Genomic DNA, 92950 nt, shown 5'->3' with positions numbered 1-92950 from the left:
GCGATGTGTCAGTCAGCACCGATGTCGGCTGACAGATTGCATTCGCGAGCAGGCTCGCTCCCACAAAAAGCAGCCACACTGAAATGGAGCCGGGATTAACCGGCGCCAGGCAGGTACAATGCCCACCCCTTTTTTGTTACGGCCCTGTCATGACTGACCCGATTCGACTATCCAAACGCCTCATCGAACTCGTCGGTTGCTCCCGTCGGGAGGCTGAGTTGTTCATCGAGGGTGGCTGGGTCACTGTCGACGGCGAAGTCATCGACGAACCGCAGTTCAAGGTCGGCACCCAGAAAGTCGAACTCGACAAGGACGCCAAGGCGACCGCACCGGAACCGGTGACCATCCTGCTCAACGTGCCCGCCGGCATGGACGCGGACAGCGCCATGGCAACCCTCAGCGCCGAGACCTTGAGCGAAGAACACCGCTACGGCAAACGCCCGCTCAAGGGCCACTTCCAGCGCCTGACCGCCAGCACCGACCTGCAAGCCAATGCCAGTGGTTTGCTGGTGTTCACCCAAGACTGGAAGATCCTGCGCAAGCTCACGGCCGATGCGAGCAAGATCGAGCAGGAATACGTGGTCGAGGTCGAAGGCGACATGGCCGAGCACGGCCTGAACCGTTTGCAGCACGGCCTGACCTACAAGGGCAAGGAGCTGCCGCCGGTCAAAGCCAGCTGGCAGAACGAAAACCGCCTGCGCTTTGCCATGAAAAACCCGCAACCGGGCGTGATCGCCCTGTTCTGCCAGGCAGTCGGCCTGAAGGTCGTGGCCATCCGCCGCATTCGCATCGGCGGCGTGTCCATCGGCAAAGTGCCTCTGGGGCAATGGCGCTACCTGTCCGGCAAAGAGAAGTTCTAAGGCTTTTCTCGCCGCCATACATTCCGGCGTCGCGCCTGGTCGCGATGCCCACAGCTGAATATCAGGACTGCACACATGATTCATAACGACGTATTGCGCAGCGTGCGCTACATGCTCGACATCAGCGACAAGAAAGTCATCGAGATCATCAAGCTCGGCGGCATGGACGTTAGCCTGCAAGACCTGGTGACGTACCTCGACAAGAAAGAAGAAGACGAGGAAGGTTTCGTACGCTGCCCGGACGAAGTCATGGCGCACTTCCTCGACGGCCTGGTGATCTTCAAGCGTGGCAAGGACGAAAGCCGTCCACCACAGCCGATCGAAGTGCCGGTGACCAACAACATCATCCTGAAAAAACTGCGCGTGGCCTTCGAACTGAAGGAAGACGACATGCACGCGATCCTCAAGGCCGCCGAGTTCCCGGTGTCCAAGCCTGAGCTGAGCGCCCTGTTCCGCAAGTTCGGCCACACCAACTATCGCCCGTGCGGCGACCAGTTGCTGCGCAACTTCCTCAAGGGCCTGACACTACGCGTGCGCCCTCAGTAACCCGTTCACCGCAGGAGCGAGCTTGCTCGCTCCTACAGGGCCGAATGGCCCCCCATTCCGCGCAAAAATAGTGGCTCCGTTTCCGGCGGCTGACGACTAGGGTGTAAAGACCCTCAGCTCTCAGGATTCGCCATGCATCCCTACTTTTCCCTGCAAGGCCGCACCGCTCTGGTGACCGGCGGCACCCGCGGTATCGGCAAAATGATCGCCAAGGCCTATGTCGAGGCGGGCGCCACCGTGTACGTCTGCGCCCGCGATGCCGAAGCCTGCCAGCAAACGGCTGACGAACTCCGTGCATTCGGACGTTGCCACGGTGTGGCGGCCAATCTGGCCACCGAAGAAGGTGTACTGCAATTGGCCACGCGTGTGGGCGAACAGCTCACCCATCTCGACATTCTGGTCAATAACGCCGGAACCACCTGGGGCGCGCCATTGGAGAGCTATCCGATCAAGGGCTGGGAAAAGGTCATGCAGCTCAATGTGACGTCGGTATTCAACTGTATCCAGCAATTCCTGCCGCTACTGCGCAAGGCCGGCTCAGCGGCGAATCCGGCACGGGTCATCAACATCGGTTCAGTGGCCGGGATTTCATCCTTCGGGGAACAAGCCTATGCCTACGGACCGAGCAAAGCGGCCCTGCATCAACTGTCGCGGATTCTGGCGCGAGAACTGGTGAGCCAGCACATCAACGTCAACGTGATCGCGCCGGGGCGCTTTCCGAGCAAGATGACGCAACACATCGGCAATGATGAACAGGCACTGGCAGAAGATACGGCGTTGATCCCGATGAAGCGCTGGGGGCGGGAAGAAGAGATGGCAGCGCTGGCGATCAGCCTGGCGAGTACGGCCGGGGCTTATATGACCGGCAATATCATTCCGCTGGATGGCGGGTTCAGTCTCTAAATCGGCGGTGCCGCCTTCGCGAGCAGGCTCGCTCCCACAGGGATTTACTGTGCTCACAATACCTGCTCGCGAAGGGGCCAGCACAGGCACCACTGAATTCAGGTCGATCGGGTTATCATGCCCTCCTTTCCCCCGCCTCGACCGCAAACCATGACCTACAGCGTTTCCCCTATCGGCTTTGTGCGCTCCTGTTTCAAGGAGAAGTTCGCCATCCCGCGCCAACCGCAACTGGCCCCGGCCGCGCGTGGTGTCCTGGAACTGGTGGCGCCATTCGATCAGGGCGATGCGGTGCAAGGCCTGGAACAGGTAAGCCATGTCTGGCTGCTATTCCTGTTTCATCAGGCGCTGGAAGAAAAGCCACGGCTGAAAGTCCGCCCGCCTCGCCTCGGCGGTAATAAATCCATGGGCGTATTCGCCACCCGCGCCACCCACCGCCCCAACGGCATTGGCCAGTCGGTGGTCAAACTGGACAAGGTCGAAGCCAATCGCTTGTGGATATCCGGCATCGACTTGCTGGACGGCACGCCGATTCTCGACATCAAACCCTACGTGCCTTACGCCGACATCATCGATATCGCCTCCAACAGCATCGCCAGTGCCGCGCCACACCTGATTCCCGTGCAGTGGACGGACAACGCCCTGAAACAGGCTCACGGGCACTCACAGCGCCTTGCTGAGCCACTGGTTGAGTTGATTGAGCAATGTTTGGCGCAGGATCCACGCCCGGCGTACCAGACGCCCGCGCCGGAGCGGGAATATGGCGCGCAATTCTGGGACCTGGATGTGCGTTGGCATTATCCGACACCGGAGATGATCCGGGTGCTCGAAGTCATTCCCGCGAAGGTTTGAACGCCATAAACGACTGTGGGAGCGAGCCTGCTCGCGAAAGGGGTGTGTCAGTCAACATCAATGCTGACCGGTACATCCTCTTCGCGAGCAGGCTCGCTCCCACAGGCAAGGCAAAGCAGCTGAGCGGTGTTGTTACTTCTCGACGAACGCACGCTCGATCAGGTAATCACCCGGCTCGCGCATCCGCGGCGAGACTTTCAGGCCGAAGCTGTTCAGCACTTCGCTGGTCTCGTCGAGCATGCTCGGGCTGCCGCACAGCATGGCGCGGTCGTCCTGCGGGTTGATCGGCGGCAGACCGATGTCGCTGAACAGCTTGCCGCTGCGCATCAGGTCGGTCAGGCGACCTTCGTTCTCAAATGGCTCACGGGTCACGGTCGGGTAGTAGATCAACTTGTCACGCAACGATTCGCCGAAGAACTCATTCTGCGGCAGGTGCTCGGTGATGAACTCGCGGTAGGCGACTTCGTTGACGTAACGCACGCCGTGGCACAGGATCACTTTTTCGAAACGCTCATAGGTTTCCGGATCCTGGATGACGCTCATGAACGGCGCCAGACCGGTACCGGTGCTGAGCAGGTACAAATGTTTGCCAGGCTTCAAGTCGTCCAGCACCAGCGTGCCGGTAGGCTTCTTGCTGATGATGATCTCGTCGCCTTCCTTCAGATGCTGCAGCTGGGAAGTCAGCGGACCATCAGGCACCTTGATGCTGAAGAACTCGAGATGCTCTTCCCAGTTCGGGCTGGCAATCGAGTAAGCGCGCATAAGCGGGCGGCCATTGGGTTGTTGCAGGCCGATCATCACGAACTGACCGTTCTCGAAGCGCAGGCCCGGATCTCGGGTGCACTTGAAGCTGAACAGAGTGTCGTTCCAGTGATGAACACTGAGGACACGCTCGTGGTTCATGTTGCTCATGTACGGGGACTCCTGGAGATTGTCGGCGCATGCTCCGCACTCTGTGAGCGGCGCGCAATTGCATCGCATTCTAATAGCAGTGACAATATCTGTTAAATGGATTATTAAGATAAGGGTTATCGGTTATATCGATATGCGATTTACTCTCCGTCAACTTCAAGTATTTGTCGCCGTCGCCCAGCAGGAAAGCGTGTCCCGTGCCGCGGGGCTGCTCAACCTGTCGCAATCGGCGGCGAGCACCTCGATCACCGAACTGGAGCGCCAGTCCAGCTGCCAGCTGTTCGACCGCGCCGGCAAACGGCTGAGCCTCAACGCCCTTGGCAAACAGCTGCTGCCGCAAGCGGTAGCGATGCTCGACCAGGCCAAGGAAATCGAAGACCTGCTCAACGGCAAGTCCGGCTTCGGCTCCTTGGCGGTGGGCGCGACCCTGACCATCGGCAATTACCTGGCCACCCTGTTGATCGGCGGTTTCATGCAGCGCCACCCGGAAAGCCAGGTGAAGCTGCATGTACAGAACACCGCCAATATCGTGCAACAGGTTGCCCACTACGAAATTGACCTGGGTCTGATCGAAGGCGATTGCAGCCACCCGGACATCGAAGTGCAGAGCTGGGTCGAAGATGAACTGGTGGTGTTTTGCGCGCCGCAGCATCCCCTGGCGCAACGAGGCACCGCGACCATGGACGAACTGAGCCATGAAGCCTGGATTCTGCGCGAACAAGGCTCGGGGACACGGCTGACATTCGATCAGGCCATGCGTCATCACCATCGCGCGCTGAACATCCGCCTGGAACTGGAGCACACCGAAGCAATCAAGCGCGCGGTGGAGTCCGGCCTGGGAATTGGCTGTATTTCGCGGCTGGCACTGCGGGACGCGTTCCGCCGCGGCAGCCTGGTGCCGGTAGAGACACCGGATCTGGACCTGGCCCGCCAGTTCTACTTCATCTGGCACAAGCAGAAATACCAGACGTCGGCGATGCGCGAATTCCTCGATCTGTGCCGCGCTTTCACCGCCGGGGTCCAGCGCAGCGACGAGATCGTGCTGCCGACGATCGCTTAAAGAAGTATCACGGCCCACACCAGCGCGATCATGGTCAACGCCACCAGTTGCGCGGCGCTGCCCATGTCCTTGGCGTTCTTCGACAGCGGATGCCGCTCAAGGGAAATGCGGTCGATCGCCGCTTCCACTGCCGAGTTGAGCAACTCGACAATCAAGGCCAGCAGGCAGACTGCAATCAGCAGCGCCTGCTCGACGCGACTGACGTTCAGGAAGAACGACAGGGGAATCAGGATGACGTTGAGCAAAACCAGCTGCCGGAAAGCCGCTTCGCCGGTGAAAGCTGCGCGCAGGCCATCGAAGGAATAACCCGAGGCATTGAGGATGCGTTTCAGGCCGGTCTGGCCTTTGAAAGGGGACATAGAGTAGGCAACTGACCAAAAAAGGAGTGGGAAAGCTAGATTAACCAAAGTCAAAAAAGCGTGAAGATGCCAACCCTTATTGGCTTGAAATTGACTCAAGTTGTTGCAGGAGCAACGCAGCCTGGGTTCGGGTTCGCACGTTCAGTTTACGGAAAATCGCCGTCACGTGGGCCTTGATGGTCGCTTCAGAAACGCCCAGTTCGTAAGCAATCTGCTTGTTCAGCAAACCCTCGCAGACCATGGTCAACACCCGGAACTGCTGAGGTGTCAGGCTGGCAAGGCCTTCGCTGGCCGCTTTGGCCTCATCGGAAACGCTGACCGCTTCGAACGCTTGCGGTGGCCAGTACACGTCACCCTCGAGTACGGCACGCACGGCTTTCTGGATCACACCCAGGTCGCTGGACTTGGGAATAAAGCCACTGGCCCCGAACTCACGGGACTTGACCATCACCGAGGCTTCTTCCTGGGCCGAAACCATCACGACCGGAATCTGCGGGTATTGACCACGCAACAGCACCAGCCCGGAAAAACCGTACGCCCCCGGCATATTCAGATCCAGAAGCACCAGATCCCAGTCGGCCTTTTCAGTCAGGCGGCCTTCCAGTTCGGCAATGCTCGCCACCTCCACCAAACGGACATCCGGGCCTAGCCCGAGGGTCAACGCTTGATGCAGGGCGGAGCGAAAAAGCGGGTGGTCATCGGCTATCAGGATTTCGTATGTGGCCATTTTTCAAATGATCCTGTTTTTTATGGGGTACCCGACGCATTCGGGTAGCGCCAAAACAACTCGAGGCACAGCCAGGCAGCTGCACCAACAGGGCACGTTCAACGCCAATCACGTAAAAAAGCGGCGTATCAAACTTCGGCCGCGCCCTAATCGGCGCCAAGCATGCCCAGCGAAGTCGGGGTGGTCAAGCTGGATGGCCAGTACAGTCTTTTGCAGTATGGGCGACAATCAGCCCATGACAGGCGCGGTGTTCTGCACAAATGGCAGCAACTCGGCATGTGCCGGTGTTTCCACGTTCATTTCAAGCTGCCGCTTGGCATCGAGGTAATGCTGGCTGAATACATCGAAATAAGCGTCCAGGGCCGACGCCGCCTGCGTATCGCCCGCCAGATCAAGGCACAACGCCGCGACCTCAGCGGTACACAGATGTTCGCTGCGGGTAGATCGACGCAATTGATAGCGCGAGAGTTTTTCGGGCAACAGGCTAAGGATCGGCAACCCATCGAAATAAGGACTTTTGCGGAAAATCTTCCGGGCTTCGGTCCAGGTCGCGTCTAACAGAATGAACAGCGGTCGCCTGTTGCTATCCAACGCTACACTGTGGGTCACGCGCTCGGGCTCGACATACTCACCCGGAAACACCAGATAAGGCTGCCATTGCGGATCGGACAACAGCGCCAGCAACTGCTGATCGACGTCGGTCCGCGACCAGATGAACGCGTGGTTATCGCGCACCACGTCAGCGATCAGCCAGCCGGTGTTGCTGGGTTTGAACACTTCCTTGCTGGTCATGATCAGGCACACCCCCGAGCGGGTATCGACCCGTGGGCGCCAGGCGCACAGGCAATGGCTCTCGATCACACGGCAGGCTCGGCAGCGGGTTGCGCGCCAGCCTCGGGCCTGAATCGGCTTGATGCCTTCATCTTCGCGCTGATCGCGCAGGCGGGCGACGGCGTTGGGGGCATGGATCATTGCGGGCAAGACCGGCAGACAGAGGAACTCGACACGAATAGCACTCGGGGCAATAAAGACCGGCAGTTTACCAGAGCCACCGGCGCAAGCCTGTACCGTCCAGACGGGCTCCCCTATAATTCGCCGCCACTGAACGCACAGTCACGTGGCTGGTCGAACCACCAGTCACTGAACCAGGAGAGTTTCATGCTGCGCCTTATCGTTCCCACCGCTGCCATTCTGCTGGCGTCGTCCTTCAACGCTCAGGCTGCGTCCTTGAGTGAGCAGAATCTGAACAGAGAGCTGCGCAACGTCGCCGCACAAAGCAGCGTCGGCACGCCACGGGCGATCAACGAAGACATTCTTGACCAGGGCTACACCGTCGAAGGCAATACGCTGATCAACCACTTGAGCGTGCAAAGCAGCCATGCCAACAAGATGCGGGCTGATCCGAAGGCGGTGTACTTCCAGCTTGGCGCCTCCGTATGCAGAAACGAGGGTTACCGCAAGCTGATGAAGAAGGGTGCGATCATGCGTTACGACTTCACCGAGGTGAAGACCAATCGCGCGGTTGGCTCGGCAAGCTTCCAGGAATCGGATTGCCCGAAAGCCGCACCGGTGAAGAAGAAGTAACTATTTGGACTTGGCGCGCCGCTGTTCATCCTCGGCGCGCAGATCTGCCAGCAATGCCTGCAAGTAACGCGAACGCCGCTCCGCCCCCTCCAGTCGTCGGCAACACTCCTCCTCGAGACTCAAATGATTAGTCTCGGCCGATGACTTCAGTAATCGATACAGTTGCGTATCGATCTCTATTTCCAGAATGACTCTGGCCATCAATCCCGCCTCCTTGCACCTCGCTCTTGTTGAGCGATAAATCCTTCTACCGCCTGTACCGTGCGCCCTGCCGTTGACGCGAAGTTGTCGTGTGACACCTGTAACTTAGTAAATCAGAGTGCAGGACATGCGGCGCGCCTTCAGACGAGCGGTGAAAGCACTTTGCAAATCGTCAATAAGCGGTTGCCAGGAAAGACTTTGCGGCGCAATGATCAAAGCAGCGCAAATCACCACCAGGGTCTAGATTTCAAGGTATCCACATTCACTTGTTCAGGGCAGGAAAGGGGCCGCCCGTTATGTATTGCGTTGTGCGAACGTTTCTTTCATCCAAGGGAAAAACAGAGCCTGTATGGATGACCCGATGATCATTCGGGTCGAGTGGATCGCCCAGGCATGGGCTTGGGCAGACAGCGACACAGGAGTGTCGTGGCGTCGACGCTTGTTTTGTCGAAGCCGAGGGTTCTGTGCAGAAGGAGAAGTTGAATGCCTTACCAACCGAATGACCTCCTTAGCCGTCATTTCGAAGAAAGCGGCCACGACCTCATCAGCAAGGTCGAAGAGCAACTCAACCTGGTTTCACCCAACAGCCCGAACATCCCGATTTACCGCGACATGATCCTGACCGTGCTGCGCATGGCCCAGGAAGACCACAACCGCTGGAATGCCAAGATCACCTTGCAAGCCCTGCGTGAACTGGAGCACGCATTCCGTGTGCTGGAACAGTTCAAGGGCCGACGCAAAGTCACGGTGTTCGGCTCTGCCCGCACTCCGATAGAACACCCGCTGTACGCAATGGCCCGGGAGCTGGGTGCCGCGCTGGCACGCTCGGACATGATGGTGATCACCGGTGCCGGTGGCGGCATCATGGCCGCGGCTCACGAGGGCGCCGGTCTGGCACACAGCCTGGGCTTCAACATCACCCTGCCCTTCGAACAACACGCCAATCCCACCGTCAACGGCACAACCAACCTGCTGCCGTTCCACTTTTTCTTCACCCGCAAGCTGTTCTTCGTCAAGGAGGCCGACGCACTGGTGCTGTGCCCTGGCGGTTTCGGCACCCTGGATGAAGCCCTGGAAGTGCTGACGCTGATCCAGACAGGTAAAAGCCCGCTGGTACCGGTGGTGTTGCTGGACTCACCGGGCGGCAAGTTCTGGCAAGGGGCACTGGACTTCATTCGCGAACAGCTAGAGGAAAATCGCTACATTTTGCCCACGGACATGAAACTGGTGAAACTGGTCTACAGCGCCGAGGACGCTGTAGAACACATCAACAAGTTCTACAGCAACTTCCACTCCAGCCGCTGGCTCAAGCATCAGTTCCTGATCCGCATGAACCACAAACTGAGTGACCGGGCACTCGAACACATGCAAGAGTCGTTTGCGGACCTGTGCCTAAGTGATCATTTTCACCAGCATGCCTACAGCGGCGAAGAACACGATGAAGCACAGTTCAGCCATCTGGCTCGACTGGCCTTCGCCTTCAACGCCCGTGACCATGGCCGGTTGCGAGAGCTGGTGGACTACATCAACCTGCCGGAAAACTGGGCACACTCCCAGCCTCAGGCACAACAACGCACACGGGAGTCATCCAAGGTTACGTGAGGCACAAAAAAACGGCCCGCTATCGAAATAGCGAGCCGTTTCAGTTAATCGTCCATTCCTCGGCCACTGAACAAGCGGCTGATCATTTCCATGGAATATCCCCGATACGCCAGGAATCTGCCTTGCTTGGCACGTTCCCGCGCGTCTATCGGTAAGTGCCCGGAGAACTTGCGGCGCCAGGTGTCTTCCAGTTGCTCCTGCCAGTTAATACCGCACTCGCGCAAGGCAAGTTCGATATCGCTACGTTGCAGGCCGCGCTGGCTCAACTCTTCACGAATGCGCAAAGGGCCATAGCCGGAACGGGCACGGTAGGAAACGAAGCTTTCAAGATAACGGGATTCGGAGAGCAAGCCCTCTTCCGTCAATCGGTCGAGTGCTGTTTCGATCATTTCGGGGAGCGCGCCGCGCTGACGCAATTTACGCGTCAGCTCGACTCGACCGTGCTCGCGTCGCGCGAGCAGGTCCATGGCGGTTCGCCGCACCGCGACGAGTGTATCGAGTACGGCGGTGGTCATCGGAGCAATCAGATATCAGCGTCAGCCAGATCGTCTTCGGTCTCTTTGACTGCAGAAGCCTTGGAGTCCGCGATCACTGCCGGAGACAGCAACTTGTCACGCAGTTGCTTCTCGAGCGTTGCTGCGATTTCCGGATTATCCGCCAGGAACTTGGCTGAGTTGGCCTTGCCCTGACCGATCTTGGTGCCGTTGTAGGCATACCAGGCACCGGATTTTTCAACGAAACCGTGTAGAACGCCCAAGTCGATCATCTCGCCATTGAGGTAGATGCCCTTGCCGTAAAGAATCTGGAACTCGGCCTGACGGAACGGCGAAGCCACCTTGTTCTTCACAACCTTGACGCGGGTTTCGCTGCCAACGACTTCATCACCTTCTTTCACCGCGCCAGTACGGCGGATGTCCAGACGAACCGATGCGTAAAACTTCAGTGCGTTACCACCGGTGGTGGTTTCCGGGCTGCCGAACATCACACCGATTTTCATACGGATCTGGTTGATGAAGATCACCAGGCAGTTGGCGTTCTTGATGTTGCCGGTGATTTTACGCAGCGCCTGAGACATCAGTCGGGCTTGCAGGCCCACGTGCATGTCACCCATTTCGCCTTCGATTTCAGCCTTTGGCACCAGCGCCGCCACGGAGTCGACGATGATCACGTCAACCGCGTTGGAACGCACCAGCATGTCGGTGATTTCCAGGGCCTGCTCGCCGGTGTCCGGCTGGGAAACCAGCAGGTCGTCGACGTTGACGCCCAGCTTGCCGGCGTACTCAGGATCGAGGGCGTGTTCGGCATCGACGAATGCGCAGGTCGCGCCGGCTTTTTGAGCCTGGGCGATCACGGACAATGTCAGTGTGGTTTTACCGGAAGATTCAGGACCATAGATTTCAACAATACGGCCTTTTGGCAGACCGCCAATGCCCAGTGCGATGTCCAGACCCAGAGAGCCAGTGGAGATGGCCGGGATCGCCTGACGGTCCTGATCGCCCATACGCATTACGGCACCCTTGCCGAATTGACGTTCGATCTGACCCAGGGCCGCAGCCAAGGCTTTCTTCTTGTTGTCGTCCATTAAAGTCCTCACGTAATCAATAAGGCCTGACGGCCAACACCTGTATAAGTAGCCAGTATTATTCCACAGCGGTTGAGGATCGCCTACCCCTGATTTGAGATTTCTGCCGCGGTATGGCGCAGCAGCCCCTCTAGCGCGGCCTTCACCGTTTGTCGGCGGACCTCGTCGCGGTCACCCGGGAAGTGTTGCAACTCGCTGAACACCCGCTCGCCCACGCCCCAGGCCAGCCACACCGTGCCTACGGGTTTGCTCGGCGAGCCACCGTCCGGCCCGGCCACGCCACTGACCGCCACGGAAAAAAATGCACGACTTTTTTCCTGGGCGCCCCTGGCCATCGCCTCGACCACCTCGCGACTGACCGCCCCCACCGTGGTAAACAATTCCACCGGCACACCCAATTGCAGGTTCTTCTGCAGATTGGAGTAAGTCACATAACCGGCCTCGAACCACGCCGAGCTGCCGGGGATACGGGTAATGGCTTCGGCGATCCCGCCACCGGTACAAGACTCGGCCGTGGAGACATGGGCGTTGAGCATCTGTAATTGCCTGCCAAGGTCAGCGGCCAGCTGGGTGATTACTTTCACGGGCATCTCCTGTTGGGGCGGAATGACACCTACCGTACACGAGCGCATCGCGCTTGCAAGTTACAGGGTCGAACAAGATGTTAGCGGATGATCGTCCTGACATAGGCCTGACAGGCCTGCAAGGCAATCAATCCACGGTCGCCGTCATGGGTGATGGCGACAATTCGTTGAGCATGCGCCGGGTCAAGTCCGGCGCGTACGGCGCCATGATCCATGCCGCCGGCGCTGGAGGTGGCTGACACTGCACCTGCTCCGGCATCGAGGAGGACTGACAGCCGCACATCTGCAGTGGCAAGACGATCGCGCAGGCGATCCTGATCACGTTGGACATCGCTCAATACTCGGTAATGGTTTTGTTCACTGGTCGAAAGCCGTTGCTCGAGGGCCAGGCGCCTGTCCTGTTCGGCTTGTTGCCGCGTCGCTGCAGCCAGGGTCAGTTGATTCAGCGTTTCACCGTGCAACCTCGCCTGCTCTGCCAGTTGCCGGCCATAACGCCAATCCTGAAAGCGCCAGGCCAGGCCACCGGCCAACATGACCAGTAACACAACTGCACCGATAATTCGGTAAGGCGTCGCAATCAAACCGAAGGCTGACATAACACCGCCCTCGCCCGCGCCCAGAGTTGCAAGCGGTCCTGCAGCCCGTTCAGTCCACCATTGATACGACGGGTGATGCTGTTGAACTCGCCACGATCGGCCAGTTCATTGAGGCCGCTCTGCTCCCAGAACCAGGCGGCGGATTCAGCGGCCCACTGCGGTTGTTCCAGTAGTTCTGGCTGGGCAAGCAGGCGTTCGTCGCCGAACAGCCCGAGGCTGCATTGACGATAGTTGTTGCGACCGGTGATCTGAATCAGGCCACGACCGCGATAGCGTTGCCCGTCGCCGTCGGGCTCCGGCGTGTTGCCCAGGCGCCCGGCGAGCGCCCCGGTGTCGTATTTGCTCAAGTATTGATCGCTGCCTAGTTCACGTACGTACTGCAACTGCCCTGACTCATGGCCGACTTGTGCGAGGAAGGCGGCAATGCGCGTGGGTGTATTGATGTTGCGGTGAGCCATGGCGGTGTCGAGGACAGAAATGAAAACGCCCGCTTGGGAGCGGGCGTTGGGGAAAATCTTGAGTAGCTGTTGCTCAGTGAGACGCATCGCTCGGTCCGGTGAGTAAAGGTTGAGATTCACAAGTTGGGGATTGTTCGGCAAACACCTGCGCAATATTTCCTGCGACTGACAAACCCTGCTGAGCAGCAGGTTACCGTCACGGCGCGCGAGCGTGGCCTGTGCAATTGTTGCGTCGTGTTATGTCGCCGAGCCCAGGCAAGTTGCCGCGATTTTGCAGCGATAGCTGTCTTTTCGATTGCCACTGGCCGTGACCTTGTCGATTGACCAGCGCCCACGCATGAAATCGGGCCAGGTTTCGTCCAGCACCACGACCCCTTCGGCTGAAAGGCCGGGATTGCCTGGACAATCAATGTTCACTTTGAGTGCTTCGCGCATCATCCGGCGCACTTCGCCTTCACAGGCTGCCAGGGCCTCCTCAGCGTTCTGGCCGCGCTGACGCAGGGTCTTGAATGGCGCGATGCCGCTTTCGACACTGCGCTCCTTGCCTGCCGCCGCGTCCCACCAACTGATTTTGCAACCCTGATACTTCGTCCGGGCGGTTTCATCGAGGGTAGCGGCGATGAAGGCGTGGTCGTCCGGGCGATTGTTCGTCGTCACCGACAGTCGAACATTCGGCAATACCTTGCCCGACAGCGATTTGACCTGACCGCGTCGCGCCAACACATACAGCTCGTTGATCGGCTTCGCTACCGCGTCGTGCATACAGGCCAGACGCGTCAGAAAGCCCATGTCGGTTTCGTTGGATTGATCGATGTGTTCAATCTTGATCATGGCCAGATCGGGCGCGACACGGGGAGAAAATCCGTGGCGGGCCGTCAATAGACGAAACAACGCGCCGAGGGTCGTCGGGCCGTGGCTGAGGGATCGGCGTAGCTTGAAACCCGTTTCGTCCGCCACACTGAACGGCGCTGCGGTGGCCACCAGTGTCAACGTCAGGGGAAACAGTTTGGGCGTGCGACGGCTGATCACGAACAGGCCTTTATCCACCAGCCCCGATTCCAGATAGCCGACCCGCAGGCCGATTTTCCCACCCAGATCCGGCAACCCCTCCAGTCCGTGCAGATCGATCGTCAGCGTCAACTGATCGGACTCGATTCCCGACGCATCGATGTGCTGCCAACTGAGTAATCGCTCGTTGAGCAGTGCCGCGTTGGCCCCATATATTTCCACTACCGGGGTAAATCCAAGAGCCATAGAGCCTCCTCAGTCCCAAGCCGATATCGGTCGGGTCGCAATGGGTCGAGAATCGATTTCCGGCAAGACCATCCAGACGCCCGCAGGCAATATGGCTGCGTGCTCGGCCAGCGTCGGATTGAGGCGCCAAAAGGCTTCTTCTACTGCATCGTCACTGCGACCCAGCTGCCGAAACAGCAGCAGGTTCACCGAATCGCCGGCAATACTTCTGACTCTACGCATGGGTGTACTCCGCCAACTCGATCGTCCAATCAATCACCATCGCCGTGCCGTCATCGATCACCAGGCTCTGGTTCTCCGTTAAGTTGTTGATGCGCCACAAGCCCCAGTTACGGCCAATGCCGTCGACCAGCGGCAACGGCACGCGCAATGCCTGCAAGGCCCGCAACTCATCCAGGCGTTCCATCGCCTGTGCATACATCGACTTGCCGCTGATGATAAGAACCTGCAGGCCTTGCCCGGTCTGGCTGGATTTGGGCTTACTGGTCAGGATGTCGATGTTCGTCCACCCCCCATCAGACTTACGCTGCAGGGTGCTGTAAGCGAAGTTTCCGGACAGGCCGAAAATGAAACTGCCCAGTGCCATTTGCTGACGCATTACATACCTCCATCGGTCAGGGCCGCGTCACGGCGTACGGTGAGTGGATTGGTTACCAGCGGTAAAAATTCGCCATGCAATTGCCTGCGCAACTGCGCCATGACCTTTTCAACCAACTGTTCGGAGTCGGACGGGTTGGCACCACTGATCTGGATGACCGGGTTGAAGTTGACCTGCTGGTTCTGCGTCTGTGCGCTGCTCAGATCCTTGCTGACTTGCTCCGGGGGCTGGAGTCGGTCCTTCGCGGTATAAAGGGACTCACCCAGCGCCTCCCCACCCTCGCTGCCAAAGTAGCTGCCCAGCAAACCGCCAATGACCCCGCCGACCGCCGTCCCCAGGACGGGAACTGGAATGAAGCTGCCGATCAATGCGCCGGTGGCGGCGCCGGCATAGGCTCCGGCCAAGCCGCCGACACCCGATCCAGCCGCGCCCGCGGCGGCTTGGTAATCACCGGCCAGCAATGCCTTGAGTCCGTCATAACCGGCACTGGCCAGCGCCAGAGGGGCGCCCAGCCTGCCGGTGAAGGACTTGGCCCGGGCCGCCGACGCAACCAGCCGACTGCGAATCGTGGGACGCCCAGGCTGACCGTCACCGCCCACGCGCCTGCCTGGATTTCCCTCTCCGGGTGACTGGGTGACCGCCTCCGGCTTCAAAAGCTCCGAGGTGATGGACGACGTAACGGATGCCAGTCTGGACAGGATGGCATCGCGAAACGGTGTCGCGAGGGCCGCGCCGAGCAAGGTCAACCCGGCGGCGACTTTCGGAAATGATTCGACCAAGCCACTCAACCCACTGACCAGGCCATCGACACTGAGCATCGCAAGGTCAGTAAAGGGAGCTACCGCGTTGGCAATCGCCGTATCCAGTCGCGTCAGACTGGCATCCAGCGAATTCCAGCGTGCTTGCGAGGTGTTCCCCCGGGCTTCGGCAGTCTGCGCCATCGAACCCTCGTCACCGAGCGCGGACGTCGCGTACGTACTCTTGTCGGACACCCGTGCAAAGGCTGCTTGCAGGGTCTTGGGTGCCTTGAACAACTGGCCGATGCCATCATCACCTTCGAACAGAGTCTTGAGTAACGAGGCCTGCTCCCCGGCCGTTTTTTTCTCCAGCGCCTCCTGTACTCTGGTGATCGCTGCCGGTGCGTCCTTGCGCATTTCGCTGGCCAGTTGCGCGGGGTCAAAGCCAAGCCGGGCCATGGCCATGCGCTGATCCGCCGTGACGTTATCACCCTTGCTCAATGTCGAACTGAGGGTTTTCAACGACGCGCCGGCTTCATCCTTGCCCACGCCAACGCTCAGCAGAGTCGCAGCGATTGCCGCCACCTGCTCGGGCTTCATGCCGGTGGCCATGCCCGACACGCCACTGCGTTGCACAATCGATCCGATGTCTGGCGCTTTGGCATTCAAATCGACACTGCCTGCCAAATGATTGCCCGCATCGGCCAGGTCGAGACGTTGAGCACGATCGAGGCCTGACGAGGTACGCCAACCAGCCATTATTTCGCCAGCCTCCTTCACGGAGATCTTGTACGCCGACGCCATGAGGGCTGCATCGCCAGCAAAATCTTTCAGCGTTTTGCGCAGGTCCTGCGATTGAACATCTTTGACCAGACCTGAATCGATTGCCGCCAGTTGGACCCCAGCCAGTTGCACACCTGTCGTCCCTGCAGGGGCAATCCGTTTCTCGCTCGCCAACTTCAGATTGTCATTGGCCATCTCCTGAAGTTCATCAGGGTCCATTCGCAGCTTCAGGCCGATATCGACCATCGCCGTCTGAATCGCCATGGCAGACTTCAAATCCTGCGGTGGCGGGCGTTGTTCAACCTCAGCCATGAGCCTGGGTTTCGTCTCACTGGTCGAGGCCGGTACGGCGTTCGTCCTGCCCGGCGAACGCCGTGACGACAAGGCCGCCGTCAAGGCCGCCAGCGCCTCGCCAAGCTTGCCCTGTCCCTGCGTCAACAGACGGATATCCAGACTGGTCATATTCAACGCCTGGCTGAGCTGCACCAAAGGGTCCTTGAACCCCGACAACCCCAAGGCTTGGGATGCGTTGTTCAATGACGGCCATTCAATGCCTGCACCCGCCAGCAAATACTTGCTCTCAGCCATCCTCCTCTACTCCTTTTTCACGCCAAGGCGAGTGATCGCTATGTCATAGCGGCGCAACGCCTTTGCGACGTCCCACTCCAGAATGTCCGCTTCACGTACCGGGTAAATGAGCGGCACCACATCGAGGATCACTTCGATGTCGCGCTCCGAAAGAAGGCCGCCGGTTGGTTTAAAAAATCGTCGATGCGCACCTGCAGTTGAGTCCAGTCGGGAACGGTCAACAGGGCCAGGTCGGGAAGCATCAGGCCGGTGCAGTGGGCGGTGATGAACTCGGCGCGTTCCTTGGGTGTCTTGAGTTTTTTCATCGCCTTGGTGGCGCGCAGTACCGGCATTTCCAGGGTCAGCGAGGTCAGGGTGCGACCCGCCACCGCGAGCGGTTGCAGCAAGGTCACTTCATCGGGGGCGGCTGATGGTTGTTCACCCTTGCCCACTTGCCCAAGAAAGTGCGAAGCCGGCAACGTCGACATCTCGTGTACGTATTGGGCGATGCTGACGTAGTCCGGGCGTTTAAGCTGGTCGAGTTCCTTGATCGACAGACCGGTGGCCAGCAGCGCCAGTTCGAAGAACTGGTCGTCTTCATCATCGCCGGCACGGGCCAGGGCTTCTTTTTGCGCGGCGTAATACAAGGGGTTGAGTTGGATTTGCTCGATCTGCAAATTGTCGTCCGAAGTGATCGGCGACAGCAGGTCATGAACAGGAGGTGTCCAAGACATGGAATGAATTCCTTGGTGGTTCACGTGAGGGTCGAATTGCCAGGAGCCTTGTGGGAGCCAGCCTGCTCGCGAATGCAACCTGTCAGTCGACATCACTGCTGACTGATACAGCGCTTTCGCGAGCAGGCTCGCTCCCACAGGGTGTGCGCCTTGGTTGGCCTTGAGGGTTACGGCAACAGGACGGCCCGGCGGGCGTCGCCGAGAATGTCGACGCCGTTGAGCACGAACTTCTGGGTACGCACATCGATGTCGATCACCGGGATGCCGTTTTCCAGGCGGTTGTAGGTGCGGCAGGCAAGTTCCAGGGTGGTCTTGGGCTTTTCGCTCATCTTCAACGTGGTTTCCCCAAGGGATTTCAACTGACCGCCCACGGTGTGATACGTGAACCAGGTGTTGCCGTCCTGATCCTGACCGGCTTCGCGCACGTTCAGCAGGATGTCTTCACCCAGCTTCACGCCGAGGGCCAACATGACTTCCGGCCCCATTCCTTGCAGGGTCAACGTAGCGGTGAGTGCCTTGCCATTCTTGGCCATTTGCTCGGCGATAAAGCGTCCGCCGCGCATTTCTTCCATCTCGAATTCGATTTTCGGCGGAGTGAAATCCTCCACCGTCGCCGACAACGGCAGACCTTGCAGGGTGGCCGCGATGGCCTGTCTTACGCGGTTGGTAAACATTAGAGAACGTCCTCCAGGAACTGCTCGATGATTTCATCGCGGGCATTGAGTTGATAAACCATGTGTTCGTTCGGCGCATAACGGCCGTAGTCGATGACCACGTACCAGGTGCCGTTCTTGTACTTCTCGACACTGTTCAATTCCGGGTGCAGGTACACGCTGCCGCCTGGAATGGTTTCGTCGGCGACCAGGGTTTGCAGCCAGTCGTTGATGCGCTTGACCTCCTGGTCCATGAACGATTTGGTCAGGTTCTTGGCCATGGCTTTCTGGCCGGCCTTGACCAGCTTGCGGCTGATCGCGTCTTCGAGACCGACGTAGCTGATGAACTTGCCGGTGATCGAGCGGTTACCCAGCAGCGAGAAGCCACCGAGGATGGTGCGGGCGTAGTAGCTGATGCCGTAGCGGTTGAGCAGATCGCCTTCGGTGGAGGTGTCGAGGATGTTGTATTCCACCACCCGCGAAACGTCCTCGGCGTAGGTCACCTGGTTGCCCGGACTCTCCCACTGCTTGACCTTGGCCAGGGCCGCGATGGCCAGGCTCGATGGCGACAGGAAGACGTTTTTCTTCGCCGCCTTCGAGTACACCGACGGCATGTTGTGCACCAGCAGGCAGCGGTCGAAACCCAGCTCCGCGCCGCCCAGTTCCTGGCTGTACGTCACCTGATCGGCGACCGCGGCATCCTTGCCGTCGAGCACCACCCGGGCCTTGATACGTTTGCCGAAGGAGGCAAACTCACTGGCCACCGCTTTAGTGCCGGTGAAGCCCGGCGCGCCGATAATGGTCAAGTCCTCGGGCACGCCGCTCAACGCCGCGAGGCCGAGCTTGCGACCGGTCAATGGATCGATACCGCCGATGACGTTGTTCAGCGTGTCGGCCGGGGTCGCGCCCTCTTCGACGATGACCACGTAGACCGGCACCTTGACCACTTTCAGGATCTGGAACACCGCGTGATACAGCGTGCCTTCCTCGGTACCGGTCGGATCGAGCAGCGCCTGGGTGGTAAAGCTGGTGATGCGAAACGGAGCGTTGCGCGGAATCAGCACATCGGCCTTCGGCGCCGTGCCGATCAGACCGATGACGTTGTCACCCAGGCCACCCATGGCCTCGGGGGATTCGGTGGCATTGACGGTAATGCCGTTGTGTTCGAAGTTCAAAACCTCAGCCATGGTTATTCAGCCTTCTTGGCAGCGGCCTTTTTGGCCGTGGTGGATGGAGAGGCCGACTCGGCAGCCTCGGTTTTTTTCAGTCCCAGGCGACCGGCGCTGCGCAACGCACTGGCCTCCACATCGAGCAATTGCAGCTCCTGGCCGATGCTCGACCAGTGACCACCCCCGGTAGGGAATGGACGGAGCACGGTGTACGTTTGGCGTTCTGCCATTTTTGTTTCTCCATGAATGAAAAAGCCCCTTGGGTAAGGGGCTGTTGGGTGTTGCGTGTTTGTTTGGCGGAAAAGAAAACGCCCCGGTGGTGCGGGGCGTTTATTCGATTTGTCCGGCGATCCAACCGGGCTGCTCCGGGCGGAACTGCTTGGCTGGAAAGTCGGGTTGCTCCGGCCAATCGCGCAGGGCCTGCATGTAGTGCAACAACTGCGCAAATTGCTCCGGGGTGATCGAAGTCGGCCGGCTCAATTCCTGCTCGTCTCGATGACGGTCACGGATCCATTGCACCCGCTGGATTTCGCAGTTGCGCCAGGCTCTTTCCTGCGCTTCCAGATCCTCCGGAGGCGGGTCGATCAGTATCGGCAACCCATCAGCATCATGACTGCGAACCTTATCCGGGACCGGATTGCCGATGATTTCCAGATAACGAGCCTCGGTGATTTCCCTAGCATCAGCCGGCATAACCCGGTGAATGCCCTCCAGATAACTGACGCCCGTAGTCTGGCTGTAAAAGCGCTTCATCATTCAAACTCCGATGGCAAGAATGCGGGACGGCGAGCTAATCGCGCTTCCCCAGTTGTACAAGTTCACAGCGTATGCCGACACACCACCCGCCACGACATTGCCGGCGTTGGCATTTCCAGCGTTGGCTAATGGTGAAGCGATCGCCCAAATACAGCCATTAGGAAACGCAATAGGCCAATAAGCAGCACCTGCCGCGCCCGGAGTAATCGCTGCTGAGCTCGTCCACTGAACTATCAAACTACCAAGCCAGGTCGGAAACACGACATAACCGCTGGAACTGAAATTCACGGCAAAACCGATGCGCAATTTAGCCGGCGTCACAATGACGTCATCACCAGAGCCCGCGTTCACCTGCGCCTGAGTCGCAATATTGGCGATGCCCTTAACGGTCTCCGTTGCCTGAACAACACGTTTGGCGATCGCTTGAAAGACCCGCAAGGCTGTCATGGGTTTGGCGTTGTCTTGGCCAGATTGCGCTTCGGCTTCGCCCTGGGTAGCAATATCGATTCCGTAGCCGACGAGAGTAGTGGGATTTGTACCAGCGACGACTCGCCCGTATTTGTCGACGGTAACGCTTCGATAACTACCCGATGATAGATTCGGACGGCCACCAATCATTTCGAATGTCAGTGCTGTTGTTCCCAGGACAATCGGGCCATTCGTGACCAGCAACCAAACACTGTCACCATTGACTGCCCCCTCCTCTACCGAGACATACATCCCCGGCGTTACCTTGGCACTACTGTCAGCATCTAACGCCCTGAGCCATGCACCATTCGATACGATGTAAATCCCGTTATCCTTCGCAGCCGCCTGAAACCCTACTAGCACGCGGTCGCCTGCGACGACTGCAACCGAGTCAACGGTCTGCGCGCCACTCAGGACAATCGGCCCCGTCGTGGCCGCCCTCGCGGACGGCTTGCCATCGAGTTTTGTCAACTCATTGGCAACGTAATCGATCACCCACGCCCGCGTCGCCTTGACCACCGTGTCATCAATCAACAAGGTCACCAACGCCGCATTGCTGGTCTCGAAAATCGAGCGAATATAGAACTCTTTCCCCGAGCCGGAAGTCGCCAAAACCGGTTTGAACGACTCCGGGTATTTGACGATGGCATACAAGACCCCGGTGTCCGTCCAGAGCCCGGCCTCGCGCACGTACCAGCCGCCGACGTCGGGTGGAATCGTGACTTCAGCCAGCAACCAGCTCGGATTCTTCTCGTCCTGGAACAGTGCGTTGAGCGGCCCGCGCCATACTTCGCGCTTGAGCGCCGTGGCGGTCGCCGCCGGGTTGTAGGCCGTGCCACCGCCGTCACCGACCGAAATCTGCGACAGTTTGATCGGTACGCCCGCCGCCTTGCAGGCAGTTTCGTAGGCAATCCCTGCATTCGTGAGCAGGGTGTAATAGTCAGCCATTCAGGCCCCCTGAGGATAAATAGTGGATGTTTCGATGCTGTAGAGTCCGGCGGCCATGAAGGCCTCGCCTGACGTTTCCAGTCCTTCGATGACAACGGGATAAACCGTGGTTAGCTCGCCGCATACCGTCGCCGCGCCAATCACGTGATTGCCAAACGCACTCAAGCCGACAGACACCGACAAGGTGTCGCGTTCGCTTTTGGCATCCGCCAGACGCCGGTCGAGACGGGCATCGATTTCTTCGCTGTAAGGCTGTTCGGTGAAAGCCCTGACGGAGAAACTGTAGGGCTGGCCCGGTGGTGTCTGCTCGTACCAGGCCCGCACTTCTGGCCTCAGGCGCAAACCCTTGGCCGCATTTTCCAGCGCCTGCCGTGTGCCGGCCCGGCGTGCCGTGGGCCAGGCGAATTCGACGGTCAAGCGCTTTTCCGCTTCGGCGGCATCGCTGCTCCACTCGCTGACACCCCGATCCGCCGCGAGATAGGGCAGAAACGCCGAGGGCGTGGCGGTGGGGTTCATCAGCTCGGGAAACGGCGGTGCAATACGATCAAGCAAAGTGCCGAACGCCAGATCGAGGGCTTTTTCCAGTGCCGAACTGTTGGCCGGCAACAGGCTCGGGTGAGGTTTTGGGTCACTCATAGCGTGAGTACCTCCACCTCGATGTCGGTGCAATAAGGTGCCTCGAAGGCCGTCGTCACGATCGGCTCAAGCGGTTCGAGAATTTCAAGCTGAACCGCGCCGGCGCTGTGCAGCGTGTAGTCGATCCAGCTCGGGTCAACCCGCCCCTCGAGGCGATGACAGCTGTCGGCATAGGCTTGCAATTGCTGCTCTGCGGCAACTTTCGTCAGTCCCGAGTCGGGGCCTGCGTTGATCCTGGCGAGCACCCGGATCTTGTAGCGCTTGATGTCGGCACCCTGCACCGTGACCCGATCCGTTTCAGGCCGCACATCCGGTCGGTCGAAATGCTGGCGCACCCCGTCGAGCAATTCCTCGGAAACCGTGCCATCGCCTTCCCGTGACAACACGGTGACTCTCACTTCACCGGGGGCTGTGCGCCGTCCGTTGCCATCCTTGACCTGCGCGGCGTGACCATCGGGATCGAAGGTGTAAGTGACCGTCACCTCGCCTGGCGCAGCGGACTCCACCTTCACCACCGGACGCTCGCCGAGGGTGAACACCTCGCGTCGATACTGCATGCGTGACCCGGCGGCTGGCGCATGGGGGGCCAGGTAGTAGCGCAATCGCGCGTCGTCGTCGCTCTCATGCACCGGCGCAATGGGCGGGAACGCTGCCGGATCACCGGGGTCGAGCAACTGACGCTCAAGCCCCATGTCCGCCAGACGGGCATCGAGGTTACTGCCCGTCGCCCACCACGCCAACATCTGCTTGATGCGGGCGTTGTACTTGCGTTCATGCAGCTGCAGGCGCACACAAAACGCTTCGAGGGCCAGGGTCAGCAATTCGCTTTCGTTTTCCAGGCTGACCTTCAGTTTGGCCGCGCTCTGCGGAGCGCGGGCGCCGACATATTCGACGACAAAGGTCTTGAACTCGGCCAGCAGATCTTCGAACGCGTCGACCGTGACGATCGTCGGCTCGGCCAACTGGTTCTGGCCCGGTATCAACATGCTCATGTCACCACCTCGAACGTCTGATTACGGTTTTTCCAGGTGCCAGCGAAGCGCAGGAGCAACCCCGCGCCCTGTCGACTGGCAACAATGACTTGCGGCTGGAAATCGCTGATGCCGTTCTGGCTGTTGTAGAACGCCTGTGCGGCGTGGCTCTGGGCCAGGATCAGCAAATCGTCGCCGAGGTTCTGCCCCAACAGATCCGGGATGGCGCAGCCATACAAGGGACGTTTTTGGCGTGTGCCTTGGGGGGTGGTCAGTGCCCGGGTCGCGCGCTGCACAAATTGCGGCCAGTCGTCGACCGTCGCGCCGGTGTTTCTATCGATTCCAATCATGGGAAAACTCTTTTATGCGCTGCTGATCACGCGACCCTGGTGATCCACCAACGGGCCGCTCAGGTGCACACCGGACGCGTCGAGTCGCAAGCCGACCGCGCCCAGTTGCAGTTCGATAACCTCGGGGCTCATCGCCAGTCGCGCCGGGCCGATGCTCAGTTCGAGCGCTTCGCGATTGCCGTTGAACGCCGCCGGGCCGTTGTTCCAGTGCAGGGCATGACTGGCATCGTCGTAACCACTTTCAGCGCCGTCCCGATAGACGCGACGCGTCAGCGAAGCCTGGGTCGAGGGCGGGGGAAACTGATGACCGTTAAGCCCGAACAGCGCAACAGATTGCGCGCTGCCCTCACCGCCGCCATGGTTGAGCAATAGGCATTGCTCACCCACGGAGGGAATCCGCGACTCGCTTTGCGCCCCGGCACTGGGATTGAAAAAGCGGATGGCCGGCGTCAGCAATTCACCGTGGCTGACCCGGCACGTATTGCCGGCAGCATCGACCTCCTGGCACACGCCGATTCGACAGATGCTGTCAGTGCGTCGGTACAGGTCCTCCAGCTCGGCCTCCATCTCGGCCAGACGCTCGATGATCGGGCCAAGCTGCAGACTTATAAGCGCATCAAACATGGCTCAGCCCTCCAGTTCGGTGTATTGGTCCGGGTCGTCGATGTCCGAGACCTCCCAGGTCCGGGCGAATTTCGGGATGCCCAACGGGTCGTCCAGCAGCGGTGGACCGAAGTACAGCGTTTGGGTGAAGGACAGGGTCCAGGCAGAGAACTCCTGCGTGCCCTCGATCAATAACGAGGGAATGGCGTCAAGGCGGGTCGGCAAATCACATTGATCGCCCGGCAGCCCCCACCGGTTATCCATGACCAGGTCCTTGAGCGCACCGGCCAGATCGCAGGCTGCAAGGCTTGGGTTTTCTGACTCGGGGCGCACCACGGCTTGCAAGGAAACCGTCAGCACATGCGCGATTCGTCCATCACGGGCACGACAATCCGCGGCATCACGTTCAAGGGTGATCAATACCCAGGGCTGGTCGCCGACATCGGTGAAGTCTTCACGACTCCCGACGCTGAGCCCGAGTGGTGAGTTGCGCAACGTCGCGGCAATGGCCGTGAACAGCTGCGAAGGTTTTTCGATGACGGTGGGCATAAAAACTTCCTGTTCATGCGTCGAAGGATTCACTGTTGGTCGGGGCGAGAATCACGGGGCGGCACTTCGCATACCCCGATCCGCTTCGCTGCCCAGCGCTCATAAAGCCCGATGGCCACGTCCGCTCCGGCCATCGCCGTGAGACAACCAAAGGCGCCCGCGGCCCAGATCGACACACCGGCGGCGTACAACAGCAAGATGGCCGAGACGCCGCAGACCATGCAGGCGCCGGAGCGCAACGCCAACCGGCGCAGTAATGACCAGCCTCGGGCGCCGTCCTTGTCGGCTCGCCACATTTCGCCGGACACCCCGCCCACCAGGGCGAGGACGATGACGAGCCAGATCGGCATGTCCAGCAACGCTTGTTGCTCGTTTGTCATGTCACGCCTCCTGGGGGTGATTGATGTGTGGGGTTCAGACGTTGTCTGTTGAGTGAGTGATTGATGTAAGGCAGGCATTCCAAAAAGCCCGACTCGCATCAGGCTTTTCAGTAATGCGGTCTTTCGCCTTCGCCCAAAGGCGAGAAGTAAAGTCGACCTTTCGGCGCTACTGGCGCGGTACGGGTCCATTCAGGTTGTTCCTCCGACCGCGGCCCCTGCCCGCCGGATAACTGCTTCTGGTGCTTTACGCTGCACACCCGGGCCAGTTGCCAACCCTCTGAACCGTTGAGGCCGGTTCATCGCTGCCTTTTTTGGTGGAACTAAAGAGCTTCGTTTCGAACCGCTTTGTTGAGCGGCTTGAGACAAAGAATATGCATGGATGCATATACAGTCAATGCACAAATGCATTTATTTATGCGATAGAAATGCACAAGCGCATGGACCATCCGTAATCACAGGCGCTGGCGGCTTTTGACAGGCGAAAAAAAACCCGCGTGATGGCGGGTTTTATCTGACAGTTGTGAGGTTAGCGGGCGTACATGCCCCACCAGAAGACGTGACCGAGGATGACGATTTGCTCTTCCTGCATTTCCTGGAAGCTGTAGTCCTCGTCCGGATGCTCATCACGGTTGAAGCTGCGCAGACGAATACCGGTAGGCAGACGATAAAGCTGTTTCACCCGTAACTGGCCATTGTGGTTGATTGCATAGAGGTCGCCATCGATGATGTCGCCAATCCCGCATTTGCCGGCATTGACCCCGACCGTGGCGCCGTCGCGCAACACCGGCAACATGCTGTTGCCACGCACGGTCACGCACTTGGCCTGGTCGAACTGCACGCCGTTATGGCGCAAACTGCGCTTACCGAAGCGCAGGCTAGAGCGCTCGCTCTCTTCGATGACGAACCTTCCCGATCCCGCAGCCAATTCAACCTCGCGAAGAAAGGGGACCGACACCTCGTCGTCATCGACGGGCGTATCGTCGTCCCACAGACTTATGTCCTTGAGTTCCGAATGCAATTGATCGCGCCCGCCACTGGCCGCCGGCGCGACTTCCGCGCGGCCGCGCAACTGGTCGGTGCTCACGGCGAAGTACCCGGCGATCTTCGAAATGTGTTTATCCGAAGGATCGACGATCTTCCCGCTGAGGATCCGCGAGAGAGTGGATTGAGGCACGCCGGTGCGACGGTGAAGCTCCGTGGGGGAGATCCCGTGCTGATCGAGCAGCGCTCTTAAGACGGTAGAAACATTGCGTTTTTGCATAACGCGCATAGTGCTTGTTCTTTTCGCAGAAGACAAATGCATATTTGCATTACCAGTGCATAAACAGGCAGGAATGAACCACGCGGCGTTCATGCCTGCGTCCGGCAGACCGCCCATGTTAATCTTGCGCCCATCGCGGAAAAGCCGGGCCGATGCCCCACCTTTGCCCCACACCTTTCAACGAGTTTTCCGACCCCTAATGAATAAAGCCGTTTCCGACCTGTCCAGCCACACGCCAATTGTACTGGAGTACTAATGCAAAAAAGCCCTACAGCCCCGTAAATAAAGGGCTGTAGGGCTTTCTTGACATATGGATGCTACTGTTCAATTGGCATTAAATGGCATTGGTTGGCGTGCGATTTGCCCCATTTTTGCCCCATAGATTTTCCATGCATTGCACTCGCTCGATACATGGATAGGGATTCGAACCCGAGCGCCTAGCACCGCATACCGCTGTACGCCGCAATAACCGGGAGAATCCGCGTCGCGCATACGCCTTGCGCGGCCTATAGCGGCCTCCGATTTGCCCTAATTTTGCCCTAACCTTGAGTGATCACAGCGACTGCTGAATGGTACCCAAGATGGCAATCGCTGCCGAAAAGTTTTGAGTCTGACTTTCCACAGAATGCCATTGTTGAATGAAACGCTCCACTCGAGCAGCTCGTTGACGTCCTTTTCGAAAGGAACGCGGACGAGAAACGCATGATTAGATCCTGGCGGAATTTCTGCAGGTGCTTCCTCACCAAGACGAACCAGAAAATTGCTCCACGTTGAAATTTTATAGGCCCAATAGACGGAACCATCAGAGTCAGTCAACCATACGTCCTCAACAAAGGCAGGTACCGCGCCAATATTCCGGACTTTGACCTCGAGACATTCGATTAGCAGATTCCCCATATAGCCGCCCCGGGAAACGCGGCGAGCATCTTCTTGACGGTTCTGAAAGTCAGGCAACAGCATTCCTTCAGCCTTGACCCGGCCTTTCCCTTTTCGGTGGTCCATGACGGCTTTTACTATGGTCGAGATCGGCTTCAACGACGCGACAACGTAACCAATAACACCAGCAACGACCATCCCCTCCCAAGCCTGTTTCGCGTAATCAAATACAGACTGCCACCACATGCGCTCGGCCTCCAAGCCAGAAAAATGGAAGCTTCCCCTATATCCCCCACAACCTGATTGTGTTGGAGTTCTAGCGGGGCAAAAAGCCCTACAACCCTGAGAATAAAGGGCTGCTGGGCTTTTTTTGACAAGTAGCTCATTTGGCATAAATGGCATTGGCTGGCGTGCGATTTGCCCCATTTTTGCCCCATGGAATTTTTGCGGTCGCCTAGCCGACCTAACACGCGAATTCCCCACCCAGCATGTTGAAATGCCATCACTCAACCCCAAGGTAAGTGTAAGCCTCAATCCGAGGCGCCAATGGCAATCATAGCAATGACCACCAAAGACGACGAAAAGCTGCTCAAGATCAAAGCAAGCCAACTTTATTACACTGACTACAGCAAGAAAGCCGTCCCCGGAGACGATCCGAACAAAACGAAGGAGGATGCCAAGCGTCTCAGCAGGTATGAGGAGTACGAAGTTGTAGACATGATCAACTCAATCAAGTGGACGGACAATAAGTACTCCCTCAATGACCTTCTTATCATCGAATGGATGATCCACGAAAAATTGCCATCAACGACACAGGGCGCCGAGAAGGTTCGGGCGTGGGTCTATGCAGAGTTCAAAAATCTTAAGGACTCTCGCCCCGCCCGCCTCAAACCGTAAAGTTCCTAGCCGGGAAGAATGCAAGCTGATCAGTTCAGAAAAAACCTGGGCAATGGTGCGCAGGGTTGTACTAAGGAATGGAACTACATGGAAATTAAAGCGGCAATCAACGAGTTGATCGACCTGATGAACGATGGTGTGTTCGCGCAGCCGCCGCAGAGGGCTTGGGCTATGCGGGAGGCCCTTAGGCGCGCTCGTCTCTGGCAAAAATGATGAACGATGGTCTGAAGCCGAATGTGCTAAGGGCGGCAGCGGCGAAAGCGTTGGGGCGCGCCGCACAGGCATAATCTGCATCGCCCATAATGTGCCCTGTCAAATAGTTCCCCCGACTCTCCACAGAGATCGGGGGAATTACCAGAAGGGCGAAGCTAGACTCCATTACGCGAGATCGGCCGACGCATAGCCAGACTGGGCCAGCTTCCCAAGCTGATAACGAGGGTTCGATTCCCTTCACCCGCTCCACTATTTTCAAGGCCTCCAGCCTACCCCGCTTCAACTAGGTGTCTGTTAAGGTGTCTGTTAAGGTGTCTGTTTTCTATTTTCATCAGACTCCGAACAACTGAACAGACACCAACGCCTAGACCCGCTTTTTTCCGAATCATCGCACGCTCTATCGGTCGACCCCATTCTTAACCGCATACCACCTGCGGAAAGTAGCGGCTTCGGAGATACCCTGAATTTCTACCACCTATGCAAAACCACTGTCGCATTCAAAAATTGATTCATCTCTGCTTTTACCAAAGCCTAAATCTGTGATCTTCTTGAACGAGTCAATCTCAAGGCTCGTCAATCATGGATGTATTTCACCTCGTCATCGACACGAGCATGCTGCGCCAACTGCATTTCCAGAGTCCCGATTTCGAGCTACTTCTCCGCCAGTCGCAAATGGGCAAGCTCAAGATCTATATCCCGCAGATTGTCATGGAGGAGGAGCGAACCGCAAAGCTTGCGGAGCATAGGAAGCTTGTCGATGAAATAAAAACGAGATTTGACAAAATACGACGCGGCATGCTTGGCATGATAGTGGAGGGTCTTGCTGAACCTCATCTGGAATTATGGGATACAGAAGATGTGGACCGCAGTTCGAAGGTGGCTTTCACACGGTTTGTGGCTAGCTACAAAATCGAGGTTATTGAGATTTCGATGGAGCACGCTGCCAAGGCTTGGGGCAGATACTTCAATGTAGAACCACCGTTCAACCCGAGAGAAGCTCGAGAAGCCAGGCGTAAGGATATACCGGACTCGTGGATTCTTGAGGCAGGGATTGAGATTAAACCTAGAAAAGGGTTGCATTGTGCTTTGGTCGGCGATGGCAAACTCGCCGGGGCCTTTCAGGCAGAAGGCTTTAAGGTTTACAGGGACGTCCAGGCATTGCTCGATGACATCGAACGATCTACCGCTGTGATCTCCATTCAACAGCCAGCCGTCGAGGAACAAAACGTCCCTCTCGATCAACTCCGCAGTCCAGACTTCAAGGAGATGGATGTTATCGTGCTGGGCCTGATCGAGGCACTTAAGACTCCCTCCAAGGTCGATCTACTCGCAGCAGTATCAAAGGCAGGACTGAATGCCGAAATTGCTGAGCATGAAGCCCGTACGATGGTGCTGTCCGGCAGACTCACCGACACCGGCACGCACTTCCTACCGACGAACCGTGCTCTCGCCCAACAAGCGGCGGAAACAGATGCAGTGACCAATGTGCTTTTGAGGATAGTCTGATGAGCCAACTTGACGTGCGCTTGACCGCACTTTCGAAACTGGTGGACATCAAATCGGCGGCGGTGGATCAACGCCTGAGCGAAGAGTTCAGCCGCATCGAGGGCATCTTCCAAAACAGTAACGACTACGATGAACTATCAGATGCATTGAAAACGCTTTCAGTGTTGGTCCCTCGATTTCATATGGCAACGTTACCGCTGCTGGAAACGTTCGTACGATCTTTACCGAACAGAGCTCTGACCGAAAGTGGTGCTCCCATCAGCAGTGCCCGGCATCGCTACCGTTCCAATGACAGTCTGCTTCGCGAAACAATCGACGTCGTAGGAAATCTTCGCTTTTTACATACTGAGCAGGTCGTGAGCTTCCTATTGGAGATAGCGCGAGCCTCTGATAAGGATGTCAAAGCCAAGGCTGAGGGAGTGCTTGAGGCACTTGCCACGTTCGATCTAGATGTATTTTATGGCGACCGAGCCCTGGGGGCTGAACCGCAGGCTCGTATGGTTGCTTACTTTGTTGGACTTCAAAATGATGAATTGCTAGCCAACGCAAACATCATTCTCCGAGTGCTTAGCACTGTGCTATCGCCAAGTATGGAAGGACACTCTTGGTCATATGATAGTGTCACCATCCGTAGAGGCTCGATAGGTAGTGGCGGTGGCATTGCCACCTTGCGATCCGAAGCCATCATTTTAGCGAAGCGGATGTACAGTTTAGACACGTCTGTTGAACATAGACAGCATGCGCTCCAAACCCTTGTCTCTGCCACACGACGAGAGACCCCAACTAGCGATGAAGAAACGTCCGCCATGTTCGAGCGGGACGCGATCGTTGTGTTGGAGTTTATGCGTAAACTTGTGGCGACTGAGGCACTGCCACTGATTCAAAAAATCGAGCACCAAAGCTATTGGATCTATTTTCATGGAGCGACCCCGGCGACTAAAAACAAAGCATTGGAAATACGCGATGCTGTGGATGCGCACGCCGAGTATCAGATTTACAAGCAACTCATCGGCTTCGAAGGCATCTTCGGTAAATGGGAAGACTTAAGCCGCTCCGAAGCAGCGTGGGATTATAGTGACAACAAGCGTCGTGAAGCTGCTCGCATATACCTTGAGGAAATCGATGACACTAGTTACACCACATGGTTTAACAGGATCCTCAATTTCTCACGTACAAGATCAAACGATCTAGCTACGTTCCCGATTTATTACGATTTCCTGAAGTCCATCGGCGAAAATCACCCACGATTCGCTCTGGACCTTTTGTCCAATCACGAAGAGCTCATGAAACCATTCCTCATAGCTCTATTGAATGGGCTTTGGGCCAATGCGAATCAGTCCGATGTCGAATCGCTCGTGAAATGCTGGGTTGTGAATGGGCGAAACCTGGCTTCTATTGCGAGATCACTGTATCAAGTTGGAACTTCGCGATTGGACGTGCTTGCATCAGTGGTCGAACGCGCTACTGAACTCGATGACCGAGACGCTCTCGTACAAGCTATGAGCGTCGCCGCAAACCTCTTTGTAGCAGGCGCTTCAGACTCGAAAGCCATCTTCATGCGGTCGTTGCGTGAAATGTCCAAGCGTGATGATGCTAGCTGGGCCAACAACATCTGGCTGAATCGGGATCTTCTAGCACTAATAGATATGATGGAGGCAGACGAGCGATTGGAGCTGCTTGCCACTCTGACGCTGCTGCCGGAACTGAATTACCAAGCTGAAAACCTACTATATGAAATTGCGAAGCACGACGTACAGGCTGTTCTCGACTTCTTAGTAGGCCGGTTACATCATGCCAGGGCGTTAGAAAAGCGAACCCGTCAAACCGGCAAGAATGAAGCTGACCGATTTGAGGCTATCCCCTACCAACTCAATAAGCTGAACGAAATTCTAGCGCGGGTTCCTGAGGCGTTACTAGCAGCCCTGCGACGTGACTTCGACGCGGAATCCAGCACCATGTTCAGCTACCGCGGAGCACGAATCATCAATTCGGCATTCCCTGAGTTTAATGACCCGCTCGAAACTCTGCTGCTCAAGTACATCGAGAGCGGAGACGAACTTGATATTGAGTTCGTCCTCGGTATTCTGCGCACATACGACGGCTCGCCTAAAATTCAAAATATCTGCAAGGCAATTATTAAAACAGTGCCGGAACGCTCTAGAACTTGGAATGAAGTTGCAGCAGCATTTGAGTCCACTGGTATCGTGCGGGGCGAGTACGGTCTGGTTGAGGCTTATGAGAGCAAGGTACTAAAACTATCTAGCTGGGTTAATGACGGCGACGAGCGTGTTCGAATATTTGCAGAATGGCTTATAGGAAGATTGCAGAGTCTAATCGCACTAGAGCGGCAGCGCACTGATCAAAATTTGGCCCTTCGCAAATATCAGTACGGTGTTGACAAGGATGAGAGTTAAGTTGCGAAATTGTGCACTGAAAAATACTACTTGCAGTGCACCATCCATAATTGATTGATATTAGTAGTGAAACTCTGGCCCATCATTTCGCGCCGCATGGCCCATTCCGGATGGCTTGGTACGCTAGCTGCACGGAGTGTGCCTCTGCTCCAACGGTCTTTGATCTGATCCAGCACTGCCATCACCTTGCTGGCTGAAGCTGGTTGCGATGTGGCGAATAGATCATCCGTGTACTCGCCTGGCTGGCAGAGATTCAGGAGCAGCACCTCCGCTTTGCTGTAGGCGAATCCGGGTCGGAAAACTCGATCAAGGGCGTCGACGGCCGCCCTAGTCAGTAGACGCACATCATCTGTTGGATATGGTAGGTCTACCACTACACCGTTGGCGTATTTGGATTCCTCTGGATTGAACATGCCGGTGCGGATACTGACCCTGATTTTCTTACACAGAGAATTTTGAGCTCTGAGCTTTTCCGAGGCGCGCATCATGTAAGCAGCTACAGCCTCTTTGATGGATTGAAGCTCCTTCAGCCTCATGCCGAACATTCGGCTGCAACATATCTCCTGTTTCGGCGGGTCTGGCTCATCAAGATCCAGACACGGTGTGCCGGCCAGTTCCCGAGCCGTCTTCTCGATCACAACGCTGAAGTGCTTACGCAATGACCAAGCATCCGCCTTAGCCAGGTCCATGGCTGACTTGATGCCCAATCCGTTAAAGTGCGTTTTCATGCGCCTACCCACGCCCCACACTTCACCCACATCGGTGTTGCGAAGGACCCAGTCGCGTTTAACTTGATCGCAAATATTCACGACACCGCCGGTCTGGGCTTGCAACCGCTTAGCCGTGTGGTTAGCCAATTTGGCCAAGGTCTTGGTGGGGGCAATGCCAACGCCTACGGGGATACCAGTGCATCGCAACACCTGGCTGCGAATCTGTCGGCCGAGTACGTCGAGCCCTTCAATACCGGTCAGGTTGGCAAAAGCCTCATCGATGCTGTACACCTCAACCGCCGGCACCATTGACTCAATCAACGTCATTACCCGTTCGCTCATATCGCCGTAGAGGGCATAGTTTGACGAGAAGGCGACAATGCCATGCTGCCGAGTTTGTTCTTTATCTGGAAATAGGGCTCGCCCATTTTCACGAAAGGTTTCGCGTCATAGCTGCGAGCGATGACGCAACCGTCGTTGTTCGAGAGAACTACGATTGGCACCTTGGTTAAGTCCGGACGGAACACCCGCTCGCAACTGGCATAAAAGCTGTTGCAATCGATTAGACCGAAAACTGGCATCGACCCAGACATGGCTACGCACGCTGCCAGTGATAACACCCCAGATCGACAGCTCGTCGCTTTCCAACAGCCCCCCTTGAGCAATAGGCCCTAATACTGAAAAGCTCATGACGCACGACTTTCTACACTGTACGAATATACAGTTAACTTTCAGAATGTCTTTCGGTTAATTTTTTTGTAGGAAAAATCTGATGGGCGGACGATGGAGAGCCGAAAAAGCAGCCCCACCTATCCGACACAGAGATCAGTTACCAATCCTGTCCACTGCGGTCGGTCAGCCCCACCTGCCGAGCAGGTACCGACCGAACACGACGGTTTAGGTTTCCACGGTTGCTTTCCAAAGTCATTTCCTAATTTTGGGTTTCACCTTAGGTTTCCACGGTTGCTTTCCAAAGTCTTTTCCTAACTTTGGGTTTCACCTTAGGTTTCCACGGTTGCTTTCCAAAGTCATTTCCTAACTTTGGATTTCACCTTATGTTTCCACGGTTGTTTTCCATAGTCATTTCCTAACTTTGGATTTCACCTTAGGTTTCCACGATTGTTTTCCAAACTCATTTCCGAATTTTGGATTCCACCTTGGGTTTTCCAAGATTATCTAAACTATCACTTCCCAAGATTGGAGTTTATAAAAAACCGGACCACCCAGCCGCTTTCCCAAGGTCAAAAAACCAGCACAAAAGCCTTTATTTACAAGGCTTACAGGCACCACAAGCCATCTATACCGATGAAACATCTACGGGCGTCTGAAAAATAATTTCAGAGAAAACCTGATTTCTTTATTGACGCAATTATTTATCTAGCCGTACTGTTAGCAACAGATTCACACACCTACAACCAAGCACCGCCCTCCCAGCGGCGATGTACTTTCTTGAGAAAAAAACATGAACCATGATCTTTGGGTTATTGCATACATCAAGACTATCGATCTCATCACCCTGATCTTGAATTTATACTTCGGCGGCCATCCTTTTAACTAAAATAGGCCTCCGAAAGTCTCTGGTTTCCAGTTCATAATCACCAGTTCACCGCTCACTTGCGCCTTTCCTTGACGCTGATTGGTGTTGCTATAGCGAATATCCAGCGCTTCGAAGTGAAAGCCTGCGAATACCCGACGGATGTCAGGATGATCGTTGATGCTGATCATGACCTTGCCTCTGCAACGGCGCATGAAGTCAGCTATCAGTTCGTAGTTTTCGAACGGGAAGTCCACACCGTAGCCCGCGGTCTGCCAGTACGGCGGATCCATGTAGTGAAAGGTGTGGACACGGTCGTAACGTTCAGCGCATTCAAGCCAGGGGAGATTTTCGACGTAGGTGCCGGACAGGCGCTGCCAGGCGGCCGAGAGGTTTTCCTCGATCCGCAGCAGGTTGATGGCCGGGCCGGTGGTCGCGGTACCGAACGTCTGCGCGGTGACCTTGCCGGCGAAGGCATGGTGCTGCAGGTAGAAGAATCGGGCGGCGCGCTGGATGTCGGTAAGGGTTTCGGGGCGGGTCATCTTCTGCCATTCGAACACCTGGCGTGAGCTGAGCGCCCATTTGAATTGGCGCACGAAATCTTCGAGGTGGTTCTGCACGACGCGGTATAGCGTGACCAGGTCGCCGTTGATGTCATTGATTACTTCAACCGGCACGGCCTGGGGTCGCATGAAGCAAAGCGCGGCACCGCCGGCAAAGACTTCGACGTAGCATTCATGTGGCGGAAAAAGTGGAATGAGGCGGTCGGCTAGGCGGCGTTTGCCGCCCATCCAAGGGATGATAGGTGTGGACATAGAGAGCAAGACCTTTACTGTATATATAAACAGGCTCTAGGCTCGCCGCGCTTCGTGCACGAAGTAAGAGCCTTGGCTGGACTTGCAGGGACAGTCTGCGGGGACGGCGGCCGGATGGGATGTTGACGCATCCAACCCGGTCGCTCTTTTTCACTTCGGTGTTGAAACGGTTTTGACATAGGCCTGGCAGGCCGCTAAAGCGATCAATCCTTGGTCGCCGGCATCGGTGATGCCGATAATTCGTTGAGCATGCGCTGGGTCAAGTTGGGCGCGTGTTCCTCCATGAACCATGCCGCCGGCGCCGGTACCGGCTGACACTGAGCAGCCAGCGGTTGAATCCTGGGCGAGGAGGACTGACAACCGCAGATCAGCAGTGGCAAGGCGATCCGGCCGCAGCGACCATACCAGACCCGACATACCTACGCCTGCCGGTGCCTGACAGCGCGGGGGAATTTGGCCTTCATTGCCAAGCAGATGGGGCATAAGGACTTCACCATGCTTGTAGACGTCTATGCAAAGTGGATGGAGGACGAATCACCAAAAGAACTAGAACGCATTTACAGCAGCATCTCAAACTCATCGAGCAACTGAGTCATGAGCGCTACGATAGTACCCATACAAATTATGCAAGGAATAGTTTAAAGCCTCGGTCTGTTTATTTCTTTGCAACAAAACAGCATCCTCAGAAAGACTTTCTATGGCTTCAGCGTTCAATGTTGAGGCCATTCTAAGCCTCATCAGCAGCATATCCTTTTCAGTAAAACCGTGATAACGCTCCAGCAGCTCCAGCAGAGTCCTAACGCCATGTATTTCCGACAGCGTCCCAGCCACCCATACCTTGTCACTTTCACGAGTGGATTTATCAGCAAGCCAATAATCAACACACCGCTTATCTATCCCTAAAACCTTATCTACTGCTTTCGCCACCAATGCATAGGCCTCAGCCCGCGTAGCGATTCGATTTGAATTCCGATAAACAAAAAACCATCCACCCACCACCAAAAAAGGCGAAATTATGCTGATGAACAAAGCCATATCAAACATCCGCCTCTAAAATATAGGACTTTATCTCCATGATATAGTCCGTATTTTTTGTTTCAACCTGAAGCTTTCGCAAAACTTCTTCACTATTCAACTTTTCAACACGAACCAATCCACCAAAAGCCTCCTCCAAAAAAGAAGAACCGTATTCATAACCAGGCGTAACAGAGTCCAACTTAACGACCACTCTATCTACTGTTGGATCAGAGAACGGCTGAAGGAGAAATTTTTTCCTGAATGCCTCACCATTGCCGGTTCCATCATCAGAATATCGACCAAAAGGTGCTCTAGAAAAACTTTTCATATCTATTGTGACAATGTTCATGATCCTTCCCCTGTAAAAGCCCACTCCAGAAGAGTACCACCTATACTATGAGCATGGGTGTATTCTTTCAAGATCTGCCCACTCTTGTAAACCACCTCTCCCTTCCCACTATATACAAGTAGATACTCAGCAGAGGCGTTACTGTCAATTGGACGCTTAATATCACTAAAACCTTTTCCACGACCTTGCACATTAAACCTTGTTACACCAGGTTTCATTGCATACTGAATACTAGAGCAATCGCTAACGCCGCGCTGAATTGACCGAATAGTGGCCGGAATCCCAGCCCCCATATCGTATATAATTATCACCATCTTTCCAGTGATTTTACTTATGCTCGCGTACTGCCACCACCGGCCGACCATAAAATCATTGAAGCCAGGATCTTCTTTAAAAGACTCATAAGCGTGATGCGCTATATTCAAATAAGATTCTTGTATAGCACCAACAATTCTTTTAGGAAGAACACCAAAGCCCTGTCTCAGATGCCCAATAACATCCTCAAACTGACTAGAAGGATCATTACCCGTTTTATATGGATTACCCCAGTCAGCCCAAAGACGCTCAAGTTTTTTTTGTCCTCCGGGTTTTATGGCAGACCACAACCCGGTAGCAACAAACTTAGCTTTAGCCTCTTTTGACGCCGGAGGTACAATTGAAATAATTCGATCAGGGAAACGGAAAACTCCGAGCGGGAGACAAGATTGGCAACGAGTAATTTTCGCAAACAACACTAATGCAGCGGCAGCTGTAATATGCACAACTTCGCTAAAATCCAACTCGACGTACAGCAATCGGTTAAATACGCAAGTGTCGATCTCGTCTAAAAAGGCGAGCGTCTCATCGTGATACTCTTCACGATACAAGCATAAAATTTCAGGAGCTTTCACCTGCACGCGATCTGTCGGCGTACCCGCCCCCCGCTTTATTTGCTTACTATCCTTAACGACAATCACTGAATTTAGTTCCCGAAAGGTCCGCTTTAGAGCACTCATCGCTTCAATCATGCCGCGTTTGGGCTTATATAGATAGTGGCTAACAACCCTGATGAGGGTCCCAGGACAGCTACCGTGATAAGCTCTGCGTCACCTCGGCGTGCCACTAGGTCGACGCCCTCGCTCTCAGCCATTATTCAAGGCAAAACGCCCCAATTTTGCCCCACACCTCTGACCGAATCGCGCCAAACCACTGATGAATAAAGCAATTTCCGACCTGTCCTCCCACACGCCAATGATGCAGCAGTACTGGCGCCTGAAGAACCAGCACCCAGATCAGTTGATGTTCTATCGCATGGGCGACTTCTACGAGATCTTCTATGAGGACGCGAAGAAGGCCGCCAAGTTGCTGGACATTACCCTGACCGCCCGTGGGCAATCGGCCGGTCAGGCGATTCCGATGTGCGGGATTCCTTACCACGCCGCCGAAGGTTATCTGGCGAAACTGGTGAAGCTCGGCGAATCGGTGGTGATCTGTGAGCAGGTTGGCGATCCGGCGACCAGTAAAGGGCCGGTGGAGCGTCAGGTGGTGCGGATCATCACGCCGGGAACGGTGAGTGACGAGGCGCTGCTGGATGAGCGTCGCGACAACCTGATCGCAGCCGTGCTGGGTGATGAGCGCCTGTTCGGCCTGGCGGTGCTGGACATCACCAGCGGCAACTTCAGCGTGCTGGAAATCAAGGGCTGGGAAAACCTGCTGGCGGAACTGGAGCGGGTCAATCCGGTGGAATTGCTGATCCCGGATGACTGGCCGAAGGATCTGCCGGCGGAGAAGCGTCGTGGGATCCGTCGCCGTGCGCCGTGGGATTTCGAACGTGATTCGGCGCTGAAAAGTCTGTGCCAGCAATTTTCCACCCAGGACCTGAAAGGTTTCGGTTGCGAGAACCTGACCCTGGCCATCGGCGCCGCCGGTTGCCTGCTGGCCTACGCGAAAGAAACCCAGCGCACCGCCCTGCCGCACTTGCGCAGCCTGCGCCATGAACGCCTGGACGACACCGTGGTGCTGGACGGCGCGAGCCGTCGCAACCTGGAGCTGGATACCAACCTGGCCGGGGGTCGTGACAACACCCTGCAATCGGTGGTCGACCGTTGCCAGACCGCCATGGGCAGCCGATTGCTGACACGCTGGCTGAACCGCCCTCTGCGTGACCTGACGGTTTTGCTGGCCCGCCAGACGTCGATCACCTGCCTGCTCGACGCCTACCGTTTCGAAAAGCTGCAACCGCAACTCAAGGAAATCGGCGACATCGAGCGGATTCTCGCCCGGATCGGCCTGCGCAACGCCCGCCCTCGGGATCTCGCCCGCCTTCGCGATGCCCTCGGTGCCCTGCCTGAGCTGCAAGTGGCGATGACCGAGCTTGAAGCCCCGCACCTGCAACAACTGGCGACCACCACCAGCACCTACCCGGAACTGGCTGCGCTGCTGGAAAAAGCCATCATCGACAACCCGCCGGCGGTCATCCGCGACGGCGGCGTGTTGAAGACCGGTTACGACAGCGAACTCGACGAGTTGCAGTCGCTCAGCGAAAACGCCGGGCAGTTCCTGATCGACCTCGAAGCCCGGGAAAAGGCCCGCACCGGTCTGTCACACCTGAAGGTCGGCTACAACCGCATCCACGGCTACTTCATCGAGTTGCCGAGCAAGCAAGCCGAATCAGCGCCCGCCGATTACATCCGCCGTCAGACCCTCAAGGGCGCCGAGCGTTTTATCACGCCGGAACTCAAGGCCTTCGAAGACAAGGCGCTGTCGGCCAAGAGCCGCGCCCTGGCCCGGGAGAAGATGCTTTACGAAGCGCTGCTCGAAGACCTGATCGCACAACTGCCGCCGCTGCAGGACACCGCGGGGGCATTGGCCGAGCTGGACGTGCTCAGCAACCTGGCCGAGCGCGCGCTGAACCTCGACTTGAACTGCCCGCGCTTCGTCAGCGAGCCGTGCATGCGTATCAGCCAGGGCCGCCACCCCGTGGTTGAGCAAGTACTGACCACGCCGTTCGTGGCCAACGACCTGAGCCTCGATGACAACACACGCATGCTGGTCATCACCGGTCCGAACATGGGCGGTAAATCCACCTACATGCGTCAGACCGCGTTGATCGTGCTACTGGCGCATATCGGCAGCTTCGTCCCGGCGGCCAGCTGTGAATTGTCCCTGGTCGACCGCATCTTCACCCGGATCGGCTCCAGCGATGACCTGGCAGGCGGGCGCTCGACCTTCATGGTCGAAATGAGCGAAACAGCCAACATCTTGCACAACGCCACCGAGCGCAGCCTGGTGCTGATGGACGAGGTCGGACGCGGCACCAGTACTTTCGACGGTTTGTCCCTGGCTTGGGCGGCGGCGGAGCGACTGGCGCACTTGCGAGCCTACACCCTGTTCGCCACCCACTACTTCGAGCTGACGGTCCTGCCGGAAGCCCAACCGCTGGTGGCCAACGTGCACCTCAATGCCACCGAGCACAACGAGCGTATCGTGTTCCTGCACCATGTACTGCCGGGGCCTGCCAGCCAGAGCTACGGCCTGGCGGTGGCGCAACTGGCCGGCGTGCCAAGTGAAGTGATCGTGCGCGCCCGTGAGCATTTGAGCCGACTGGAAGACACCGCCCTGCCCCATGAAGCGCCCAAACCTGTCAAAGGCAAACCGGTCGTGCCGCAGCAAAGCGATATGTTTGCCAGCCTGCCACATCCGGTACTGGATGAACTGGCCAAGCTGGATCTGGACGACATGACGCCGCGTCGTGCGCTCGAAATGCTCTATACACTAAAGACACGGATCTAACGCATAGGCTTGCAAGCTGTTAGAATCTCGCGCGGTTTGGGATGCTGCAGGCTTTTAGCCTGGCCTGCAGACTATCGCTCCCGAACCTTGCGACCCCTACGTGAAGGGGCGCAGCAAGCCGCGCCTGAGGAGAAAATTAGAAATGACCTTCGTCGTCACCGACAACTGCATCAAGTGCAAGTACACCGACTGCGTAGAAGTCTGTCCGGTGGACTGCTTTTACGAAGGCCCGAACTTCCTGGTGATTCACCCGGATGAGTGCATCGACTGCGCATTGTGCGAACCTGAATGCCCTGCCGTGGCTATCTTCTCCGAAGATGAAGTCCCTGCCGGCATGGAAAACTTCATTGCGCTGAACCTGGAGTTGGCCGAGGTCTGGCCGAACATCACCGAGCGCAAGGATCCATTGCCTGATTCCGCAGAATGGGATGGCAAGCCTGGCAAGATCGAACACCTCGAACGCTGATTACCCACGCGTTCCCGAAAAAGGCCCCACAAGGGCCTTTTTGTTTTCCTACGGGCAAAAAAAAGGGGCGGTTTGACCCGCCCACATTTTTTCCCTATTCCCTGTATTCCTTTTCATCGTCCTGATGAATCGCTTCCTGCGATGTCCTTTCCCCTCGTCCTTGAAGGGCGTGTCTGTCCGTTGACACAACCCGAATACTAGAGGGTTCGTAGCCAAGAGCAATCGGCTCCGGACGCTGTAATTAGCTGTCATATGCTGTTAACCAACTAAAATAAGCCTATGAATCAGTCAGATAAAACCGCTGCAGGCGAAATATGGCGGACTGCCACTGTGTAAAAATAACGAACACTTACGAAAGAGTAAGCGAAGACTTACAACGCAAGACAACAAACCCGAGGTAATGAAACAGGCGAGCGTGAGCCGGCCTCCAGACAACAAAAAGCCCCGAACAAGTCGGGGCTTTTTGTTGCGTGTTACACGAGCCTGTTACTGAAACAACGACTCGCTCGACAGACCGTTTTTCTCCAGGATCTCCCGAAGACGCTTCAGGCCTTCAACCTGAATCTGTCTGACCCGTTCCCGGGTCAGGCCGATTTCCAGGCCTACGTCTTCGAGGGTACTGCTCTCATGGCCGCGCAGACCGAAGCGCCGTACAACCACCTCACGTTGCTTGTCGGTCAACTCCGAGAGCCACTGATCGATGCTCTGGGACAGGTCGTCATCCTGCAACAGTTCGCATGGATCGGTAGGGCGATCGTCGGTAAGGGTGTCCAGCAGGGTTTTATCCGAATCCGGACCTAGCGAGACATCGACCGAAGAAACCCGCTCGTTCAGGCCCAGCATGCGCTTGACCTCTCCCACCGGTTTTTCCAGCAGGTTGGCTATTTCTTCGGGTGAGGGTTCATGGTCGAGTTTTTGCGTCAACTCCCGCGCGGCCCGCAGGTACACGTTGAGCTCCTTGACCACATGGATCGGCAACCGGATGGTCCGGGTCTGATTCATGATCGCGCGCTCGATGGTCTGACGAATCCACCAGGTTGCGTAGGTCGAAAAGCGGAATCCGCGCTCGGGGTCGAACTTCTCCACCGCCCGGATCAAGCCGAGGTTGCCCTCTTCGATCAGATCGAGCAGCGACAAGCCACGATTGACGTAACGCCGGGCGATTTTCACCACCAGTCGCAGGTTACTTTCAATCATGCGTTTGCGCCCGGCCGGATCACCACTTTGCGACAGGCGCGCAAAATGAACTTCTTCTTCGGGGGACAATAGAGGGGAAAAGCCGATTTCATTGAGGTACAGCTGCGTGGCATCGAGTGCCCGCGTGTAGTCAATGTACTTGTGTTGCTTTAACGAAGCGGAGTGTCTGGATTTGGCACGAACGGAAGGTGGAGCCGCCCCTTCATCATTCGACATCGAATCCGAATCGATGCCGGTCTCCATCAGGAGAACCTCATCGTCGATGTCAAACTCCGGCACTTCTTTACTGAGAGCCATTGTTATAGTCCTTTGGTGAGTTCGACCTCAAGCTCGAGCGGCGCCTTTATCCTTGGCAACGCTGGAGCCTGTCCCCTCTACGTGACGGAACAGGCTGGTAGCAATCAACGACGTGGCAGGAATTGCAGCGGATCTACAGGTTTACCTTGGCGGCGAATCTCAAAATGCAGTTTCACCCGGTCCGTACCCGTTGACCCCATTTCGGCAATTGTCTGTCCGACCTTGACCTGCTGCCCCTCCCGAACCAACAGCCTGCGGTTATGTCCGTAGGCACTGACGTAGGTTTCACTGTGTTTGATGATGACTAATTCGCCGTAGCCCCTTAAGCCACTCCCGGCGTATACCACCGTCCCATCAGACGCAGCTAAAACAGGCTGTCCCAAATCTCCGGCGATATCAATTCCTTTATTCAAACTACCGTTTGAAGAGAATTTGCCAATCAAAATGCCATTAGATGGCCATCCCCAGCCGGTCGGGGCCGGACCCGGGGAAGGCAGTGGAGCGGGTGCCGGCTTGTTGGCGACGGACGGTACAACCACCGGCGTGGTCGAAGTGGCACCGTCGACCGGGCGACGGAACACCGTGGTTTTACTTGAGGACGACGGCGTGGAATTGGACGAACTGACCACCGCTGTCGGCGTTGAACCACTGCGGCCATCGAAGCGAATCGTCTGGCCCGGACGGATCGTGTAGGGCGCAGGAATGTTGTTGCGTGCCGCGAGGGCCTTGTAGTCCCAACCGTAGCGAAAGGCGATCGAGAACAAAGTGTCCTTGGGGCGCACGACGTACTGCCCCGTCGTCACTGCCGGACGCTGGGCGACGGCATTGTTGCGATCGACGACGCGAACATCGCTGGATTTGTTGCTGGAACAACCGACCAGCAAGGTGCTCATGACAAGGCCAGTCACCAGGCGCTGAAAGCTCGTTTTACCCATACGCTGCGCAATGACTGTGAGACTCACCCGCCGCTCCCTTTGTGGTGGCTGAAAATGTGATTTACCGCGTTCCGGCATGAAATGTCGCCAGTATAACGGGCCGTGCACTCTTTACCCTTAATGTAGCGAAATGGCATCGCGCACACGTTTGCTGCCTGACAAAACAACCCGTTTAACCAATCGACGCCGCTGTAAGACAAAGGCCATCGAAGAGAATTCAGCGCGTTGAAATAAATGCTCAGGCCAGTGGCCCATTGAGCAGCGGGACGAAACGAACCGACCCCAGAACACGCCTGGAAAACCCATGTTCCTCGCGAATGATCAACATCAATTGTTGTACTTCACCGGACCCGACCGGGATCACCAGACGCCCACCGGGTGCCAATTGATCGAGCAACGCCTGAGGTACATCGGTCGCGACCGCCGTCACGATAATGCCGTTGTACGGTGCCAGTGCCGGCCATCCCTCCCAACCATCGCCCCAGCGAAACACCACGTTGCGCAGGTTCAACTCCACCAGGCGTTCCTTGGCCCGGTCCTGCAACACCTTGATGCGCTCGACGGAAAATACTCGCTCAACCAGTTGCGACAGGACCGCGGTCTGGTAGCCCGAACCTGTCCCGATCTCCATCACCTTATCCAGAGGCCCTGCCTCCAGCAGCAACTCGCTCATGCGAGCCACCATATAAGGCTGGGAGATGGTCTGGTTATGTCCGATCGGCAGCGCCGTGTCCTCATAGGCACGGTGCGCCAGCGCTTCATCGACGAACAGGTGACGTGGTGTACGACGGATGACTTCCAGCACCTTGGCGTTGGACACCCCTTCTTCATATAAGCGCTGAATGAGGCGCTCGCGCGTCCGTTGCGAAGTCATGCCGATGCCGCGACGCAGCATATCGTCTTGTTCACGAGACATTAGCGCAGCCCCTCCAGCCAGCCATCGAGACTTCTGAAGGCATCATTGAAGGTGCGATCCAGTTGCAGTGGAGTGATGGAAACATAACCCTGCATCACCGCGTGGAAATCGGTCCCCGGGCCGCCGTCTTCAGCGTCCCCCGCGGCGGCAATCCAGTATCCGGACTTGCCACGCGGATCGACCACTTTCATCGGTGCGGCTGCGCGGGCGCGATGACCCAGGCGAGTCAACTGGATCCCACGGATGTGTTCCAGCGGCAAATTGGGAATGTTCACGTTCAGTACCGTACGCGGTGGCAGTTCGAGATCCGCATGGGCCTCGACCAGTTTGCGCGCAAAGTAAGCAGCCGTGGGAAGGTTATCGACCTGCCGCGAGACCAACGAAAAGGCAAATGCGGGACGCGTCAGGAAGCGTCCTTCAAGCGCCGCCGCCACGGTTCCGGAATACAGGACATCGTCCCCCAGGTTGGCGCCCAGGTTGATCCCGGAAACCACCATGTCCGCCTCGCGTTCCAGCAGGCCGTTGAGGCCCAGGTGCACACAATCGGTCGGGGTGCCGTTGACGCTGATAAAGCCATTGGCCAGCGTCTGCGGGTGCAACGGACGGTCGAGCGTCAGCGAACTGCTGGCGCCGCTTTTGTCCTGGTCCGGGGCGATAACCACGCATTCGGTGTAATCCGCCAGCGCAGCATAAAGCGCGGCGAGACCGGGTGCGGTTACCCCATCGTCGTTAGAAATCAGAATACGCATGGGCTGTCCGTCTGCCCCACCGGCACCAGATCAACAAGCTCGCGCACCAATACGGTAGCGAAGCATCCGGCCGGCAGGACGAATTCCAGTTGCAGAATGTCAGGCTCGGGATAATGCCACGTCAACCCGGCAATGGGCAGCCGCAGGATGCGACGTTCGTGGCTCATACCGGCGTTAATCAACCAATCGCGAAGGTCCGCTTCGCGCGCGGCGATTGCCTGCTCCAACTCATGGACAGCGCCCGTGGCCGGCGAGTCACCTTCGCCCCACTGCGGACCCGTCGGGTGCAGATCGAGAATCGCCAGGCGCGGGTCGCTGCACTCGGCTTCGCCGGCCGAAAAGAAGCTGCGGCTATCGGTGAACGCCAGCAGATCACCGACCTGGGCGCGTTGCCAGCTGCCATCGGCGACACGTGCGGCCAGTACCTGATTGAACAGAAAACTGCGAGCGGTCGAAAGCAGGCGTGAACGAACGTTGCGCTGCTCCGGCAAGGCCTTGCGCGCAGCCCAGGCACGGGCGTCGACCACGTTGCCGCCGTCATGCCCGAAGCGCTGGGCGCCGAAATAGTTGGGGATGCCTTGTTTGGCGATCAGTTGCAGGCGTTCTTCGATGGCCGCCTTGTCGCCGCAGAACTGCGTCAGGCGCAAGGTGAAGCCATTGGCTGAATGCGCACCGCGTTGCAGCTTGCGCTTGTGCCGGCTGGTCTTGAGGATTTTCAGTGTGTCGTTTTCTGCCGCCGACAGGTCCGGATCAGCCTTACCCGGCAGCTGCACGCTGAACCACTGACGTGTCAGCGCCTGACGATCCTTGAGCCCGGCATAACTGACGGTGCGCAGCGGGACGCCAGCGGCCTTGGCAATCCGCCGTGCCGCTTCTTCGGTATTCAGACCACGTTTTTCCACCCAGACCCACAGGTGTTCGCCGTCGCCGCTCAAAGGAATATCCAGGACTTCGTCGACCTGGAAATCTTCCGCAATGGCTTTCAATACCGCAGTGCCGAGGGCGTCACCATAGGCCCGCGGGCCGAGCAATTGCGCTTCGTTCATGCGCGCAGCAACAAGGCAACGGAGTGCACGGCAATACCTTCTTCGCGCCCGACAAAGCCGAGCTTTTCGGTGGTGGTAGCTTTTACGTTCACTTGATCCAACTCAACTTGAAGATCCGCGGCAATCAGCGCACGCATCGATTCGATATGCGGGGCCATTTTCGGCGCCTGGGCGACGATGGTGTTATCGACGTTGCCGACCTTCCAGCCCTTGGCGTGGATCAGTGCGACGACATGACGCAACAGCACACGGCTGTCGGCGCCCTTGAATTGCGGGTCGGTGTCCGGGAAGTGCTTGCCGATATCACCCAGCGCGGCAGCGCCGAGCAAGGCATCGCTCAAGGCGTGCAGCAGGACGTCACCGTCGGAGTGAGCGAGCAGCCCGAAGCCGTGTGCAATACGCACGCCGCCCAGAGTAATGAAATCGCCTTCAGCGAAACGGTGCACATCATAGCCGTGGCCAATACGCATAAAAAAACGCCCCGATTTTTGTCAGGGCGTGATTCTACCTGCTATTGGTCAGCTAGTGTCCTGTCTCACACCAAAGCATGCGCGTGATGCCGCAAGTGATCTTCGATGAAACTGGCGATGAAGAAATAGCTGTGGTCATAGCCAGGCTGCAGGCGCAACGTCAGTGGATGCCCCGCCTGTTTGGTCGCCTGCTGCAAGGCTTCAGGCTTGAGCTGGGTGGCAAGGAAATCATCGCGATCTCCCTGATCGACCAGTAGCGGCAGCTTCTCGTCCGCCTCGGCGATCAACGCACAGGCATCCCATTCACGCCACTTCGAGCGGTCCTCGCCCAAATACCGGGAAAAGGCTTTTTGTCCCCAGGGGCAGTCCATCGGATTGTTGATCGGCGAGAACGCCGACACCGACAGATAACGCCCCGGATTGCGCAAGGCACAGACCAACGCACCATGGCCTCCCATGGAATGGCCGCTGATGCCGCGTTTGTCCGATGCCGGGAAATGGGCTTCGACCAATGCCGGCAATTCCTGCACGACATAGTCATGCATCCGATAATGGCGCGACCAGGGTTCCTGAGTGGCATTCAGGTAAAACCCGGCGCCGAGGCCGAAGTCCCAGGCACCGTCCGGATCACCCGGCACATCGGCACCGCGCGGACTGGTGTCCGGCGCGACGATGATCAGCCCCAGTTCGGCGGCCATGCGCATCGCGCCGGCCTTCTGCATGAAGTTTTCATCAGTGCAGGTCAGGCCGGACAACCAGTACAGCACCGGCAGCTTGCCACCCTGCTCCGCTTGCGGCGGCAGGTACACCGCAAACACCATGTCACAGCCGAGTACTTCCGAGCGATGGCGATAACGCTTGTGCCAACCGCCAAAGCTTTTCTGGCAGGAGATATTTTCCAAACTCATGGGAATGCTCCCAGCTTCAAGCCTTAAGCTTCAAGCTGCAAGAGGAGGCAGAAGCGCACGCTCTTGCGGCTTGTAGCTTGCAGCTTGTCGCTGCTCTTAGAAATGAATGACGGATCGGATGCTCTTTCCTTCATGCATCAGGTCGAACGCCTTGTTGATATCTTCCAGGCCCATGGTGTGGGTGATGAACGTATCCAGCGGGATTTCGCCGGTTTCAGCCATTTCCACGTAGCTTGGCAACTCGGTACGGCCGCGCACGCCACCGAACGCCGAACCGCGCCAGACGCGACCGGTGACCAACTGGAACGGACGGGTAGAAATTTCCTGGCCGGCGCCGGCCACTCCGATGATCACCGACTCGCCCCAACCCTTGTGGCAGCACTCAAGCGCGGCACGCATCAACTGAACGTTGCCGATGCACTCGAAGGAAAAGTCGACGCCGCCATCGGTCATGTCGACGATGACTTCCTGGATCGGACGGTCGAAGTCTTTCGGGTTTACGCAATCGGTTGCACCCAGCTGCCTGGCAATCTCGAATTTGGCCGGGTTAATGTCGATCGCAATGATACGTGCAGCCTTGGCTTTGACGGCGCCAATGACTGCCGACAGACCGATACCGCCGAGGCCGAAAATGGCCACGGTATCACCGGGTTTCACCTTGGCAGTGTTGAGTACGGCACCGATGCCGGTGGTGACACCGCAGCCCAGCAGACAGACTTTTTCCAGTGGTGCTTCCTTGGCAATTTTGGCCACGGAAATTTCTGGCAGCACGGTGTACTCGGAGAATGTCGAAGTACCCATGTAGTGGAAAATCGTTTCGCCCTTGTAGGAAAAACGCGAAGTGCCGTCCGGCATCAAACCCTTGCCTTGGGTCGCGCGAATGGCCTGGCACAGGTTGGTTTTGCCCGACAGGCAGAATTTGCACTGACGGCATTCCGGGGTATACAGCGGAATCACGTGGTCGCCCACCGCGACGGACGTCACACCCTCGCCGATCGCCTCGACAATCGCACCACCTTCGTGACCGAGGATCGACGGGAAGATGCCTTCCGGGTCAGCGCCGGACAGGGTGTAGGCATCGGTATGGCAGACACCGGAGGCCACCACGCGCAGCAACACTTCACCGGCCTTGGGCATGGCGACATCGACTTCAACGATCTCCAGAGGTTTCTTGGCCTCGAAGGCAACGGCGGCGCGTGACTTGATCATGGTAATTCTCCAGTGAATAAAATCGAGACAAGGAGTGTAATACAGCCCCTTACGGTGAATAATCCGGACAAAAGCAAAACATTATTGCTACACAGGGATAATCCTAGATGTCGGAAAACCGCTGGGAAGGTATCGACGAATTCGTGGCCGTCGCCGAATGCAGTCAGTTCACGGCGGCAGCCGAGCGCCTGGGGGTTTCTTCCTCGCACATCAGTCGACAAATTGTACGCCTCGAAGAGCGCCTGCAAACCCGCCTGCTTTATCGCAGTACCCGCCGGGTCACCCTGACCGAGGCCGGGCAAACTTTCCTGCAACATTGCCAACGCTTGCAGGATGGCCGCGAAGAAGCGCTACGAGCAGTGGGCGACCTGACCAGCGAACCCAAGGGCATGCTGCGCATGACCTGTGCCGTTGCCTATGGCGAACGCTTCATCGTGCCACTGGTGACGCGTTTCATGGGGCTTTATCCACAACTGCGGATCGACATTGAACTGAGCAATCGCCAACTCGACCTGGTGCATGAAGGCCTTGACCTGGCGATCCGTCTGGGGCGTTTGCAGGATTCGCGACTGGTTGCTACCCGCCTGGCACCCCGACGCATGTTCCTGTGCGCATCACCGTCCTACTTGGAACGTTATGGGCGCCCACACAGCTTGTCGGAATTGAGCCGTCATAACTGCCTTATCGGCAGTTCGGATCTGTGGCAACTGGAACAGAACGGGCGGGAATTTTCGCAACGGGTCCAGGGAAACTGGCGCTGCAACAGCGGGCAAGCGGTGCTGGACGCAGCGCTGCAGGGTGTCGGGCTATGCCAATTGCCGGACTATTACGTGCTGGAACATCTGAAAAGCGGCGCGCTGATTTCGCTGCTCGAAGCGCATCAACCGCCGAATACGGCCGTTTGGGCGCTGTATCCACAGCAACGGCATTTGTCGCCGAAGGTGCGCAAACTGGTGGATTATCTGAAGGAGGGGTTGGCTGAGCGGCCGGAGTACCGGTGTTAGAAGTTTGCCGGTGTATTCGCAAAATGTCGGCTGTCTGGTCCAGCGCCTTCGCGAGCGGGCTCGCTCCCACATTGGACTGCGGTCGAATGTGGAAGCGAGCCTGCTCGCGAATGCAATCTGACAGACACCACTGCAGTTAGCGGCGATTAGTCCAACGCTGACGCAACCATTCAAGATCTTCTGGGCGAGTGACCTTTAGGTTGTCTGCTCGACCTTCAATCAAGCGTGGAGCCATACCCGCCCATTCCATGGCCGATGCTTCATCAGTAATGACTGCATCCGCCACCAGACTGTCCGCCAGTGCCCGATGCAAGGCGCCGAGGCGAAACATCTGTGGCGTATAGGCTTGCCAGATCACACTGCGGTCGACGGTTTCGACGACACGACCGCGTTTGTCGACCCGTTTGAGCGTATCCCGTGCAGGGACCGCCAGCAGCCCGCCCACCGGATCGTCCGCCAGTTCAGCCAGCAAATTATCCAGATCGTCGCGACCGAGGTTCGGTCGCGCGGCATCGTGTACCAATACCCAATCTTCATCGCCGGCACCTTGTGCATGCAGATGCAGCAATGCGTTGAGTACCGACCCGGAACGCTCGGCACCGCCGTCGACCCGGGTAATCCGTGGATCGCTGGCACAGGCCAGGTTCGGCCAGTAAGGATCATCAACAGCAAGACTGACCACCACGCCCTTGAGGCAAGGATGATCAAGGAAACAGCCAAGGCTGTGTTCGAGAATAGTGCGCCCGCCCAGTTGCAAGTACTGCTTGGGACGGTCCGCGGCCATTCGGGCTCCGATGCCCGCGGCAGGAATCACGGCCCAGAAGGCCGGCAGATCGAGGTTCATTGGGCCAACTGGTAAAGGGTTTCACCGTCCTTGACCATGCCCAACTCATGGCGAGCCCGCTCTTCAACGGTCTCCATGCCCTTTTTCAACTCACTGACTTCAGCGTCCATCACCCGATTGCGCTCCAGCAATGTCTGGTTCTCAGCCTGCTGATCCGCGATCTGCTGAGTCAGCTCGGCCACTTGCGCCAGACTGCCATTGCCCACCCACAGGCGGTACTGCAGGCCAGCCAGCAGCAGGAGCAAGACGAGGAACAACCAATTGGGACTGCGCATCGAATATCAGGTATCCAGTGAAAAAAGACAGCCATACCAAAACATGAAGCTACTGATAGCACGAAGCCTGGAAGAACCAGGCTTGTGCTGATAAGGCATCAGATTAGTGGCAAAAACGTCGCTGCTGCGATTTTTCCGACACAATCCGGTGTCTTTTTCCATTAGCCGCGGAATTCACCACGGCCGTTGTACTTGGCTTTGCCGTTCAACTGCTCTTCGATACGCAGCAGTTGGTTGTACTTGGAAACGCGGTCGGAGCGGCACAGCGAACCGGTCTTGATCTGGCCAGCCGAGGTGCCCACAGCCAGGTCGGCAATGGTCGAATCTTCGGTTTCGCCGGAGCGGTGCGAGATCACGGCGGTGTAACCGGCGGCCTTGGCCATCTGGATGGCTTCCAGGGTTTCGGTCAGGGTGCCGATCTGGTTGAACTTGATCAGGATCGAGTTGGCGATCTTTTTGTCGATGCCTTCTTTCAGGATCTTGGTGTTGGTTACGAACAGGTCGTCGCCTACCAGTTGGGTCTTCTCGCCGATCTTGTCGGTGAGGATTTTCCAGCCAGCCCAGTCGGATTCGTCCAGACCATCTTCGATGGAGATGATCGGGTAACGCTCGGTCAGGCCCTTGAGGTAATCGGCGAAACCTTCAGCGGTGAACACCTGACCTTCGCCGGACAGGTTGTACTTGCCGTCTTCGTAGAATTCGCTGGCTGCGCAGTCCAGGGCCAGGGTCACGTCGGTGCCCAGCTTGTAACCGGCGTTGGCCACGGCTTCGGAGATCACTTTCAGTGCATCTTCGTTGGACGCCAGGTTTGGCGCGAAACCGCCTTCGTCCCCCACGGCAGTGCTCAGGCCACGGGCCTTCAGTACGGCTTTGAGGTGATGGAAAATCTCGGTGCCCATGCGCAGGCCTTCCGAGAAAGACTTGGCGCCAACCGGCTGAACCATGAACTCCTGGATGTCGACGTTGTTATCGGCGTGCTCGCCACCGTTGATGATGTTCATCATCGGAACCGGCATCGAGTAAACACCCGGGGTACCGTTCAAGTTGGCGATGTGCGCGTACAGCGGCAGGTCCTGGTCCTGTGCTGCTGCCTTGGCCGCGGCCAGGGAAACGGCGAGGATGGCGTTGGCGCCCAGGGAACCTTTGTTTTCAGTACCGTCCAGCTTGATCATCGCCAGATCGAGCGCTTTCTGGTCGCTTGGATCTGTACCTTTCAACAGGTCGCGGATCGGACCGTTGATGTTGGCAACGGCTTTGAGTACACCCTTGCCCAGGTAACGGCTCTTGTCGCCATCACGCAGCTCGAGCGCTTCACGCGAGCCAGTGGAAGCACCGGACGGCGCGCAGGCACTGCCGATGATGCCGTTATCGAGAAGCACGTCCGCTTCCACGGTGGGATTGCCACGGGAGTCGAGAACTTCACGACCTTTGATGTCGACGATTTTAGCCATTGTTGTAAACACTCCAAAGTTGACGAAAACGACGCAGCTAGAGGAAATCTTGTATCGCCGGCAAGTGAGTTGCAGCGGGCAGACTTGCGGACGATAAGGCTCAAGCCCGAGGGCCTGAGCGTTTAATCGTGCGGTACTTTACCGGAGAAATGAGGATTACGCGGTTTCTACCGTCGGAAAACTCTTCACCAGTTCGTCCAGAGCTTTGAGCTGGGCCAGGAATGGCTCCAGTTTGTCCAGACGCAAGGCGCAAGGGCCGTCGCATTTGGCGTTGTCCGGGTCCGGATGGGCCTCGAGGAACAGGCCGGCCAGGGACTGGCTCATGCCGGCTTTCGCCAGATCGAGGACCTGGGCGCGACGACCGCCAGCGGAATCAGCGCGACCGCCCGGCATTTGCAGGGCGTGGGTCACGTCGAAGAACACCGGGTATTCGAACTGCTTCATGATCCCGAAACCGAGCATGTCGACGACCAGGTTGTTATAGCCGAAGCTCGAACCACGCTCGCAGAGGATCAACTGATCGTTACCCGCTTCCACACACTTGTTCAGGATGTGTTTCATTTCCTGAGGCGCGAGGAACTGGGCTTTCTTGATGTTGATCACCGCACCGGTCTTTGCCATCGCGACCACCAGGTCGGTCTGGCGCGACAGGAAGGCCGGCAGCTGAATGATGTCGCAGACTTCAGCGACGACCGCAGCCTGGTCAGGCTCGTGAACGTCGGTGATGATCGGCACGCCGAAAGCTTGCTTGATGTCCTGGAAAATCCGCATGCCCTCTTCCAGGCCAGGGCCTCGGTAAGAGGTCACGGAGGAGCGGTTGGCCTTGTCGAAACTGGCCTTGAACACGTAAGGGATACCCAGTTTCTGGGTAACCTTCACGTACTCTTCGCAGACCTGCATCGCCATGTCGCGGCTTTCCAGCACGTTCATGCCACCGAACAGCACCATTGGCTTGTCGTTGGCAATCTCGATATCGCCTACACGGATGATCTTCTGCGCCATAAGGTTCAAGCCTTCTTCTGGTGTTGAGCCAAAGCTGCTTTAACGAAACCGCTGAACAACGGGTGACCGTCGCGTGGCGTCGAGGTGAACTCCGGGTGGAACTGGCAAGCCACGAACCAAGGGTGATCCTGCGCTTCTACCACTTCGACCAGCGCGCCATCACCGGAACGGCCGGAGATTTTCAGGCCGGCCTCCATGATTTGCGGCAGCAGGTTGTTGTTCACTTCGTAGCGATGGCGGTGACGCTCGACAATGACGTCCTTGCCGTAGCAATCGTGCACCTTGGAGCCGGCTTCGAGCAGGCATTCCTGAGCGCCAAGGCGCATGGTGCCGCCCAGGTCGGACGCTTCGGTACGGATTTCGACGGCACCGGTGGCATCTTCCCACTCGGTGATCAGACCCACGACCGGGTGACCGCTTGCACGATCGAACTCGGTGGAGTTGGCGTCTTTCCAGCCCATGACGTTACGAGCGAACTCGATCACGGCCACTTGCATGCCCAGGCAGATACCCAGGTATGGAACCTTGTTTTCGCGAGCGTATTGAACGGCGGTGATCTTGCCTTCCACGCCACGCAGACCGAAGCCGCCAGGAACCAGGATCGCGTCGACGCCTTCCAGCAGCGCGGTGCCCTGGTTCTCGATGTCTTCGGAATCGATATAGCGCAGGTTGACCTTGGTGCGGTTGCTGATGCCGGCGTGACTCATCGCTTCGATCAGCGACTTGTAGGCGTCCAGCAGTTCCATGTACTTGCCGACCATGGCGATGGTGACTTCGTGCTCAGGGTTGAGCTTGGCATCGACGACCTTTTCCCATTCGGACAGATCGGCACCACCACATTGCAGGCCGAAACGCTCGACGACGAAATCGTCCAGACCCTGGGCGTGCAGGATGCCCGGGATCTTGTAGATGGTGTCGGCGTCTTCCAGGCCTATGACCGCACGCTCTTCAACGTTGGTGAATTGCGCGATCTTGCGACGCGAAGAAATGTCGATCGGGTGATCGGAGCGGCACACCAGCACGTCAGGTTGCAGGCCGATGGAGCGCAGCTCCTTGACCGAGTGCTGGGTTGGCTTGGTTTTGGTTTCGCCGGCGGTGGCGATGTACGGCACCAGCGTCAGGTGCATCAGCATCGCGCGCTTGGCACCGACTTCGAAACGCAGTTGACGGATGGCTTCGAGGAACGGCTGCGACTCGATGTCACCCACGGTGCCACCGATCTCGACCATGGCCACGTCGGCATCGCCGGCGCCCTTGATGATGCGGCGCTTGATTTCGTCGGTGATGTGCGGGATCACCTGAATGGTGGCGCCCAGGTAATCGCCACGGCGCTCTTTGCGCAGCACGTGCTCGTAGACACGGCCGGTGGTGAAGTTGTTGTTCTGGGTCATGGTCGTGCGGATGAACCGCTCGTAGTGGCCCAGGTCCAGGTCGGTCTCGGCGCCGTCGTGGGTGACGAACACTTCACCGTGCTGGAACGGGCTCATGGTGCCCGGGTCGACGTTGATGTACGGATCCAGCTTCAGCATGGTGACCTTAAGTCCCCGCGCCTCCAGGATGGCCGCCAATGATGCCGATGCAATGCCTTTCCCCAATGAAGAAACAACACCGCCCGTGACGAATATGTAGCGCGTCATGAAAAACCCTAGAAGTCTGCGTTAAAGCGGTCCGAGCCGCCGGGGAAAGCGAAGGAAGGCCGAAGCCCCCGATCACCTGCATTAATCACAGTGCACCTTTCAAAAAAACCGCCGCGTTGGGACAGACCGGAAGATGAAACACCGGTACGTTGCTCGCTACACATTTTTTGGAATCGCCCAGCAAAGACTGCTTGGTAATCGGCAACTCCTGCAATTCAGGCGAATCCACAGAAGTTGTATCAAGAAGGGAGCGTAGTCTACCGGAAAGCCCCTTTCAGCTCAAACCTTGATCTTCGCCCATTGGCCGCCAATGCAAATTCCAGCCACCCGCCGCACTGCCATCCAGCCCGGGCAGGCTCGCCACCGCCAGCAATTGCCCGCCCTTGAACAACAGCGGCAATCTGCCGCGCACGAACGGCGGCACCCCGCGTTCGTTGAGCAAACGTTTCAAGTCGCGATGCCCTCGACCCGGCAACTCCATCACCTCTCCCCCTTCACGATAGCGGATCTGCAAAGGACCATCGGGGATTTGCCCGGTGAGCGTGAGCACGCCATTGCCGGGCAACGCCAACGGCAGCGAGGGCGCGGGCCATGCGGGAACCGGGGGTAAACCGCGCAACCAGCTACCGGACAACCACCAGATCCGTCCACCCGCCCGATGCAATTCGCCCTCCGCCAGCCGCCAGATCGGCCGCGCATCGCCGGTGGCATCACGCAAATCTTCCCAACCCGACCAATGGTCGCTGTCCGGCAGTCGTGTCAGTGGTTCGAGCCAGTGGCTGAGTGCATTGCGTTGACGTGCGAGCGAAAGCTTTTCCAGGGACGACAATTCAAGCGAGGGCAACCCCAGCCAATCGAACTCGCTGGTCGTTCTCGCCTGGCTCAAATCAATTTGTGCCAGCTCATCGAGCAATCCCTGCGCTTCGCTCATGTGCGCAGCACTGCGGGCCATGGTCGCCACCGCTTGGGGCCAACGTGCACTCATCACAGGGAAAACCTGATGCCGCAGGTAGTTGCGCGAGAACTGTCGATCCTGGTTGGAAGGATCCTCGATCCAGCTCAGTTGATGCTCCGCCGCGTAGGCCTCCAGCTCCGCACGGGTGATATCGAGCAGTGGCCGCAGCAAATGCCCCCGACCCAGCGGACGCAGGCTCGGCATTCCCGACAACCCCCTCACCCCCGCCCCACGCAACAGGCGAAACAGCAGGGTTTCTGCCTGATCGTCACGATGCTGGGCAGTCAGCAGTACTTCTTTGGCCTGGGTCACTTCGGTGAACGCGGCATAACGCGCATCCCGGGCCGCGCGTTCAAGACTGGCACCGGATTGAACCTGAACCCGAACGACCTGCAGCGGCACACCCAGCCCCTCACACACCGATCGGCAATGCTCCGGCCATGCGTCTGCCGCAGCCTGAAGGCCGTGATGCACATGGATAGCGCTTAGCGCAGGCAGGGATTCGGTTTTCGCGAGGTGTGCGAGAAGGTGCAGCAGGACAGTGGAATCGAGGCCACCGGAGAAGGCGATGCGCCAGGTTTTGGCATTGCGCCACGGAGCGAGATTCGGGAGAAGCCTGGCTGGCAGATCAAATTTCGAAGCATTCATAGATCGGTCGCTTCACATAGAACCAATGTGGGAGCGAGCCTGCTCGCGAATTCCATTTAACATTCAACAAATTTGTTGGCTGTTATACAGCTTTCGCGAGCAGGCTCGCTCCCACAGGGTTTTGCATCGTAGCCCGGTCAGATCAGAGACCGTAGCTCATCAGACGCTCGTAACGACGGTCCAGCAGTGCCTTGTGGTCGAGCTTCTTGAGCATCGCCAGTTGCGAGCTCAACTCGGCACGAATCGAGGCAGCCGCAGCGGCCGGATCACGGTGCGCGCCGCCCAGCGGCTCGCTGATCACCTTGTCCACGATGCCCAGGCCTTTGAGGCGCTCGGCGGTGATGCCCATGGCTTCAGCGGCGTCCGGTGCTTTCTCCGCGGTTTTCCACAGAATCGAAGCGCAACCTTCCGGCGAGATCACCGCGTAGGTCGAGTACTGCAGCATGTTCAGCTGGTCGCAAACGCCGATCGCCAGCGCACCGCCGGAACCACCTTCACCGATCACGGTGGCGATGATCGGGGTTTTCAGGCGAGCCATGACGCGCAGGTTCCAGGCAATCGCTTCGCTCTGGTTACGCTCTTCAGCGTCGATGCCAGGGTAGGCACCCGGGGTGTCGATAAAGGTCAGGATCGGCATTTTGAAGCGTTCGGCCATTTCCATCAGGCGGCAGGCCTTGCGGTAGCCTTCCGGACGCGGCATACCGAAGTTGCGGCGAACCTTCTCGCGAACTTCACGGCCTTTCTGGTGACCGATCACCATTACGGGCTGGTCATCCAGACGAGCGATACCGCCCACGATGGCAGCGTCGTCGGAGAAGTGGCGGTCGCCGTGCAACTCATCGAACTCGGTGAAGATGTGTTCGATGTAGTCCAGGGTGTACGGACGTTTCGGATGACGCGCCAGGCGCGCGATCTGCCAGCTGGTCAGCTTGCCGAAGATGTCTTCGGTCAGCGTGCTGCTTTTGTCCTGCAGGCGGGAGATCTCATCGCCGATATTCAGCGAATTGTCATTACCGACCAAGCGCAACTCTTCGATCTTGGCTTGCAGGTCGGCGATCGGCTGTTCGAAATCTAGAAAATTCGGGTTCATAGGCGTCCGTCTTGGGTCGACGTCCAAGAGAGCTTGGGCCGGCCGGTTGTCTATTCGCGCCCTACCTTAAGGGAGAGGCGCGTTCAGGTCGAGATTAAAAAAATTTGGTCACGATAAAGGAAGCGTAATGCCACCTCACCGTCAACGGTATTGGAGGAAGACGTTGTCTCGCCCGAACTGGTCACGCAGGGCTTGAATCAACGCATCCGCCGGATCGATTCGCCAGCCTTCGCCGAACTGCAGCAGGGCCTTCGCATCGGGACTGGTGTAGTCCATGGTGATCGGGCACGCACCGCGGTGGCGCTTCAACAGTTCACCCAGCCAGCGTAGCTGATCGCCTTTGAGGTCCTTGGCATGCAACTTCAGGCGCAGGCTCTCGGCCAGGTTGGTGCGCGCGTCTTCCATGCTCATCACCCGCTTGACCCGCAACCGCAGGCCACCGGAGAAGTCGTCGTTGCTGACTTCACCTTCGACCACCACCATCGCATCGGTCTGCAACAGCGATTGCGCGGAATGGAACGCATCGGCAAACAGCGACGCTTCGATCCGTCCGGAGCGGTCGTCGAGGGTGATGAACCCCATCTTGTCGCCCTTTTTGTTCTTCATCACCCGCAGGGCGATGATCATGCCGGCAACGGTCTGGGTATCACGCGCCGGCTTCAGGTCGATGATGCGTTGACGGGCGAAACGACGGATTTCACCTTCGTATTCGTCGATCGGGTGCCCGGTCAGGTACAGGCCCAGGGTGTCTTTCTCGCCTTTGAGCCGCTCCTTGAGGGTCAGCTCCTTGGCCTTGCGGTGATTGGCGTAGACGTCGGCGTCTTCTTCAACGAACAGACCGCCAAACAGGTCCGCATGGCCACTGTCGTGGGTCCGGGCAGTTTGCTCGGCCGCCTTGATCGCCTCTTCCATCGCGGTCAGCAGCACCGCGCGGTTGCGGTCGATGTTGGCTTGATAAGCCTTCGGCTCGTCGTGGAAATACGGCCCCAGACGATCCAGCGCACCACTACGGATCAAGCCGTCGAGGGTCCGCTTGTTGATACGCTTGAGGTCGACCCGGGCGCAGAAATCGAACAAATCCTTGAACGGACCGTCCAGACGCGCCTCGGTGATTGCCTCGACCGGCCCCTCGCCCACCCCCTTGATCGCACCCAGACCATAAATGATCCGGCCTTCGTCGTTTACCGTGAACTTGAACTCCGAGGTGTTCACGTCCGGCGCGTCGAGGCGCAGCTTCATGGTGCGCACTTCTTCGATCAAGGTCACGACCTTGTCGGTGTTGTGCATATCCGCCGAGAGTACTGCCGCCATGAACGGCGCCGGGTAGTGCGCTTTCAGCCACGCGGTCTGGTACGACACCAGGCCGTAGGCAGCGGAGTGGGATTTGTTGAAGCCGTAACCGGCGAATTTCTCCACCAGGTCGAAAATGTTACCGGCCAGGTCGGCATCGATGTTGTTGGTGGCGCAACCCTCAATGAAACCGCCGCGCTGCTTGGCCATTTCCTCGGGTTTTTTCTTACCCATGGCCCGACGCAGCATGTCCGCACCGCCGAGGGTATAGCCAGCCATGACCTGGGCAATCTGCATCACCTGTTCCTGATACAGGATGATGCCGTAGGTCGGCGCCAATACGGGCTTGAGGCCTTCGTACTGGTAGTCCGAGTGCGGGTACGCCAGTTCGGCGCGACCGTGCTTACGGTTGATGAAGTCGTCCACCATGCCCGATTGCAGCGGGCCGGGACGGAACAGTGCCACCAGTGCGATCAAGTCTTCCAGGCAGTCGGGCTTGAGCTTTTTGATCAGCTCTTTCATGCCGCGGGATTCGAGCTGGAACACCGCCGTGGTTTCGGCTTTCTGCAGCAGGGTATAAGTCGGTTTGTCATCCAGCGGGATGAACGCGATGTCGAGCGGCGGTTCGTTGACCTTGGCGCGGTCGCGGTTGATCGTTTTCAGCGCCCAGTCGATGATCGTCAGGGTCCGCAGACCGAGGAAGTCGAACTTCACCAGGCCGGCCGCTTCGACGTCGTCCTTGTCGAACTGGGTTACCAGGCCGTCACCGGCTTCGTCGCAATAGATCGGCGAAAAGTCGGTCAGTTTGGTCGGCGCGATCACCACACCACCGGCGTGCTTGCCGACGTTACGCACAACGCCTTCAAGTTTGCGGGCCATTTCCCAGATTTCCGCGGCTTCTTCATCCACCTTGATGAAGTCACGCAGGATCTCTTCCTGTTCGTAGGCCTTTTCCAGGGTCATGCCGACTTCGAACGGAATCATCTTCGACAGACGATCCGCCAGACCATAGGACTTGCCCTGTACCCGCGCCACGTCCCGCACCACAGCCTTGGCCGCCATGGAACCGAAGGTGATGATCTGGCTGACCGCGTTGCGACCGTATTTCTCGGCCACGTAGTCGATGACCCGGTCGCGACCGTCCATGCAGAAGTCGACGTCGAAGTCGGGCATGGAAACCCGTTCCGGGTTAAGGAAACGTTCGAACAGCAGGTCGTATTCCAACGGATCAAGGTCGGTGATCTTCTGCACGTAGGCCACCAGCGACCCGGCACCCGACCCCCGCCCTGGCCCCACCGGCACGCCGTTGTTCTTGGCCCACTGGATGAAGTCCATCACGATCAGGAAGTAACCGGGGAAGCCCATCTGGATGATGATATCCAGTTCGAAATTCAACCGGTCGACATAGACCTGACGCTTGGCTTCGTAGTCTTCAGTGGTGTCTTTGGGCAGCAGAACGGAAAGACGTTCTTCCAGGCCCTCGAACGAAACCTTGCGGAAATACTCATCGATGGTCATGCCATCGGGGATCGGGAAGTTGGGCAGGAAGTGCGTGCCCAGCTTCACTTCGATGTTGCAGCGCTTGGCGATCTCGACGGTGTTTTCCAGCGCTTCAGGAATGTCGCTGAACAGTTCCGCCATTTCCTCGGCGCTTTTGAGGTACTGCTGATCGCTGTAATTCTTCGAACGCCGCGGATCGTCGAGGGCGCGCCCCTCACCGATGCACACGCGGGTTTCGTGGGCGGCGAAGTCTTCCTGCTTGATGAAGCGCACATCGTTGGTCGCGACCAGCGGCGCACCGATCTTCTCGGCCAGGGCCACCGCGCCGTGCAGTTGCTCTTCATCATTAGGGCGGTTGGTACGCTGGATTTCCAGGTAGAAGCGGTCCGGAAACACCGCCATCCACTCACGCGCCAGGGTTTCGGCTTCGTCGGGATTGCCACTGATCATGGCCTGGCCGATTTCGCCTTCTTTCGCCGCTGACAGCATGATCAAGCCTTCGTTGGCTTCGGCCACCCATTCGCGCTCAATGATGATCGCGCCATTGCGCTGACCGTCGATGAAACCGCGGGAAATCAATTCGGTGAGATTGCGGTAACCCTCGGCATTCATCACCAGCAGGCTGATCCGGCTAAGCGGGTTATCTGGGTCCTTGTTCGACAGCCACAGGTCGGCGCCACAGATCGGCTTGATCCCGGCACCCATGGCGTTTTTATAGAATTTGACCAGGGAACACATGTTGTTCTGATCGGTGACCGCCACGGCAGGCATGTTCATGCCGACCAGGGTCTTGACCAGCGGTTTGATTCGCACCAGACCGTCGACCAGGGAGTATTCAGTGTGCAGGCGTAGGTGAACGAATGAAGCCGGCATAGTGATCCTGTCTAAAACGTGAAAACAACAATGCCCGGAAATCCGGCGTTTAAAGCTACCGCGCTTTAAGACGCCGGATTGTACCGGGCCTTGCTATAAAAAATCAGCCTTGCGACTAACTCTCGATCAGGCTTTCCCGTGCTTCATAAGCGAGGCGTACAGGGGCAAACGAACGCCGGTGAATCGGCGTTGGCCCAAGGCGGGCGAGCGCTTCCAGATGAACGGGTGTCGGGTAGCCTTTGTGGCCGCCGATGCCGTAGCCCGGGTAGATCAATTCGAAAGCAGACATTTCACGATCACGGCTGACCTTCGCCAGAATCGACGCTGCCGCGATCGCCGGGACCTTGCTGTCGCCTTTAACCACGGCTTCAGCGCGCATCGGCAGTTTCGGGCAACGGTTGCCGTCGATCATCGCCAGTTTCGGCTGAACGTGCAGCCCGGCGACGGCGCGCTGCATGGCCAGCATGGTGGCATGCAGGATGTTCAACTCGTCGATCTCTTCGACTTCCGCGCGGGCAATGCACCAGCTCAAGGCTTTTTCGCAGATTTCGTCGTAGAGCTTTTCGCGGCGGGCTTCGGTGAGCTTCTTCGAATCATTAAGGCCGAGAATCGGCCGACTCGGATCGAGAATCACTGCGGCGGTCACGACTGCGCCACAAAGCGGGCCACGACCGACTTCGTCGACACCGGCAACCAATTCTTCGACTTCAGCGACCAAGGTGAAATCCAGCCCCATCTGCATGCTTGTTTTACTCATTTTACCTGGCCGATCAGATTCAGGACTGCATCCGCCGCCTGGTTGGAGGCATCCAGACGCAAGGTACGGTGGATTTCGTCAAAACCGCGGGTCTGCTCCTGGCCATTTTCGATCAGCGGCGACAAGGTCTGGGCCAACGCTTCGACCGTCGCGTCGTCCTGCAGCAGCTCGGGCACCAGCAAGCGCTGGGCCAGCAAGTTCGGCAAGGAGACATAGGGACTTTTCACCATGCGCTTGAGAATCCAGAACGTCAGCGGCGCCAGGCGATAGGCGACCACCATCGGCCGCTTGTACAGCAAGGCTTCCAGCGTTGCGGTTCCGGATGCGATCAGCACCGCGTCGCATGCAGCCAGGGCCAGATGGGATTTGCCATCGAGCAAGGTCAGCGGCAGATCGCGACCGGCCAGCATTTCTTCCAGCTGCGCACGGCGCTCGGGATTGGCGCAAGGCATGACGAAGCGCACACCAGGGCGCATGGCCCGCAGGCGCTGCGCGGTGTCGAGAAACAGCGCACCGAGGCGGCCGACTTCACCACCACGACTGCCCGGCATCAATGCCACAAGCGGCCCGTCGGGCAAGCCCAGTTCGGCCCGCGCGGCGGCGCGATCGGCCTCAAGGGGAATCGCATCGGCCAGGGAGTGTCCGACAAACCGCACCGGGACACCCTTCTCTTCATAAAATTTTGCTTCGAACGGGAACAGCGTCAGCATCAGGTCGCAACCTTCGCGAATCTTCAGTACCCGCTTCTGCCGCCAGGCCCAGACCGACGGGCTGACGTAATGCACGGTCTTGATCCCGGCCTGACGCAGCTTGAGTTCGATATTGAGGTTGAAGTCCGGGGCATCGATCCCGATGAACACGTCCGGCTTCGCGGCGATCAGGTCTGCCACCAGCTTCTTGCGGCGCGCCAGCAACTCGCGCAACCGACCCAGCACTTCCACCAGGCCCATGACCGACAGGCGCTCCATCGGGAAGTAGGACTGCAGGCCTTCTGCCTGCATCAACGGACCACCGACACCGATGAACTCGACTGCCGGATGACGGGTCTTGAGTGCGCGCATGAGGCCCGCGCCGAGAATGTCGCCGGAAGCCTCCCCCGCCACCAGCGCAATACGCAGATTGGCCATGGTTAGCGGGTAATGCCGCGAGTCGAAGACTGGATGGAGTCACGGAACACTGCGACTTCCGGGAACTGGGCTGACGACTCAGCCAGTTCGGCGAGCGCCTGCTCGACCGTCAGGCCCTGACGATAAACGACCTTATAGGCACGCCGCAGGGCGTGGATGGCGTCTTCGCTGAAACCCCGACGACGCATGCCTTCAAAGTTCATGCTGCGGGCCTCGGCCGGGTTGCCGAACACCGTGACGTACGCAGGAACATCCTTGCCGATGGCGGTTCCCATGCCGGAAAAGCTGTGGGCACCGATGTGGCAATACTGGTGAACCAGGGTAAAACCGGACAGGATGGCCCAGTCCTCAACGTGCACATGGCCAGCCAGTGCGGTGTTGTTGACCAGAATGCAGTGGTTGCCGATAACGCTGTCGTGACCGATGTGGGCGTAGGCCATGATCAGGTTGTGATCGCCCAGGGTCGTTTCCGAGCGGTCCTGAACGGTTCCACGGTGAATCGTCACGCCTTCGCGGATGACGTTGTGGTCACCAATCACCAGGCGCGTTTCTTCGCCCTTGTACTTCAGGTCCGGCGTGTCCTCGCCTACCGAAGAGAACTGGTAGATGCGGTTGTGCTTACCGATTCGGGTCGGGCCTTTGAGAATCACGTGCGGTCCGATGACTGTTCCCTCGCCGATTTCCACACCTGCGCCGATGATCGACCACGGGCCGACCTCGACACCGTCAGCCAGGACGGCCGTCGGATCGATGATTGCGCGAGGGTCAATCAAACTCATAGCTTGCGTTCCGCACAGATGATTTCAGCAGAGCAGACCGGCTTGCCATCGACCGAAGCCTGGCACTCGAACTTCCAGATCTGGCGCTTGCAGCTGATGAACTTGGCTTCAAGGATCAACTGATCACCCGGCAACACCGGCTGGCGGAAGCGCAGCTTGTCGGAGCCGACGAAGTAGTAAAGGGTGCCATCGGCCGGTTTCACGTCGAGCATTTTGAAACCAAGGATCCCGGCAGCCTGAGCCATCGCTTCGATGATCAGCACGCCCGGCATGATTGGATGCGCGGGAAAGTGACCATTGAAGAACGGTTCGTTGATGCTGACATTCTTGTAGGCGCGAATGCGCTTGCCTTCCACATCCAGATCCACTACCCGGTCCACCAGCAGGAACGGGTAACGGTGAGGCAGGTATTCGCGAATCTCGTTGATGTCCATCATTTCGGGGGGAAGCCTATGTAAAGATTGGGAACGCGCGACTGACGCGCACTCCTCTAGCAAATCAAGGACGCAGTCTAGCGGCTGTGCACACTTGATATGGAAATGGTATCAGCCATCTGATGAAGCATTACCGCCAGGGGTCACTTCCCCTGCCTGCTTTTCCAGCTGTCGCAAACGTCGCGCGATGTCATCGAGCTGACGGATTCGTGCCGCGCTTTTGCGCCACTCGGCTGCCGGCTGCATTGCCGTACCGGAAGAATAGGCACCCGGCTCGGTGATCGAGTGGGTCACCATGGTCATGCCGGTGATGAAAACGTTGTCGCAAATGTCGATATGACCCACCAGCCCTACGCCACCGGCGAGCATGCAGTGCTTGCCGATCCTGGTGCTGCCGGAGATCCCCACGCACGCGGCCATGGCGGTGTGATCACCGACTTGAACGTTGTGGGCGATCTGGATCTGGTTGTCGAGTTTCACGCCATTACCGATGATGGTATCGGCCAACGCGCCACGGTCGATGGCGGTATTCACGCCGATTTCCACGTCGTCGCCGACCAGTACACCACCGATCTGGGCAATTTTCTGCCAGATACCTTTCTCGTTGGCAAATCCGAAGCCTTCGCCACCGAGCACGGCACCGGATTGAATCACTACCCGCTTGCCGACGCGCACGTCGTGATACAGGGTGACCCGCGGTGCGAGCCAGCCACCTTCGCCGATCACACTGCGCGCACCGATGAAGCAATGCGCGCCGATGGTCGTACCCGCATCCACTCGCGCTCCGCTTTCGATGACCACAAAGGCACCGATGCTCGCCGCTGGATCAACCACCGCGTCCGCCGCAATCACCGCTGTCGGATGAATGCCGGCAGCCGCCTTGGGCTTGGGATCGAACAGGTGGGAAACACGAGCGTAAGCGGCGTACGGATCAGGTACTACCAACGCATTCCCGGCAAAACCTTCAGCGTCAGCGGCTTTGAGCAACAAAGCTGCAGCCTGGCTGCCCGCCAGATACTTGCGGTACTGGGGATTTGCGAGAAAGCTCAACTGAGTTGGGCCAGCCTCCTGCAAGGTGGCCAGCCCAGTAATTGCTGTCTCCGGGTCGCCACGCAGGGTGGCGCCGAGGAACTCGGCCAATTGGCCGAGCTTAATGGTCGCGGTCATGGATTACTTCAGCTGATTCATGCGCTCGATAACCTGGCGCGTGATGTCGTACTGAGGCTTGACATCAATCACTGCACCACGCTCGAAGACCAGGTCAAAAGCACCTTTCTTGATGACTTCTTCCACAGCGCTGTCCAGTTTCGGCTTGAGCTGCTTCAGCATTTCGCGGTCGGCAACGGCTTTGGCTTCGTTCAGCTCCTTGGACTGGAACTGGAAGTCACGAGCCTTTTGCTTGAATTCAAGCTCCAGACGCTCACGCTCGCCTTGCTGCATTTTGTCCCCACCGGCCATCAGACGATCCTGAATACCCTTGGCGCTGCTTTCCAGCGACTTGAGCTTGGTCAGTTGAGGACCGAACTTTTTCTCGGCATCCACAGCGTATTTCTTGGCTGCATCGGATTCCAGCAGGGCCATCTGATAGTTCAGAACGGCGATTTTCATGTCGGCAAATGCCGGACCTGCTACCAGTACGGAAGCCAGGAGAACCAATTGAGTCAACTTACGCACGATGCACTCCTACAAAATCCATTGTCGTTATCTTGGGTCAGACGCTTAGAACGTCTGGCCGAGGGAGAATTGGAACACTTGAGTTTCAGCGTCATCCGGTTTCTTGACTGGCATGGCCAACGCGAAACTCAGAGGACCCAGCGCGGTGACCCAGGTCACACCCACACCGACGGAACTTGCCATGTTGCTCAGACTGATGTCGTTGCACTGGGTATTGGACTTAGTGCCATCGGCATTAACGACATCCGAGCATTTGGAATCGAATACGTTACCCACATCCCAGAATACCGAAGTACGCAGGGAGCGTTGGTCCTTGACGAACGGCAGAGGGAACAACACTTCCACACCGCCCTGGATCAGGACGTTACCACCGAACGGCAGCGGGTCCTGGTCCGGGTCGACAGCAGTGCCAGGGTTCTTGCCGGTACTTGGTGTACTGCGAGGACCCAAAGTGCTGTCCTTGAAGCCACGAACCGAGTTGAAACCACCAGCATAGTAGTTTTCATAGAATGGCAAGCCATCGGTCGAACCGTAACCATCGCCATAACCCAATTCGGTATGCAGGCGCATGGTGTAGTTTTCGGACAATGGCTGGAACAGCTGGCCACGGTAATCAAGCTTGAAGAACGACAGGTCGCTGCCTGGCGTCGTGGTTTCCAGCACCAGGCTCTGGGAATGACCGCGGGTCGCCAGTACGCCCTTGTTCAGGGTGGACTCGGACCAGCCGGCCGACGCCTTGAAGTTCAGGTACTTATCGCCTTCCTTGTTAACGAAGTCGAAAATCTCATCGACGGTATACACACCCGTCTTGATCTCGTCCTGCTGGACAGTCAAGCCGAAGGTCAGACGCGACGTCTCACTGATCGGATAACCGACGCTTGCACCCGCACCCAGGCTGTCTACGGAATAGCTGGCTACGTCGACATCAAGATCATCATAGTCAGTGGTACGGTAGAACGCGTTGTAACCCAGGCTCACGCCATCAGCCGTCCAGTAGGGGTCGACATAACCGAAGTTATAGCGGCTCTGGTATTCGCTGCGGGTCAAGCCGATGCTGACCTTGTTACCGGTACCGAGGAAGTTGTTCTGGGTGATCGAACCACCGAGGATCAGGCCCGCGCTCTGGGCGAAACCGACACTGGCGGTAATCGAACCGGACGCTTGTTCTTCCACGCTGTAGTTGACATCAACCTGGTCGTCGACACCCGGTACAGCCGGGGTTTCAACGTTGACTTCCTTGAAGAAGCCCAGGCGCTCAAGACGGGTCTTGGACTGGTCGATCAGGTAGGTCGAAGCCCAGCCGCCTTCCATCTGACGCATTTCGCGTCGCAGCACTTCGTCTTCGGACTTGGTGTTGCCACGGAAGTTGATGCGGTTGACGTACGCACGCTTGCCCGGATCGACCGCGAAGGTGATGTCTACGGTGTGATCTTCATCATGAGGCTGTGGCACGCCGTTGACGTTGGCGAAGGTATAGCCTTCGTTACCCAGGCGACGGGTGATCAGCTCGGAAGTGGTGGTCATCAGCTTGCGCGAGAACACCTGGCCTTTCTGTACCAGCAGCAGCGACTTGACCTGGTCTTCAGGGACTTTCAGGTCACCGCTGAGCTTGACATCACGAACGGTGTACTTGTCGCCTTCGTTGATGTTGACAGTGATGTAGACGTGCTTCTTGTCCGGGGTGATGGACACCTGGGTCGAAGCGATATCCATGTTGATATAGCCACGGTCCAGGTAGTAGGAACGCAGGCGCTCCAGGTCACCGGAGAGTTTCTCACGAGCATACTTGTCGTCGTTCTTGAAGAACGACAACCAGTTGGTTGTCTTGAGCTCGAACAGATCGATCAGGTCCTCATCAGGGAAGACCGTGTTACCTACCACGTTGATATGCTGGATAGCCGCAACGGTGCCTTCGTTGATGTTGACTTTCAAGCCTACGCGGTTGCGCGGCTGCGGCACGACTTCGGTGTCGACGGTCGCCGAGTAGCGGCCCTGCGCGACGTACTGGCGTTGCAGCTCGTTACGTACACCTTCGAGAGTGGCGCGCTGGAAGATCTCGCCTTCGGCCAGACCGGATTGTTTAAGGCCTTTCATCAGGTCTTCAGTGGAGATCGCCTTGTTACCTTCGATCTCGATACTTGCAACCGACGGACGCTCGACTACCGTGATGACAAGGACGTTGCCATCGCGGCCCAGCTGGATATCTTGAAAGAACCCGGTTTTGAACAGCGCACGAGTGGATTCCACCAGGCGTCGATCATCCGCCTGTTCACCGACGTTCAACGGCAAAGCACCAAAGACGCTACCCGCGGAGACCCGCTGGAGGCCATTGACGCGAATATCAGAGATAGTGAAGGACTCGGCGTGAACTTCGGCGATCATCAATACGGTGAGAACCGCAGTTAGCAGCAGACGTTTCATGAAGTCCTTTCTTATTCCAACTGGCAATAAACAAACTGCCGCAAAATGCGGCAGATTCGCAATTCAGCGACGTTACAGACGGCCTAGATCATTGACCAGAGCGAGCAACATCACTCCGACCACCAAACTGATACCGATCTGTATCCCCCAACCTTGCACCCGATCCGACAAGGGACGACCACGCGCCCACTCAATCAGATAAAACAACAAATGCCCCCCATCCAGCACAGGAATGGGCAGCAAATTCAGAACCCCCAGGCTAATACTCAGATAAGCAAGGAAATTCAGGAAATCAGCGACGCCCGACTGGGCCGAAGCGCCCGCCACTTTAGCAATGGTTATCGGTCCACTCAAGTTTTTTACCGAGAGCTCGCCGAACAACATTTTCTTCAGTGAATCGAGGGTCAGCAGGCTCATGGTCCAGGTGCGTTGAGCCCCCTCTCCAATCGCGGCCAAAGGACCGTAACTGACCTCGCGAATCATCTCCGGCGGCCAATCGACCGCTTTCACACCAGCCCCCAGATAGCCACTCGGTGCCTTTTTCTCGCCGCGTGCAGCCAGCGTGACAGGGACGTCGATTTGAGCACCATCGCGCTCGACCCGCAGCATGATTTTGGTATCAGGACGCATACGGACGGTATCGACCACCTGCTGCCAGTCATCCAGCGACTTGCCATCGAGGGCCAGCAACCGGTCACCCATTTTCAGGCCGGCGGCCTGCGCCGGGCCTTTCGGATCAAGTTCCGCCAAAACCGGTGGCAGCGCCGGACGCCAAGGACGAATCCCCAGCGATCGAATCGGATCAGGCTCGTCTGCGCCCTTGAGCCACTTATCCAGTGTCAGTTCACGGGGCGAATCAATCGAGGAGCCTTGTTCACGGACCAGCACCTGCAGGGAACCACTTTCCCCCAGACGACGAACCAGTTGCAAATTCACCGCCGCCCAGCCGGAAGTCGGCTCGCCGTCGATCGAGATGATTTCCTGGCCCGCGCTCAAACCCGCCTTGGCGGCAATACTGCCGGACTCAACTGCACCGATGACCGGGCGTACCTGCTCGCTACCGAGCATGGCCAGCACCCAGAAGAACGCGAACGCCAACAAAAAGTTGGCGATCGGCCCGGCCGCCACGATCGCAATGCGCTGACGGACCGATTTGCGATTGAAGGATTGATCGACCTGATCGACCGGGACCTCGCCCTCACGCTCATCGAGCATCTTCACGTAGCCGCCCAGCGGGATCGCAGCCACCACGAACTCGGTGCCCTGCTTGTCGTACCAGCGCAGCAACGGCATGCCGAAGCCTACGGAGAAACGCAGCACCTTGACCCCACAGCGACGCGCGACCCAGAAATGGCCGAACTCGTGGAAGGTGACCAGCACGCCCAAAGCCACCAGGGTGCCGACAATCATATAGAGCGCGCTCATCTACTTTCTCCGCATTCCTATCTGGTGCTGCAAGGGCCAACGCATTGCAACACTTACCGCCCGTGACGACTCAGCCACTGTTCGGCCAGCACACGCGCCTTCGCATCTGCCGCAAACACTGCTTCCAGATCCTTCACTGCTACCACAGGCTCGAGATTGAGTGTTTCTTCGATGATACTCGCGATTTCCGGGTAACGAACCCGTCCGTCGAGAAACGCCGCAACGGCAACCTCATTTGCCGCATTCAGCATTGCCGGGGCGCTGTTGCCCGCCTCGGCGGCCTGACGGGCCAGGCGCAGACAAGGGAAACGCTCTTCATCCGGCGCCTGGAAGTCCAGACGGGCGACGGCAAACAGGTCAAGCGGTGGCACACCCGAATCGATTCGTTCAGGCCACGCCAGCGCATTGGCGATTGGCGTGCGCATGTCCGGATTGCCCAACTGGGCCAATACCGAGCCATCGATGTAATCGACCAGCGAATGAATCACGCTCTGCGGATGAATCACCACTTCAACCTGGGACGGCTTGGCATCGAACAGCCAGCAGGCTTCGATCAACTCAAGCCCTTTATTCATCATGCTGGCGGAATCAACCGAAATCTTGCGTCCCATGGACCAGTTGGGGTGAGCACAGGCCTGTTCGGGTGAAACATGCGCCAGCTCCGCCAGGGGTGTCTGACGGAACGGTCCGCCGGAAGCTGTCAGCAAAATCCGACGCACACCGACCGCGCCAAGACCACGGGCAAAATCCTGCGGCATGCACTGGAAGATCGCGTTGTGCTCACTGTCGATCGGCAGCAACACCGAACCGCTCTTGCGAACGGCCTGCATGAACAGTGCACCGGACATGACCAGTGCTTCTTTGTTGGCCAGAAGAATCTTCTTGCCGGCTTCGACCGCTGCCAGTGTCGGACGCAGCCCCGCCGCTCCGACAATGGCCGCCATGACCGCATCCACTTCAGGATCGGCAGCGACCTGACACAAACCTTCCTCGCCCACCAGCACACGGGTCGAAAGGCCTGCCGCACTCAAGTCATCCTGCAACGCGCGAGCGGCACCGGCCTCAGGCACGACGGCGAATCGCGGGGTATGACGCACACACAGTGCCAGCAATTCGTTTAAACGGGTAAAACCGCTCAAGGCAAACACTTGATAACGCTCGGGATGACGAGCGATGACATCGAGGGTGCTCAGACCGATCGAGCCGGTCGCCCCCAGAACGGTAATCTGCTGAGGGCGGCTCATGGTGCAGCCATCCACAACAGTACGGCAAACACGGGAATGGCCGCGGTCAGGCTGTCGATCCGGTCCAGTACCCCGCCGTGACCAGGCAGCAGATTGCTGCTGTCCTTGATCCCGGACTGGCGCTTGAACATGCTTTCGGTGAGGTCGCCCACGACCGAAATAAACACGATCACGGCCGCGCCGATCAAGCCCTTGAACAGCTCGGCAACGGTCCAGTCACGAACGAATCCGACAATGACGGTAATGACCAGACTCAGGACCAAGCCGCCGTAGACGCCTTCCCAGCTCTTGCCTGGACTGACCTGCGGCGCCAGCTTGCGCTTGCCGAAGGCCCGGCCGGAAAAATACGCGCCGATATCGGCACCCCAGACCAGCACCATCACTGCCATGATCAGCCAGTTGCCCAAGGGGTACTTCTTGATCTCTACCAGGCCCTGCCAGGCCGGCAACAGAATCAACAGGCCGATTACCAGCTTGCAAGCTGCGCTTGCCCATAGCTCGCTGGAGCGTGGATACGTCAGCACCAGATAGGTGGCGACCCCCCACCAGAGTACCGAGGCGCCCAACACCCAAGGCGCGAGGCCAGGCAGAAGATGCATGACAAACAGCATCAATGCGACAACCGTGGCGTAGGCCACGCGCATCGGCTGGGCATTGAAGCCCGCCAGACGCGCCCACTCCCATGCACCGAGGGTCACGACCAACCCGATGAACAGCGCAAAGCCGGACCCCTCGAGCAGGAAAAACCCGCCCAGGGCAATCGGCAGCAGGATCAGCGCAGTGATGATTCGTTGTTTAAGCATTAAATCCGGGCTCCAGCCTCGACCTGCTCGCTCGTTTTACCGAAGCGACGCTGGCGAGATGCGAAATCGGCCAGCGCGTTACGCATGGCGTCGTGTTTGAAGTCCGGCCAGAAAAGGTCGGAGAAGTACAACTCGGCATAAGCCAGCTGCCACAGCAGGAAGTTGCTGATGCGGTGCTCGCCCCCGGTTCGGATGCACAAGTCCGGCAACGGCAGATCGCCTGTAGCCAGACAGGTTTGCAGCAGGTCCGGGGTGATGTCCTCCGGACGCAAATGTCCGGCCTGTACTTCCCGCGCCAGCCGCTGTGCGGCCTGTGCGATATCCCACTGACCGCCGTAATTGGCAGCGATCTGCAGGACGAAGCGATTGGCGCCGACAGTCATCGCCTCGGCTTCACGCATGGCTGCCTGAAGTTCCGGATGAAAACGCGATCGATCGCCAATGATGCGCAAACTGATGTTGTTATCGTTCAGGCGCTTGGCCTCGCGACGCAATGCCTTGAAGAACAGATCCATCAGGGCACTGACCTCGTCGGCCGGCCGCTGCCAGTTTTCACTGGAGAACGCGAACAGGGTCAATACTTCGACCCCTTCTTCGGCACACACCTCGATAACCGCGCGAACTGCATCCACACCCGCTTTATGCCCGGCGACACCCGGCATAAAGCGTTTTTTCGCCCAGCGATTATTACCATCCATGATGATCGCGACATGGCGCGGCACCGCGGACGGTGCAGTCTGCTTAGTCTTATCCATTAAAAACGTGACCCTTATACGGCCATCAGGTCTTTTTCTTTCTGCGCCAGATCAGCGTCGATCTTGGCCACGAACTTTTTGGTCAAATCATCGATTTCGCCTGTGGCGCGACGCTCTTCGTCTTCGCTGATTTCTTTTTCCTTGACCAGATCCTTGAGCTGGCTGTTTGCATCACGACGGATGTTGCGCACTGCAACACGGGCGTCTTCGGCAACATCGCGAGCCTGCTTGGTGAAGCCTTTGCGGGTTTCTTCGGTCAGGGCAGGCATGGAGATCAGCAACAACTCACCCAGGTTGGTCGGGTTGAGGTTCAGACCGGCGCTACCGATGGCCTTGTCGACGGCACCCAGCATGTTGCGCTCAAAGGCAACGACTTGCAGGGTACGGGCGTCTTTAACAGTGATGTTCGCCACTTGTTTGATGGGGGTATCGGCACCGTAGTACGGCACCATCACACCTTCCAGAATGCTTGGGTGCGCCTGGCCGGTACGAATACGGCCGAAGTTGTGCGCCAGCGATTCCACGGATTTCTGCATGCGCTCTTGAGCGTCTTTCTTGATTTCATTGATCATTGTTGGCCTTCCTCGATCAGGGTCCCTTCAGCGCCACCATGCACGATGTTCAGCAGGGCGCCGGGCTTGTTCATGTTAAATACGCGCAACGGCATCTTATGGTCGCGGCACAGGCAAATGGCCGTCAGATCCATAACACCCAGCTTGCGATCCAGCACTTCATCGTAGGTCAGATGATCGAACTTCTCGGCATGCGGGTCTTTGAACGGGTCAGCGGTGTAGACGCCATCGACCTTGGTTGCCTTGAGCACGACATCGGCATCGATTTCGATCGCACGCAGGCAGGCGGCCGAGTCCGTGGTGAAGAACGGGTTGCCGGTACCGGCAGCGAAAATTACCACGTCCTTGGAGTTCAGGTGACGCATGGCCTTGCGACGATCGTAATGATCGGTCACGCCTACCATGGAAATGGCCGACATCACGATGGCCGAGATATTGGCACGTTCCAGCGCATCGCGCATGGCCAGGGCGTTCATCACAGTGGCCAGCATGCCCATGTGGTCACCGGTGACCCGATCCATGCCGGCCTTGCTCAGGGCTTCCCCGCGGAACAGGTTGCCGCCGCCGATCACCAGACCGACCTGGACACCGATGCCGACCAGCTGGCCAACTTCCAGCGCCATGCGATCCAGAACCTTCGGATCGATCCCGAACTCTTCCGAGCCCATCAGGGCCTCGCCGCTAAGTTTGAGTAGAATGCGTTTATAGCGAGCCTGATAACCACTGCCCTGCTGAGCCATTGCGAATCTCTCCTGCGGCGTATTTTAAAAATTCTTTGCGAGCTGTTTTCAGCTGGCGTTCACTCTAGCGTGGCGCTGCTTCAGCGCCATCGGAACATGGCTTTGTAAGCCAGTTCCAATAGGAAACCAATAAAAATTGGTGGCCCATCTGAAAAGAGGCTGCGCGCGTGAGCGGGCAGCCTCTTCAGGGCGACAGTTATAAAACCGTCTTATTGCTTGGCGGCAGCCAGCTGTGCGGCAACTTCTTCAGCGAAGTTGTCTACTGGCTTCTCGATGCCTTCGCCAACCTTGAAGTAGGTGAAGGAAACGATTTCAGCGCCGGCTTTCTTGGCCAGAGCACCAACGGTGACTTCCGGGTTCATGACGAAAGCTTGCTCGACCAGGCTGGCTTCAGCCAGGAACTTGGTGATACGGCCGGCGATCATCTTCTCGACGATTTCAGCTGGCTTGCCTTTCATCTTGTCTTCGTTCAAAGACATGAAGACGCCCTTTTCGCGCTCGATGGCTTCTGGCGAAACCTGCGATGGCAGCAGGAACTCAGGGTTGCTTGCCGCCACGTGCATGGCGATTTCCTTGGCCAGCTGGACGTCGCCGCCCTTCAGGACAACAGCAACACCGATCTTGTTACCGTGCAGGTAGGTGCCGACAACGTCGCCCTCTACGCGCACCAGGCGACGGATGTTGACGTTTTCGCCAACTTTGGCCACCAGGGCTTCACGAGCCGATTCCTGAGCGGCGATCAGCGGAGCTGCGTCGGTCAGTTTTTCGGCGAAGGCTTTTTCTACGCTGGCAGCAACGAAGTTCTTGAAGTCGTCTTGCAGGGCCAGGAAGTCGGTCTGCGAGTTCACTTCCAGCAGTACGGCGGACTTGTCGTCAGCCTTGATGGCGATGGCGCCTTCAGCGGCAACGTTGCCTGCTTTCTTGGCTGCCTTGATGGCGCCCGAAGCACGCATGTCATCAATGGCTTTCTCGATGTCGCCGCCAGCCTTGGTCAAGGCCTTTTTGCAATCCATCATGCCTTCGCCGGTACGCTCGCGCAGTTCTTTGACCAACGCTGCAGTAATCTCTGCCATTTCAAAATTCCTCTTGGATAGGTTATCAACCATTCCACCCGATCGAACGGGCGTTCAATTCTTCCCGAACCACCCTTGTTAGCTGCCGCACATTACAAATAAGGCAGTGGGCGCCGACAAATGGTTTTCGAGGTGGCAAAAAGGGGGCCAAGCCCCCTTTTTGCTTACTGAGTCAACGCCAGGGCGTCAATTACTCAGCTGCAGCTGCCGGAGCTTCTTCAACGAACACTTCGGTGCCGCCAGCAACGTTGTTGCGACCACGGATAACAGCGTCAGCCATCGAACCCATGTACAGCTGGATAGCGCGGATTGCGTCATCGTTGCCTGGGATGATGTAGTCAACGCCTTCCGGGCTGCTGTTGGTATCGACTACGCCGATAACCGGGATGCCCAGCTTGTTGGCTTCGGTGATCGCGATGCGCTCGTGATCAACGTCGATAACGAACAGAGCGTCTGGCAGACCGCCCATGTCCTTGATACCACCCAGGGAACGATCCAGCTTTTCCAGGTCACGGGAGCGCATCAGCGCTTCTTTCTTGGTCAGCTTGGCGAAAGTACCGTCTTCGGCTTGTACTTCAAGGTCACGCAGACGCTTGATGGAAGCACGGATGGTTTTGAAGTTGGTCAGCATGCCGCCCAACCAGCGGTGATCGACGTACGGCGAACCGCAACGTGCTGCTTCTTCAGCAACGATCTTGCCAGCGGAACGCTTGGTGCCGACGAACAGAATCTTGTTTTTGCCCTGGGCCAGGCGCTCTACGAAAGTCAGAGCTTCGTTGAACATTGGCAGGGTTTTTTCAAGGTTGATGATGTGGATCTTGTTACGCGCGCCGAAAATGTATTTACCCATTTTCGGGTTCCAGTAACGGGTCTGGTGACCGAAGTGCACACCGGCCTTCAGCATATCGCGCATGTTGACTTGGGACATGATAGTTCCTTAATAAGTCGGGTTTGGCCTCCACGTATCCCAATGACCAACCAGCAGCATCAGCTGAAGGCACCCAGGTCATCGTGTCGACACGTGTGTGGATTTAGGCTTTTCGGGGCATCCCCGGAAAGCGGCGCATTTTATATCACAGGGCAGGGAAAAACGGAACCCGGATTCTGAAATCCGGGCGGGCGTGGCATTCCGCCCCTTGGAATCGGCCCAGAATGCACCATTCTATAGAGAGAAGCGATGCACAGAGGCGCCGAATTGCGCCGAGCGTCTGTTAGAATCGCGTTTTTCAGGGCCGCGAAATTCGATCGCGCAACGCCCATTCCGTTTGTAAAGCGCCGCCTGGCGCAGAGAGAGCCTGTATGACCGTCACCCTCAAAACCCCCGAGGACATCGCAAAAATGCGCATCGCCGGCAAACTGGCCGCCGATGTGCTGGAAATGATCGCCGAACATGTCAAACCGGGCGTGACCACCGAAGAACTCGACCGCATCTGCCACGATTATATTGTCAACGAGCAGAAGGCTATCCCTGCCCCTCTCAACTACAAGGGCTTCCCGAAGTCCATCTGCACCTCGATCAACCATGTGGTCTGCCATGGCATCCCGAACGAGAAACCGCTGAAGGATGGCGACACCCTGAACATCGACGTCACCGTCATCAAGGACGGTTACCACGGCGACACCAGCCGCATGTTCCACGTCGGTACTGTACCGGTCTGGGCCGAACGCCTGTCGCAAGTGACCCAGGAATGCATGTACAAGGCCATTCAACTGGTCAAGCCGGGCTGCCGCCTGGGCGATATCGGCGAAGTGATCCAGAAACACGCCGAGAAGAACGGTTTCTCGGTGGTTCGCGAGTTCTGTGGCCACGGCATCGGTAAAGTCTTCCACGAAGAACCGCAGATCCTGCACTACGGCCGCGCCGGCACCGGCATGGAACTGAAGGCCGGCATGACTTTCACCATCGAACCGATGATCAACCAGGGCCGCGCCGACACCAAGGTGCTGGGTGACGGCTGGACTGCGATCACCAAGGACCGCAAGCTGTCGGCACAATGGGAACACACCCTGCTGGTGACCGAGACCGGTTACGAAATCTTCACCTTGCGCAGCGATGACACCATCCCGCGCGCATCGGCCTGATCCAACCGCACAGCTCCCAGCCCTATAGAGGAAAGCCAATCGATGCCGCAGGTGGATCCCGAACTCTTCGACCGCGGCCAGTTCCAGGCTGAACTGGCCCTGAAGGCAAGCCCCATCGCGGCCTTCAAGAAGGCGATCCGCCAGGCCCGCGAGGTGCTCGACGGACGCTTTCGCAGCGGTCGGGACATTCGCCGGTTGATCGAGGATCGCGCCTGGTTCGTCGACAACATCCTGCAAAAGGCCTGGGAGCAGTTCAACTGGAGTGAAGACGCCGATATAGCCCTGGTGGCGGTGGGCGGCTACGGTCGCGGCGAGCTGCACCCCTACTCCGACATCGATTTGCTGATCCTGCTGGACAGCGCCGACCATGAAGTCTTCCGCGATTCCATCGAGCGTTTTCTGACGCTGCTGTGGGACATCGGCCTGGAAGTCGGTCAGAGCGTGCGCTCGGTCGAAGAGTGCGCCGTCGAGGCCCGCGCCGACCTGACGGTGGTGACCAACCTGATGGAGAGCCGCACCATCACCGGGCCGGAGCACCTGCGCCAGCGCATGCTGGATGTCACCAGCACAGCGCACATGTGGCCGAGCAAGGACTTCTTCCTGGCCAAACGCGCCGAGCAGAAGGCCCGCCACCACAAGTACAACGACACCGAATACAACCTGGAACCCAACGTCAAAGGTTCGCCTGGCGGTCTGCGGGATATCCAGACGATTCTCTGGGTGGCCCGTCGCGAGTACGGCACCCTGAACCTGCGGGCACTGGCGGGCGAAGGCTTCCTCGTGGAGAGCGAAAACGCCCTGCTGGCCTCCTCCCAGGAGTTTTTGTGGAAAGTGCGTTACGCCTTGCACATGCTCGCCGGGCGCGCCGAAGACCGCCTGCTGTTCGATCACCAGCGCACCATTGCCAAGCTGCTGGGATTCGAAGGCGACGACGCCAAACAGGCCGTCGAAAACTTCATGCAGCAGTATTATCGGGTGGTGATGAGCATTGCCCAGCTCAGTGACCTGATCATCCAGCACTTCGAGGAAGTCATCCTCGCGCCGGAAGATGAGGCGCCGCCACAGCCGATCAACTCGCGATTCCAGCTGCACGATGGTTACATCGAGGCGCGCAACGACAACGTGTTCCGCCGCACCCCGTTCGCCATGCTGGAAATCTTTGTGCTGATGGCCCAGCAGCCGGAAATCAAAGGCGTGCGCGCCGACACCATTCGTCTGCTGCGGGAAAACCGCCACCTGATCGACGACGATTTCCGCAACGACATCCGCAACACCAGCCTGTTCATCGAACTGTTCAAGTGCAAGATCGGCATCCACCGCAACCTGCGCCGGATGAACCGTTACGGCATCCTCGGGCGCTATCTGCCGGAGTTCGGATTCATCGTCGGACAGATGCAGCACGACCTGTTTCACATTTATACGGTCGATGCGCACACCCTGAACCTGATCAAACACCTGCGTAAGTTGCAGTACACCCAGGTGTCGGAAAAGTTCCCGCTGGCCAGCAAACTCATGGGCAAGCTACCCAAGCCCGAATTGATCTACCTGGCCGGCCTGTATCACGACATCGGCAAGGGCCGGCATGGTGACCACTCGGAAATCGGCGCCGTGGACGCTGAGGCGTTTTGCCAGCGTCACCAACTTCCCGTGTGGGACAGCCGCCTGATCGTCTGGCTGGTGCAAAACCATTTGCTGATGTCGACTACCGCCCAGCGCAAGGACTTGTCCGACCCGCAGGTGATCCACGATTTCGCGCAGATCATCGGTGACGAAACCCACCTCGACTATCTGTACGTGCTGACCGTCGCCGACATCAACGCCACCAACCCGACGCTCTGGAACTCCTGGCGCGCCAGCCTGTTGCGTCAGCTCTACACCGAGACCAAACGCGCATTGCGACGCGGCCTGGAAAACCCGGTGGACCGCGAAGAGCAGATCCGCCAGACCCAAAGCGCCGCTCTGGACATCCTGGTGCGAGGCGGCACCGATCCGGACGATGTCGAGCAGTTATGGGCGCAGTTGGGTGACGACTACTTCCTGCGTCACACCGCCGGCGACGTCGCCTGGCACACCGAAGCGATCCTCCAGCAACCCGCCGACGGCGGGCCGCTGGTACTGATCAAGGAAACCACGCAACGGGAATTCGAGGGTGGCACGCAGATTTTCATCTACGCGCCGGACCAGCACGACTTCTTCGCCGTGACCGTGGCCGCGATGGACCAGCTCAACCTGAACATCCACGATGCCCGGGTGATCACCTCCAGCAGCCAGTTCACCCTCGACACTTACATCGTGCTCGACACCGACGGCGACTCGATCGGCGATAATCCGGCGCGGGTCAAGCAGATCCGCGATGGCCTGACCGAAGCCTTGCGCAACCCGGACGACTACCCGACGATCATCCAGCGACGGGTACCGCGCCAGCTCAAGCATTTCGCTTTCGCACCGCAGGTGACCATCCACAACGATGCGCAGCGCCCGGTGACGGTGCTGGAGCTGACAGCCCCCGACCGCCCTGGCCTGCTGGCGCGGATCGGCACGATCTTCCTGGAGTTCGACCTGTCGTTGCAGAACGCCAAGATCGCCACCCTCGGCGAACGCGTGGAAGACGTGTTCTTCATCACCGATGCCAACAATCAACCGCTGTCCGATCCACTGCTGTGCAGCCGCCTGCAGGATGCAATCGTTGAACAACTGAGCGTCAACCAGGAACCCGATATCAAACTGTCGCGCATCAGTATCTGATTCACCCCCACTTCTCCATTGTGGGAATGGGCCTATTTACCCAATGTGGGAGCGAGCCTGCTCGCGAAAGCGGTGGATCAGCACACAAGGATGTTGAACTGCCACCCTCTTCGCGAGCAGGCTCGCTCCCACAGTTTTGCGCCCGGACTGACACTCGAGCAAGCCCGCTCCCCTACAAGAGGCCCCCATGAACAACGCTTTGTCCCAGCTCCAGCCCTACCCGTTCGAGAAACTCCGCGCCCTGCTCGGTAGCGTCACGCCCAACCCGGACAAACGCCCTATCGCGTTGTCCATTGGCGAGCCGAAGCACCGTTCGCCGAGCTTCGTCGCCGAAGCCCTGGCCAGTAATCTGGAAAAGATGGCGGTGTACCCGACCACCCTCGGTATCCCGGAGCTGCGCGAAGCCATCGCTGCCTGGTGTGAACGTCGTTTCAACGTCCCGAACGGCTGGATCGACCCGGCGCGCAACGTGCTGCCGGTCAATGGCACCCGTGAAGCCCTGTTCGCCTTCACCCAGACCGTGGTCAATCGTGGCGATGACGCGCTGGTGGTCAGCCCGAATCCGTTCTATCAGATCTACGAAGGGGCAGCCTTCCTCGCCGGGGCCAAGCCGCATTACCTGCCGTGCCTGGATGAAAACGGCTTCAACCCGGATTTCGATGCGGTGTCGCCGGACATCTGGAAGCGCTGCCAGATCCTGTTCCTGTGCTCGCCAGGCAACCCGACCGGCGCGTTGATCCCGGTCGAAACCCTGAAAAAACTGATCGCCCTGGCCGACGAACATGACTTCGTGATTGCCGCGGACGAGTGCTACAGCGAACTGTACTTCGACGAACAAACCCCGCCGCCGGGCCTGCTCAGCGCCTGCGCGGAACTGGGCCGCAAGGACTTCAAGCGCTGCGTGGTGTTCCACAGCCTGTCCAAGCGCTCCAACCTGCCGGGCCTGCGTTCCGGTTTTGTTGCTGGCGATGCGGACATCCTCAAAGGCTTCCTGCTCTATCGCACCTACCACGGCTGCGCGATGCCGGTTCAGACGCAACTGGCCAGCGTGGCGGCATGGAACGACGAAGTGCACGTGCGCGCCAACCGGGCGCTGTATCGCGAGAAATTCGACGCCGTACTGGAAATCCTCAGCCCGGTCCTGGACGTACAACGCCCCGATGGCAGTTTCTACCTGTGGCCGAATGTGGCCGGTGACGATGCAGCCTTCTGCCGTGACCTGTTCGAGCAAGAGCATGTGACGGTGGTGCCGGGTTCTTACCTGTCGCGGGATGTGGATGGCGTCAATCCGGGTGCCGGGCGTGTGCGCATGGCGTTGGTCGCGCCGTTGGCCGAGTGCGTTGAAGCCGCCGAGCGGATTCGCGATTTCATCCAGCGCCGCCGATAAATTCGGACCTGTAGGAGCGAGCTTGCTCGCGATGGACGTGAACGATAACGGGCGGCACCAGACACCCCGTGTCGTCCACACGTTCTTCGCGAGCAATCGAGCGTCTCCCGGCTGCTTTATTTCACCTGGCCAAGCTTGGCCTCGCTCAAATCCAGCTCCCCCAACACCTCACGCAACACGTCATCGCCAACCTGGTGCTGGCGGCTGAGGCTGTACAACTCCAGGCGCTGCGCCCGCAGCGCCTTCAAGCGTAACCGCCGCTCCAGCAGATCCATCTGAAACGCCAGGGCCTGGGCTTCGGCAGAATCGTTGAACACTTCCAGTTGATGGCGATACTCGGACATGATCCGCGCCTTGAGTTCGGCCGCCAGCGCCGCCTGAGTGGCGTCCTGCGGATTGACCTCTTCAGTTTCCAGCGCATGAATGGCGGCCTCGGCGGTCTTGCGCCAGGCGTCGCGCACTTCGTTGCGGCGTTTGTCGTCGGGGCTTTTCTCGATACCGCGCAGCAGCAACGGCAAGGCAATGCACGCGGCAATCAATGACAACAAAATCACCCCGGCGGCGATGAAGATCAGCAGGTCGCGCTCGGGAAATGCGCCGCCGCCCATGAGCATCGGCACCGACATCACACCCGCCAGCGTCACCGCACCTCGCACGCCACCGACGGTCAGCAACCAACAGGAGCGCGCGCTCGGCACCCGGGTGATCTCGTCCTTGCCGCGCAAGCGCCGAACAAAAATGGACAGGCGCCAGATGCTTTGCACCCAGACAAACCGCAACACCAGCAACACCAGGAAAATCGCCAGCACATCCAGGCAGCGATAAAGCAGTGTCGGCCACAAGGAAGGTTCGTGACTGGCCACAGCCTTGATGATGTCCGGCAACTGCAGGCCCAGCAGCAGGAAGATCAAGCCGTTGAAGGCGAACTCCAGCAATGACCAAACGCTGCGATTGAGCAGACGGGTGTTGGTCTGGCGCGGCAGCAGATCGAGCCAGCTTTGCATCATGCCCGCCGCCACCGCCGACAGAATGCCCGACGCGCCCACGCGCTCGGCCAGTACGTAAGCGGCAAACGGTAGCAACAACATGAACACGACGTGGGTGGCCGGGTCATCCCAGCCGCGGGCAATCATCCACGAGCGCAAACGCCCGACCAGCCAGCTCAACGCCACACCGATGGCCAGGCCACCGACCGCCACCAGCACGAAGGTCACGCTGGCGTTGGCCAGCGAGAACACGCCGGTCACCGCCGCTGCCAGGGCAAACTTGAAGGTCACAAGGCCCGAGGCATCATTCATCAACGCCTCGCCTTGCAGCATATGCATCAAGGGTGTCGGCAGGCGGTTCTGGGAGATCGCCGAAACCGCCACGGCGTCCGTGGGCGACAACACCGCCGCCAGGGCAAACGCCACCGGCAGCGGGATGCTCGGCAGCAACCAGTGAATGAAGTACCCGGCACCGACCACCGTGAATAGCACCAAGCCCACCGCCAGCGTCAGAATCGGTCCGCGCAAACGCCAGAATTCGCGTTTGGGCATGCGCCAGCCGTCGGAAAACAACAGCGGCGGCAGGAACAGAAAGAGAAACAACTCAGGATCCAGTGCCACATGCAGACCGAGCGTCGGCCAGGCGAGCAAGGCGCCAGCGGCAATCTGCACCAAGGGCAACGGCAGCGGAATCACCCGTCCGATCAGGCGCGAAACGCCAACCAACATGAGCATGATCAAGACGGTATAAGCGGTTTGCATAAAGCGGGGTTCCCGGAGAATCGACAGCATTGAGGCGTCATATTAGCCGCTTAGACTGCGTACGACCCTTGCACCTATGTCGCACCCTGGAACACCACAACACCTGTAGGAGCGAGCTCTGCTCGCGATGGACTGGAGAACGCCACGGGGTGTCAGGCTGGGCGCGTTATCGTTAACGACCATCGCGAGCAGAGCTCGCTCCTACAGGTTTTGCGTCTTGGGACACATACAAACCCGACCACAGCCGCCGCGAAACCGTCCGGTCATGGCATAATCCGACACCTTTTTTCTCCAGCACCTGTAAAGGGGGCGATTCCTTGACCGTTTCAAGCAAAACGTTGCACCTTTTCGGCATCAAAGCCTGCGACACCATGAAAAAGGCGCGCACCTGGCTCGATGAACACGCTGTCCGCTATGACTTTCATGATTACAAGGCGGTCGGTATCGACCGTGAACACCTGACCCAATGGTGCAACGAGCACGGCTGGGAAGTGGTGTTGAACCGTGCAGGCACGACCTTTCGCAAGCTCGACGACGAACGCAAAGCCGATCTCGACCAGTCGAAAGCCATCGAACTGATGCTCGCACAACCTTCGATGATCAAGCGCCCGGTGCTCGATCTCGGTGAACGAACCCTGATTGGCTTCAAGCCAGATATCTACGCGGCAGCTCTGAAGTAAGCGGCCCGTTTCAATTTGTTAGAGGTATCAACATGTCCACTACCCTGTTCAGCCTGGCCTTTGGTGTCGGCACTCAAAACCGTCAAGGTGCATGGCTGGAAGTGTTTTACGCTCAGCCATTGCTCAACCCGTCGGCCGAACTGGTCGCTGCCATCGCGCCGATTCTGGGCTACAGCGAAGGCAATCAGGCCATCGCCTTCACCACCGCCCAGGCGTCGCAACTGGCTGAAGCCGTCAAAGGCGTCGATGCAACCCAGGCTGCCCTGCTGACCCGTCTGGCCGAGAGCCACAAGCCACTGGTCGCCACCCTGCTGGCCGAAGACGCCCAGCTGTCGTCCACCCCTGAGGCTTACCTCAAGCTGCACCTGCTTTCCCATCGCCTGGTCAAGCCACACGGCCTGAACCTGGCTGGCATCTTCCCGTTGCTGCCGAACGTGGCCTGGACCAGCCAGGGCGCCATCGATCTGGCCGAGCTGGCCGAGCATCAGCTCGAAGCACGCCTGCGCGGCGAGCTGCTGGAAGTGTTCTCGGTGGACAAGTTCCCGAAAATGACCGACTACGTGGTTCCGGCCGGCGTGCGTATCGCCGATGCGGCACGTCTGCGCCTGGGCGCCTACGTGGGCGAAGGCACCACTGTGATGCACGAAGGTTTCATCAACTTCAACGCCGGCACCGAAGGCCCGGGCATGATCGAAGGCCGCGTATCCGCTGGCGTATTCGTCGGCAAGGGTTCGGACCTGGGCGGCGGTTGCTCGACCATGGGTACCCTGTCGGGCGGTGGCAACATCGTGATCAAGGTTGGCGAAGGTTGCCTGATCGGCGCCAACGCCGGTATCGGTATCCCGCTGGGCGACCGCAACACCGTCGAGTCGGGCCTGTACGTCACCGCCGGCACCAAAGTGGCGCTGCTGGACGAGAAAAACCAGTTGGTCAAAGTCGTGAAGGCCCGTGAACTGGCCGGTCAGACCGATCTGCTGTTCCGCCGCAATTCGGAAACCGGTGCCGTGGAATGCAAAACCCACAAATCGGCCATCGAACTGAACGAAGCGCTGCACGCTCACAACTAAGCGCCGCAGACTCTGTGGGAGCCCCTGTGGCGAGGGGATTTATCCCCGTCCGACTGCGCAGCAGTCGTAAACCCAACGCTCGCGGTGCATCTGACGCACCGCGTTTGCTGGATTTAGGTCCGCTGCGCGGCCCAACGGGGATGAATCCCCTCGCCACAAAGGCTCGCTCCTACAGGGGTCAGGCGTAAAGGCCGAACACCATGATGATTGCCTCCCCCTGGCGCGCCGATTTTCCGGCCATCGCCGCTCTGCAACGGCAAGACCAGACCTATCTGGACAACGCCGCCACCACGCAAAAACCTCAAGCCCTGCTGGATGCCCTGGCGCATTACTACGCCAACGGCGCGGCCAATGTGCATCGGGCGCAACACCTGCCAGGCGCCCACGCCACCCAGGCGTTCGAGGACAGCCGTCGCAAAGCCGCGCAATGGCTCAATGCCGGTGACAGCGGGCAGATTATCTTCACCCACGGCGCGACATCTGCGCTGAACCTCCTGGCTTATGGCCTGGAACCTCTATTCCATCCGGGCGATGAAATTGTCATCAGCGCCCTGGAACATCACGCCAACCTGCTGCCGTGGCAGCAACTGGCACACCGTCGCGAGCTGAAGCTGGTAATCCTGCCGCTGGATGCCGATGGCGTGATCGACCTTCAAGCCGCTACAGGGTTGATCGGCCCACGCACGCGCCTGCTGGCGATCAGCCAGTTGTCCAACGTGATCGGCGCCTGGCAACCCCTGCCCGCACTGCTGGCGATGGCCAAGGCGCATAACGCCTTGACCGTGATCGACGGCGCCCAGGGCGTGGTCCATGGCCGGCATGACGTGCAGGCACTGGGGTGTGACTTCTATGTGTTTTCCAGTCACAAACTCTATGGCCCCGATGGCCTGGGCGTGTTGTTCGGACGCAACGAAGCGCTGCAACAGCTGCGCCCCTGGCAGTTCGGTGGCGAGATGGTGCTGGACGCCAACTACCAGGACGCCCGCTTTCGTCCCGCGCCGCTGGGTTTCGAGGCAGGCACGCCGCCGATCGCCAGCGTAATCGGCTTGGGCGCGACCCTGGATTATCTCGCCGGGCTCGATCAGGACGCCGTGTCTGCCCATGAAGCGGCACTGCATGACTACCTGCTCAAGGGCCTGGAAGCGCGCAATGGCATCCGCCTGCTGGGCAAGCCGCAAGTGGCGCTGGCCAGTTTTACCATTGACGGTGTGCATAACTCGGATCTGGCGCATTTGCTGACCGAACAAGGGATCGCGGTGCGCGCCGGCCATCATTGCGCCATGCCCCTGCTTAAAAGCCTGCACCTGGCCGGGGCGATTCGGGTGTCGTTGGCGTTGTACAACGATTCCGAAGATCTGGAACGGTTCTTTGAAGCGCTGGATCAAGCGCTGGAGTTGCTGCGATGAGCTTGCCTGCCGAGGCCGTGACCGCTCTGGAAGCGTTTCAGAACGCACCTGGCTGGGAACAACGGGCGCGCCTGTTGATGCAATGGGGCGAACGTCTGCCCGCGTTGAGCGATGTCGACATGTGCGAGGCCAATCGAGTGCACGGCTGTGAAAGCCAGGTGTGGCTGGTGGGCGAGTTGCAGGATGGCCGCTGGCTGTTCAGGGCCAACAGCGATGCACGTTTGATTCGCGGCTTGGTGGCGCTGCTGCTGGCGCGGGTCAACGGGTTGTCGGCGGCCGGGTTGCAGCAGGTGGACTTGGCGGACTGGTTCAATCAGTTGGGGCTGGGCCGGCAGTTGTCCCAGTCGCGCAGCAATGGCTTGAATGCAGTGCTTCAGCGGATGAATGAGTTGGCTGCTTAACCATGTGGCGAGGGAGCTTGCTCCCGTTCGGCTGCGCAGCAGTCGTAAACCCTTAGCCTGGGTTTGCCTGAAGGAATGCAAGGGAGCGCTTCGCACTCCAGCGGGAGCAAGCTCCCTCGCCACAAAAACAAAGATACTAGGCAGGTTTGATCCGATCCGCCGGCCGACGCACACCCGCCACAATCTTGTCCACGGCCTTGGTCGCCGCGACCATGCCGAACGTCGCCGTCACCATCATCACCGCGCCAAAGCCTCCGGCGCAGTCGAGCTTCACGCCGTCGCCGACAAAACTCTTCTGCAGGCAAATGCTGCCGTCCGGTTTCGGGTAGCGCAATTGCTCGGTGGAGAACACGCACGGCACGCTGTAATGGCGGGTCACGGTGCGAGAGAAACCGTAGTCGCGGCGCAAGGTGGAGCGTACTTTCGAGGCCAACGGGTCGTTGAAGGTACGGTTCAGGTCGCAGACCTGGATCAGCGTCGGGTCGATCTGCCCGCCCGCACCGCCGGTGGTGATGATCTGGATCTTGCGGCGCTTGCACCAGGCGATCAGCGCCGCTTTGGCGTTGACGCTGTCGATGCAGTCGATCACGCAGTCGATATTCGGGGTGATGTACTCGGCCATGGTCTCGCGGGTGACGAAATCCGGCACTGCGTGCACCGTGCAGTCGGGGTTGATCCCGCGCAGGCGCTCAGCCATCACCTCGACCTTGGGCTTGCCGACCGTGCTGTCCAGCGCATGCAACTGACGGTTGGCGTTGCTGACGCAAACGTCGTCGAGGTCGAACAGCGAAATCTCGCCCACACCGCAACGGGCCATGGCTTCCGCCGCCCAGGAGCCGACGCCACCCACGCCAACGATCGCCACATGGGCCGCGCGCAGGCGCTCGAGCCCTTCGATGCCATACAAACGGGCGATGCCAGCAAACCGCGGATCTTCTGTACTCATGACCATTACCTAAAAAACCGGCGCGCATTATAGGGCCGTCGGGCGTCAAGCACATCATTACGCTATGACCGGACATCGTCCATAAAACTGCATCGAACGAAGATTTGCCCTACACGCTCTAACGAAAGAACTTAAATCGACTTGGATTGCCCAACGTCCGGCATTTCCCTGTCCGATGTACGTTCAGTGAATTACCGGTGTAGGATGCGCGCCCTCTTGGCGGCAGCCGATCGTTCCCTCGTTCCACAGCCTTTGGAACCCGAAATAACCATGTCATCGCGTAAATTTGGACTCAACCTGGTGGTGGTGCTCGCCATCGCTGCCTTGTTTACCGGCTTCTGGGCGCTGATCAATCGCCCGGTCACCACGCCCAACTGGCCCGAGCAAATTTCCGGCTTCTCGTATTCGCCGTTCCAGCAAGGTCAATTCCCACAGAAAGAACAGTATCCGACCGACGATCAGATGCGTCGCGACCTGGAGATCATGAGCAAGCTGACGGACAACATCCGTACTTACTCGGTCGACGGAACGCTGGAGAACATCCCCAAACTGGCGGAAGAATTCGGCCTGCGGGTGACGCTGGGGATCTGGATCAGTCCGGATCAGGAACGCAACGAGCGGGAGATCACCCGCGCCATCGAAATCGCCAATTCTTCGCGCAGCGTCGTCCGCGTCGTTGTCGGTAACGAAGCCATTTTCCGTAAGGAAATCACCGCTGCCGAACTGAGCGTGATCCTTGATCGCGTCCGCGCTGCGGTGAAAGTGCCGGTGACCACCTCCGAGCAGTGGCACGTCTGGGAAGAGCATCCGGAACTGGCCAAGCACGTCGACCTGATCGCCGCGCACGTTCTGCCTTACTGGGAATTCATCCCGATGGACAAGGCCGGGCAGTTCGTCCTCGACCGTGCCCGCGACCTGAAAAAGATGTTCCCGAAAAAACCACTGCTGCTGTCCGAGGTCGGCTGGCCGAGCAATGGCCGCATGCGCGGCGGCGCCGACGCGTCGCCGGCGGACCAGGCGATTTACCTGCGGACCCTGGTCAACAAGCTCAACCGCCAGGGTTTCAACTACTTCGTGATCGAAGCCTTCGACCAGCCATGGAAAGTCAGTGACGAAGGTTCGGTGGGCGCTTACTGGGGTGTGTTCAACGCCGCGCGCCAGCAGAAATTCAACTTCGAAGGCCCGGTGGTCGCCATTCCGCAATGGCGCGTGCTGGCCATCGGCTCGGTAGTGCTGGCTCTGCTGTCGCTGACCCTGCTGATGATCGACGGCTCGGCCCTGCGCCAGCGTGGCCGTACCTTCCTGACCTTTATCGCGTTCCTCTGCGGTTCGGTGCTGGTGTGGATCGGCTACGACTACAGCCAGCAATACAGCACCTGGTTCAGCCTGACGGTAGGATTCCTGCTCGCCCTCGGCGCGCTCGGTGTGTTCATCGTGTTGCTGACCGAGGCCCACGAACTGGCCGAAGCAGTCTGGATCCACAAGCGGCGCCGGGAATTCCTGCCGGTGGTCGGCGATTCGAACTATCGACCGAAAGTCTCGATTCACGTGCCCTGCTACAACGAGCCGCCGGAGATGGTCAAACAGACCCTCAACGCCCTGGCGAACCTCGACTATCCGGATTTCGAAGTCCTGATCATCGACAACAACACCAAGGACCCGGCGGTCTGGGAACCGGTGCGTGATTATTGCGAAACCCTGGGCCCGCGCTTCAAGTTCTTCCACGTCGCGCCATTGGCCGGTTTCAAGGGCGGTGCACTGAACTACCTGATCCCGCACACCGCCAAGGATGCCGAGGTAATCGCGGTGATCGACTCCGATTACTGCGTGCACCCGAACTGGCTCAAGCACATGGTGCCGCACTTCGCCGATCCGAAAATCGCCGTGGTGCAATCGCCGCAGGACTACCGCGACCAGAACGAAAGCACCTTCAAAAAGCTCTGCTACGCGGAATACAAAGGTTTCTTCCATATCGGCATGGTGACGCGCAACGACCGTGACGCGATCATCCAGCACGGCACCATGACCATGACCCGTCGCTCGGTGCTCGAAGAACTGGGCTGGGCCGACTGGTGCATCTGCGAAGACGCCGAGCTGGGCCTGCGGGTCTTCGAAAAAGGCCTGTCGGCGGCGTATTACCACGACAGCTACGGCAAAGGTTTGATGCCCGATACCTTCATCGACTTCAAGAAACAGCGCTTCCGCTGGGCCTATGGCGCGATCCAGATCATCAAGCGTCACACCCGCAGCCTGCTGCGCGGCAAGGACACCGAGCTGACCCGCGGCCAGCGCTATCACTTCCTCGCGGGCTGGTTGCCGTGGGTGGCGGACGGCATGAACATCTTCTTCACCGTCGGCGCGCTGCTGTGGTCGGCGGCGATGATCATCGTGCCGCAGCGGGTCGATCCGCCGCTGTTGATTTTCGCGATCCCGCCGCTGGCGCTGTTCGTGTTCAAGGTCGGCAAGATCATCTTCCTCTACCGTCGCGCGGTGGGCGTAAACCTCAAGGATGCATTCTGCGCGGCACTGGCGGGGCTGGCGTTGTCGCACACCATCGCCAAAGCGGTGCTGTACGGCTTCTTCACCAGCAGCATTCCGTTTTTCCGCACGCCGAAGAACGCCGATAACCACGGCTTCTGGGTGGCGATTTCCGAAGCCCGGGAAGAGCTGTTCATCATGCTGTTGCTGTGGGGCGCGGCGCTGGGGATCTTCCTGGTCAACGGTATGCCGAGCAACGACATGCGTTTCTGGGTGGCCATGTTGCTGGTGCAGTCGCTGCCGTACCTGGCGGCGCTGATCATGGCGTTCCTGTCGTCGCTGCCGAAACCGACCGCCGAAACCGAAACGGCACCAGCGGTCTAAATCTTCACCGATGCACTAAACGGCGGCCAATGGTCGCCGTTTTGCTTTAAGATAACCGCCATTTTGCGGGGCTTGGCGTGATATCCATCCCTGTGGGAGCCAGCCTGCTGGCGATGGCAATGTCACAATCACCATTTATGTTGACTGCCACACCGCCATCGCCAGCAGGCTGGCTCCCACATTTAGTCCGCGCCCATATTCAAGTTCTCCGGAGTTTTCCATGACGGCCCACGCCGACCTTTCGCCGACCCTTCAACTCGCCATCGATCTGATCCGCCGTCCGTCCGTGACGCCCGTCGACGCCGATTGCCAGAAGCAGATGATGCAGCGCCTGGGCGATGCCGGTTTTATGCTTGAGCCCATGCGCATCGAAGATGTGGATAACTTCTGGGCCACCCACGGCAAACACGACGGTCCGGTGCTGTGCTTCGCCGGTCACACCGACGTGGTGCCGACCGGTCCGGTGACCGCCTGGCAGATCGATCCGTTCAACGCCGTCATCGACGAGCACGGTATGCTCTGCGGCCGTGGCGCGGCCGACATGAAAGGCAGCCTCGCGTCCATGACCGTGGCGGCCGAGCGTTTCGTCGCCGACTACCCGGATCACAAGGGCAAGGTCGCTTTCCTGATCACCAGCGACGAAGAAGGTCCGGCACACCACGGCACCAAGGCGGTGGTTGAACGCCTGGCCGCGCGCAAGGAGCGTCTGGACTGGTGCATCGTCGGCGAACCGTCGAGCACCACCCTGGTGGGTGATGTGGTCAAGAACGGCCGTCGCGGTTCCCTGGGTGCCAAACTGACCGTGCGCGGCGTGCAGGGCCACGTGGCCTACCCGCACCTGGCGAAAAACCCGATCCACCTCGCCGCCCCGGCTTTGGCCGAACTTGCCGCCGAGCATTGGGACCATGGCAACGATTTCTTCCCGCCGACCAGTTTCCAGATCTCCAACGTCAACTCCGGCACCGGCGCGACCAACGTGATTCCGGGTGACCTGGTGGCGGTGTTCAACTTCCGCTTCTCCACCGAGTCCACTGTCGAAGGCCTGCAAAAGCGCGTCGCCGACATCCTCGACAAGCATGGCCTGGACTGGCACATCGACTGGGCGCTGTCCGGCCTGCCGTTCCTCACCGAACCGGGCGCGCTGCTCGACGCGGTGTCGTCGAGCATCAAGGACATCACCGGCCGCGACACCAAGGCGTCCACCAGTGGCGGCACCTCCGACGGGCGCTTCATCGCGACCATGGGTACGCAAGTGGTTGAGCTGGGGCCGGTCAACGCGACCATTCACCAGGTCAACGAACGCGTGCTGGCAGCCGATCTCGATGTGCTGACCGAAATCTACTACCAGACCCTGATCAAGTTGCTCGCCTGATGCTCGCTTGCCCGATCTGCAGCGAACCGCTCAATGCGGTGGACAACGGTGTGGCCTGCCCCGCCGGGCATCGTTTCGACCGTGCGCGCCAGGGTTACCTGAACCTGTTGCCGGTACAGCACAAGAACAGCCGTGACCCTGGGGATAACCTGGCAATGGTCGAAGCCCGCCGCGACTTCCTCAACGCCGGGCATTACGCACCGGTGGCCAGGCGGCTGGCGGAGCTGGCGGCAGGTGTAGCGCCACAGCGTTGGGTCGACATCGGTTGCGGCGAGGGTTACTACACCGCGCAAATCGCCGAGGCCTTGCCAGACGCCGATGGCTACGCCCTGGACATTTCCCGGGAGGCGGTCAAGCGCGCCTGCAAGCGCAACCCGCGGCTGACCTGGTTGATTGCCAGCATGGCCCGCGTGCCGTTGGCGTCGGGCAGTTGCCAGTTCCTGGCCAGCGTTTTCAGTCCACTGGACTGGAACGAAGCCAAACGCCTGCTCAGCCCCGGCGGCGGCCTGATGAAAGTCGGACCCACCAGCGGCCACCTGATGGAACTGCGCGAGCGGCTGTACGACGAGGTCCGCGAATACACCGACGACAAGCACCTGGCTCTGGTGCCTGAAGGTATGGCGTTGCAACACAGCGAAACCCTGGCATTCAAATTGACGCTCGCCAGCGGTCAGGACCGGGCGAACCTGCTGGCCATGACGCCCCACGGCTGGCGTGCCAGTGCCGAACGCCGGGCAGCGGTCATCGAACAGGCGGAGCCATTCGAGGTCACCGTCTCGATGCGCTACGATTATTTCGTTCTTCAATAATTACTAATTTTGGTCTTGAGCAACGGCTCAAGGCCGGCTAAATCCGCGAATGGATTTTTCAGACACGCAGTGAGGACATCCATGCGCCAGCCCGATATCGAGATTTACCTGAAAGACGCCGACGTCGACCACAAAGCCGTCTCCGCCTGGCTCGGCGAGGCATTGGGCCCGTGCACCGACTGGGTGCAGAAAGGCCAGACCTACAAGTGCAAGGCCGGTAACGTGCCGGTGACCTGGTTGCCCAAGGCCGTTGGAAAATGGAACAGCCTGTACCTGGAAAGTGACCAGACCCCGTGGGAAGACGACATCGCCTGCGCCCGCGCCGCGTTTGCCGCGCTGAACGTCGAAGTGCGCTGCGCGCCGGGCAGCTGGGTCGAGGAAGAAGGTGAGGAGACGGCTGATCGCTGGATTCGCATCAGCGCCGACGGTGAAGAAGAAATCACCTGGAAAACGGCTTAACCCCGTACACAAACCAACTGTGGGAGCGAGCCTGCTCGCGAAGGCGGTGAGTCATTCAACATTGATGTCGACTGATCC

At 58.4% G+C, this 92950-nt stretch carries 90 protein-coding genes and 2 pseudogenes; 25 read left to right on the top strand and 67 right to left on the bottom strand.

Features of this window, described 5'->3' with window-relative positions; all coding sequences use genetic code 11:
* Positions 1-149: 149 nt before the first annotated feature.
* From ACW9HW_RS04570 to tsaA, 4 genes are all read left to right on the top strand, one after another.
* Positions 150-860, top strand: coding sequence for an rRNA pseudouridine synthase (locus ACW9HW_RS04570; protein WP_095197033.1), 711 nt, complete (start codon positions 150-152; stop codon positions 858-860).
* Positions 861-935: 75 nt separating this feature from the next.
* Complete coding sequence (locus tag ACW9HW_RS04565) at positions 936-1406, top strand: YehS family protein (RefSeq protein WP_095197034.1); 471 nt, start codon at positions 936-938, stop codon at positions 1404-1406.
* A 132-nt stretch (positions 1407-1538) separates the two neighbouring features.
* Entirely contained in the window at positions 1539-2309 is a 771-nt protein-coding gene (locus tag ACW9HW_RS04560) for an SDR family oxidoreductase (RefSeq protein WP_457398658.1), read from the top strand.
* 150 nt (positions 2310-2459) lie between these two features.
* Positions 2460-3158 carry a tRNA (N6-threonylcarbamoyladenosine(37)-N6)-methyltransferase TrmO gene (gene tsaA / locus ACW9HW_RS04555; RefSeq protein WP_095197036.1) on the top strand — a complete coding sequence of 233 codons (699 nt, stop codon included), beginning with the start codon at positions 2460-2462 and terminating at the stop codon, positions 3156-3158.
* A 132-nt stretch (positions 3159-3290) separates the two neighbouring features.
* Here tsaA and fpr read toward each other — a convergent pair whose 3' ends face one another.
* Positions 3291-4070, bottom strand: coding sequence for a ferredoxin-NADP reductase (gene fpr / locus ACW9HW_RS04550; protein ID WP_007947184.1), 780 nt, complete (start codon positions 4068-4070; stop codon positions 3291-3293).
* 133 nt (positions 4071-4203) lie between these two features.
* On the opposite strand from fpr, the gene ACW9HW_RS04545 reads away from it, so the two are divergent.
* Positions 4204-5130, top strand: coding sequence for a LysR family transcriptional regulator (locus tag ACW9HW_RS04545; RefSeq protein ID WP_095197037.1), 927 nt, complete (start codon positions 4204-4206; stop codon positions 5128-5130).
* Here ACW9HW_RS04545 and ACW9HW_RS04540 read toward each other — a convergent pair.
* The 3 genes from ACW9HW_RS04540 to ACW9HW_RS04530 form a co-directional block, all read right to left on the bottom strand.
* A complete protein-coding gene (locus ACW9HW_RS04540) occupies positions 5127-5489 on the bottom strand; it encodes a diacylglycerol kinase (protein ID WP_095197038.1) in 363 nt (120 codons plus the stop codon). The genes ACW9HW_RS04545 and ACW9HW_RS04540 overlap by 4 nt on opposite strands.
* 76 nt (positions 5490-5565) lie before the next feature.
* Complete coding sequence (gene erdR, locus ACW9HW_RS04535; protein ID WP_457398653.1) at positions 5566-6216, bottom strand: response regulator transcription factor ErdR; 651 nt, start codon at positions 6214-6216, stop codon at positions 5566-5568.
* 228 nt (positions 6217-6444) lie between these two features.
* The gene (locus ACW9HW_RS04530) at positions 6445-7188 is read right to left on the bottom strand and encodes a tRNA-uridine aminocarboxypropyltransferase (RefSeq protein WP_095197040.1); all 744 of its coding nucleotides are present in this window, start codon (positions 7186-7188) and stop codon (positions 6445-6447) included.
* Positions 7189-7374: 186 nt separating this feature from the next.
* Between ACW9HW_RS04530 and ACW9HW_RS04525 the strand changes: the two genes are divergently transcribed.
* Positions 7375-7800 carry a PA3611 family quorum-sensing-regulated virulence factor gene (locus ACW9HW_RS04525; protein WP_095197041.1) on the top strand — a complete coding sequence of 142 codons (426 nt, stop codon included), beginning with the start codon at positions 7375-7377 and terminating at the stop codon, positions 7798-7800.
* Here the strand turns inward: ACW9HW_RS04525 and ACW9HW_RS04520 are convergent, their stop codons facing one another.
* Positions 7801-8001 (bottom strand): hypothetical protein, encoded by a 201-nt coding sequence (locus tag ACW9HW_RS04520; RefSeq protein WP_095197042.1) that lies wholly within the window; start codon positions 7999-8001, stop codon positions 7801-7803.
* Between the two features lie 483 nt (positions 8002-8484).
* Here ACW9HW_RS04520 and ACW9HW_RS04515 point away from each other — a divergent pair, with 483 nt between their 5' ends.
* Complete coding sequence (locus ACW9HW_RS04515; protein WP_095197043.1) at positions 8485-9603, top strand: LOG family protein; 1119 nt, start codon at positions 8485-8487, stop codon at positions 9601-9603.
* Positions 9604-9647: 44 nt separating this feature from the next.
* On the opposite strand, the gene recX is transcribed toward ACW9HW_RS04515, so the two are convergent.
* From recX to ACW9HW_RS04400, 23 genes are all read right to left on the bottom strand, one after another.
* Positions 9648-10118: a recombination regulator RecX gene (gene recX / locus ACW9HW_RS04510; protein ID WP_095197044.1), complete on the bottom strand. Its 471-nt coding sequence runs from the start codon at positions 10116-10118 to the stop codon at positions 9648-9650.
* An 8-nt stretch (positions 10119-10126) separates the two neighbouring features.
* Entirely contained in the window at positions 10127-11185 is a 1059-nt protein-coding gene (recA, locus tag ACW9HW_RS04505) for a recombinase RecA (protein ID WP_095197045.1), read from the bottom strand.
* A gap of 83 nt (positions 11186-11268) precedes the next feature.
* Positions 11269-11769, bottom strand: a complete 501-nt coding sequence (locus ACW9HW_RS04500) for a CinA family protein (RefSeq protein WP_095197046.1) — start codon at positions 11767-11769, stop codon at positions 11269-11271.
* Between the two features lie 80 nt (positions 11770-11849).
* Positions 11850-12365 carry a lysis protein gene (locus tag ACW9HW_RS04495; protein ID WP_457398648.1) on the bottom strand — a complete coding sequence of 172 codons (516 nt, stop codon included), beginning with the start codon at positions 12363-12365 and terminating at the stop codon, positions 11850-11852.
* A complete protein-coding gene (locus ACW9HW_RS04490) occupies positions 12347-12910 on the bottom strand; it encodes a glycoside hydrolase family 19 protein (RefSeq protein WP_457398646.1) in 564 nt (187 codons plus the stop codon). The genes ACW9HW_RS04495 and ACW9HW_RS04490 overlap by 19 nt, the downstream gene beginning before the upstream one ends.
* 150 nt (positions 12911-13060) lie before the next feature.
* A complete protein-coding gene (locus tag ACW9HW_RS04485) occupies positions 13061-14077 on the bottom strand; it encodes a phage late control D family protein (protein WP_457398643.1) in 1017 nt (338 codons plus the stop codon).
* Positions 14078-14086: 9 nt separating this feature from the next.
* Positions 14087-14299 (bottom strand): tail protein X, encoded by a 213-nt coding sequence (locus ACW9HW_RS04480; protein WP_457398641.1) that lies wholly within the window; start codon positions 14297-14299, stop codon positions 14087-14089.
* Entirely contained in the window at positions 14292-14675 is a 384-nt protein-coding gene (locus tag ACW9HW_RS04475) for a phage tail protein (RefSeq protein WP_457398638.1), read from the bottom strand. The genes ACW9HW_RS04480 and ACW9HW_RS04475 overlap by 8 nt, the downstream gene beginning before the upstream one ends.
* Positions 14675-16783 (bottom strand): phage tail tape measure protein, encoded by a 2109-nt coding sequence (locus ACW9HW_RS04470; RefSeq protein ID WP_457398635.1) that lies wholly within the window; start codon positions 16781-16783, stop codon positions 14675-14677. The genes ACW9HW_RS04475 and ACW9HW_RS04470 overlap by 1 nt, the downstream gene beginning before the upstream one ends.
* 128 nt (positions 16784-16911) lie before the next feature.
* On the bottom strand, positions 16912-17496 hold the full coding sequence (locus ACW9HW_RS04465) for a phage tail assembly protein (protein WP_457398632.1): 585 nt from the start codon (positions 17494-17496) through the stop codon (positions 16912-16914).
* A gap of 167 nt (positions 17497-17663) precedes the next feature.
* Positions 17664-18170, bottom strand: coding sequence for a phage major tail tube protein (locus ACW9HW_RS04460; RefSeq protein ID WP_457398630.1), 507 nt, complete (start codon positions 18168-18170; stop codon positions 17664-17666).
* On the bottom strand, positions 18170-19336 hold the full coding sequence (locus ACW9HW_RS04455; RefSeq protein ID WP_457398627.1) for a phage tail protein: 1167 nt from the start codon (positions 19334-19336) through the stop codon (positions 18170-18172). The genes ACW9HW_RS04460 and ACW9HW_RS04455 overlap by 1 nt, the downstream gene beginning before the upstream one ends.
* 2 nt (positions 19337-19338) lie before the next feature.
* A complete protein-coding gene (locus ACW9HW_RS04450) occupies positions 19339-19548 on the bottom strand; it encodes a hypothetical protein (RefSeq protein ID WP_457398624.1) in 210 nt (69 codons plus the stop codon).
* Positions 19549-19648: 100 nt separating this feature from the next.
* Positions 19649-20074, bottom strand: coding sequence for a phage tail assembly chaperone (locus ACW9HW_RS04445; protein WP_457398622.1), 426 nt, complete (start codon positions 20072-20074; stop codon positions 19649-19651).
* A complete protein-coding gene (locus ACW9HW_RS04440) occupies positions 20075-21490 on the bottom strand; it encodes a phage tail-collar fiber domain-containing protein (protein ID WP_457398619.1) in 1416 nt (471 codons plus the stop codon).
* Positions 21491-22126: a phage tail protein I gene (locus tag ACW9HW_RS04435; protein ID WP_457398616.1), complete on the bottom strand. Its 636-nt coding sequence runs from the start codon at positions 22124-22126 to the stop codon at positions 21491-21493.
* A complete protein-coding gene (locus ACW9HW_RS04430; RefSeq protein ID WP_457398613.1) occupies positions 22123-23118 on the bottom strand; it encodes a baseplate J/gp47 family protein in 996 nt (331 codons plus the stop codon). Before ACW9HW_RS04430 ends, ACW9HW_RS04435 begins: the two co-directional genes overlap by 4 nt.
* Complete coding sequence (locus tag ACW9HW_RS04425) at positions 23115-23447, bottom strand: phage baseplate protein (protein WP_095197061.1); 333 nt, start codon at positions 23445-23447, stop codon at positions 23115-23117. The genes ACW9HW_RS04430 and ACW9HW_RS04425 overlap by 4 nt, the downstream gene beginning before the upstream one ends.
* Before the next feature lie 12 nt (positions 23448-23459).
* Entirely contained in the window at positions 23460-24071 is a 612-nt protein-coding gene (locus tag ACW9HW_RS04420; protein ID WP_457398610.1) for a phage baseplate assembly protein V, read from the bottom strand.
* A gap of 3 nt (positions 24072-24074) precedes the next feature.
* Positions 24075-24599, bottom strand: a complete 525-nt coding sequence (locus ACW9HW_RS04415) for a hypothetical protein (protein WP_457398607.1) — start codon at positions 24597-24599, stop codon at positions 24075-24077.
* A 29-nt stretch (positions 24600-24628) separates the two neighbouring features.
* A complete protein-coding gene (locus ACW9HW_RS04410; protein WP_095197064.1) occupies positions 24629-24979 on the bottom strand; it encodes a phage holin family protein in 351 nt (116 codons plus the stop codon).
* A 526-nt stretch (positions 24980-25505) separates the two neighbouring features.
* Positions 25506-26240 carry a LexA family transcriptional regulator gene (locus tag ACW9HW_RS04405; protein WP_457398665.1) on the bottom strand — a complete coding sequence of 245 codons (735 nt, stop codon included), beginning with the start codon at positions 26238-26240 and terminating at the stop codon, positions 25506-25508.
* 528 nt (positions 26241-26768) lie between these two features.
* Complete coding sequence (locus tag ACW9HW_RS04400) at positions 26769-27542, bottom strand: hypothetical protein (RefSeq protein ID WP_457398604.1); 774 nt, start codon at positions 27540-27542, stop codon at positions 26769-26771.
* A 135-nt stretch (positions 27543-27677) separates the two neighbouring features.
* Here ACW9HW_RS04400 and ACW9HW_RS04395 point away from each other — a divergent pair, with 135 nt between their 5' ends.
* From ACW9HW_RS04395 to ACW9HW_RS04380, 4 genes are all read left to right on the top strand, one after another.
* Entirely contained in the window at positions 27678-28013 is a 336-nt protein-coding gene (locus ACW9HW_RS04395; protein ID WP_457398600.1) for a hypothetical protein, read from the top strand.
* An 87-nt stretch (positions 28014-28100) separates the two neighbouring features.
* On the top strand, positions 28101-28226 hold the full coding sequence (locus tag ACW9HW_RS04390; RefSeq protein ID WP_457398598.1) for a hypothetical protein: 126 nt from the start codon (positions 28101-28103) through the stop codon (positions 28224-28226).
* Positions 28227-28805: 579 nt separating this feature from the next.
* Positions 28806-29732: a PIN domain-containing protein gene (locus tag ACW9HW_RS04385; protein ID WP_457398595.1), complete on the top strand. Its 927-nt coding sequence runs from the start codon at positions 28806-28808 to the stop codon at positions 29730-29732.
* The gene (locus ACW9HW_RS04380) at positions 29732-32146 is read left to right on the top strand and encodes a hypothetical protein (RefSeq protein ID WP_457398593.1); all 2415 of its coding nucleotides are present in this window, start codon (positions 29732-29734) and stop codon (positions 32144-32146) included. Before ACW9HW_RS04385 ends, ACW9HW_RS04380 begins: the two co-directional genes overlap by 1 nt.
* Positions 32147-32172: 26 nt before the next feature.
* Here the strand turns inward: ACW9HW_RS04380 and umuC are convergent.
* The 6 genes and pseudogenes from umuC to ACW9HW_RS04350 form a co-directional block, all read right to left on the bottom strand.
* Positions 32173-33449 (bottom strand): annotated as a pseudogene (umuC, locus tag ACW9HW_RS04375) (translesion error-prone DNA polymerase V subunit UmuC).
* Between the two features lie 961 nt (positions 33450-34410).
* Positions 34411-35205, bottom strand: a complete 795-nt coding sequence (locus tag ACW9HW_RS04370; RefSeq protein WP_457398590.1) for a DNA adenine methylase — start codon at positions 35203-35205, stop codon at positions 34411-34413.
* 150 nt (positions 35206-35355) lie between these two features.
* Positions 35356-35592 (bottom strand): annotated as a pseudogene (locus ACW9HW_RS04365) (lysis protein); the annotation flags it as partial.
* 189 nt (positions 35593-35781) lie between these two features.
* Positions 35782-36240: a hypothetical protein gene (locus tag ACW9HW_RS04360; RefSeq protein WP_457398588.1), complete on the bottom strand. Its 459-nt coding sequence runs from the start codon at positions 36238-36240 to the stop codon at positions 35782-35784.
* Position 36241: 1 nt separating this feature from the next.
* On the bottom strand, positions 36242-36571 hold the full coding sequence (locus ACW9HW_RS04355; RefSeq protein WP_457398585.1) for an STAS-like domain-containing protein: 330 nt from the start codon (positions 36569-36571) through the stop codon (positions 36242-36244).
* Positions 36568-37566, bottom strand: a complete 999-nt coding sequence (locus ACW9HW_RS04350) for a hypothetical protein (protein WP_457398582.1) — start codon at positions 37564-37566, stop codon at positions 36568-36570. Before ACW9HW_RS04350 ends, ACW9HW_RS04355 begins: the two co-directional genes overlap by 4 nt.
* A 208-nt stretch (positions 37567-37774) precedes the next feature.
* On the opposite strand from ACW9HW_RS04350, the gene mutS reads away from it, so the two are divergent.
* Together mutS and fdxA are read left to right on the top strand one after the other, a co-directional pair.
* Entirely contained in the window at positions 37775-40342 is a 2568-nt protein-coding gene (gene mutS / locus ACW9HW_RS04345) for a DNA mismatch repair protein MutS (RefSeq protein ID WP_457398663.1), read from the top strand.
* A 142-nt stretch (positions 40343-40484) separates the two neighbouring features.
* The gene (gene fdxA / locus ACW9HW_RS04340) at positions 40485-40808 is read left to right on the top strand and encodes a ferredoxin FdxA (protein WP_095197066.1); all 324 of its coding nucleotides are present in this window, start codon (positions 40485-40487) and stop codon (positions 40806-40808) included.
* A gap of 486 nt (positions 40809-41294) precedes the next feature.
* On the opposite strand, the gene rpoS is transcribed toward fdxA, so the two are convergent.
* From rpoS to ACW9HW_RS04300, 8 genes are all read right to left on the bottom strand, one after another.
* Positions 41295-42302 carry an RNA polymerase sigma factor RpoS gene (rpoS, locus tag ACW9HW_RS04335; RefSeq protein WP_095197068.1) on the bottom strand — a complete coding sequence of 336 codons (1008 nt, stop codon included), beginning with the start codon at positions 42300-42302 and terminating at the stop codon, positions 41295-41297.
* A gap of 104 nt (positions 42303-42406) precedes the next feature.
* Positions 42407-43264 carry a peptidoglycan DD-metalloendopeptidase family protein gene (locus ACW9HW_RS04330; protein WP_095197069.1) on the bottom strand — a complete coding sequence of 286 codons (858 nt, stop codon included), beginning with the start codon at positions 43262-43264 and terminating at the stop codon, positions 42407-42409.
* Positions 43265-43475: 211 nt separating this feature from the next.
* Entirely contained in the window at positions 43476-44111 is a 636-nt protein-coding gene (locus ACW9HW_RS04325; protein ID WP_170948756.1) for a protein-L-isoaspartate(D-aspartate) O-methyltransferase, read from the bottom strand.
* Positions 44112-44152: 41 nt separating this feature from the next.
* Entirely contained in the window at positions 44153-44902 is a 750-nt protein-coding gene (gene surE, locus ACW9HW_RS04320) for a 5'/3'-nucleotidase SurE (protein ID WP_095197071.1), read from the bottom strand.
* On the bottom strand, positions 44890-45948 hold the full coding sequence (gene truD / locus ACW9HW_RS04315) for a tRNA pseudouridine(13) synthase TruD (RefSeq protein WP_457398577.1): 1059 nt from the start codon (positions 45946-45948) through the stop codon (positions 44890-44892). Before truD ends, surE begins: the two co-directional genes overlap by 13 nt.
* Positions 45945-46418 carry a 2-C-methyl-D-erythritol 2,4-cyclodiphosphate synthase gene (ispF, locus tag ACW9HW_RS04310; RefSeq protein ID WP_007907189.1) on the bottom strand — a complete coding sequence of 158 codons (474 nt, stop codon included), beginning with the start codon at positions 46416-46418 and terminating at the stop codon, positions 45945-45947. Before ispF ends, truD begins: the two co-directional genes overlap by 4 nt.
* A gap of 65 nt (positions 46419-46483) precedes the next feature.
* On the bottom strand, positions 46484-47332 hold the full coding sequence (fghA, locus tag ACW9HW_RS04305) for an S-formylglutathione hydrolase (RefSeq protein ID WP_170948757.1): 849 nt from the start codon (positions 47330-47332) through the stop codon (positions 46484-46486).
* Between the two features lie 90 nt (positions 47333-47422).
* Positions 47423-48535, bottom strand: coding sequence for an S-(hydroxymethyl)glutathione dehydrogenase/class III alcohol dehydrogenase (locus ACW9HW_RS04300; protein ID WP_457398574.1), 1113 nt, complete (start codon positions 48533-48535; stop codon positions 47423-47425).
* A gap of 107 nt (positions 48536-48642) precedes the next feature.
* Between ACW9HW_RS04300 and ACW9HW_RS04295 the strand changes: the two genes are divergently transcribed.
* On the top strand, positions 48643-49539 hold the full coding sequence (locus ACW9HW_RS04295) for a LysR substrate-binding domain-containing protein (protein ID WP_095197075.1): 897 nt from the start codon (positions 48643-48645) through the stop codon (positions 49537-49539).
* 136 nt (positions 49540-49675) lie between these two features.
* Here the strand turns inward: ACW9HW_RS04295 and ispD are convergent, their stop codons facing one another.
* From ispD to rpsB, 23 genes are all read right to left on the bottom strand, one after another.
* Positions 49676-50383, bottom strand: a complete 708-nt coding sequence (gene ispD, locus ACW9HW_RS04290; RefSeq protein WP_457398571.1) for a 2-C-methyl-D-erythritol 4-phosphate cytidylyltransferase — start codon at positions 50381-50383, stop codon at positions 49676-49678.
* Positions 50380-50658 carry a cell division protein FtsB gene (gene ftsB, locus ACW9HW_RS04285; RefSeq protein ID WP_008057335.1) on the bottom strand — a complete coding sequence of 93 codons (279 nt, stop codon included), beginning with the start codon at positions 50656-50658 and terminating at the stop codon, positions 50380-50382. The genes ispD and ftsB overlap by 4 nt, the downstream gene beginning before the upstream one ends.
* 161 nt (positions 50659-50819) lie before the next feature.
* Entirely contained in the window at positions 50820-52109 is a 1290-nt protein-coding gene (gene eno, locus ACW9HW_RS04280) for a phosphopyruvate hydratase (RefSeq protein WP_095197077.1), read from the bottom strand.
* A 156-nt stretch (positions 52110-52265) separates the two neighbouring features.
* The gene (kdsA, locus tag ACW9HW_RS04275; protein ID WP_008019782.1) at positions 52266-53111 is read right to left on the bottom strand and encodes a 3-deoxy-8-phosphooctulonate synthase; all 846 of its coding nucleotides are present in this window, start codon (positions 53109-53111) and stop codon (positions 52266-52268) included.
* A gap of 5 nt (positions 53112-53116) precedes the next feature.
* On the bottom strand, positions 53117-54748 hold the full coding sequence (locus ACW9HW_RS04270; protein ID WP_095197078.1) for a CTP synthase: 1632 nt from the start codon (positions 54746-54748) through the stop codon (positions 53117-53119).
* A gap of 274 nt (positions 54749-55022) precedes the next feature.
* The gene (gene tilS / locus ACW9HW_RS04265; protein ID WP_457398565.1) at positions 55023-56351 is read right to left on the bottom strand and encodes a tRNA lysidine(34) synthetase TilS; all 1329 of its coding nucleotides are present in this window, start codon (positions 56349-56351) and stop codon (positions 55023-55025) included.
* A gap of 142 nt (positions 56352-56493) precedes the next feature.
* Entirely contained in the window at positions 56494-57441 is a 948-nt protein-coding gene (locus ACW9HW_RS04260) for an acetyl-CoA carboxylase carboxyltransferase subunit alpha (protein ID WP_095197080.1), read from the bottom strand.
* A gap of 141 nt (positions 57442-57582) precedes the next feature.
* Complete coding sequence (dnaE, locus tag ACW9HW_RS04255; RefSeq protein ID WP_095197081.1) at positions 57583-61104, bottom strand: DNA polymerase III subunit alpha; 3522 nt, start codon at positions 61102-61104, stop codon at positions 57583-57585.
* A 115-nt stretch (positions 61105-61219) separates the two neighbouring features.
* Positions 61220-61846 (bottom strand): ribonuclease HII, encoded by a 627-nt coding sequence (rnhB, locus tag ACW9HW_RS04250; protein ID WP_095197082.1) that lies wholly within the window; start codon positions 61844-61846, stop codon positions 61220-61222.
* Between the two features lie 11 nt (positions 61847-61857).
* Positions 61858-62988: a lipid-A-disaccharide synthase gene (gene lpxB, locus ACW9HW_RS04245; RefSeq protein WP_095197083.1), complete on the bottom strand. Its 1131-nt coding sequence runs from the start codon at positions 62986-62988 to the stop codon at positions 61858-61860.
* Positions 62989-62990: 2 nt separating this feature from the next.
* Positions 62991-63767, bottom strand: a complete 777-nt coding sequence (gene lpxA / locus ACW9HW_RS04240; RefSeq protein ID WP_095197084.1) for an acyl-ACP--UDP-N-acetylglucosamine O-acyltransferase — start codon at positions 63765-63767, stop codon at positions 62991-62993.
* Positions 63764-64204 carry a 3-hydroxyacyl-ACP dehydratase FabZ gene (fabZ, locus tag ACW9HW_RS04235; protein ID WP_007940511.1) on the bottom strand — a complete coding sequence of 147 codons (441 nt, stop codon included), beginning with the start codon at positions 64202-64204 and terminating at the stop codon, positions 63764-63766. Before fabZ ends, lpxA begins: the two co-directional genes overlap by 4 nt.
* A gap of 108 nt (positions 64205-64312) precedes the next feature.
* Positions 64313-65368, bottom strand: a complete 1056-nt coding sequence (lpxD, locus tag ACW9HW_RS04230) for a UDP-3-O-(3-hydroxymyristoyl)glucosamine N-acyltransferase (RefSeq protein WP_457398561.1) — start codon at positions 65366-65368, stop codon at positions 64313-64315.
* Positions 65369-65371: 3 nt separating this feature from the next.
* Complete coding sequence (locus tag ACW9HW_RS04225) at positions 65372-65875, bottom strand: OmpH family outer membrane protein (RefSeq protein ID WP_095197086.1); 504 nt, start codon at positions 65873-65875, stop codon at positions 65372-65374.
* A 45-nt stretch (positions 65876-65920) separates the two neighbouring features.
* Positions 65921-68296, bottom strand: a complete 2376-nt coding sequence (gene bamA / locus ACW9HW_RS04220; protein ID WP_095197087.1) for an outer membrane protein assembly factor BamA — start codon at positions 68294-68296, stop codon at positions 65921-65923.
* A gap of 72 nt (positions 68297-68368) precedes the next feature.
* Complete coding sequence (gene rseP / locus ACW9HW_RS04215; RefSeq protein WP_457398558.1) at positions 68369-69721, bottom strand: sigma E protease regulator RseP; 1353 nt, start codon at positions 69719-69721, stop codon at positions 68369-68371.
* 53 nt (positions 69722-69774) lie between these two features.
* Complete coding sequence (gene ispC / locus ACW9HW_RS04210; RefSeq protein ID WP_095197089.1) at positions 69775-70965, bottom strand: 1-deoxy-D-xylulose-5-phosphate reductoisomerase; 1191 nt, start codon at positions 70963-70965, stop codon at positions 69775-69777.
* The gene (locus tag ACW9HW_RS04205; RefSeq protein ID WP_457398554.1) at positions 70962-71768 is read right to left on the bottom strand and encodes a phosphatidate cytidylyltransferase; all 807 of its coding nucleotides are present in this window, start codon (positions 71766-71768) and stop codon (positions 70962-70964) included. Before ACW9HW_RS04205 ends, ispC begins: the two co-directional genes overlap by 4 nt.
* Positions 71768-72523 (bottom strand): polyprenyl diphosphate synthase, encoded by a 756-nt coding sequence (uppS, locus tag ACW9HW_RS04200; RefSeq protein WP_095197091.1) that lies wholly within the window; start codon positions 72521-72523, stop codon positions 71768-71770. The genes ACW9HW_RS04205 and uppS overlap by 1 nt, the downstream gene beginning before the upstream one ends.
* 14 nt (positions 72524-72537) lie before the next feature.
* Complete coding sequence (gene frr, locus ACW9HW_RS04195; protein ID WP_095197092.1) at positions 72538-73095, bottom strand: ribosome recycling factor; 558 nt, start codon at positions 73093-73095, stop codon at positions 72538-72540.
* Positions 73092-73835 (bottom strand): UMP kinase, encoded by a 744-nt coding sequence (gene pyrH / locus ACW9HW_RS04190; protein ID WP_003222124.1) that lies wholly within the window; start codon positions 73833-73835, stop codon positions 73092-73094. Before pyrH ends, frr begins: the two co-directional genes overlap by 4 nt.
* A gap of 209 nt (positions 73836-74044) precedes the next feature.
* On the bottom strand, positions 74045-74908 hold the full coding sequence (tsf, locus tag ACW9HW_RS04185) for a translation elongation factor Ts (RefSeq protein ID WP_075946741.1): 864 nt from the start codon (positions 74906-74908) through the stop codon (positions 74045-74047).
* Between the two features lie 190 nt (positions 74909-75098).
* On the bottom strand, positions 75099-75836 hold the full coding sequence (gene rpsB, locus ACW9HW_RS04180; protein WP_008057307.1) for a 30S ribosomal protein S2: 738 nt from the start codon (positions 75834-75836) through the stop codon (positions 75099-75101).
* A gap of 371 nt (positions 75837-76207) precedes the next feature.
* Between rpsB and map the strand changes: the two genes are divergently transcribed.
* From map to dapC, 3 genes are all read left to right on the top strand, one after another.
* On the top strand, positions 76208-76990 hold the full coding sequence (map, locus tag ACW9HW_RS04175) for a type I methionyl aminopeptidase (protein ID WP_095197093.1): 783 nt from the start codon (positions 76208-76210) through the stop codon (positions 76988-76990).
* A gap of 42 nt (positions 76991-77032) precedes the next feature.
* Positions 77033-79735: a [protein-PII] uridylyltransferase gene (locus ACW9HW_RS04170; RefSeq protein ID WP_095197094.1), complete on the top strand. Its 2703-nt coding sequence runs from the start codon at positions 77033-77035 to the stop codon at positions 79733-79735.
* Between the two features lie 187 nt (positions 79736-79922).
* A complete protein-coding gene (dapC, locus tag ACW9HW_RS04165; RefSeq protein ID WP_095197095.1) occupies positions 79923-81122 on the top strand; it encodes a succinyldiaminopimelate transaminase in 1200 nt (399 codons plus the stop codon).
* Between the two features lie 116 nt (positions 81123-81238).
* Here dapC and ACW9HW_RS04160 read toward each other — a convergent pair whose 3' ends face one another.
* Positions 81239-82870 (bottom strand): Na+/H+ antiporter, encoded by a 1632-nt coding sequence (locus tag ACW9HW_RS04160; protein WP_457398549.1) that lies wholly within the window; start codon positions 82868-82870, stop codon positions 81239-81241.
* A 317-nt stretch (positions 82871-83187) separates the two neighbouring features.
* Between ACW9HW_RS04160 and ACW9HW_RS04155 the strand changes: the two genes are divergently transcribed.
* From ACW9HW_RS04155 to ACW9HW_RS04140, 4 genes are all read left to right on the top strand, one after another.
* Positions 83188-83550 carry an ArsC family reductase gene (locus tag ACW9HW_RS04155; RefSeq protein ID WP_095197097.1) on the top strand — a complete coding sequence of 121 codons (363 nt, stop codon included), beginning with the start codon at positions 83188-83190 and terminating at the stop codon, positions 83548-83550.
* A gap of 32 nt (positions 83551-83582) precedes the next feature.
* The gene (gene dapD / locus ACW9HW_RS04150; RefSeq protein ID WP_095197098.1) at positions 83583-84617 is read left to right on the top strand and encodes a 2,3,4,5-tetrahydropyridine-2,6-dicarboxylate N-succinyltransferase; all 1035 of its coding nucleotides are present in this window, start codon (positions 83583-83585) and stop codon (positions 84615-84617) included.
* Positions 84618-84817: 200 nt separating this feature from the next.
* A complete protein-coding gene (locus ACW9HW_RS04145; protein WP_457398546.1) occupies positions 84818-86023 on the top strand; it encodes an aminotransferase class V-fold PLP-dependent enzyme in 1206 nt (401 codons plus the stop codon).
* The gene (locus tag ACW9HW_RS04140; protein ID WP_457398543.1) at positions 86020-86424 is read left to right on the top strand and encodes a SufE family protein; all 405 of its coding nucleotides are present in this window, start codon (positions 86020-86022) and stop codon (positions 86422-86424) included. Before ACW9HW_RS04145 ends, ACW9HW_RS04140 begins: the two co-directional genes overlap by 4 nt.
* 136 nt (positions 86425-86560) lie before the next feature.
* Here the strand turns inward: ACW9HW_RS04140 and tcdA are convergent, their stop codons facing one another.
* Entirely contained in the window at positions 86561-87370 is an 810-nt protein-coding gene (gene tcdA, locus ACW9HW_RS04135) for a tRNA cyclic N6-threonylcarbamoyladenosine(37) synthase TcdA (protein WP_457398540.1), read from the bottom strand.
* Between the two features lie 270 nt (positions 87371-87640).
* Between tcdA and ACW9HW_RS04130 the strand changes: the two genes are divergently transcribed.
* The 4 genes from ACW9HW_RS04130 (at position 87641) to ACW9HW_RS04115 (ending at position 92872) form a co-directional block, all read left to right on the top strand.
* On the top strand, positions 87641-90232 hold the full coding sequence (locus ACW9HW_RS04130) for a glycosyltransferase (RefSeq protein ID WP_095197102.1): 2592 nt from the start codon (positions 87641-87643) through the stop codon (positions 90230-90232).
* Positions 90233-90452: 220 nt separating this feature from the next.
* Positions 90453-91604 carry a succinyl-diaminopimelate desuccinylase gene (dapE, locus tag ACW9HW_RS04125; RefSeq protein WP_207262606.1) on the top strand — a complete coding sequence of 384 codons (1152 nt, stop codon included), beginning with the start codon at positions 90453-90455 and terminating at the stop codon, positions 91602-91604.
* Complete coding sequence (locus tag ACW9HW_RS04120) at positions 91604-92413, top strand: putative RNA methyltransferase (RefSeq protein ID WP_095197104.1); 810 nt, start codon at positions 91604-91606, stop codon at positions 92411-92413. The genes dapE and ACW9HW_RS04120 overlap by 1 nt, the downstream gene beginning before the upstream one ends.
* A gap of 81 nt (positions 92414-92494) precedes the next feature.
* The gene (locus ACW9HW_RS04115; RefSeq protein WP_137804693.1) at positions 92495-92872 is read left to right on the top strand and encodes a hypothetical protein; all 378 of its coding nucleotides are present in this window, start codon (positions 92495-92497) and stop codon (positions 92870-92872) included.
* Positions 92873-92950 lie beyond the last annotated feature (78 nt).

The organism is Pseudomonas sp. SDO5532_S415 (genome assembly GCF_054071155.1).
The sequence above is the reverse complement of the archived record's forward strand: the minus strand, read 5'-3'. Positions and strand labels throughout refer to the sequence as shown.

Excerpts from the sequence above, each read along its gene's own strand:
- ACW9HW_RS04570 (WP_095197033.1), top strand. The coding sequence starts at position 150 with ATGACTGACCCGATTCGACTATCCAAACGCCTCATCGAACTCGTCGGT.
- ACW9HW_RS04565 (WP_095197034.1), top strand. The coding sequence starts at position 936 with ATGATTCATAACGACGTATTGCGCAGCGTGCGCTACATGCTCGACATC.
- ACW9HW_RS04560 (WP_457398658.1), top strand. The coding sequence starts at position 1,539 with ATGCATCCCTACTTTTCCCTGCAAGGCCGCACCGCTCTGGTGACCGGC.
- tsaA (WP_095197036.1), top strand. The coding sequence starts at position 2,460 with ATGACCTACAGCGTTTCCCCTATCGGCTTTGTGCGCTCCTGTTTCAAG.
- fpr (WP_007947184.1), bottom strand. The coding sequence starts at position 4,070 with ATGAGCAACATGAACCACGAGCGTGTCCTCAGTGTTCATCACTGGAAC.
- ACW9HW_RS04545 (WP_095197037.1), top strand. The coding sequence starts at position 4,204 with ATGCGATTTACTCTCCGTCAACTTCAAGTATTTGTCGCCGTCGCCCAG.
- ACW9HW_RS04540 (WP_095197038.1), bottom strand. The coding sequence starts at position 5,489 with ATGTCCCCTTTCAAAGGCCAGACCGGCCTGAAACGCATCCTCAATGCC.
- erdR (WP_457398653.1), bottom strand. The coding sequence starts at position 6,216 with ATGGCCACATACGAAATCCTGATAGCCGATGACCACCCGCTTTTTCGC.
- ACW9HW_RS04530 (WP_095197040.1), bottom strand. The coding sequence starts at position 7,188 with ATGATCCATGCCCCCAACGCCGTCGCCCGCCTGCGCGATCAGCGCGAA.
- ACW9HW_RS04525 (WP_095197041.1), top strand. The coding sequence starts at position 7,375 with ATGCTGCGCCTTATCGTTCCCACCGCTGCCATTCTGCTGGCGTCGTCC.
- ACW9HW_RS04520 (WP_095197042.1), bottom strand. The coding sequence starts at position 8,001 with ATGGCCAGAGTCATTCTGGAAATAGAGATCGATACGCAACTGTATCGA.
- ACW9HW_RS04515 (WP_095197043.1), top strand. The coding sequence starts at position 8,485 with ATGCCTTACCAACCGAATGACCTCCTTAGCCGTCATTTCGAAGAAAGC.
- recX (WP_095197044.1), bottom strand. The coding sequence starts at position 10,118 with ATGACCACCGCCGTACTCGATACACTCGTCGCGGTGCGGCGAACCGCC.
- recA (WP_095197045.1), bottom strand. The coding sequence starts at position 11,185 with ATGGACGACAACAAGAAGAAAGCCTTGGCTGCGGCCCTGGGTCAGATC.
- ACW9HW_RS04495 (WP_457398648.1), bottom strand. The coding sequence starts at position 12,365 with ATGTCAGCCTTCGGTTTGATTGCGACGCCTTACCGAATTATCGGTGCA.
- ACW9HW_RS04490 (WP_457398646.1), bottom strand. The coding sequence starts at position 12,910 with ATGCGTCTCACTGAGCAACAGCTACTCAAGATTTTCCCCAACGCCCGC.
- ACW9HW_RS04485 (WP_457398643.1), bottom strand. The coding sequence starts at position 14,077 with ATGGCTCTTGGATTTACCCCGGTAGTGGAAATATATGGGGCCAACGCG.
- ACW9HW_RS04480 (WP_457398641.1), bottom strand. The coding sequence starts at position 14,299 with ATGCGTAGAGTCAGAAGTATTGCCGGCGATTCGGTGAACCTGCTGCTG.
- ACW9HW_RS04475 (WP_457398638.1), bottom strand. The coding sequence starts at position 14,675 with ATGCGTCAGCAAATGGCACTGGGCAGTTTCATTTTCGGCCTGTCCGGA.
- ACW9HW_RS04470 (WP_457398635.1), bottom strand. The coding sequence starts at position 16,783 with ATGGCTGAGAGCAAGTATTTGCTGGCGGGTGCAGGCATTGAATGGCCG.
- ACW9HW_RS04465 (WP_457398632.1), bottom strand. The coding sequence starts at position 17,496 with ATGTCTTGGACACCTCCTGTTCATGACCTGCTGTCGCCGATCACTTCG.
- ACW9HW_RS04460 (WP_457398630.1), bottom strand. The coding sequence starts at position 18,170 with ATGTTTACCAACCGCGTAAGACAGGCCATCGCGGCCACCCTGCAAGGT.
- ACW9HW_RS04455 (WP_457398627.1), bottom strand. The coding sequence starts at position 19,336 with ATGGCTGAGGTTTTGAACTTCGAACACAACGGCATTACCGTCAATGCC.
- ACW9HW_RS04450 (WP_457398624.1), bottom strand. The coding sequence starts at position 19,548 with ATGGCAGAACGCCAAACGTACACCGTGCTCCGTCCATTCCCTACCGGG.
- ACW9HW_RS04445 (WP_457398622.1), bottom strand. The coding sequence starts at position 20,074 with ATGATGAAGCGCTTTTACAGCCAGACTACGGGCGTCAGTTATCTGGAG.
- ACW9HW_RS04440 (WP_457398619.1), bottom strand. The coding sequence starts at position 21,490 with ATGGCTGACTATTACACCCTGCTCACGAATGCAGGGATTGCCTACGAA.
- ACW9HW_RS04435 (WP_457398616.1), bottom strand. The coding sequence starts at position 22,126 with ATGAGTGACCCAAAACCTCACCCGAGCCTGTTGCCGGCCAACAGTTCG.
- ACW9HW_RS04430 (WP_457398613.1), bottom strand. The coding sequence starts at position 23,118 with ATGAGCATGTTGATACCGGGCCAGAACCAGTTGGCCGAGCCGACGATC.
- ACW9HW_RS04425 (WP_095197061.1), bottom strand. The coding sequence starts at position 23,447 with ATGATTGGAATCGATAGAAACACCGGCGCGACGGTCGACGACTGGCCG.
- ACW9HW_RS04420 (WP_457398610.1), bottom strand. The coding sequence starts at position 24,071 with ATGTTTGATGCGCTTATAAGTCTGCAGCTTGGCCCGATCATCGAGCGT.
- ACW9HW_RS04415 (WP_457398607.1), bottom strand. The coding sequence starts at position 24,599 with ATGCCCACCGTCATCGAAAAACCTTCGCAGCTGTTCACGGCCATTGCC.
- ACW9HW_RS04410 (WP_095197064.1), bottom strand. The coding sequence starts at position 24,979 with ATGACAAACGAGCAACAAGCGTTGCTGGACATGCCGATCTGGCTCGTC.
- ACW9HW_RS04405 (WP_457398665.1), bottom strand. The coding sequence starts at position 26,240 with ATGCAAAAACGCAATGTTTCTACCGTCTTAAGAGCGCTGCTCGATCAG.
- ACW9HW_RS04400 (WP_457398604.1), bottom strand. The coding sequence starts at position 27,542 with ATGGGGCAAATCGCACGCCAGCCAATGCCATTTATGCCAAATGAGCTA.
- ACW9HW_RS04395 (WP_457398600.1), top strand. The coding sequence starts at position 27,678 with ATGACCACCAAAGACGACGAAAAGCTGCTCAAGATCAAAGCAAGCCAA.
- ACW9HW_RS04390 (WP_457398598.1), top strand. The coding sequence starts at position 28,101 with ATGGAAATTAAAGCGGCAATCAACGAGTTGATCGACCTGATGAACGAT.
- ACW9HW_RS04385 (WP_457398595.1), top strand. The coding sequence starts at position 28,806 with ATGGATGTATTTCACCTCGTCATCGACACGAGCATGCTGCGCCAACTG.
- ACW9HW_RS04380 (WP_457398593.1), top strand. The coding sequence starts at position 29,732 with ATGAGCCAACTTGACGTGCGCTTGACCGCACTTTCGAAACTGGTGGAC.
- ACW9HW_RS04370 (WP_457398590.1), bottom strand. The coding sequence starts at position 35,205 with ATGTCCACACCTATCATCCCTTGGATGGGCGGCAAACGCCGCCTAGCC.
- ACW9HW_RS04360 (WP_457398588.1), bottom strand. The coding sequence starts at position 36,240 with ATGGCTTTGTTCATCAGCATAATTTCGCCTTTTTTGGTGGTGGGTGGA.
- ACW9HW_RS04355 (WP_457398585.1), bottom strand. The coding sequence starts at position 36,571 with ATGAACATTGTCACAATAGATATGAAAAGTTTTTCTAGAGCACCTTTT.
- ACW9HW_RS04350 (WP_457398582.1), bottom strand. The coding sequence starts at position 37,566 with ATGAGTGCTCTAAAGCGGACCTTTCGGGAACTAAATTCAGTGATTGTC.
- fdxA (WP_095197066.1), top strand. The coding sequence starts at position 40,485 with ATGACCTTCGTCGTCACCGACAACTGCATCAAGTGCAAGTACACCGAC.
- rpoS (WP_095197068.1), bottom strand. The coding sequence starts at position 42,302 with ATGGCTCTCAGTAAAGAAGTGCCGGAGTTTGACATCGACGATGAGGTT.
- ACW9HW_RS04325 (WP_170948756.1), bottom strand. The coding sequence starts at position 44,111 with ATGACTTCGCAACGGACGCGCGAGCGCCTCATTCAGCGCTTATATGAA.
- surE (WP_095197071.1), bottom strand. The coding sequence starts at position 44,902 with ATGCGTATTCTGATTTCTAACGACGATGGGGTAACCGCACCCGGTCTC.
- truD (WP_457398577.1), bottom strand. The coding sequence starts at position 45,948 with ATGAACGAAGCGCAATTGCTCGGCCCGCGGGCCTATGGTGACGCCCTC.
- ispF (WP_007907189.1), bottom strand. The coding sequence starts at position 46,418 with ATGCGTATTGGCCACGGCTATGATGTGCACCGTTTCGCTGAAGGCGAT.
- ACW9HW_RS04300 (WP_457398574.1), bottom strand. The coding sequence starts at position 48,535 with ATGATCAAGTCACGCGCCGCCGTTGCCTTCGAGGCCAAGAAACCTCTG.
- ACW9HW_RS04295 (WP_095197075.1), top strand. The coding sequence starts at position 48,643 with ATGTCGGAAAACCGCTGGGAAGGTATCGACGAATTCGTGGCCGTCGCC.
- ispD (WP_457398571.1), bottom strand. The coding sequence starts at position 50,383 with ATGAACCTCGATCTGCCGGCCTTCTGGGCCGTGATTCCTGCCGCGGGC.
- ftsB (WP_008057335.1), bottom strand. The coding sequence starts at position 50,658 with ATGCGCAGTCCCAATTGGTTGTTCCTCGTCTTGCTCCTGCTGCTGGCT.
- eno (WP_095197077.1), bottom strand. The coding sequence starts at position 52,109 with ATGGCTAAAATCGTCGACATCAAAGGTCGTGAAGTTCTCGACTCCCGT.
- kdsA (WP_008019782.1), bottom strand. The coding sequence starts at position 53,111 with ATGGCGCAGAAGATCATCCGTGTAGGCGATATCGAGATTGCCAACGAC.
- ACW9HW_RS04270 (WP_095197078.1), bottom strand. The coding sequence starts at position 54,748 with ATGACGCGCTACATATTCGTCACGGGCGGTGTTGTTTCTTCATTGGGG.
- tilS (WP_457398565.1), bottom strand. The coding sequence starts at position 56,351 with ATGAATGCTTCGAAATTTGATCTGCCAGCCAGGCTTCTCCCGAATCTC.
- ACW9HW_RS04260 (WP_095197080.1), bottom strand. The coding sequence starts at position 57,441 with ATGAACCCGAATTTTCTAGATTTCGAACAGCCGATCGCCGACCTGCAA.
- dnaE (WP_095197081.1), bottom strand. The coding sequence starts at position 61,104 with ATGCCGGCTTCATTCGTTCACCTACGCCTGCACACTGAATACTCCCTG.
- rnhB (WP_095197082.1), bottom strand. The coding sequence starts at position 61,846 with ATGCAGATGGGGCTGGATTTCACCTTGGTCGCTGAAGTCGAAGAATTG.
- lpxB (WP_095197083.1), bottom strand. The coding sequence starts at position 62,988 with ATGGCCAATCTGCGTATTGCGCTGGTGGCGGGGGAGGCTTCCGGCGAC.
- lpxA (WP_095197084.1), bottom strand. The coding sequence starts at position 63,767 with ATGAGTTTGATTGACCCTCGCGCAATCATCGATCCGACGGCCGTCCTG.
- fabZ (WP_007940511.1), bottom strand. The coding sequence starts at position 64,204 with ATGATGGACATCAACGAGATTCGCGAATACCTGCCTCACCGTTACCCG.
- lpxD (WP_457398561.1), bottom strand. The coding sequence starts at position 65,368 with ATGACCGCGACCATTAAGCTCGGCCAATTGGCCGAGTTCCTCGGCGCC.
- bamA (WP_095197087.1), bottom strand. The coding sequence starts at position 68,296 with ATGAAACGTCTGCTGCTAACTGCGGTTCTCACCGTATTGATGATCGCC.
- rseP (WP_457398558.1), bottom strand. The coding sequence starts at position 69,721 with ATGAGCGCGCTCTATATGATTGTCGGCACCCTGGTGGCTTTGGGCGTG.
- ispC (WP_095197089.1), bottom strand. The coding sequence starts at position 70,965 with ATGAGCCGCCCTCAGCAGATTACCGTTCTGGGGGCGACCGGCTCGATC.
- ACW9HW_RS04205 (WP_457398554.1), bottom strand. The coding sequence starts at position 71,768 with ATGCTTAAACAACGAATCATCACTGCGCTGATCCTGCTGCCGATTGCC.
- uppS (WP_095197091.1), bottom strand. The coding sequence starts at position 72,523 with ATGGATAAGACTAAGCAGACTGCACCGTCCGCGGTGCCGCGCCATGTC.
- frr (WP_095197092.1), bottom strand. The coding sequence starts at position 73,095 with ATGATCAATGAAATCAAGAAAGACGCTCAAGAGCGCATGCAGAAATCC.
- pyrH (WP_003222124.1), bottom strand. The coding sequence starts at position 73,835 with ATGGCTCAGCAGGGCAGTGGTTATCAGGCTCGCTATAAACGCATTCTA.
- tsf (WP_075946741.1), bottom strand. The coding sequence starts at position 74,908 with ATGGCAGAGATTACTGCAGCGTTGGTCAAAGAACTGCGCGAGCGTACC.
- rpsB (WP_008057307.1), bottom strand. The coding sequence starts at position 75,836 with ATGTCCCAAGTCAACATGCGCGATATGCTGAAGGCCGGTGTGCACTTC.
- map (WP_095197093.1), top strand. The coding sequence starts at position 76,208 with ATGACCGTCACCCTCAAAACCCCCGAGGACATCGCAAAAATGCGCATC.
- ACW9HW_RS04170 (WP_095197094.1), top strand. The coding sequence starts at position 77,033 with ATGCCGCAGGTGGATCCCGAACTCTTCGACCGCGGCCAGTTCCAGGCT.
- dapC (WP_095197095.1), top strand. The coding sequence starts at position 79,923 with ATGAACAACGCTTTGTCCCAGCTCCAGCCCTACCCGTTCGAGAAACTC.
- ACW9HW_RS04160 (WP_457398549.1), bottom strand. The coding sequence starts at position 82,870 with ATGCAAACCGCTTATACCGTCTTGATCATGCTCATGTTGGTTGGCGTT.
- dapD (WP_095197098.1), top strand. The coding sequence starts at position 83,583 with ATGTCCACTACCCTGTTCAGCCTGGCCTTTGGTGTCGGCACTCAAAAC.
- ACW9HW_RS04145 (WP_457398546.1), top strand. The coding sequence starts at position 84,818 with ATGATGATTGCCTCCCCCTGGCGCGCCGATTTTCCGGCCATCGCCGCT.
- ACW9HW_RS04140 (WP_457398543.1), top strand. The coding sequence starts at position 86,020 with ATGAGCTTGCCTGCCGAGGCCGTGACCGCTCTGGAAGCGTTTCAGAAC.
- tcdA (WP_457398540.1), bottom strand. The coding sequence starts at position 87,370 with ATGAGTACAGAAGATCCGCGGTTTGCTGGCATCGCCCGTTTGTATGGC.
- ACW9HW_RS04130 (WP_095197102.1), top strand. The coding sequence starts at position 87,641 with ATGTCATCGCGTAAATTTGGACTCAACCTGGTGGTGGTGCTCGCCATC.
- dapE (WP_207262606.1), top strand. The coding sequence starts at position 90,453 with ATGACGGCCCACGCCGACCTTTCGCCGACCCTTCAACTCGCCATCGAT.
- ACW9HW_RS04120 (WP_095197104.1), top strand. The coding sequence starts at position 91,604 with ATGCTCGCTTGCCCGATCTGCAGCGAACCGCTCAATGCGGTGGACAAC.
- ACW9HW_RS04115 (WP_137804693.1), top strand. The coding sequence starts at position 92,495 with ATGCGCCAGCCCGATATCGAGATTTACCTGAAAGACGCCGACGTCGAC.